The organism is Salmonella sp. NW645, from assembly GCF_051703725.1.
GTDB classification, from domain to species: Bacteria; Pseudomonadota; Gammaproteobacteria; order Enterobacterales; family Enterobacteriaceae; genus Salmonella; species Salmonella enterica.
The window spans coordinates 115343-214659 of sequence record NZ_JAMMKR010000008.1; the positions used below are offsets into that span (position 1 = coordinate 115343).

The window sequence follows — 99317 nt, forward strand, 5'->3', positions numbered from 1 at the left end:
TCTTCACCGGTATCGTATTTACCTGCCGTACCACCCTCTTTATCTTTCCACAACAGAACTTTATAAGTTGTGTTGGTTTTGAGCGGAGTAGAGGTACCCAGCAGGTTGGTGGTTGAGCCAGACTCGTAGATAACCACATGGACGTTTTCATCCACCACCGGACCTTCCGGAATATCGTCACCATCCGCACCACCGCCCGCATCGGTCGACAGGTCTTTCAACAGCAGTTCAGTTGCCACGGCAGGATCACCGGTGGTGGTGGTTGGCGTGATTTTGATACCGATATAGTGGTCGGCGTCACCCGCCTGAATTTCATAGGTATCGCTACCTTTGGTGCCAATCTCTTCGGGATTGCTACCATTCTGGTCGCTGTATCTCATCCACTGCACCGTCAGTTTCGTGGCGGCGTTGTCGGTATCCAGGTCACCTTCCTTATCGCCAATCGCCCAGTTCACCGTGACCTTATCGCCAACGTGGAACTGCTTATCGCCTTCGGTCACAACGGTACGATCGCCGCGATCGATAGTTACCGTTACGTGATCTTTGTCGGTATCCGCGGTTTTATCCGCCGCACGGGTAATCCACGGCACCGTACCCTGAATGGTGCCCGTCTGTTCAGAGACAATCTGCCACTGTCCCGATTTCAGATTACCGTTTGCCGCCACCGCTGGCGCGGCGCAATACCCGGCAACTACTAATGCTAAAGCGACCTTCGTCAGCCGCCGTTTTACTGTTGCTTGCATTCAGACTCTCCTTTTTCTCAAAATTCAGCGGCTGGCTGGTCAGCCACAACGCTGACGCTATTTCTGGCTATACGTAACGCGTATGCCGTAACCCTGAACGCCATCTTCCTCATTGGCGGCAAACTTCTGCGCCGCCTCTTTATTGGTTACTGGCAGGACAAGATCTTCATTCATGGTGTTGGCCAGCGCGCCGGTATGTCCGTTTGTACTCTGCCCGGTAAACTCCCACTGGTAGTCGTACAGCGCCATCTCTTCTTCCGTGAGCTGCTCGGACATCTGAAAAACATTGTCTTTATTCTTGTCGCGCCACAGCAGGAAACGGTAGGTATTATTGACCGTAGGGTGCTTATCTTCTTTGCCGATAAGGTTGACAGGGTTGGCGGCTTTGACCTGATAAATCACCGCATTCAGCGCGCTCAGGTTGTCGCCGATAAAAGTGACATCAACGTAGTTACTGTCGCCATAGGCGTCTGCTTTCGCCTTCCAGCGGAAAGTGCCCGGCAGGGTGCTGGAAAGCGTCACCGTCCCCGCTTCTTTGTCACGGCTGGCAATAAACACGCAGGGGGTTTCCGTAGTGCAGGGCGTCTGGGCCAGGGTGACTTTTTTATCATTGCTGTCGTACAACACGGGCGTCATGGCATCGTCCACCAGTTCGTTACCATTGCGATCCGTGGCGTCGCCAAAGGAATCGGTGATCAGGAGATCCATCACCACGCCGTCTTCGCCATCGGCCAGCGCGCTGGCTTCATGGCTATGATCGCTGCGATCGGTATCGGCAATGTTGTCGACGATCAGCTCAATTTTGCGATCCTGCTGGACAGTGATTTCCACCACGCCGGAGTTCTGCTTATTGCCCTTTTCGTCTTCCAGCGTCATGCGTACTTTCCAGGTGTTCAACGCGGTGCGCTGCTCTTCGGTATCGGCGTTAACCCAGGCAGGAAGCACCAGATTCCAGCGGTTGTTGTTACCTTCGGTTAACGCATCCGCTTTCACCACCGGCATCACCAGCGTACGGGCGGCGTTGTTTTTCGCCTGCCAGGAAGCAGAAATAATTTTGTAATGGTGGTTAATCAGCGCGTTGACAGTCCATTTGCATTTTTCCAGACCCACCGCGGCCTCAGGCGTATCTTCAATCACGCATTCCGGGTGTTCGTTGGTGGCGTCGGCCTTCAGCCACAACGTAACGTCCAGCGGATCTTTCTCGCGATATTCGAGAACGATGAAATTGTTACGATCGACAAAATCGGTGCGGCTGCCCATTAAGGAGTGCTGAATTTTAACGTTTTCCGGATCGAGCTGCGCCGCCAGCGGCGTGCCTATCTGGTAGTTCACGGTCGCGTTAACGCTAAAATCGTTACTATCGCCAGTACCGGCTTTGTAATCCGTACCAACCGTGACCAGCGGTACCGGCGTGTAATTTAGTCCGACGGTAACGGCATGAGGATCTTTTTGCAGGTTATCGGTGCCAAACAGCGCCACTTCATCGCCGTAGTACTGTTCATAAACTAATTTAGCGCCAAGCTGCGGATAAAACGGCAGCCAGCTTTCCATGCGGATATCCCAGCCGCGCGCGGGTCGTTCTTCATAAAAGTCGAAATCTTTGGAATCTTTCCAGTCAGAAAGAGGATGGTAATAGTTGCCGGAGAATTTCAGGTAATCCGTCCAGGCTTCGGTTCCCAAACCTAATCGACGGTGACCGCGCGTAAAATCGTAGTCATAGAATGCGTTGCCGCCAAGCAGCCAGTTGCCGACGTTCTGGCGCACGCCAAGCCCAACGTTACCAATGGTGCGGTCTTCCTTACGCTGAGCCGAAATCTGGCTAAAGAAAAGCGTGCTCTGGTTATCATACCAGGGAATAAAATAATCCAGCGAACTGCCGTCCAGATCGCCGCCTTCGCCAATAGATAAACTGGTGCGCACTTTACCATAAGGCGAAAGCATACCTTCGAGATAGGATTGCGCAGAAGACGTGACTTGCCCTTGAATATAACCGCGCGCCTGGGATTCCAGCGCTTCCGGAGTGAGATTATCAAAGCCCTGGGTGGCGGAATTAATAAAGTAGTTAGCGCCCTGTTCTTTAAAGGTCTTTCCTTTATTTTCCTGTTCTTCTTTTTTCGCGGATTCGCTGGCTAAATCAGGCAGGGAGGAGTGGCTTTCATCATTTGCAGATACAGAGTTATCTGCGCCGGAAACCGCAACTGATACTCCAGACACTAATAGCAAAACCAGAATGCGAATCCTTCGCACCATATGATATCCCTGTCGTTAAATAAACACGCCGCTATGAAAAGATATTATATGGATGATTCAGATGGAATCATAACTAACAGACCTAAATATATTCCTAAAAAGAAAAGTTTAATATGAAACAGATTTATAATATTGATATAATAAATAAAAAAGAAAGCTATTATTTATTTCTAATATTAATTTTCGGAAATAATATTCCCTATAAATAGTTGAATAAATAAAAAGAATAAAATAGCTACCGGGCAGGATACGATGCTGATATTACGGGAGTATCGAATAACGCTTTTGTCCTTAGCCGGATAAGACGTCGGCGCCTCTGCTCTGCGGCGCAACGTCGACAGCGATTTTATTGATCGGAAATGACGAAGTTAACCCGTTTTTTTGAAATTAAACCATGACCGTTCTGGCAAAAATAGTCCACTGCGCCGCAGGCTTTCAAAACCTGTAATGGCTGGCGGCAGTCAGGACAAATTGCCTGTAACGAGAAATCATTAGCGCATGTCTCGCAATGCGCTGTATCGCCATTGCGCTCCAGCGCGTGATGGCAAACGGGGCAGGTTATTTCCATAACATTCTCCTCAGGCGCGTGACTCACTTTTACTTGAAAGGCCTGATAGCGCAGCGCTTGTCAGGCCTGGAATATTACTGAAAAAGCATTACTTGCTTTTCTTGATATGTTTCATCAGACGCTTACGTTTGCGCATTTGCGTTGGCGTCAGTGTGTTACGCTTGTTCGCATACGGGTTCTCCCCTTCTTTAAACTGAATGCGAATCGGCGTCCCCATCACTTCCAACGACTTGCGGAAGTAGTTCATCAGATAGCGCTTATAGGAGTCTGGCAGATCTTTTACCTGGTTGCCGTGAATAACCACAATCGGCGGGTTATAGCCGCCAGCGTGGGCATATTTCAGTTTCACACGGCGACCGCGCACCAGCGGCGGCTGATGATCTTCAACCGCCATCGTCATGATACGGGTCAGCATCGCAGTGCTCACCCGGCGAGTGGAACTGTCGTAAGCCTCGCGTACGGACTCAAACAGGTTGCCGACGCCGCTGCCGTGTAGCGCAGAGATAAAATGAACACGGGCAAAATCAATAAAGCCCAGACGGAAATCCAGCGTCTCTTTCACCTGCTCTTTGACTTCCTGGCTCAGGCCATCCCATTTGTTGACTACGATAACGAGTGAGCGCCCACTATTGAGGATAAAGCCCAGCAGAGACAAATCCTGGTCGGAGATCCCCTCGCGCGCATCGATAACCAATAGTACGACGTTAGCGTCTTCAATCGCCTGCAACGTTTTAATCACCGAGAACTTTTCTACCGCATCGGTGATTTTTCCGCGCTTACGCACCCCCGCCGTGTCAATCAGCACATATTCCCGTTCGTCGCGTTCCATCGGGATATAAATGCTGTCGCGAGTGGTGCCCGGCATGTCGTATACCACCACGCGCTCTTCGCCGAGAATACGGTTAGTGAGTGTGGACTTACCTACGTTCGGGCGACCAACAATCGCCAGCTTTATCGGCAGGCTTTGCGGGTCAAAATCATCTTCCGGCGCTTCTTCGCCATTTTGTTCCGCCTCGAACTGCGCCCAGTATTCCGCGTCTTCATCCACCTCTTCCTGCGGCGCGACATCATCCATCCACGGCAGAAGCACATGTTCCAGCAGGCTCAATACGCCGCGACCATGTGAGGCGGCGATAGGGTAAATTTCGCCTAACCCCAGCGAGTAAAAATCGACAACCGCCTGATCGGGATCGAGACCATCCGTTTTATTCGCCACCAGGAAGGTCGGTTTTTCACGGGAACGCAGATGTTTGGCAATCGCTTCATCCGCCGGCATCAGGCCAGCGCGCGCATCTACCATGAATAACACCACATCCGCTTCTTCAATCGCCAGCAGCGACTGTTCCGCCATCCGCGTTTCGACGCCATCTTCGGTGCCGTCAATACCGCCGGTGTCGATACAGATAAACTCGCGGCCTTCAACCTCCGCACGACCGTACTTACGGTCACGAGTCAGACCCGGGAAATCCGCAACCAGCGCATCTCGGGTGCGGGTCAGACGGTTAAATAGCGTGGATTTTCCGACGTTAGGGCGCCCGACAAGCGCGACCACAGGTACCATGTTTAAAGCCTCATTAAAAAAATCATCAGACAACGCGCGCATTTTGCGCCATTGTTAAAAACAGGAAAACGGCCCCTACACCAGGAGCCGTTTTTTAAAACGCACAACCGTGACGATTAACGCGTAATCGCGTAGACCGTACCGTCTTTGGCCTGGATGAGCAGTTTACCATCCGCCACCGTCGGTTCGGTCAGAAAACCGGAACTGTCTACTTTTTGTTGGGCCACAAAACGCCCGTCATCAACATCAATCCAGTGCAGATAACCTTCGCTATCGCCGACGACTAAATCACCATTATACAGTACCGGGGAGGTCAGCAAACGGTGCAGCAGATCGCTTTGCGTCCACAGCGTTACGCCGCCGTCAGTGGTCAGCGCCAGCACGCGATCGTTCTGATCGACCAGGTAGATACGGTCGCCGTCGACGATAAAGTCATTGACCGAACCCAGCTCGCGTTTCCACATAATCTGACCACTGCGCAGATCCAGCGCCGTTAAGTTACCATTATACGCCAACGCGTAAACGACGCCGTTTACCACAACCGGCGTGGTATCAACGTCGCTCAGACGGTCAATTTCCGTTGGGCCAGTGGCCTGGGAGATACGCTGTTGCCAAATCATCTGCCCTTGTTGCATCAACACGGCGCTGACGCGGCCATTATCACCACCAACGATAGCCGCGCCGAACGCGGTTGCCGGCGCAGATTCGCCGCGCAGCGACAGCGAAGGCATATCCAGGTTCACCGTCCATTTAATGGCGCCATCCGCCTGATTTAGCGCCTGCAACTGACCGTTGCTGGTATGGATAAGGACGATTCCATCACTGACAACCGGGCGAGACAACGCTTCTCCTGCGACCTTCGTCTGCCATGCTGTGGTACCGTCGCTGGTATTCAGCGCATAAACCTCGGCCTTTTCACTGCCGATATAGACGTGACCGCCCGCGACCGTGACGCCGCCGGACAACAGCGCGGACGAACGAGAGAACCAGCCGTCTTTCTCGCCCAGATTCACAGACCAGATCTCTTTGCCATCATCCGCATTGAGCGCTTTTACCACGCCCGCGCGATCGGCTGCATAGACCACGTTATCTGCCATTACCGGATGAAGGTTAGAATAAAATTCGCCAATTCCGTTACCGACAGAGGTACTCCAGACAGTGGTCGGGGTAAACTGGTTTTCAACTTGCGGTAATGGAGACATCTTGACGACATCTTCTTCGCCGCTAAACAGTGAACAGCCGCTGAGCAGGGTAACGGAAAGCAACCCTGGCAGAAGTAATTTACGCAATTGCATCGGGTCCCTCTCAGATGGACAAATTATTGATTTTCATCTGCATCATTTCGCTCAACGCCGGAGAAGCATCGCTATTGACGCCAGCTTCCCATGCGCTGCGCGCGCCTTTTTTATCACCCTTACTCAGCAACGCTTCGCCGCGCAAATCCGCGACAATGGCCGTCCATCCTTCGCCTTTAACGGCATCCAGAGTTTTCAGCGCGGCGTCAGCTTGTTTAAGCTGTAACTGAACGCGAGCGAGACGCAGATTAATCACCGCTTTGAGATTTTCATCGCTGGTGGCCGCCAACCCCTGCTGCAACTGGGCTTCGGCTTTTTTAAGTTCATTCTTATCCACAAACTGCTGCGCCAGTTCCATAGACGCCAGCGCACCATAGGTATTTTTATTCTCAGCCGCGAATTTTTCAGCGGCCGGAATGCTATCCGGCTTATCGGCGCTTACCGCCGTCACCGCATTTTGATACGCCAGAGAAGCAGCACGCGCGGACTCCGTCTGATGGCTGCTCCAGTAACGCCAGCCAACCAGCGCGCCAACCCCTAAAATCACTCCGACAGCCAGCGCTTTGCCGTTTTCGGCAAAGAAGCGTTTAATCGCATCCACCTGGTCGTGTTCGTTCTCGTAAATTTCCACGCTGTCCTTCTCCTTAGCCCAATAAAGTGCGCAAATGCGCGGCGACGCTGTCCTGCGCCACTGCCGTTTGCTCACCGGAGCGCAAATCCTTCACTACAACAGTCCCATCGGCGACTTCAGATTCGCCAAGAACCAGTGCAATACGGGCGCCCCACTTATCGGCGCGGGCAAACTGTTTCTTAAAGTTGCCGCCGCCGTGGTTTGTCATTAGCTTCACGCCTGGCATTTCATCGCGCAGCCGCTCCGCCAGCGTCATTGCCGCAGACTGCGTTTGTGCGCCGGCAGCTACCAGGTATATATCGACAACAGGAGAGGCAATAAATTCCGGATTAACTGCCTGAACTAACAAAACAAGTCGTTCCAGGCCCATCGCAAAGCCCACTGCCGGGGTAGCGCGACCGCCCAGTTGTTCCACCAGACCGTCATAACGACCACCCGCACAGACGGTGCCTTGTGACCCCAGACTGTTTGTTACCCATTCAAATACGGTGCGGTTGTAGTAATCCAGACCGCGTACCAGACGCTGGTTGACGGTGTAGGCAATCCCCGCCGCGTCCAGCAATTTACACAGGCCGGCAAAGTGCTCGCGTGAATCGTCATCGAGATAGTCGCCGAGAGCGGGCGCGTCGTTGAGCAGCGCCTGCACGTCCGGATTTTTTGAATCCAGCACGCGCAGCGGATTGGTATACATACGGCGTTTGCAGTCTTCGTCCAGCGTCTCTTGATGCTGTTCGAGGAACGCGACCAGCGCATCGCGATAGTTCGCACGCGCCTCTAATGAACCAATAGAGTTCAGCTCCAGGCTAACGTGGTCAGCGATGCCCAGCGCGCGCCACCAGCGTGCGGTCAGCATAATCAGCTCCGCGTCAATATCCGGGCCTTGTAAGCCGAAGACTTCGGCGCCTAGCTGATGGAACTGACGGTAGCGGCCTTTTTGCGGACGCTCATGACGGAACATCGGACCGATATACCACAAACGCTGTTCCTGATTGTACAGGAGACCATGTTCGATGCCGGCGCGTACACAGCCCGCCGTACCTTCAGGGCGCAATGTCAGGCTATCGCCGTTGCGATCCTCAAAGGTGTACATCTCTTTTTCAACTACGTCAGTAACTTCACCGATCGCACGTTTGAATAACGGGGTCTGCTCTACAATCGGCAAGCGGATTTCACTGTAACCGTAGCTGCCGAGCACGTTTTTGAGTGTGCCTTCAATGCGCTGCCAGATGGCGGTTTCGCCAGGCAGATAATCGTTCATGCCGCGAATGGCTTGAATGTTTTTTGCCACGTTTATTCTCTTTCTGAATATAAAAATGAACCCTCAGCGCTTCCCCGAACGAACCGGGAGCCATGCGGGTTCAATCATACACGGGAAGCGCGCCGCTTCCCATCACGTTCTTATTTTTCAACCTGCAGCACGTCAATCCGACGCGCTTCATCAAGTTGACTTGCTTTCGCGCGAATACGGGATTCAAGCTGCGCGATCATATCGTCGTTATCGAGTCTGTCCTTACGCACGCCGTCTTCATACAGGCCGCTTTTCTTATTGCCGCCCGTCACGCCCAGCGTCGATACCAGCGCTTCGCCCGGCCCGTTCACTACGCAACCGATGATCGAGACGTCCATCGGGGTGATGATATCTTCCAGACGCTGCTCCAGCGCGTTCACCGTGCCGATAACGTCGAACTCCTGGCGAGAACAGGTCGGGCAGGCGATGAAATTGATGCCGCGCGCGCGAATGCGCAGCGACTTCAAAATATCGAAACCGACTTTGATCTCTTCCACCGGGTCGGCCGCCAACGATACGCGCAGCGTGTCGCCGATGCCTTCCGATAACAGCAGACCTAAACCGATCGCCGACTTGACTGCCCCGCTACGCGCGCCGCCCGCTTCGGTGATCCCCAGATGCAGCGGCTGATCGATCTGCTTGGCTAACAAACGATAAGACTCAACGGCAAGGAATACATCGGACGCTTTTACGCTCACTTTGAACTGATCAAAGTTGAGACGATCGAGATGATCGACATGGCGCATGGCTGATTCCAGCAGCGCCTGCGGCGTCGGCTCACCGTATTTTTCCTGCAGATCTTTTTCCAGCGATCCGGCATTTACGCCGATACGAATAGGGATGTTTTTGTCGCGCGCGCAGTCCACCACCATGCGAATGCGTTCTTCGTTACCGATATTGCCGGGGTTGATACGCAAGCAGTCAACGCCGTATTCCGCTACTTTCAGCGCAATGCGGTAGTCGAAGTGAATATCGGCAACCAGCGGGACGTTAACCTGCTGTTTGATAAGCTTGAACGCTTCGGCGGCGTCCATGGTCGGTACAGAAACACGAACAATATCTGCGCCAACGCGTTCCAGCGCTTTGATCTGATTAACCGTCGCTTCCACGTCAGTGGTACGCGTGTTAGTCATCGACTGGACGGTGATGGGGGCGCCATCGCCAATCGGCACATTCCCAACGTAAATACGTGTCGATTTTCTACGTTGAATCGGAGCCTGGTTATGCATGAAAAATCTCCCGCGTTACCCGTCTGTTACTGCGCCGGTGTCGGTTCGGCATTAAGGGTCAGACGCGCAACCTGATTAGTTCTGATAAAGCGGCTCAGATCGACAGGTTTTCCTTGATACTGGATCTGCACCGCGGCCGGTGCGCCAATTTTAAGTTTATAAGGCGCCTGACCTGTTAGGTTTAAATTACCATCTTTACGCTGCATACCGCTAAACAGCTTCTTACCCGTGGCGTCAGTGACTTCGAGCCAGCAGTCAGCGGTAAAATTCATCACCAGCGCGTTCGGATCGGCAGCAGGCGCCGCTACGCCAGCCTGACTGGTCGGCAGCGCGGACGGCGTTTCCGTTGCCGCTGGCGCGGCAGATGTCGCAGCCGTATCGACATTCGCCTGCGAAGGCGCGACTACCGTATTTTGCGTTGCCGTTGCCGCTGGCGTTTGCGTCGCCGCTGTCGAATCAACCGGCGTCGCAGGAGCCGGAGCCGTTTGCGCTGGCGTCGTATCCTGGCTTGTCGCGTCACGGGTGTCCAGCGGTACATTTTGGCCGCTGTCTTTATCTGCGTTCAGTTCAGCCGTGCTTTGATCGGCCATTGTCGTGATCTCTTCCTGCTGCGCCTTATGGTTCTGCCACCACCAGGCGCCGGTCAGCCCTACGACCACAAACAGTACCAGCCAGGTAAAAGACATTAACCAGCCGTCGCGTTTTTTGCGACGCTTTCCTAATGAGAAACTCTGCATCGGAGCGACTTTGGCGGCGCGCAGCGGGGCCTGTTTTTCCAGCCCCGGCAGCAGTTCCTCTTCTGGAACATGCACCAGACGCGCATATGAGCGGATATATCCGCGCAGGAAGGTTGAAGCAAGATCGGACGGCGCCTTATCTTCTTCAATATCGCGTACCGTAGAAACCTTCAGGCAAAGTCGCTCAGCGACAGCCTGCTGGCTGAGTCCGAGTTGTTCACGGGCATTGCGCAGACGAACGCCGGTGGTTTGTGCTTCATTTTGGTCGTGCGTGGCTTCAGTATTCATTCGCTACAGCTACAGGTACGTGTAAATTAGGATTCAGGCGCCGACGAGCCGTAATGCCCGCCCACACCGCGAAACATCAGGTTAGTTAACCTTAGTCAGACAGTATAAGCCTGTCAGGCCGCAGATGACAAAACCGCGTAAGACACAAGGCTAAACTCTTGTTGCACCGTTACATACTGCCTTAAAGTCGACAAAAACGCACCGTTATTATTGACCAGACAAGTACAACGCCAGACATTATTCAACTGACATTGCGCCACGGTATAATGAATGCACCGTGGCGCAACTGCTATCAAATAGCCTTGATGTCAATCACCTCTCCCTGCATACGCTTACGCAGGGTACGTTTAGTACGGTCAATCACATCGCCTGCCAACTGTCCGCATGCCGCATCAATGTCATCGCCACGCGTCTTGCGTACGATGGTCGTGAAACCATAACTCATCAAAACTTTAGAAAAGCGATCGATACGGCTGTTAGAGCTGCGGCCATACGGCGCGCCAGGGAACGGGTTCCACGGAATCAGATTAATCTTACAAGGCGTCTCTTTTAGTAGCTCCGCCAGTTGATGCGCGTGTTCAGTGCCGTCGTTGACGTGGTCAAGCATCACGTATTCAATCGTCACGCGCCCCTGATTGGCGTTGGATTTCTCCAGATAGCGGCGAACCGCACCCAGGAACGTTTCGATATTGTATTTTTTGTTGATCGGGACGATTTCGTCGCGAATAGTGTCATTCGGCGCATGTAAGGAGATAGCCAGCGCGACATCTATCATATCGCCCAGCTTATCCAGCGCAGGCACCACGCCGGACGTTGAGAGCGTGACACGACGTTTGGACAGGCCGAAACCAAAGTCATCAAGCATAATTTCCATCGCCGGTACGACATTGGTCAGGTTAAGCAATGGCTCGCCCATCCCCATCATGACCACGTTGGTGATCGGACGCTGGCCGGTGACTTTGGCCGCGCCGACGATTTTCGCCGCACGCCAGACCTGACCGATAATTTCCGATACGCGCAGGTTGCGGTTAAAGCCCTGCTGCGCAGTTGAACAAAACTTGCACTCCAGCGCGCACCCTACCTGTGAAGAGACACACAGCGTAGCGCGGTCGTCCTCCGGGATGTAGACCGTTTCAACGCGCTGATCGCCGACAGCAATCGCCCACTTGATGGTGCCGTCTGAGGAACGCTGCTCTTCAACGACCTCCGGCGCGCGGATTTCCGCGACCTCTTTTAATTTGCCGCGCAACACTTTGTTGATGTCGGTCATCTCATCAAAATTATCGCAGCAATAGTGATACATCCATTTCATCACCTGATCGGCGCGGAAAGGCTTTTCACCTAAGTTTTTAAAAAACTCGCGCATCTGCTGACGGTTGAGATCCAGCAGGTTGATTTTTGTTTCGTTGTTAGGAACTACCGGGGTACTGCTTTCAGGTGTGACAATTTGTTCAGACATATGCTATTCCGGCCTCGTTATTACACGTTATGGCCCCTGGAGGGTTGAAAAAAGAAACGCCCCGGTAAGCTTACTGCTCGTCCGGGGGCGCTGCATTGTACAAATTCTGGCGTAAGGATGCCACGTCTGTACGCGGCATTAGCAAAAATAATATTTGAACCGATAATTTATCGCCAACGCATTTACAGCGTGAAAGACGAAGGAGATTAACGGGTGCGCGGGCACACTTCGCCTTCACCGAAGAAAAAGGCGATTTCGCGCTGCGCGGATTCCAGCGAATCCGAACCATGGGTGCCGTTTTCAGTTAAGCTATCAGCGTAGTCGGCGCGCAGCGTACCCGCCAACGCGTTCGCCGGATTGGTGGCGCCAAGCAGATCGCGGTGACGCTGTACCGCATTTTCACTTTCCAGCACGGATACCACGATAGGGCCAGAGGTCATGAACTCCACCAGACCGTCAAAGAACGGCTTGCCGTCGTGCTCAGCATAGAAGCCGCGCGCCTGCTCAACGGTCAGGTGCAGCATTTTAGTGCCAACAATTTTGAACCCTGCAGCTTCAAAGCGCGCAAAGATGCTGCCAATAACGTTTTTTGCCACCGCGTTGGGTTTAATGATGGAAAAAGTCCGTTCAATAGCCATGTTTACCTCTGAAATATGTTCTGTTGTTATGTCAGGCGCGGATTATAAAGAGCATCCCATCAATTGCCTATGGATGCAGGTAACATTTTTTTAAAATAAAATGAGCATTAGCAACAAAAGTTAAAGGCGCACAGCAAACTCATGGGACTGACACAGCACGCAGTGCGTGTGTTCAGGTGTGAGAGCATGGAAAGTACGTTTGCAGCTTTCGCAGGTGAGCGTATACGCCGCACTATGCCGCGTTGAGGCGGGTTCCACGTCAAACCGCAGCCACAGCGCCTGATGCGGACATACCGCCGCACAGCCGCCGCATCCCGTACAACGCGCCGCCGCTATCGTCAGGGTATTGTCGTCAAACTGGATAACGTTTTCCGGGCAGCTTCGCCAGCAGGCGCCGCACATCCTGCACTCTTGCGGACTGATTTCGGGTACGCATTCGCTGAACGCGGAAAACGCCTGTCTGAGACGCCGTTTCCCCGGCTCGACGGCGCACGGGGTAATGGCGTCGCGCGGGACATGAAACAGAGTGCGCCGCGAGGCGTTAATCTCCGCGCCGACAACGTGTTTGAAAGACCAGCCCGGCTCGCCATAGCGGCGCAGCGCTAAATTTAGCCCCGCCAGCGCCATCAGCCACTGCGCCGATCGCTCCACCGCAATATCAATAAAGCGAATACCGTACTGGCTGTGCCAGAGAAGCAGTTCATCGACCGTTGGTGCCTGTAGCGAAAACGGCCCCACCAACGTATCCCCCTGCACAAAGCGTTTAACCGGTTTGATACCGGTAATGGCGTCAACAGGACAGACAAACAGACAGTCGCCACAGGCTATGCAGCGCGTCGTATCTATGCTGACCTGCCCCTGCGCCAGCGAAAACGCCTGCGCCGGACAAACATCGGCGCAAGCGCGGCAGGAAGAAAAACGAAAGCGACGACGGACGCAGGCCTGCGTCACGTCTACCACCGGATCGATCGTCAGGTTAACCATCAGCCAATACTAAAGAAGACGTAGCGCAGCATAATCTCGCCGATAAGCAGCAATACGCTGCCCGCCACCAGCGTCCCTCTGGCGTTTCGCAGACCGCCTGCGGCAAAGCAGAGCATTCCCGCCGCTGAGACACACCAGCCGAGAAGATAGACGTCACGCAACTGCGCCAGCGCCTGTAGCGGATGATGCGGGAAAGTGACGACCGTCGTATCCACCGCATTAATATCCGCCAGCCATAGCGGCTGCATGATCAGGCGAATCAGCACCATCAGTGCGACCACCACCACAGCGCAGCGCATTGCGGTGCCAGCGTTGCGCAGATAAGCCAGCGCAATGACTACCGAGCCGATAATGCCTGACGTGCCAAAGAACAGCGCCAGCGTGTTGCTATGCTGCCAGGTCGCCACCGAGGCATGGATATAAACCTGCGCCATGCAGAATACATCCACCAGCCCGAACGCTGCCGCCAGCGCCAGCAGCGGCTGCCAGCCTGGCTTTCGGAAAAACAGCAGCACAACCCCCAGTCCCAGCGCCGCCAGATAAAGGCTGGCAAAGACGATTTCGCGACTCAGCCACGAACTGGCGACATGACGTAACGCATTTAGCGCATTCAGGGGATAGCCCATGTGCAGCGCTGAAGCAAGCAGCCCCACGCAGGCCAGCACAAACGCCCCCGCCATCGCGGGAAGCGCGACGCGTGCAGGCACGCGTCCCTCTACGGCGTACTGGCGGCCCAACGCCAGCCACAGAGTCACCCCCACAGACCCTTGCAAACAGAGCGTAAAAATCAGCAGCGGTAACTCATGCATGGCGTTTACCCTCTTTTTCTGCGCCCTGATGCGCTTTTACAACCAGATTAGGCTTGGTTATGGATGAATCTGGCAGCCCGTTAACGTCGCATACGCTACCGTACTTCGCGCGCAGTTCATCAATCGGGCCAAACTTGATGGCCTCCAGCGGACAGGTCGCGACACAGACGGGCGGTTCACCTTTCGCCTGTAAATCAACGCACATGTCGCACTTGGACATTTGGCCGGTCTGCTCGTTAAGCTGCGGCGCGCCGTAAGGGCAGGACCAGGCGCAGTAGCCACAGCCGACGCATTTGTCGGTATCAACGCGCACGATGCCGTCGCCAGGGCGTTTATGCATAGCGGTAGTCGGGCAATTTTTGGTGCAGACAGGGTCCGCACAGTGGTTGCAGGAAATGGAAAGCGTATAAGCAAATACGTTATTGCTGACCCCGCCCTGCCCGGTCGGGATGAAACTTCCGCCCTTGACTTCATAGACGCGGCGGAAACGACGGCCTACTTCCAGATTGTTTTTGTCTTTGCAGGCCACCTGGCAGGCTTTACAACCGGAGCAGCGTGAGGAGTCGATAAAAAATCCCAGTTGTTTATCGCTCACCGGCGGGTAATGTGTAAACTGACTCATGCTTTAGCCACCTCCACCAGCATGGTTTGATGTGAATTTCCCTTCGCCAGTGCGGTAATACGGGCCGAGCTGAGGACGTTCGCACAGCCGCCTTTATCAATACCGTTCTCATCCGGCTGCCACCAGGCGCCAGCCTGCATTGCGACAACGCCGGGAATAATGCGCGGCGTCACTTCCGCCGGGATTTCGCAAATCCCGCGTGAGTTATGAATGCGCACCATGTCGCCATGCGTAATGCCGCGCTTTTGCGCATCCTGCGGGTTGATCCACAATGTCTGCTGCTGCACTTCAATCAGCCACGGATTAGCGTATTGCGTTGAGTTGGCGCGGTTTTTTCCTTTCCACGTAATTAACTGAAGCGGAAAATCTTTCGCCAGCGCATCCTCCGGGCCTTCATGCGCGGGAACGTAGTGCGATAACGCCGGGATTTCCGGATGCTGCATGTCGTACAGGCGCTTCGAGAAGAGCTCTATTTTCCCTGACGGCGTCGGGAACGGATGATTGTCCGGATCGCGAATATTGTCTTCAAAGGCGACAAATGGCGCGCTTTTGAACAGATGCTGACGGGTCTTTTGCAGCGTGGCGAAATCCGGCAGATTTTCGTCCGGCATCGCCAGGCGCGTCTGTTCCCAGATGTGTTCAATCCACGCTTTCTCATCGCGCCCCTGGCTAAATTCATTCTCAATGCCTAATTTCGCCGCCACCTCACGTAGCCAGTCGTAGTCGGAGCGCCGCTCAAATTCAGGCTCGATCAGCTTTTCAGAGAGTATCAGGTAGCTTGCCGTGCCCCAGGTTTCACCGATGTTCCAGCGTTCCATAAAGCTGGTTTCCGGCAGCAGTAGATCAGCGTATTTCGCGCTCGGCGTCATAAACAGATCGCTGGCGACAATAAACTGGATCTTTGATTCATCCTCCAGTACGCGTACCGCCTGGTGCAGATCGGGGTTCTGATTCGCCAGATAGTTCCCGGCCAGCGAGAACAGAATACGGATGTTACTGTCCAGCTTATCGGCATCTTTCAGCCCCATATCCGGCGTCACTTTGCTGGCGTCGTCTGCGGCCTGTACCCAGTTCATCACCGAAATTTTGGCTTTTACCGGGTTATCCGGCATCTCCGGACCCGCGGCAAATTTACGGTTAGCGCAGCCGCCGTAACCCGCAGCCCAACCGCCTTTGATGCCGACATTACCGGTAATGGTCGCCAGTAGGGTCGAGCCGCGCGCGGTGCGCTCGCCGCAGTTGTGGCGCTGTGGTCCCCACCCCTGAATCAACGCGGCGGGTTTGGTATTCGCGTAATCACGCGCTAACTGGCGAATGGTTTGCGCCGGCACATGGGTGATCTTTTCCGCCCACTCGGGGGACTTAACGACACCGTCTTTGGCGCCGGTCAGATACGCCACCAGCGATTCGTTAGCCGGTACGCCTTCCGGCATTGAGTCTTCGTCAAAACCGATAGCGTAGCGCGCAATAAATGCACGATCGTGCAGATTCTCGCTGATGATGACGTACATCATCGCGTCCATCAGCGCATTGTCGGTGGTGGGCAGTAGCGGGATCCACTGATCCGCCAGCGACGAAACGGTGTCGGAATAGCGCGGATCGACCACGATAAACCGCGTACCGTTCTGCTTCATCTTCTGCAAGAAATAGTTGGTATGACCAAAAATGGTCTCCGTCGGGTTATGGCCCCACAGAATCACCAGTTTGGTCTCCAAAAGCGTATCCAGCGAACTGCCGCTGGCGGCAATGCCGTAAGTATAAGGCGTCGCGGCCGCCGTGTTGCCCATACTCACAGAATGGTAGCTTTCGAGATAGCCGCCGGTCAGATTCAGCAGGCGACGCGCCATTTTATCGCCAGAAAAGGTGCCGCCGGAAACGGCGGTGCCAACATGAACATAGCGCGAAGCCGGGCCATATTTTTCAGTAATCGATTTTAAATTATCGGCGATTAAGGTTGTCGCTTCATCCCAGGAAATTCGCTCGAATTTTCCTTCACCGCGTTTTCCTACGCGCTTCATGGGATATTTAAGTCTGTCAGGATGATAAACAAATTTACGGTATGCGCGTCCACGAACACAGGCACGCATCACCGGCATTTGCGCATCCAGCGCATTATCCGGTCGCGTTGAAATTCGCGTCACGATACCTTCACTGACATGCGCCCGAATATCGCATTTGCCCCCGCAGTCAAAAGTGCTGCATGTCTGGACGACTTTTTCCGCAGGCCTGTTTTCAGTTGCCGTCACAGCGCGCGCCTGAGCGGTAGCTGGCGAGGAGACAAACGGTAACGCAATAAGCGCGGAGCTGGCCTGGATAAAATGGCGACGAGAAATAGCGGGCTGTTCGCCATTTCCCTGGCTTTTTATATTTTTCATGATCCGACTCGTCAAATAAAAACCCATTCTCACGTTTTTAAGTGTTAGATCTCTTGATATTTATCAAGCTCCCTCATTAAGGGTAATTCCGGAAAATTAATAATTCTCATTAACTTTAAATTAAATGAAATTCATAATTTATTCTGAAGAGTTGTTAACGTATTAATTCAAAATTAACCGCTGCAACCTGACCGGACTCATCCATTACGACAAGTTGATAACGTCCAGCGATATTGAGTAATAAAGAAAGACGATTATTTTCGCCATTAACAGGCTCGCCATTTAAAAACCACCAGCGACGCCCTTTACCGCCGGTAGTCGAGACGGGCAGCGTGACGTTTTCCTGGCCTGGCAATTGCCTGATCACCGCGCCATCCCTCACTCCTGACAGCATTAACGGCGCGGCATCATTGCCCTGCAGCGGCGGACAGTGGTCGGACGCCGCTGGCAAGCGGGCGCTACGTCTTTCCGCAGGCGGCAGCCACGGCTCCAGCGGCCGCGGCCAGACGATAAACGTATGCGCACGCGCCTGCGGACAGTCGGCAGCGACACGCCGCCCCGTATCATCCAGCCAGACCGGGAAACGAATACCGTTGATGTCTTCCTGCTCAGGTAACAGCAGCGTGGGCGGCTGGCTATCATCGAGCAGCCATGTCGCCAGTCGGCGGCGACAGTTGCTGTCTCCGGCAGGCAGAGTCTGTCCGCCCGGCCAGCAAATGACGCCGCGGTTTACCGTCTGCGGACGCGGATCTTCCGGCAGGCGTCCCGTATGCGCCAGTAACAGATTATTGACCTGGTTAAGCAATGGCACCGCGCTGGCAAAACCAAATTGCCCCACCACAGGCGTGCCGTCGGGCCTGCCTGTCCAGATACCGATGATATAGCGCGCGTTAACGCCAATAGCCCACGCATCGCGATAGCCGTAGCTGGTGCCGGTTTTCCACGCCAACGGCACAATGCGTGGCAGCGCGTTATCCGGCAAGGGTTGCGCTTCATCCGCCATAATCCGTCGAATGATCCACGCCGTTCCCGGCGACATTAATGGTCTTTCCGACAGCGGATCGTCCGGCTGTAACCGTAGTTTCGCCGCTTTCCCATGACGAGCGAACGCGCTGTATGCCGCCGCCATCTCGTCAAGCCGCGCGCCCGCGCCGCCCAGAATCAGCGAAAGATTGGGCGCCGCGCCAGCAGGCAAATATAGCGGCAGGCCGACGTTACGCAGTTTTGCCGCAAATCGTTTCGGCCCATAGGCTTCAAGCACCTGAACGGCAGGCAGATTCAGCGAGCGTACCAGCGCGTCGCTCATGCTGACCGGGCCGTGAAATCCGCTGTCGAAGTTTCCCGGGCGGTAATCTCCGGTGCGGCGCGGAACGTCCTGTAATAATGATGCGGGATGGATCAAGCCGTTATCCAGCGCCAGACCGTACACAAAGGGTTTGAGTACCGATCCCGGCGATCGGATCGCCGTTACCATGTCGACATGACCAAAACGGCTGTCGTCATTAAAGTCTACCGATCCTACCCAGCCGCGCACGCTCATATCGGTATGATCGACGACGATCATCGCCAACGAACTGCGTGCAGGCAACCGCCCTTTCCATGCCCGCGCCAGATCTTCCAGTTGCCGCTGCAACCCGGCGTCCAGCGTGGTCACAATTTTGTCGTTCTGGCTTTTACTCAACATCATTCGGGCAAAAAGCGGCGCCAGTTGCGGCATTTGACGCGGCGCCAGCCAGACCGGCTCTTCACGCGACTCGCGTACCGTTTCGGCAGGCCAGACGCCCTGCGCCGCCATCCGATCCAGCACTTTATTTCGTGCCGCTTCGGCTCTCGCAGGCCAGCGGTCGGGGCGTAACCGGCTCGGCGCCTGCGGCAATACGGCCAGCAGCGCCGCGTCAGCGTAACTCAGGCGCGCGGGCGGCTTGCCGAAGTAGGCCCAGCTTGCAGCGCCAATACCCTGTAGCGTGCCGCCGAACGGCGCGCGGTTCAGGTACAGCGTCAGGATATCGCGCTTGGACAAATGCCATTCAAGCTGGAGGGCGCGCCAAAGCTGGCGGATTTTACCGCCGAACGTGCGCGAATGCGGGTCCAGCAGTCTCGCCACCTGCATAGTCAGCGTGCTGCCGCCGGAAATAACGCGCCCGGCGGTAAGATCCTGCCACGCCGCGCGCGCGACGGAGAAAGGGTTAACGCCAGGGTGCCGCCAGAACCAGCGATCTTCGTAATTGATTAAGGCCTCCAGGTAACGGGGAGAGACCTCTTCAATCGTCACCGGATAACGCCAGATCCCCCCGGCGTCGGCAAAGCGCCACAGCGGCGTACCGTCATGGGCTACCACGACCCGCGCAGGATGGACCTCATTGAGCGGCAGCGGCCAGAGTTTATCCGCCGCCCATAACGCCAGGAAAATAAAAAGCGGCGCGCCCGCCAGCCACAGCCAGCGGCCACGTTTACCACGCCAACCGTTCATTTAAGGCGTCACAATCAGCAGCCCCTCGCTCGCGCCGGTTGCCCGCCACTGAGGCACGTACATCGATTCCACCTGCGGTTGCGCAAGCTGGTACGTCCCCGGCGTTACCGCGCGCGCCAGGTAGACCAGCGTCACGGGCTGGCCCTCATTGACAACGACGGCAGCCACAAACCGATCGTCGCGGAATTCCATATACTGAATATCCGCCTGCTGCATCTGATTAAGCAAATTTTGCACTTCGCTACCGCTCTCCGGCAGGCTGGCACTGCTGTCAGCCAGATTCTGGTTTTCCAGCTCCAGTCCGGCCGGGAGCAGGTCCACCACCAGCGCATCCGGCACATTGCGATCGGCCACTACCGTTAACCAGACCAGCACCAGTTCGCCGCTACGCAACGAGGACAGCGATTTGCGCTGACCATCGGTCCCCAGTATTTGTCGTTCAATCTGCAAAACGTTGCTGGCAGGCTCAGGCGCAGATGAGGGATAGCCGCTGCTATCCAGACGCAACCATAGCGGCTGGCTACCGGTGTTCGTCACCTCAAGGGCGGCCAGCTGGTCAGCATCCAGATTACGGGTCAGCGCCTTGTCGCCCGACAGCGGCTGCGCCTCTAACGAGGTCTGCGCCTGCCAGGCGCCCGCGCTGGCCTGTCGCGAATGCGCGGCGAGGAACAAGGCATTGTTCTCCTGGGTAGAGAGCCAGCGCTGACCGAAGGCCTGCTCAGAAAGCGAGCTTAATAGCGCGTTTTGCGCGTCCGGTCTGAGGTTGTTCTCTTCCAGTAACGACAACATCAGAGCGTTATCGCGCAGAGAACTGCCGTAATCCGCTATCCATTGCCGTTCGTCCTGACGCGGCGTATTCAGCGCCAGCGTAATGGCCTCTTCGCCGCGTCTGGCATCACCCATCGTTTTTAACGCGATGCCCAATTGCATCAGCGGCAGTCCTGAAGCCGCCTGACTACGGCGCTCCCAGATTTCGCGCAGCGCGCCGAGCGGCGCTTTCTGCTGACGCGCCAGTACCAGCGCGGCGTAAGCCTGAGCGGCAAAAGTACTGGCCTGAGTATTATCGCTATAACGAATCAGCATCGTGCCGGGATCCTGCAGATAGCGCAGCAGTCGCTCATTGCCCCGGTTAATGGCCTCCGGCGGGACGCTATATCCCTGCTCGCCCGCGCGAATGAGGAAATCCATCGCGTAGGCCGTTAGCCAGGGCTCTTCCGCCCCATTTTCATCCCATAGCGCAAAACCGCCATTATCACGCTGCATCTGTAGTATCCGGGAGATGCCGATATCCACCGCGGCGCGCCGTTTTTCATCACTATCGCCGGTAATACCGAGCGTCTGCAATTGAGCGGCATTGGTGTACAGCGCCGGGAATAACCCGCTGGCGGTTTGTTCCAGGCACCCGTACGGATATGCTTTCAGCTCGCGAATGTAGCGCGCCAGATTGAGCGGCGGTTTTCCGCTTAACAGCAGTTGTCCCTGCAACGTGGCTGGCGAGACGTTTGCCAGATGCTGCTCTGGTACATGCCAGCTCTCTCCCGGCGCCAGCGCAATGCCACTATTTACCGTTTGGGCAGGCCAGGCCGGACGCACGCCGATTTGCCACTGCTTATGCTGCGCGCCGAGGGTTTCTCCCGGCAGATTCAGACCGCTAATGGTCGCCTGGATTTCGCCTTCGCCCAAACCTTCCAGCGCGCGTACCGGAACGAATAAGGTGGTGCGCACGCCCGGCGCCAGGTTGACCGGTTGCGGCTGCTGGCTAAGCAGTTCCAGTAACCCACTGGCGGCGAGCGCAATATTCAGCGTCTGCGGGCGGTCGGTCAGATTGGTGACGTCCAGCACCAGTCGCGAAACATCCCCTCCCGCCAGAAAACGCGGCATATTCAGCTCGGCAATCACTGGCGCGGCGACAACAACTTTGCTTTCGCCGCGACCAAAATCGTCCGCTGTCCATGCCTGCGCCATAACCCGCAGTTCGCCGTTAAAGTCGCCAATCGGCAGCGTTACGACCCCTTCGCCCTGCTCATTGAGCGTGATCGGCTGCGCCTGCTGCGCGATGATATTGACATGGTTTACCGGCGGTTTTCCGCCGCGCTTAAGGTCGTCGCCATCGCCGCCAAAACGCAACGCCGCCAGCCGCCCCTGCCCTTCAATGACCTGGCCGTAAATATCGTAGATATCCGCACCGTAGCGTTTTTGACCGAAGAACGCCTGCCACGGGTCCGGCGTCGCGTAATCGGTGATATTCAATACGCCGCTATCGACCGCGGAGACCAGCACGTTGATCTGTTTTGGCATTTCGCCGTGTTTAACGCTGGCTTTCACCCTGACGGTGAGCGGCTGATTCGGGCGCATTTTAGCCGGGCTTTCGAGCGCCAGATCGAGGCGGCGGTTTTCATCCCCCAGCGGTAGGTGTAGTAACCCTACGGCGCGTTTTGGCGTCGCGGAACGAGATTTATCGCCGGGACGCACCACCAGCGTACTGAGATAGAGATCGTGGCGATTCCAGGTTTTATCCACCGGAATCGTGAGCTCCAGACCTTGTGCCGGCACATCGATCGCCTGCCACCACAGCGGACCGTCACTGGACTCCACCATGGCATAACCTTTACCGGCGACCGGCGCGGCGATATGCAATTTCATGGTGTCGCCTGGACGATAATTCGCTTTATCCAGTTTGAGGGTGACGCGATCCGGACGCGCCGCGCCGCTACCGTCGCTGTTATCCTGCCAGCTATAGCCGGCCCAGAAACGAACGCTGCTGACCGTCTCATTCGGCGCTTTGACCTCCAGACGGTACGCGCCCCATTCCACCGGGAAGCTGACTTTTCCGGTTTCATCCGCGTTCAGATCCAGCGTCTGCTCGCCCTCTACCAGATCTTTTTGATCAAACTGCGACTGCCAGCCTTCGCTTTCCGACCAGTTCCAGTAATAGTCGCGACGCTCGCGGATGAGCCGCACCTGTAAACCAGACACCGCTTTTTTCTCGCCCTGCGCGTTGGCGTAAACAATATCGAATGCGGCGTTGCTGTCTTCGTCGACAATCGGTTGATTAACGGTGGTATCCGTACGGTAGTCGTATACCGCTTTGGCGGCGAACTGTGGACGAATTCCCGGTAACGTATCGGCAGGCCAAATCGCCTGCTCTACGCGACGAGTGACCGGACGACCGCCAGACTCCAGCAGGCTGGCCTGTAGAATTACCTGCAGCGGCGAATGCGCTTCTTGCCACTGGCTGGCAGCACTCACTTCACCACGTCCGCCTTTATCCAACGTCAGTTGAACTTCGTCCAGGCTGCGCGAAAGATTCTCTTCAGCAATATTGCCGAACTGGAAGCCAGGCAACGCCGCGACAGCGTCGCGCAGCGGACGCAGGAAAAGTTGCCCTTGCAGGGTATTGCCGTTAGCAGGCGCGCCATACAAGTAATAGCCGACAACGGAGAATTTCACCTCATCCGCAGGCGCCAGCGGTGTTTTTTGCGCCGTCAGGTTGAGCGCCATCCGCTCCGGCATAAAGTCTTCCACGTGGAAATCCCAACTCCGTAGCAAATTATCACCGGTGTTGGCGCGGACATGCCACAAGCCGGTCGGCGCGTTGATATCCAGCGGATAATTCAAACGGTATAGCCCGTTTTCCGGCTGGCTGACGACGGTACGCATCACCTGTCCGTCTGGTTTTACCACTTCCAGCTTAACGGGTTGATCGGGCAGCGTTTTACCGTCGCTATCGCGCAGTAATCCGTTGAGGATAACCGTTTCGCCCGGTCGGTAGAGATCGCGCGGGCCGAACATAAAGAACTGCTTGCTGTAGCCGGGCGCGCCAGCGACATTAAATTCCGACAGATCCAGAGCCGGAAGCGTGAGATCGAGCAGCGTGGTCTGCTCCTCTTTACGCGCCAGTAATAGCGCCGCCGCTTTATCAGCTTCCAGTTGCACATGTCCCTGCGCGTCGCTCGTCGACTGCGCCAGCGTCTGCCCTTTATCATTCAGAAGAACGATCTCAATTCCCGACTGCGCCGCGCCGTTTTCCAGGCTTTGCGTAAAGATATCCAGCCGATTATGGTAACGGTGCGCGGACACGCCGATATCGCTAAGGGTAAACAACGTAGCGGCATTACTATAGTTGTAGTGTCCAGCCTGATTCATTACCGCCACATATACGCCCGCCTGTTGCAGCGGCTTAATATCGCTTAATGGCAGCTGCAGTTTCTCACGCGTATTGCGCGCCGGATTAAGATCAAAACGACCGGTATAAACCAAATCCGCCATTTTCAGCAGATTGTCGGACTCCCAGTTAGAGAGAGAACTACGGTACTCCCACTGGCTGACAAATGACGCCAGCGATCCGGGCTTAACGCGGAAAAAGTTCACATCAACGTGGTTGACGTTAAGCGCCATGACCGGCAGTCCTTCCGCGATTTTCCCCGGTAGCAGCGATCCCCGGCTGGCAAAGCCGACGCTGGGCTGGACATCACGCGTGGTAATCGTTTTTTCATAAGACTTGCCGAAGGTGGCGTTATTCAGCGCCTTAACGGCGGGATCAACCGTGACCACCAGCACGCGCTCAGGTTCCAGATGACGTAACCTTAGCTCTTTTAAATTTGGCGCCAGCTCCCATGCGCCGTCAACGCTGCCGCTTTTCTTATCAACCACGTGAACCACACGGGAGAAATCCTGTTCAGGATCTAAAGGAATTGAAAACGTCAGCACCAGCGTCGCCGCGCCGTCAAGCTGCGCTTCGGAGGCGTCTAATAGCGTGAGCGCTTTGCCCTGGCTTTGCTGCGCCAGCTTTTGTAGCTGTGCCGGGTCTTGCGCGGGCGAGGGCTGCGCTACGGCTGGCGCTTCGCTTTTAGTCGTCGGGGCGGTTTTATCGTTGTTATCGCATCCCGCCAGCGCCAGCATGATCATGCAGGCCACCACGCGTAAATGTTTCATCTTTCATCCCTGGCCTTAACGGCCTGTCAGCAACGGTTGATGAGATATTATGCGCGAGAAATTTTATTGTGTAAGTCCGTATTATTGTGATGATGCGAAAATTTTACGCAGAAATGTGGTTTCGCCAGCCAAAACAGCCTCTTCTACTTGTCCCTTTTCGGGAAACGTCCGACAATTTGTCCATAATCAGGTAACAATGGAGATGCCCATGACCACCGCCTTTTTTGTCGCCGCCGACTGGCTTGCCGAACATATTGATGATCCGGAAATACAGATTCTTGACGCCCGTATGGCGCCGCCAGGACAGGAACATCGTGATATGGCGGGCGAATATCGCGCCGGACATATTCCCGGCGCGCTGTTTTTTGATATTGAAGCGCTTTCCGATCGCGCATCGCCGCTGCCGCATATGATGCCGCGCCCGGAAGCGTTTGCGGTGGCCATGCGTGAACTGGGTGTTCGCCAGGATAAACACCTGGTCATATACGATGAAGGCAATCTGTTCTCCGCTCCGCGGGCATGGTGGATGCTACGCACGTTCGGTGCCGAGAAAGTGTCCATTCTGGCGGGCGGACTGGCGGGCTGGCAGCGTGACGAATGGCTATTGCGCGAAGGCGAAGAAGCGCATGAAGGAGGCGAGTTTGAGGCGAAATTCGCGCCGCAAGCCGTGGTGCGTCTCACCGACGTATTGCTGGCAAGCCATGAAAAAACCGCGCAAATCGTTGACGCGCGTCCGGCGGCGCGTTTTAACGCTCAGGCTGATGAACCGCGTCCGGGACTGAGGCGCGGACACATTCCTGGCGCGCTAAATGTCCCGTGGACGGAACTGGTGTATGAGGGCGAATTAAAGACCACTGACGAACTGAATGAGGTTTTTTTCAGCCACGGCGTGAGTTTCGACAGACCGATTATCGCCAGTTGCGGCTCCGGCGTAACGGCCGCGGTCGTGGTGCTGGCGCTCGCCACGCTGGATGTGCCTGACGTCACGCTTTACGACGGCGCGTGGAGCGAATGGGGCGCGCGTACCGATTTACCGGTTGAACCCACTTAATATCTGCCATGCTGGATGGCGCTCACGCTTATCCGGCCTACCGTTCAGGCTGATGTAAAACGAATCTACATAAATTCTGTTTAAGCAGGCCACAAAAAAACCGCTCAATTGAGCGGTTTTTTTGTGCTGGTCCGGTTCGCGGCCTTTCCAGCAGGCTTTGTTGCCATAGCAACGCAGGCACACCGTAGGGGATTAATACTCCCTTTTAAGGGAGCAAATGTCAATATAATTTACCGGGAAACTATTCAACATTTGAGGTATTATCTTTCCCGGCCCTTTCCGCCGTCTCGCAAACGGGCGCTGGCTTCAGGAGAGGATAACCCATGGCCGTAAGCGCAGGCACACCGTAGTGCCTGCTATCACGGCATTATCGCCAGCGGTACTGCCGTGATGCGGTCTTCGCAAGGACCGCAACATGAAGGTACGATGCTTTTGTGTCGTGCTTCTTGTTTCTGGCACGTTGTGTCTTCACGCAGACAGAAGCTACCCAGGTAATTCTGTTCCCGTAACGCTCAACGTCCAGAGCAGGTAAGCCAGGAGGCCGCCCTGTTGGGCGGCTTTCTTTTCTTCAGATGATGCGATTCTGTTTAAAATCGCGCAGGAACCCGCCCCAGCGGCGCTCGTAGAACGGTGCGATATGCTCGGTGATAAAGTGGCTGATACCCTGCTCGCCCTTCCTCACCTGACAAATATCGATCGGTTCGTCACCCGGTAACGTGTCGGTCGCCACATTGCCCGCTGCGTGAATGATCTCTTCAATATCGCCGTCAGCCTCAATGCCAATCAGCAGATTAGGTTGGGCGTCCGCATGTTCTTTAATCGCGCAGAGAAATGCGCGTTTCACCGGTTTGATGGTTTTAAACAGCGTAGTGAGGGAATCAATCATCTGCGACGGCGGCTCGGCCACTTCGGATAAAATAAGCGACTCGCCGCCTTCCAGCACTTCCTGCGTACTTAACGGACTGCCTTCCTCAGCGAGAAGCAGGCTGATTTCACGCGGCATAAACTCTTTGCCGGTCGGCAATTTAGCGTTGAGGAATAACGTTTCGCCAAGCGTCATTTCAAACAGCGTGCGCGCCGGCATCACCACAAATGCCTGTTCGTCTTCCACGGCCTGCTGCAGCGCCTCCAGAGAAGTAAAGAAGGGAATGACGGTCGTGCCGTCTTCTTTTTCCCAGTGCTGCAAATCCAGAGCGCTGTCTTCCACAATCGCCTCGCCTTCGGCAGCGCTGCCCGGCACCCAGACGGTGGACTCCAGTAAGGTACGGAAAAATGCCGGACGATGCGCGGGCTCAGTCGCCGCTTTCTCCAGCAAGATTTCTAATTCATTTTTAGTTTCGGACATAGGAATCACAAATTATGTATATGGGTTGTAGGCCTGATAAGACGCACGGCGTCGCCATCAGGCAAAATGCCGGGTGGCGCTTCGCTTACCCGGCCTACAAAAACACCGTTCAGGCGGTCAGCAAATTCGCGATGGTGCGCACACCCAGACCGGTTGCCCCGGCAGCCCACTGCTCAACCGGCGCTTTGCGATAAGTGGCGGAACAGTCAATGTGCAGCCAGCCTTCGCGGTAATTTTCAACAAAGTGCGACAGAAAACCCGCGGCGGTGCTTGCCCCAGCGGGATACGCCGCGCTGCCGGTGTTGTTCAGTTCCGCAAAGTTAGACGGCAGTTGGTTACGGTGGAACTCTGCCAGCGGCAGACGCCAGAACGGTTCATTCTCTTGCGCCGCGCTGGTCAGCAAGCGCCCCGCCAGCGTATCGTCAAAACTGAATAGCGCATGGTAGTCGTTACCCAGCGCCGTTTTCGCCGCGCCGGTTAACGTCGCCATATCAATGATTAGCTGCGGGTGTTGTGCGCTGGCGTCAATCAGGCCATCCGCCAGCACCAGTCGCCCTTCCGCATCGGTATTCATGACTTCGACATTCTTACCATTACGGTAGCGAATAATGTCGCCCAGTTTAAACGCATTGCCGCTGATCAGATTATCGGCGCAGCACAGGAACAGTTTTACGCGTTTATTCAGCCCACGGGTAATGGCGAACGCCAGCGCGCCTGTTACTGTCGCCGCGCCGCCCATATCGGATTTCATTGAGTCCATAAAAGCGCTTTGTTTGATACTGTAGCCGCCGGAGTCAAAGGTAATACCTTTACCGACCAGGCAGGCATAAACCGGCGCATCTTTGTCTCCCGTCGGGTTGTAATCCAACGCCAGCAGCACCGGCGGACGCTCAGAACCACGGCCTACGGTATGCAACCCCATATAGTTCTGCTCGCGCAGATCTTCGCCTTTGGTGATACGGTAAGTGACGCTATCGCACGCGACGCTACACAGCAGATCCACCGAGCGCTGCGCCAGTTGCCCCGGCCCAAGCTCTTCCGCCGGAGCATTAATGGTGTCGCGCACCCAGTCAATAATAGTCAGGCGGTTATCCAGCTCCTGACGTTGGGCATCGTCTAAATCCGGCCACATTACGGTACGGACGCCTTTTGGTCCTTTGTAACCCGCCCAGAATGCCCAACAACGCTCGGTATCCCATCCTTCGCCTGTCAGCGCGACCTGTTTTATTCCCAGGCCGTCGATTTTACGCGCCGCACGCTGGATCAACCCCAGATCGTCTTTACCGTTAAGATGCAAGGTAATACCGTCGTTATTAATACTGTAAGTGGCTTTATCGCCCCAGCGCGCATCGGCAGGCTGCGTGGAAAGCGTAATTTTCATGGCTTCTGTCATTGTTATTTTCCTTATTAGCAAACGGGCCGCCGTAGGGCAGCCCGTTATTTGACTTACTCTGCTTCATCCAACCAGACTAGCAGAATCGCCTCCAGAATTTTTTCATTGGATGCGTTAGGGTCGTCGTCAAAATCGTCCAGTTCGCAGATCCACTGATGCAGATCGGTGAAACGAACGGTTTTAGGATCGACATCAGGATATGCGTCGTATAACGCTTCGCCGATCTCGCGGCTATCGGTCCACTTGAGTCCCATACTACCCTCTGTTAATGCTCACGCGCATGGTTGATTGTGTAACGTGGAATTTCGATAACCAGATCGTCGTCGGTAACGCGGGCCTGGCAGCTCAGTCGACTTTCCGGCTCCAGCCCCCACGCTTTATCCAGCATATCGTCTTCTTCTTCCGAACTTTCCGGCAAGGAGTCGAAGCCTTCACGTACAATACAGTGACAGGTGGTGCAGGCGCACGATTTCTCACAGGCGTGTTCAATCTCGATGCCGTTGCGCAGCGCAACGTCAAGAATGGTTTCACCGGTCTCAGCTTCCAGAACTGCGCCATCCGGACAAAGATCCTGATGAGGCAGAATAACAATCTTCGGCATGTTAAACCTCGTCTACGGAATGGCCTTTCAACGCGCGACGAACCGACTGGTCCATGCGGCGAGCAGCAAATTCCTGGGTTTGTTTATCTACGTTTTTAATGGCTTGTTCTATGGCGTCAACATCATCGCCTTGTGCGACCGCGCTTAAATGTGCGGCGGCATCATCAATGCATTGACGTTCTGCGGCGCTTAACAGCGCGGCGTCGGCAGTTAGCGCGCCGGTCAAACTTTCCAGCACGCGCGCGGCTTCGACTTTTTGCTCCGCCAGCATACGCGCTTTCACGTCCTGCTCGGCAAAACTCATGGAATCCTTGATCATCGAGGCGATTTCGCTATCGGTCAGGCCATAGGAAGGTTTGACCTGAATGGAGGCCTCGACGCCGGTGGATTTTTCCATTGCGGTGACGCTCAACAGGCCATCGGCGTCTACCTGGAAGGTCACGCGAATATGCGCCCCGCCCGCCGGCAACGGCGGAATCCCGCGCAGCGCAAAACGCGCCAGCGAGCGGCAGTCCTGCACCAGTTCGCGTTCGCCCTGCATCACATGGATAGACATCGCGGTCTGACCGTCTTTGAAGGTGGTGAAATCCTGCGCGCGCGCCACCGGGATAGTGGTGTTGCGCGGAATGACTTTTTCCACCAGGCCGCCCATCGTTTCCAGCCCAAGAGAGAGTGGAATCACGTCCAACAGCAGCATTTCGCTGTCCGGCTTGTTGCCGACCAGAATATCGGCCTGAATCGCTGCGCCGATAGCGACCACTTTATCCGGGTCGATAGCGGTTAACGGCGTGCGGCCAAAAAATTCGCCTACTCGCTCACGCACCAGCGGTACACGGGTCGAACCACCAACCATGACCACTTCCAGAACGTCCTGGGGATCAACGCCGGCATCTTTCAATGCGCGACGGCAGGCCAATAGCGTGCGCTTAACCAGCGCGGAAATGAGATCGTTAAACTGCTCGCGAGTGATTTCCCCCTGCCAGCCCGCAACGTTAACGCGAACGGTATCGGCATCGCTTAAGGCGATTTTCGCCGCAATCGCGGCATCCAGCAGTTCGCGCTGAACGCGATTGTCGCTACGATCGGCAATTCCCGCCTGCTCACGAATATAGTCCGCCAGCAGATGGTCAAAGTCGTCGCCGCCGAGCGCAGAATCACCGCCCGTCGCCAGCACTTCAAACACCCCGCGGCTCAGGCGTAAAATAGAGATATCGAAGGTACCGCCGCCGAGATCGTAAACAGCAATAACGCCTTCTTTGCCTGAGTCCAGACCGTAGGCAATCGCCGCCGCCGTCGGTTCGTTGAGCAGGCGCAACACATGCAGGCCTGCCAGCCGCGCGGCGTCTTTCGTTCCCTGACGTTGGGCATCATCGAAATAGGCGGGAACGGTAATCACCACACCATCCAGCTCGCCGGAGAGCGATTCGCTAGCCCGCGCGGCCAGCGCTTTGAGAATATCAGCCGATACGCGTACCGGATTGAGCAATCCAGCCGCCGTGTCAATCATCGGCAGCCCATTAACGCTTGCCTTAAACCGGTAAGGCAGATGCGGATAGCGCGCCTGGATATCCGCCAGCGAGCGTCCCATCATGCGTTTCACAGAGCTGATAGTGTTGGCCGTATCCTGCGCGGCATTGTCACGCGCAGCGTAACCGACCGTATGGCCCTGCTGCTGATAGTGAACCACTGAAGGCAACAGGTGGCGCCCTTCGTGGTCAGGCAGAGTTTCCGCCTGGCCGCTGCGAACCGTCGCAACCAGAGAGTTGGTAGTGCCTAAGTCGATACCCGCCGCCAGACGACGCTGATGCGGCGCGGCGCTCAGACCAGGCTCACTAATTTGTAATAAGGCCATGTTAGATTCCAGTTAAAAATCGAGCAGCTTTTCTTCGAGTTGTTCTGCGCTGCTTCGCAGTTTATCGAGAAACCGCAGTTTGCGCACCGTATCCGCCGCCGCGTCCCACGCGGCGTTGTCCAACTGTTCCACCATTTGCTGAAGACGAGCATCAAACATCTTTTGTACGCGTTTGATGAAGCTTTCCAGCCGCACGTCGTCTTTTGATTGTTCGATATCGTCCAGCTCTTCGCGAAGCGTGAGTTGTTCCATCAGAAACGCGGTGTCGCGTACCGTATGCTGCTCGCTGGCCAGATCGAACCCGTGTAAGGAAAGCAGATACTCCGCGCGCGTCAAAGGGTGACGCAGCGTTTGCCAGGCCTGGTTGATCGTGGCGGATTGCTGGACGGCGGCAAGCTGCTGCGCCTGAGTGCCGTTGGCAAATTTGTCAGGGTGATACTGGCGTTGCAGATCCTGAAAACGAAGGCTCAGCGCCTGGGTGTCAATCTGATAACGGGCTGGTAAGCCAAAGAGGGTGAAGTAATCCATAACATTCTCAGGGATAGCCTGTCAGAACAAACCCCACACGCAGGCGACCACGGTGGGGTTATACCTTCTTACTTCGCGCCGCAGATGCGTTGTCTGCGCGGGTTCCCCCAGACACTGACTCAAATAAGCGCCTGGGGATTCACTCGCTTGCCGCTTTTCTGCAGCACGAATGCTCGGTATAACAGCGGAACACGGTTACACGTGGAAGCTTTCGCCGCAACCACACTCATCTTTCACATTCGGGTTGGAGAATTTAAACCCTTCGTTCAGACCTTCTTTTACGAAGTCCAGCTGTGTACCGTCCAGAAATTGCAGGCTCTTGCCGTCAACCACTACCTTAACGCCTTTGTCTTCAAACACGGTGTCTTCCGCCGTTGGCTCGTCAACAAATTCCAGTACATAAGCCATACCTGAGCAGCCGGAGGTTCTCACGCCCAGACGCAGACCAAACCCTTTACCACGGTTGGCCAGGAAGGTATTAACTCGCGCTGCTGCACTGTCGCTAAGTGTAATCGACATAACAAAACCTCAATGTTAACGTTCTATTTTATTTCGCTTCGCGTTTGCTTTTGTAATCCGCAATAGCGGCTTTAATCGCGTCTTCCGCCAGAATAGAGCAGTGAATTTTCACCGGCGGCAGTTCCAGTTCGTCTGCAATGTCGGTGTTTTTAATCGCCTGCGCTTCGTCCAGGGATTTCCCTTTCACCCACTCCGTTACCAGAGAACTGGAGGCGATAGCGGAACCGCAGCCATAAGTCTTGAAGCGCGCGTCTTCAATGATACCTTCATCGTTAACTTTAATCTGCAACTTCATGACGTCGCCGCAGGCCGGCGCGCCAACCATGCCGCTTCCCACGTTATCGTCGTTGTTGTCAAACGACCCTACGTTACGCGGGTTCTCATAGTGATCGATTACTTTTTCGCTGTAAGCCATTATAAATTCTCCTGATTCCGATACCGATTAATGATGTGCCCATTCGATGCTGTTCAGATCCACACCCTGCTTGTACATTTCCCACAGTGGAGAAAGGTCACGCAGGCGGCCAATGGATTTACGAACCAGATCAATGGTGTAGTCGATCTCTTCTTCAGTGGTAAAACGACCTAAAGAGAAACGGATAGAGCTATGCGCCAGCTCGTCATTCATGCCCAACGCGCGCAGCACGTAGGACGGTTCCAGACTGGCGGATGTACAGGCGGAACCGGAAGAGACCGCCAGGTCTTTCAGCGCCATGATCAGCGACTCGCCTTCAACGTAGTTAAAGCTCACGTTGAGAATGTTTGGCGCGCCCTGCTCAAGGTCGCCGTTCAGGTAAACTTCTTCAATATCTTTGATGCCGTTCCACAGACGGTTACGCAGACCACGCAGACGGGCCATTTCGGTCTCCATCTCTTCTTTCGCGATACGGTAAGCTTCGCCCATGCCGACGATCTGGTGAACAGGCAGCGTACCAGAGCGCATACCGCGTTCGTGCCCGCCGCCATGCATCTGCGCTTCAATGCGAATACGCGGCTTACGACGCACATACAGCGCGCCAATGCCTTTCGGACCATAAATTTTATGACCGGAGAAGGACATCAGATCCACTTTCAGTTGGCTCAGGTCGATAGGCAGTTTGCCCACGCTCTGGGTGGCGTCAACGTGGTAGATGATACCGCGCGCGCGGCACATTTCGCCGATGGTCGCGATATCCTGCACCACGCCGATTTCGTTGTTCACGTGCATGATGGAAACCAGAACGGTGTCGTCACGCATCGCTGCTTCGAGCTCGTTGAGATCGATGATGCCGTTGCGCTGCGGCGCCAGGTAGGTCACTTCAAACCCTTCGCGCTCAAGCTGACGGCAGGTGTCCAGCACCGCTTTGTGCTCGGTCTTGCTGGTGATGATGTGCTTGCCTTTTTTCTGATAAAAGTTGGCAGCGCCTTTAATCGCCAGGTTATCGGACTCCGTCGCCCCTGAGGTAAAGACGATTTCACGCGGGTCGGCGCCGACCAGTTCAGCAATCTGGTTACGGGCGATATCTACCGCCTCTTCAGCCTGCCAGCCAAAACGGTGTGAACGAGACGCCGGGTTCCCAAAGGTTCCGTCCAGGGTCAGAAACTGCATCATTTTCTCGGCAACACGCGGGTCCACCGGCGTGGTTGCGGAGTAGTCGAGATAAATCGGTAATTTCATTGCTCTTAAACTCCGTACATCACTCAATGCAAGGAATCAGGCAACCGGCTGGATGTACGACCGTGTTGACGGGACGTCCGCGTCCCGGCCTGATTCTGAATTCTTTTTTACGCTTCATCCTTCAGACGACCGCGGCATTCACCGCATGAGGCCGCCAGAAGAGATGGCGTAATATTTTAATTAAGCGCGTAATTTAACGTCGATAGCGTCCTGCGCACGACCGCTGGCGCGCGGCGCGTCATGCGTGTGCTGGCGACCAGACACATCCAGAACTTCCTGGTTATTCACCAGCTCGCCTAAAGTAATATTGTTGAGAAAACCGGTCAGGCGATCGCTTAAATCACGCCACAGCGCATGGGTCAGGCATTTATCGCCGCCCTGGCAGCCGCCTTTGCCCTGGCAACGGGTCGCGTCAACGGATTCATCAACCGCGCTGATCACTTCGCCGACCGCGATACTGCCAGCATCTTTACCCAGCAGATAGCCGCCGCCTGGCCCGCGTACGCTGGAAACCAGACCGTTTTTACGTAAACGGGAAAATAGCTGTTCCAGATAAGAAAGGGAAATCCCCTGACGTTCAGAAATATCAGCCAACGGTACCGGGCCCGCTTCGGAGTTGAGCGCAACGTCTAACATTGCGGTCACGGCATAACGCCCTTTAGATGTCAGTCTCATGTCTTACTTAACCTCAAACTCGCCCCTGCCCGGGGTTTTTTATTGTAAAATGGGGGTATTGCATAGCAGGGACAAGTCTGACATTCCCGAGTAATTTGGTCAACTATTTACTTGAGTAAATTAGTCAGGTATTTAGCGTTCCGTGCGGTATTGACGCGGTTACTTGCCTTTATTCTGCTGCTCAATAGACGCCAGAATCCCACGCAGAATATTCAACTCCTGGCTTTCCGGGCGGGCGCGGGTAAACAGACGGCGCAATTTATTCATCACCTGCCCCGGATGGTTTTCGCGAATAAAGCCAGTGGAGAGCAACGTCTGCTCCAGATGGCCGTAGAAACGTTCAAGATCGTCCACCAGCGGATACGGCGTCTCTTCATAATCTGCCGCGTCGCCGTTTTCCTGCGTCGCCAGCCAGGCCATACGGACTTCATATGCGATGACCTGTACCGCCATCGCCAGATTCAACGAGCTGTACTCCGGGTTAGCGGCAATCGCGACGTGATAATGGCATTTTTGCAACTCATCGTTAGTCAGCCCGACACGCTCACGACCAAAAACCAGCGCAACCGGCGTATTTGCCGCTTCCGCCACGCTTTTTAAGCCGCACTCGCGCGGATCAAGCATCGGCCACGGCAGAGTGCGGGAACGGGCGCTGGTGCCGACCACCAGGCTACAGCCAGCTAACGCTTCATCCAGCGTATCGACGATCTGCGCATTACCGATCACATCGCTGGCGCCTGCCGCCAGGGCGATGGCCTGGGAGTCCGGTTTCACCAGCGGGTTTACCAGCCACAGGTTAGTTAAGCCCATGGTTTTCATAGCGCGAGCCACAGAGCCCATATTGCCGGTGTGGGAGGTTTCCACCAGCACAATTCGAATGTTTTGCAGCATTGTCTTTCTTCAGCTAAAGATTATTCTGACATCTTACCATAAAACCAAGACAGATTCCGATCTCGCTGCTATACTCTGCGCCGTTTTCCCGTTCTTTAACATCCAGTGAGAGAGACCGATGCATCCGATGCTGACCATCGCCGTGCGCGCAGCGCGCAAGGCGGGTAATGTAATTGCCAAAAACTATGAAACTCCGGACGCTGTAGAAGCGAGCCAAAAAGGCAGTAACGATTTTGTGACCAATGTGGATAAGGCCGCTGAAGCGGTAATTATCGACACCATTCGCAAATCTTACCCGCAACACACTATTATCACCGAAGAAAGCGGTGAGCACGTTGGCACAGATCAGGATGTTCAATGGGTTATCGATCCGCTGGATGGCACCACCAACTTCATCAAACGTCTGCCACACTTCTCTGTTTCCATTGCTGTACGCATTAAAGGCCGTACTGAAGTGGCTGTCGTTTACGATCCGATGCGTAACGAACTGTTCACCGCCACCCGCGGTCAGGGCGCGCAACTGAACGGCTACCGTCTGCGCGGCAGTACCGCTCGCGATCTGGACGGCACTATCCTCGCTACCGGCTTCCCGTTCAAAGCCAAACAATACGCGACCACCTACATTAATATTATCGGCAAGCTGTTCACCGAATGTGCCGATTTCCGCCGCACCGGTTCCGCCGCGCTGGATCTGGCCTATGTGGCTGCAGGTCGTGTCGATGGTTTCTTTGAAATTGGCCTTCGTCCGTGGGATTTCGCTGCGGGCGAACTGCTGGTTCGTGAAGCGGGCGGTATCGTCAGCGATTTCACCGGCGGTCATAACTACATGATGACCGGTAATATCGTGGCGGGGAATCCGCGCGTCGTTAAAGCCATGCTGGCGAATATGCGCGACGAACTGAGCGATGCGCTGAAGCGCTAAGTCTCTTCGGCGGATGGGGCCACTCATCCGCCGTGCCTTTTCAGGCGTTTTTCCTAAACACAGCCTCATCGCTTTACTTGCCTGCATGTTTTTGTACGATCGCTCCCTGCTCCGCTATTGGCATAAAGCGGCAAGGAAGCGAACATGACCCTTCAACATACCCGACGCATCGTCAAATCCCTTTTTATTCTGTTTATCATTGTGGTCTGTATTTACCTGCTACCCCGCGTAGCGATCAATGCCTTTTATTACCCGGACAATAAAGTCTATGGGCCAACCCCTGCCGAAGCTGAATCCATTACCTTTACCGCCAAAGATGGCACGCATCTGCACGGCTGGTTTATTCCCACTGCTTTCGGCAGGCCGGAAAACGCCGTCGCGACGGTGATTCATGTCCATGGCAACGCCGGAAATATGTCGGCGCACTGGCCGTTAGTCAGTTGGCTGCCAGAACGCAACGTAAACCTGTTTATGTTTGATTACCGTGGTTTTGGCGAATCTGAGGGTACCCCATCACAAGAGGGGCTACTGGACGATACGAAAAGCGCGATAGATTATGTGCGGCATCGCGACGACATTAACCCCGAGCGCCTGGTACTGCTGGGGCAGAGCCTGGGCGGCAATAATGTACTGGCCGCCGTAGGACACTGTGTAGGCTGCGCTAATATGCGCTACGCCGACCAGGCGGGCATACGTGCAATTATCCTCGACTCAACGTTTTTATCCTATTCCTCCATCGCCAACCAGATGATCCCGGGCAGTGGCTATTTGCTTGATGACCGCTATAGCGCGGATCGCAATATCGCCAGCGTCAGCCCCATTCCGGTATTGATTCTTCATGGCACGGCAGACCATGTTATTCCCTGGCAGGACAGTGAGAAATTGTATGCCCTCGCCCAAGAGCCCAAACAAAAAATCTTCATTCCTGGCGGCGATCACATTGATGCTTTTTCCGGGCGTTATGAAAACCTTTACCGCGATGCAATGATTAATTTTATTCAGACCGCGCTATCCGCTAAATAGCGCGACGCTGTATATATGCATATTTTATGATTAAGAATATATTTATTATACCGATAGTAAAAACCATTTTTTCCCGTTAGCGAAGGCGGTGGATTAGCGCTAGCGTAACAGTAATATTCAACTGATTTTTATAACAATTTATTTTCATTTGTTTTTCCTGAATATTACTGTGGAGTATATGATGGCTATCAAAATTACGCCTGACGAGTTTAGTCTGCTTATCCAGCGATTAAACAAAAAATGGCGCGTGTTTGCCCCGTCCGCAGAGTTTCGCGGCGGACGTTTTTCCGACACTGACAACATTATTTATCAACGAATTAGCGGCTGGCGCGATCTCATCTGGCACGAGAAATCGCACATGTCGCCGAATACCATTATCGCCCCTATCACCGAAACGCTCTTTTATTTCGATAAAGACACCATTCAAATTGCCGAGACAGACACCTCCCCGATAATCGTCTTTGCCCGCGCCTGCGACATTAACGCCATGTCGCGGCTGGATTATATGTATTTATCAAATGGGAATAATTCCGATTACAGTTATCAACTGCTACGGGAGCATATTCGTTTCGTCCTTATTGAGTGTGAAGAAAGCTTCGAAAATTGTTTCTGCGTCTCAATGGGTACTAATAAAACTGACTGTTATAGCGCCGCTATGCGTTTTAGCGATGAAGGCGCGCTTGTCAGCATCCGCGATCCCTTTATCGAGGCGGCGATACAAGGGCTGGGGCAGGAGGCTGACTATACCCCCTCTTTCGTCAGCGAAAACCGGGAAACCGTCGTCACGCCGGACAGCGTTTGCCGCGATCCGCAAAAAATTCGCGACATTCTCACCCGCCATCCGCTATGGGACGCCTACGACAGCCGCTGCATCAGTTGTGGCCGCTGCACTACCGGGTGCCCAACCTGTACCTGCTATAGCGTCTTTGACGTCGCCTATGATGAAAATCCGCAGCGCGGCGAACGCCGCCGCCAGTGGGCAAGCTGCATGGTGCCGGGCTTTAGCGACATGGCCGGCGGTCATGGTTTTCGCGAAAACCCCGGCGAGCGTCTGCGCTACCGCGCCCTGCATAAGGTCAATGACTACAAAGCGCGCAACGGCATTGAACATATGTGCGTCGGCTGCGGCCGCTGCGACGATCGCTGCCCGCAATGCATCAAATTTTCTTTGATTATCAATAAAATGACCGCTGCCGTTCGGCAGGCGCTGGCAGAGGAGGCATAACGCATGTCACATTGTTCCTGTCATGATAAACCGCAGCACAGTTTGCTGCCTGCGGCGTACCGCATCCTCAGTATTACTCGCCACACGCCGCTGGAGTGGAATTTCCGCGTGGCCGTCGATTTTCCCGCGCACTGGGGGCAATTTGTTGAGGTGTCGCTGCCGCGCGTCGGCGAAGCGCCCATCTCCGTTTCCGACTATGGCGACGGCTGGATAGATCTGCTGATTCGTAATGTCGGAAAAGTGACCAGCGCCCTCTTTACGCTGAAAGAAGGCGACAACGTGTGGCTACGCGGCTGCTATGGCAATGGCTATCCGGTCGATACGCTGCGCCATAAACCCTTACTGGTTGTCGCAGGCGGCACGGGCGTCGCGCCGGTGAAAGGCTTAATGCGCTATTTCGTTGAGAATCCCCAGGAAATTGGTCAACTGGATATGATTCTCGGCTATAAAAATCGCGATTGCGTGCTGTACAAAGAAGAAATGGCGACGTGGCGCGGCAAACATAATCTGGTGCTCACGCTGGATGAAGGCGAGGCTGATGACCGTTACCAGATTGGTCGGGTGACCGATCGGCTTGCCGACATGACGCTTAGCGATATCGACACCATGCAGGCCATCGTCGTTGGGCCGCCAATAATGATTACCTTTACCGTAAAAATGCTGCTGCAAAAAGGGCTCAAGCCGGAGCAAATTTGGGTGGACTACGAACGCCGGATGGCCTGCTCCGTCGGGAAGTGCGGCCACTGCCGTATGGGCGAAGTGTATGTCTGCACCGACGGCCCGATATTTAACTACGCCGTCGCGCAACGTTTTGCCGATTAAGGAGAACATCATGAGCATTGATATTGATATCATTAAAGCCCGTGCGAAAAACGAATATCGCCTGTCAAAAGTGCGCGGCGAAGCCATGATCAGCGTCCGCATTCCCGGCGGTATTTTGCCCGCGCATTTGCTAACGGTGGCGCGTGACATCGCCGAAACCTGGGGCAACGGACAAATTCACCTCACTACCCGCCAGAAGCTGGCGATGCCGGGTATCCGTTACGAAGATATCGACAACGTGAACGCTGCGCTGGAGCCGTTTCTTCGCGAGATTGAAATAGAACTGTGCGACGTCCAGGTTGAGGATACCAAAGCGGGCTACCTCGCTATTGGCGGGCGAAATATTGTCGCCTGTCAGGGGAACCGCATTTGCCAGAAAGCCAACACTGACACGACCGGTCTGTCCCGTCGTCTTGAAAAACTGGTCTATCCCAGCCCTTATCATCTCAAAACGGTCATCGTCGGCTGCCCGAATGATTGCGCGAAGGCGTCAATGGCCGATCTGGGAATTATTGGCGTGGCGAAAATGCGCTTCACTGCCGATCGCTGTATCGGTTGCGGCGCCTGCGTGAAGGCCTGTAGTCACCACGCGGTAGGCTGCCTGGCGCTGAAGAACGGCAAAGCGGTCAAAGAAGAGTCCGCCTGTATCGGCTGCGGCGAGTGCGTGCTGGCCTGTCCGACGCTGGCCTGGCAACGTAAGCCGGATCAGCTCTGGCAAGTCCGTCTGGGCGGACGCACCAGTAAAAAGACGCCGCGCGTCGGCAAGCTCTTCCTCAACTGGGTGACTGAAGATGTGATAAAGCAGGTGATCGTTAACCTGTATGAATTTGAAAAAGAGATGCTCGGCGGAAAACCGATCTATCTACATATGGGCCATCTGATCGACAAAGGCGGCTACCTGCGTTTTAAAGAACGGGTACTGCGCGGCGTTCAGCTCAATCCGGAAGCGATGGTCGCCGAACGCATTTACTGGGCCGAAGACGAATCCGTCGCGCGGATGCATCTCAAACCCGCCGGGCACTAATCAACCACGCCATGGCCGCAGCCCGCCCACAGGCTGCGGCACGCTAAACCACATGACCAGCGCCGCGACAAGCAGTATCACCCCTCCGGCCAGCGCCAGCGTTGACCAGCCTACCTGCCGCCATAACGCCGGCGCTTTGTTTCCACTGAGTTTCACCGCCAGAGCACGAAAAGTGTGTACCAGCAGCGCCAGCGAGGTAATAGTTAGCGAGGTTCCCGCCGCCATCGCCAGTACCGACGCCATTCCCCAGCTAAAAACGCCAATCACTTTACTGAATAACAGCACCATTATCGCGCCGGAACAGGGCCGCATCCCCATAGACAGTACGATCATGAGTCGCGCGCGCCAGTCATCGCCGCTATGCAATTGTTCCTGCGTCGGTAAATGCTGATGTCCGCAGCCGCATTTTTCATGGTGAACATGGCGCGGCGTAAAAGCGATAAAGACAGGTTTACGTAGCAGCGCGCGTAACCTTTTTATGGCCCGCCAGCACAGCAAGATGCCCAGGCCGCCAACTAACGCATAGCTCCCCTTTTCCAGCCAGAAGCCGCTCAGATGGAGCTGTCTGGCCGGAAGTTGCAATACGGTCAGCACGCCCACCACCAACCCGATAGCCACGAGCCCCTGTAATAACGCGGCGGCGAGGGTTAACACGATACTTGATTTCAGCTTCGAAGGATGCGTCGCCAGCCATGTCGAGATCACCACTTTGCCGTGTCCCGGCCCCAGCGCATGAAGCACGCCATACATAAAACTCAGCAGAAGCAACGATCCGCCCGCTCGTTCAGGATGCGTCGCCACCGCGTTAAGCAGCGCGCTCAACTGCTGATTCACGTCCCGCTGCCAAAGAGCGCTTTTCAACATCACCTGCGGCCAGGCCTGCCATATCCACAGACCGCCAACCAGCATTAGCAGCAGGAATAACGCCAATGGCCACAGCGAGAGCCAGCGCCGCCCCGGAGTGCGTTGAGAAAAAATTACTGACATTGCAAGGTCACCGTTTGGGCAAACTGTTTACCTAAATCCATATCCTCCGGCGGCGCGTCCTCTTTATCCAGCGACTGGGCGAAACGTAGTGTCTCTTCGCCGGGCGCAGGAGTATAAACCTGAATCCGACACTTTTCGCGCAGCGGTTCCGGCATCGTGATATCGCTGTCCTGGTCATAATGCATATCGACATAATAAGAGGGATCAAACGTTGAAAAGGTATAAGTCTGTCCGCTTAACGGCTGCGGTTCAGCCAGCGGTAGCGTAAAGGTCAATACCGCCTGATGCGCGTCACGCGTCATACCGTATTCTGTCGGCCTGTTTTTAAACTTCACTTTCGCGCCATTGCGCCACACTTCTGTAAAGTAGTGCTGCCCAAGTACGTTAGCCATCACTTCCGCCGCCAACTTTTTCCATATTTCTGACCCCGGTGCCGCGTTTCCGGCGTCATACAGCAGATCTGCGGACGTCAGCGCGTCCATTGTCCAGCGCATTTTTAACGCCACAAATTGCTCATTTTCACTGACCACCTGCGTTTGCAGACGGATGAAGCTGTGCGGATGCGCCGCCGCCACGAAAGATAAAACGGCAAGAAATAGTGTTAAGGCGCTGCGTTTCACTGGCTTCATCTGTTCCTCGCGATAAAAATTCTGTGACGTTCCTCAGCATTCCTGGCCTAAAAGCACGCTTATCACATTTTTCACGCGCAAACTTTAGCTATCCTTACCAGACAAACTAACGGGAGACCTGACAGATGATGCCGACAATTGCCCCACCATCTGTACTTTCCGCTCCCCAGCGCCGCTGTCAGGTATTGCTGACGCTTTTCCAGCCGGAGACAATTGCCACGGTGGAAATCTTCAGCGCGCTTAATGGCGTTGATGATGATACTGCCCGTGAGGATATCACTGAGACAAGCCTGGAGATCCAGCGCTATCATCGCCTTGCCATCACAACATGCCAGAACGGTTGCTATCGGATCGAAGGTACAGCACTCGATCAGCGCCTTTGCCTTTTACACTGGCTCAGGCGTGGCCTGCGTTTATGCCCGACCTTCGTCACGCAACAGTTTACCCCGGCCTTAAAAAACGCGCTAAAGCAGCGCGGTATCGCGCGTCCGCTGTATGACGATATTAATCTGCACGCGCTCATCAATCTGTGCGCCCGCCGGTTGCAAAAACCATTTGAACATCGCGACGTACAGTTCCTGCGTCTCTTTTTACAGTATTGTCTGCTACAACACCATGCCGGCATCACCCCGGAATTCAACCCTGTGCAGCAGATTTGGGCGCAGTCGTGCGCGGAATATCCACTCGCCCAGGAAATTGGTCGTCACTGGCAGCGCCACGTGATGCAGGCCGCACCGCTCAATGAAGCGCTGTTTATGGCGTTACTGTTTTCAATGATTCGCCTCCCCGACCCGATTCGCGACACGCATCAACGGGCGAAGCAACTGCGACTGGAGGTGGCGCGGCTGGTGCTGCGCTTTCGAGAAAAAGGGAACGTACGCTTCAGCGACGAACAAGGGCTTAACGATCAGCTGTATGTCCATCTCGCCCAGGCGCTGAACCGAAGTTTATTCACGATTGGCATCGATAATACGCTTCCGGAAGAGTTCAACCGTCTTTATCCGCGTCTGGTTCGCACCACACGTGAGGCGCTAGCCGGATTTGAAGCCGAATATGGTGTCCACTTTTCCGAGGAAGAGACGGGGCTGGTGGCAGTGATTTTCGGCGCCTGGCTGATGCAGGATAACGATTTGCATGAGAGACAGATCGTATTGTTAGCGGATAAAAATGATGCGCTGGAGACGCATATTGAGCAGCAACTGCGTGAACTGACCCTGTTGCCGCTGAATATCAGACGGATATCGCTCCAGGCGTTTCAAAAAGAGGGATGCCCGCGCGGCGTAGCGCTGATTGTTACCCCTTACGCCACGCCGCTACCGCTCTTCTCACCGCCGTTAATTCATGCGGATCGCGCCCTCACAGAGCACCAACAGCAGCAGATCCGCAAGATCCTGGAATCATGACGCGGCAACCACTTTGGGCCGAAGAAAGATAGCGGGCAATGCCACCAGCGCCATAATCCAGAATACGCCGCCGCCCAGATGTTGATACAGAAAACCGGCAAATACTGTCATAATCGCGATGCTGCCGCCCATCGCCACAGCGGAATAGACGGCCTGCAAACGAATCACCTCGCTTCCCTGACGCGCAGCGATATAACGCATGGCGGCCAGATGGCAAACGGTAAACGTGCCACAGTGCAGGATTTGTATCACAATCAGCCACGGCAGCGCCGTACTCCAGCCCATCAGCCCCCAGCGTACCACCCCGCACACAGCAGAAAGCAATAGCAAGTCGCGGGCGCTAAACCGGCGGAATAGCTTTTTACTCAGGGCGAAAATGATCACTTCCGCCACCACGCCCAACGACCATAAATAGCCGACCGCCGATGCTGAATAGCCAGCCCCCTGCCAGTAGATGGCGCTAAAACCATAGTAGGCGGCGTGCGCCCCTTGCAGCAAACAGACGCAGGCGAGAAAACGCCAACTTTGTGCCACCAGCGTACGCCAGGCGGGCCAGCCTGCGCTCTCCTGCTGACGGCTTTCCCCTTGCGGCGGCACGCTGGGACGTAACAACATACCCAGCAACATCGAGGCGACGCCGAGCGTCAGTAGCGCCAGAATCGCCTGGTAATCGTATAAACTCACCAGCTTACCGGTCAGCGCCGACCCTATCACGAAGGCGATGGACCCCCACAGCCGCACCCGACCATAGTCCAGGGTAATTTGCTTTTGCCAGGTATTGGCCAGCGCATCGGTCAGCGGCACCAGTGGTGAAAAGAAGAGGTTAAACCCAACCATCACCACCATTAGCCACGCGACATGCGTTCCTGCCCAAAATGCCAGCGCAAATACCAGCGTCAGCAATGCCAGTACGCGCAGCGCGGAGATCAACCGCGAAGGATCGCTTACGCGAGGCGCAATGAGCAGACTACCGAGAAAACGCGCGACCAGACCCACGCCCAGCAGAAGACCGATGGTTTCCGGCGTTAGCCCAAGACCTTTGAGCCAGACGCTCCAGAAGGGCAGAAAAATACCGTAACTAAAGAAGTAGGTGAAATAACTGAGCGCCAGCCAGCGCGTGGAATGCAATGCCATGATTCCCTCCCGTTTGGAGGCGATAGTCTGGCGGTAAACGGTTGCGCTGGCAAGGGTAACATAAGATTAACAAGCGGAGGGAGAAGTTCAAACGGCAACGCCGCCGGATAATGACTTCCGGCGGCGTCACGTTATGGCGCATAAGTAATGCCCGACAGACGCAGCGCCATCGGGCCATTTTCACAACATAAGCGCTTACGCGTAAACCGGGAAGCGGGCGCAGATATCCAGTACTTTCGCTTTCACGCGTTCAATGGTGGCTTCATCATTGATGTTGTCCAGCACGTCGCACATCCAGCCAGCCAGCTCTTTCACTTCCGCTTCTTTGAAGCCGCGACGAGTAACCGCCGGGGAACCGATACGGATACCGGAGGTCACGAACGGGCTCTTCGGATCGTTCGGCACGCTGTTTTTGTTCACGGTGATGTTAGCACGGCCCAGCGCGGCGTCAGCTTCTTTACCGGTCAGGTTTTTATCCACCAGGTCCAGCAGGAACAGGTGGTTCTCAGTGCCGCCAGACACCACTTTGTAGCCGCGGTTCAGGAACACTTCCACCATCGCTTTGGCGTTTTTCGCCACCTGCTGCTGGTAGACTTTGAACTCCGGCTCCATCGCTTCTTTCAGCGCTACCGCTTTACCGGCGATCACGTGCATCAGCGGGCCGCCCTGCGCGCTTGGGAAGACGGCAGAGTTCAGTTTTTTGTACAGCTCTTCGTCGCCGCCCTTCGCCAGGATCAGGCCGCCGCGCGGACCCGCCAGGGTTTTGTGGGTGGTGGTGGTGACCACATGCGCATGGGGAACCGGGTTCGGGTAAACGCCTGCGGCAATCAGGCCCGCCACGTGCGCCATGTCGACAAACAGGTATGCGCCGATGCTGTCAGCGATTTCACGCATTTTTGCCCAGTCAACCACGCCAGAGTAGGCAGAGAAGCCACCGATAATCATCTTCGGCTTGTGCTCTTTGGCCAGCTTCGCCATCTCGTCATAGTCAATTTTACCGGACTCATCGATACCGTAAGGTACGATGTTGTACAGTTTACCGGAGAAGTTAACCGGGGAGCCGTGAGTCAGGTGGCCGCCCTGCGCCAGGTTCATACCCAGAACGGTATCGCCCGGCTGCAGCAGCGCGGTGTAAACAGCGAAGTTAGCCTGAGAACCGGAGTGCGGCTGCACGTTAGCGTAGTCGGCGCCGAACAGTTCTTTCGCGCGGTCGATAGCCAGTTGCTCTACAATATCAACGTATTCGCAACCGCCGTAGTAGCGCTTGCCCGGATAACCTTCAGCGTATTTGTTGGTCAGCTGAGACCCCTGCGCCTGCATCACGCGCGGGCTGGTGTAGTTTTCGGAGGCGATCAGTTCGATGTGCTCTTCCTGACGTACTTTTTCCTGCTCCATAGCCTGCCACAATTCGGCATCATAATCGGCAATGTTCATTTCACGCTTTAACATCCGCATCTCCTGACTCAGCTAACAATAAAATTTGTGCCTGAAAAGGCAGTCCGTGGGACTTCGGCCAACAGTATAACCGAATCATTCTTCGATAACAGGTCTTGACAAAGGTTTTTACGCAAACGATTACCTATGCGTCAGATAAGGGTTTCCTGAACGAGAGCCTGACGAATTTCAACGGATTTCTTTTCAGCTTTGTGATGCAGATTTTTCACGTTGTTACCTCCATAACGTAAAGCAGAGAAGAACCATTTACAATGCAAGGGTATTTTTATAAGATGCATTTGATATACATCATTAGATTTTCACATAAAGGAAGCACGTATGCTTGACGCACAAACCATCGCTACAGTAAAGGCCACCATTCCCCTGCTGGTTGAAACAGGACCGAAACTGACCGCCCACTTCTACGACCGTATGTTTACGCATAATCCGGAGCTCAAAGAAATCTTCAATATGAGCAACCAGCGTAACGGCGATCAGCGCGAAGCCCTGTTTAATGCTATCGCGGCCTACGCCAGCAATATCGAAAATTTACCGGCGTTGCTGCCGGCGGTAGAAAAAATCGCGCAGAAGCACACCAGCTTCCAGATTAAGCCGGAGCAGTACAACATCGTCGGGACGCATCTGCTGGCGACGCTGGACGAAATGTTCAACCCGGGCCAGGAAGTGCTGGACGCGTGGGGCAAAGCCTATGGCGTACTGGCTAACGTCTTTATTCATCGGGAAGCCGAGATTTATCACGAGAACGCCAGCAAAGACGGCGGCTGGGAAGGCACGCGCCCCTTCCGCATCGTTGCGAAAACCCCGCGTAGCGCACTGATCACCAGCTTTGAGTTTGAACCGGTCGACGGCGGTACGGTGGCGGAATACCGTCCCGGGCAGTATCTGGGGGTCTGGCTGAAGCCGGAAGGTTTTGCGCATCAGGAGATCCGCCAATATTCACTGACCCGTAAACCCGATGGCAAAGGGTACCGTATTGCCGTGAAGCGTGAAGACGGCGGCCAGGTATCAAACTGGTTACACCACCACGCCAGCGTGGGCGATGTGGTACATCTGGCTGCGCCGGCAGGTGACTTCTTTATGAATGTCGCCGCTGATACCCCCGTTTCGCTGATTTCCGCTGGCGTCGGCCAGACGCCGATGTTGGCGATGCTCGATACGCTGGCGAAAGAACAGCATACCGCGCAGGTGAACTGGTTCCATGCGGCGGAGAACGGCGACGTTCATGCGTTTGCCGACGAAGTAAGCGAGCTGGGCCGTACACTGCCGCGTTTCACTGCCCATACCTGGTACCGCGAACCGACCGAGGCCGATCGCGCCCAACGCGTCTTTGACAGCGAAGGGCTGATGGATTTAAGCAAACTGGAAGCCGCAATCAGCGATCCGGCAATGCAGTTCTATCTTTGCGGCCCGGTAGGCTTTATGCAGTTTGCCGCAAAACAACTGGTTTCCCTTGGCGTGAATAACGAAAACATTCATTACGAATGCTTCGGCCCGCATAAAGTGCTGTAATTGCAAGAAATCCGCTGAAAAAACGGGCGTTATCGTTAAGGCGAACGCCCGTTTCCCTCCCCGTTCTCCTGCTTATTGCGCTGCTTTTTATGCCTTTCTTTTACAAAAAAGGGGAATAAAAAAAGTCTGTGCAAATCGTGTTATTATTAACGTTTGACTTAGCTCGTTAGGGCATCTTTTTATGCAGCAACCTGTTGTACGCATTGGAGAGTGGCTGGTTACACCTTCTGTTAATCAGATCAGTCGTCAGGGACGCCAGATTACTCTTGAACCACGGCTGATCGATCTTCTGATGTATTTTGCGCATCATCCGGATGAAGTGTTAAGCCGGGATAACATTATTGATCATGTCTGGATGCGCACCATCGTGACCAACCATGTTGTCACCCAAAGCATTTCTGAACTACGCAAATCATTAAGAGATGGCGGAGACAGCAATGCTGAATACATCGTTACCGTACCTAAACGCGGCTATAAGCTGACGGCGCCGGTTATCTGGTGCGAAGAAAATAGCGATGAGATCGATAATTCATCAACGTCGCCGCCGCCGCCGCCGATCGCAGCAACGAATGCAGAACCGGCAGAGGGGGCTACTGCCGCTACGCCTGTGCCGCCCGCCTCTTTGCAAACGCCGACTAAAAAGGCGAAAAAGCCGCGTATCGCCGCTTTCTGGACGTGGGTAATGTTCCTACTCTCGCTGGCGACGCTGGTGGTGTTTATCGTGATGTCGGTGGTAGATCATAATGCCGCGGTAACAAAAACGCGGTTATTACTTAACCCACGAGATATAGATGTTCGTTTTGAAGGCGGCAATTCCTGTAATAACTGGGTCTCGCAGGAGTCCTACGCCATCGGTCTGGGCGGCTTAATCACCGACTTGCTGAACACCTACTCGACCTTTATGGTGCACGATAAAACCAATTACCGGGTCAATGAGCCAAGCAGCTCCGGTAAGACGTTAACCATTCAGTTTGTCAATCAGCGCCACTATCGGGCGCAGCAGTGCTTTATGTCTGTGGTGCTCATTGATAACGCCGATGGTTCAACCATGCTGGATAAGCGTTATTTCGTCACCAATACTAACCAGTTGTCCATCCAGGATGATCTGTTTAATAGCCTGTCTTTCGTTTTAACACAGCCCTGGCCTAATCGTATGCGAGAACAACTGGCCCTGTTCAGAACGCCGCAAAATACCGCGCTGATGCGTTTTTATGAGGCGCGCCAGCTTATTCTGAGCGGCGATGCGCAGGCGCTAGGTAAAGCCAGCGATATTCTGAATGGCATTATTAAGGAAACGCCTGATTTCAACTATGCCTATGAATATAAAGTGCTGGTAGATGTATTACGGCAATCACAACAGCCGTTTGATAAAGAACAAGTGGCCGCACTGAACGAAGAGTTTAAAAAAATAGATCAAATTCCGGGCGTTGAGAAAACGTCTGTTTATTATAAAATCAAGACCGTCGATCTGTTAGGCAAAGGTGATATCGATGCAGCGTATGAGGAAATCAATAAAAGCATCGAGCTTGAAATGTCGTGGTTTAACTATGTCCTGTTGGGGAAAGTTTACGAAATGAAAGGTGAGAATCGTCTGGCCGCTGATGCCTATCTGACCGCCTTTAATTTACGTCCAGGTGAAAACACTCTGTACTGGATCGAGAACGGCGTATTTCAGACATCCGTTCAGAAAATTGTCCCTTATCTGAATAGTTTTCTGGCAGAAGATTAAATTTAACGCTGAACCATGACAAATAAAAGCGAAAAGATATTAAATTTTTCGCTTTTATTTTGTGAAAAACATGTTGCCAAAAATAGCTTATGTTAATTTTGGCAACATATTCATCGCAAAGATATGTAAATATAACTCTTTGTAATTAAACGATGTTTATCCTTTCATGATATTTTTCATGATATTTATATGTTAATTCAAAAAAATCAATCTATCAGTTTTTTCATGTTTGTGTTTATTTCACTTTTTCTTTAGGACTTATCTCAACCCATTCGTTAATCTTGTCGACAGTTGAACGGGCACGCAGCATATATGAAGCATAAGCCCGGTTCTTAAAAATACAGCTCAGGAGAAATGAACATGAGTTCTGTCAAAAAGATCGGGCTATTTGCCTGTACTGGCGTCGTTGCCGGTAATATGATGGGGAGCGGGATTGCATTATTACCCGCCAACCTTGCCAGTATTGGTGGCATTGCCATCTGGGGCTGGGTAATTTCTATTATTGGGGCAATGTCGCTGGCTTATGTTTATGCGAGGCTGGCAACCAAAAACCCTCAACAGGGTGGCCCTATCGCTTATGCTGGGGAAATATCTCCGGCGTTTGGTTTCCAGACCGGCGTTCTTTATTATCACGCAAACTGGATTGGTAACTTAGCCATCGGTATTACCGCTGTTTCTTATCTTTCTACATTCTTCCCGGCATTAAATAATCCAATACCGGCAGGTATTGCCTGTATTGCTATCGTCTGGCTGTTCACCTTTATTAATATGCTGGGCGGGGCCTGGGTCAGCCGCTTAACAACGATTGGCCTATTCCTGGTGCTGATCCCGGTAGTCTTGACCGCAGTCGCCGGCTGGCATTGGTTCGATATCGCGACCTATCACGCGAACTGGAACACGTCTACGACGACCGACTCTCACGCCATTGTTAAAAGTATTCTGCTCTGCCTGTGGGCGTTCGTTGGCGTTGAGTCTGCCGCCGTCAGCACCGGCATGGTGAAAAACCCGAAACGCACCGTACCTCTGGCAACCATGCTGGGTACCGCGCTGGCAGGCATCATCTATATCGCTGCGACTCAGGTTATCGCCGGGATGTTCCCAGCTTCCGTTATGGCCTCTTCCGGCGCGCCGTTCGCTATCAGTACCTCCACGATTCTGGGTGGCTGGGCTGCGCCGCTGGTTTCCGCCTTTACCGCTTTCGCCTGCCTGACGTCTCTGGGCTCCTGGATGATGCTGGTCGGCCAGGCTGGGGTTCGCGCCGCCAACGACGGCAACTTCCCGAAAATTTACGGTGAAATGGATAAAAACGGTATTCCGAAAAAAGGTCTGCTGTTGGCTGCGGTGAAAATGACGGCGCTGATGATTCTGATCACCATCATGAACTCCAGCGGCGGTAAAGCGTCCGACCTGTTCGGCGAACTGACCGGGATTGCCGTACTGCTTACCATGCTGCCGTACTTCTACTCCTGTGTTGACCTGATTCGCTTCGAAGGATTCAACATCCGTAACTCGGTAAGCCTGATTTGTTCTGTACTGGGCTGCGCATTTTGCTTCATCGCACTGATGGGCGCCAGCTCCTTCGAACTCTCCGGCACCTTTATCGTCAGTCTGATCATCCTGATGTTCTACGGTCGCAAAATGCACCAGCGCCAGAACAACGACAGCGACAACAATACGGCTGAAGCGCTTTAACCGCTAACTCCTTTTTCTCAAAGCCCCTTTCGTCACCTGCTATAGCGTAGCGGGAGGGGCCCACTTTACCAGGAACAAGACTATGAACGTTATTGCTATCATGAACCACATGGGCGTCTACTTTAAAGAAGAGCCTATTCGTGAACTGCATCGTGCACTGGAAGGTTTAAATTTCCGTATCGTCTATCCAAACGACCGAGAAGACCTGCTGAAGCTGATTGAAAATAACTCCCGCCTTTGCGGCGTCATTTTCGACTGGGATAAATATAACCTTGAGCTTTGCGAAGAGATTAGCAAGCTGAACGAGTATATGCCGCTGTACGCCTTCGCCAACAGCTACTCTACGCTGGACGTCAGCCTCAACGATCTGAGAATGCAGGTTCGCTTCTTTGAATATGCTTTAGGCGCCGCAGCCGATATCGCGGCGAAAATTCGCCAGAATACCGATGAATACATCGACAATATTCTGCCGCCGCTGACAAAAGCACTGTTCAAATATGTGCGCGAAGGGAAATATACTTTCTGTACGCCAGGCCACATGGGCGGGACCGCTTTCCAGAAAAGCCCCGTCGGCAGCATCTTTTATGATTTCTTCGGCCCGAACACGATGAAATCCGATATTTCGATTTCCGTTTCTGAACTGGGTTCGCTGCTGGACCACTCCGGCCCGCATAAAGAAGCGGAAGAGTATATCGCCCGCGTCTTTAACGCCGAACGTAGCTACATGGTGACGAACGGCACCTCTACGGCGAACAAAATCGTCGGTATGTACTCCGCGCCGGCAGGCAGCACGGTACTGATTGACCGTAACTGCCATAAATCGCTGACCCATCTGATGATGATGAGCGACATTACGCCGATTTATTTCCGCCCAACCCGTAACGCCTACGGTATTCTTGGCGGTATCCCGCAAAGCGAGTTCCAGCACGCCACTATCGCTAAACGGGTAAAAGAGACGCCTAACGCAACCTGGCCGGTCCATGCTGTTATTACTAACTCAACCTATGACGGTCTGTTGTATAACACTGACTACATCAAGAAAACTCTGGACGTGAAGTCCATTCATTTTGACTCCGCCTGGGTGCCTTATACCAATTTCTCCCCTATTTATCAGGGTAAATGCGGTATGAGCGGCGACCGTGTAGAAGGCAAAATCATTTATGAAACCCAGTCCACGCATAAACTGCTGGCGGCGTTTTCACAGGCATCCATGATTCATGTTAAAGGCGACATTAACGAAGAAACCTTTAACGAAGCCTACATGATGCATACCACCACTTCTCCGCACTACGGTATCGTAGCGTCTACTGAAACCGCAGCGGCGATGATGAAAGGTAATGCGGGTAAACGCCTGATTAACGGCTCTATTGAACGTGCGATTAAATTCCGTAAAGAAATTAAACGCCTGAAAAGCGAATCTGACGGCTGGTTCTTTGACGTATGGCAGCCGGAACATATCGATGGAGCTGAGTGCTGGCCGCTGCGTTCAGATAGCGCATGGCATGGCTTCAAAAATATCGATAACGAACACATGTACCTCGACCCGATCAAAGTCACTATCCTGACGCCGGGGATGAAGAAAGACGGTACGATGGATGAGTTCGGTATTCCGGCAAGTCTGGTCGCCAAATATCTCGATGAACGCGGCATCATCGTAGAAAAAACCGGTCCATACAACCTGCTGTTCCTGTTCAGCATTGGTATCGACAAAACCAAAGCTCTGAGCCTGCTGCGCGCGCTCACTGAATTTAAACGCGCCTTTGACCTGAACCTGCGCGTCAAAAACATTCTGCCGGCACTGTACCGCGAAGCGCCTGAGTTTTATGAAAATATGCGCATCCAGGAACTGGCGCAGAATATTCATAAACTGGTCGAACATCATAATCTGCCGGACTTAATGTACCGTGCGTTTGAAGTGCTGCCGAAAATGGTGATGACGCCGTATACTGCGTTCCAGAAAGAGCTGCATGGCGAAACGGAAGAGGTGTATCTTGAAGAGATGGTTGGACGCGTCAACGCCAACATGATCCTTCCTTACCCTCCGGGAGTGCCGCTGGTGATGCCTGGTGAAATGATCACCGAGGAAAGCCGTCCGGTACTGGAATTCCTGCAAATGCTGTGCGAAATCGGCGCTCACTATCCGGGCTTCGAAACCGATATCCACGGCGCCTATCGTCAGGCAGACGGACGTTACACCGTTAAGGTGCTGAAAGAAAATACGAAATAAGTACCAAAGGGAAGTGGCTTGCCACTTCCCTTTTTTCACGCAGCAAGGAGACTTTATGAAAACACCCTCACAACCGCGCGCGATTTTTTACATCGTGGCGATTCAAATTTGGGAATACTTCAGCTTTTACGGCATGCGTGCCTTACTCATCCTTTATCTTACCCACCAGCTTGGTTTTAATGACAGCCACGCGATCAACCTCTTCAGCGCCTACGCCTCTTTAGTTTACGTTACCCCTATTCTTGGCGGCTGGCTTGCCGACCGCCTGCTTGGCAACCGCGTGGCGGTTATCACCGGCGCCTTATTGATGACGCTGGGTCATGTGGTATTGGGCTTAGAATCTGATTCAACGCTGAGTTTATATGCGGCGCTGGCCATTATTATCTGCGGCTACGGCTTGTTTAAATCCAATATTAGCTGTCTGCTGGGAGAACTTTACGCCCCTGATGACAACCGCCGCGACGGGGGCTTCTCGCTGCTCTACGCCGCCGGGAATATTGGATCGATAGCCGCGCCGATCGCCTGTGGTCTGGCGGCGCAGTGGTATGGCTGGCATGTCGGCTTTGCGCTGGCGGGCGTGGGAATGTTCATCGGCCTGCTCATCTTTTTAAGCGGTCATCGCCACTTTCAGCAGACGCGTGGTGTTAATCGCCCCGCGCTGCGGGCGGTTAAATTCGCCCTTCCAACCTGGGGTTGGCTGGTATTAATGCTGTGTATCGCGCCGGTATTCTTCACCCTCCTGCTGGAAAATAACTGGTCTGGCTATGTGCTGGCCATTGTCTGCGTCTTCGCGGCGCAACTTATCGCCCGTATTATGGTTAAATTTCCCGAACACCGTCGCGCCTTGTGGCAAATCGTTCTGTTAATGATCACCGGCACTCTCTTTTGGGTTCTGGCGCAGCAGGGCGGAAGTTCGATCAGTTTATTCATCGACCGTTTTGTCAACCGCCACTGGCTGCACATGACCGTCCCCACCGCATTGTTCCAGTCGGTCAATGCGATTGCGGTGATGGCGGCGGGCGTGGTGCTGGCGTGGCTGAGCAGCCCGAAAGAGAGCGCCCGCTCGGTGCTGCGCGTCTGGCTTAAATTTGCCGTGGGGCTGGTATTAATGGGCGGCGGTTTTATGCTGCTGGCGCTAAACGCGCATCAGGCCCGGTTAGATGGGCAGGCATCAATGGGAATGATGATCGCAGGGCTGGCGCTGATGGGCTTTGCGGAGCTGTTTATTGATCCGGTCGCGATGGCGCAAATTACCCGCCTCAACCTGCCTGGCGTCACGGGCGTACTGACCGGTATTTATATGCTGGCGACCGGCGCGGTCGCTAACTGGCTGGCTGGCGTCGTCGCGCAACAAACCACGGAATCGCAAATTAGTGATACGGCGGTAGCCGCCTACGGACACTTTTTCTCGCAAATGGGCGAGTGGACGCTAAGTTGCGTGGCGCTGATCGTCGCCATTGTCGGCCTGAGATGGGTTTGCACTCGGACTACATCGGCGCTACCGCAGGGCGATTAAACGGTGGTTCGCTGCCCACAAGGAGGAGACGGGCAGCGAATCGGCACATCAGATAGCCGCGTCGTCTTCTTCGCCAGTACGGATACGAATAACGCGGGCGACATCAAAGACAAAGATCTTACCGTCGCCGATTTTCCCCGTCTGCGCGGTACGAATGATGGTGTCAACACAGGTATCCACGATGTCGTCAGGCACAACGATTTCAATTTTTACCTTCGGCAGAAAATCCACCATATATTCCGCGCCGCGATACAGCTCGGTGTGGCCTTTTTGACGGCCAAAGCCTTTGACTTCAGTGACCGTCATGCCGGTAATACCTACCTCGGCCAGCGCTTCACGGACATCGTCCAGCTTGAAGGGTTTAATAATCGCATCAATCTTTTTCATGCTATTCCTTGAAAAGGTCGCCTGTGTTTTGATCGGTTAAACGTAACATATTTCGCGCTACTTTACGGCATGAAAACTACTCTTTGAAATCATTCGCATCCAGTTCGTGACGGGAGAGTAGCTTATAGAATTCCGTGCGGTTGCGCCCCGCCATCCTTGCAGCGTGCGTCACGTTACCTTTGGTAATTTGCAGTAACTTGCGCAGATAGTTCAGTTCAAATTGGTTTCGCGCTTCGGCAAAAGTTGGCAGCGCGGTGTTTTCGCCTTCCAGCGCCTGTTCGACCAACGCATCGCTGATCACCGGCGAAGAGGTTAACGCCACGCATTGTTCAATGACGTTGACCAGTTGGCGCACGTTGCCCGGCCAGCTTGCCGTCATCAGCCGTTTCATTGCATCAGTAGAAAAGGCGCGAACAAACGGTTTATGCCGCTGTGCCGACTGTCTGAGCAGATGATTAGCCAGCAGCGGAATATCTTCGGTACGCTCCGCCAGCGCCGGAATTTTCAGACTCACGACATTCAGCCGGTAGTACAAATCTTCACGAAATTCGCCCCGCGCCATCGCCTTCGGCAGATCGCGGTGCGTCGCGGAAATAATTCGCACGTCTATATCAATATCGCGATTGCTGCCCAGCGGCCTGACTTTGCGCTCCTGTAACACCCGCAGCAGCTTCACCTGTAACGGCGCGGGCATATCGCCAATTTCATCCAGAAACAGCGTGCCGCCTTCCGCCGCCTGGAACAACCCTTCACGATTGCTCACTGCGCCGGTAAAGGCGCCGCGCGCATGGCCGAATAATTCGGACTCCAGCAACTGTTCCGGCAACGCGCCGCAGTTGATGGCGACAAACGGCTTGTTATTGCGCGGGCTGGCATTATGAATCGCCTGTGCGAAAATCTCTTTTCCGGTACCGCTTTGTCCGTTAATCAATACGCTGACATCCGACTGCGCGACCATGCGCGCCTGTTCAAGCAGTCGCAGCATCAGCGGGCTACGGGTAACGATAGCGTTGCGCCAGCTATCGTCCGTCGCGGGAGCGGACTGCTCCAGCGCTTCATCTATCGCTTTATATAACGCGTCTCTGTCGATCGGCTTTGTCAAAAAGCTGAATACGCCCTTCTGGGTAGCGGCCACCGCATCCGGAATGGAACCATGCGCCGTCAGAATGATAACCGGCATTCCCGGCTGTACTTTCTGAATTTCTGTGAACAGTTGCATACCATCCATTTCATCCATGCGCAGGTCGCTTATTACCAGATCCACTTTTTCCCGATGCAGTACCCGCAGTCCTTCCTGACCGCTCTCTGCGGTCACGACACTGTATCCTTCACTGGTCAGGCGCATACCGAGCAATTTCAGTAATCCGGGATCGTCATCGACCAGCAACAGGTGCGCCGGTTTACGGCTTATCATGGCGTTACCTCATCTTGTGACGGCGACGGCGCCGCGCCATCTTCAGACGTCGCGGGTTTGTCATTGGTATGCGGCGTATCGGCGTTGTAATTACCTGCCGGTTTTCGTGTCGAAAGCTGGCGCTCAATATCGGTTAAACTCTCCAGCTTACGGGTGGTAAGATCGAGCTGCGTTTGCAAGGCCTGTTGCTGCTGGCGCAGCGCATCCAGCTCACTATCTGACGTTTGCTGGAGTTTGCTATAACGCTGACGTTCGGCAGAAAGCGCTAATTGCAGCGCCTGACCGTCATGCCAGATTTGGTAGACGGGCCGTACCTGAGCCGGTATTTGCGCGCTTAACGCCTCCAGACGGGTCACTATGGCGCGCCGCTCCGGCGGCGTAATTTTTGCATCCGCCAGTAAGATCCCGCGCCTGAAGGCATTCTGCCAGTTATCATCCGTCAACGCGCGCGCCTCTGCGCGCGACTGAACCGGCATCAGACGATCGGCGCAGTCAATCGTGCGTAGCCAGTACAGCGGATTCGTCTCTACCGCCTGCCCGCGTAGCGACCAGATATCCGCGCACGCCGTCGGGAGATAATCCGCCAGTTGATAATGGGGGAGCGTGTCCTGCGCTGCGCTATCGGGCAGTTGCTGTGAAGCATGGGGAACACATGCGGTCAGCGCCAGACACGATATGCCCACCGGTATTCCCCACCGCAAAAGGCATCGTTTAATAGTTTGGACTAAAACGTGTGACATACGCACCAGGCTTAAATTCATATTAGTGTTTGTCAGATGCAGGCAGCGGCAGCGAGATGCGAAAACAAACTTCCTGCGCTTTGTCATCCACCAGTTGGATCTCTCCCTGCATTCGACGAATACAATCTCTGGCGATACTCAGCCCTAACCCACTGCCTTTTACCGCCCCTTTTCGCTGGTGACTTCCCTGGAAAAAAGGCTCAAAAATCATTTCTCTTTCGGTTTGCGGAATCGGCTCGCCGCTATTAACCACATCGATATAAACCGTGGAGCCCTGAGAACGACTACGGATGCAAATGTTACCGGATTCAGCGCCATAGTGCACCGCGTTGGAATAGAGATTATCCAGCACGCTCATCAGCAACATGGGCTCTGCTATGCAGCGTTCGGCCTCCAGGTCGACATCGGTATGCATCATTTTAGCGCGGGCAGGCAAACTGTGGGCGGAAACCACCATATCCACAAGCGGCGCGATATCGACCGCTTCCAGCTCTGTGGCACTGTCTACCAGTTTCCGGTTGTAATCAAGCAATTGCTCAATCAATTTTTGTAAATTACGACTACTGTCATCCAGAATATCGACCACCTCTTTTTGCTCCGGCGTCAGCGGCCCAACCACCTGATCGGCCAGCAGCTCTGTCCCCTCGCGCATACTGGCCAGCGGAGTTTTCAGCTCATGGGACAAGTGACGTAGAAACTGATGGCGCTGGGATTCCAGCCACGCCAGACGCTCACTCAGCCAGATAATGCGCTGCCCCACCGATCGTAATTCACGCGGACCGGTAAAGGTGACGGTATTCCCCAAAGAACGGCCTTCGCCCAGGCGATTAATCATCCGTTCAATTCCTTTCACCGGCCCGATAATCATGCGGGTAAAAAGTAGCACCATCGCCAGGCTCACCAGAAATAGCACCAGCGCCTGCCAGCCGAAAAATTGTCCGCGCTCGGCGATTTCTTGTTGTAACTGCTGCCCGCGCGAGTAAACCACAGTACGCGTCGCCTGCACCATTTCCGTATTAGCGTTGGCAAAGGCCTCCAGACGCGCGGCCGCTGCCGCTTCCGGGCCGCTATCTTTACACTGCAATTGCGCCAGCGCGTTTAAATCCTGGCGTAACGCCTGATACAACTTATCATCCGGCAAGACGCCGGCATGGGCGTCCAGCATATCGCTATAGCGCTTACGCTGGCTTTGATACACTTTTGCCAGCGTCGGATCGTCAAGCACGCAATACTGTCGGTAGCTTCGCTCCATCTCCAGCGCGACGTTGGTCATCGCCTCGCTGCGTCGGGCGTCAATAAGCGTGCTGCGGTTAGTCACCGCAGCCTGATCGCTTAACGCGTTAAGGCTTTGCCACGCCTGCCAGGCCAGAACCAGCAACGGCAGCAGGATCAGCAAAAAGGCCAGCATGACCAATTGTCGTAAAGAACGGGGGAAAACAGACCAGCGCTTCAACGTGTCGCTCACATAAAAGAAGAATAAAAAAGATGCTAACCGAGGGAAGCGCCAGATACAACAAAGCCGGGCTAAACCCGGCTTTGTTATGGAATAAGGCGGTGCCTAACTCGACGTTTCGCCCGGAGGTTGATAAAGCTACGCTATTATCAGAAGTTGGACGGCAGGCACCTTGTTGTGCGTCATTCGAAGTTTATGTAGCGCGTCCCTAAGGGGCTGACATAAGAAGGTGAATGAGCCACTGGTTATCATTATGCAGTAATTGTGCCAACATTCAAAATACTTTGTTAACACAATGATAGATATGAAAAATATCGTTATTCATGCTAAAAATGGCTCTGTCTGTTTTTTGCCCTTTCTGTCGCCAATCAGCAACACCTGCAACACCTAAAAATAAAACAATTTAAAATCAAATAGTTAAATGTCTCTTTTTGGCGACAATCTATCCCCCACTCATGTCGGGATTTCCCGACACTTTAATCTTGCGGCATAAGCACTAGTTTATTGCCGGATGGCGGCGTAAACGCCTTATCCGGCCTACCGCTTGACGTTCAAGACGGTAGCTTCAACCGCGCTTCCCCGTGGGCCTGTAAACGCCGTCTACAAAAAAGCCCCTCGTGAAGAGGGGCTTAATGGCTATCGGGCTAATTAACCAAGCTGCTTACGCGCATTACGGAAGATACGCATCCACGGGCTATCCTCGCCCCAGTTTTCCGGGTGCCAGGAGTTGGCGACGGTGCGGAATACGCGTTCCGGATGCGGCATCATAATCGTCACCCGACCGTTTTCGGTCGTCACCGCCGTGATGCCGTTCGGCGAACCGTTCGGGTTAGCCGGATAGGTTTCGGTCACCTTACCAAAGTTATCAACGTAGCGCAGGGCGACCAGGCCTTTGCTCTCAAGCGCGGCAAGATGCGCATCGTCCCGCACCTCAACGCGCCCTTCCCCATGGGAAACCGCAATCGGCATCTGTGAGCCTACCATTCCTTGCAGCAGCAGCGATGGGCTTTGCGTCACTTCCACCAGGCTGAAGCGGGCTTCGAAGCGGTCAGAATGGTTACGTACAAAACGCGGCCACAGTTCGCTGCCCGGGATCAGCTCGCGCAGATTCGACATCATCTGGCAACCGTTGCACACGCCCAGCGCCAGCGTCTGCGGACGATGGAAGAAGGTTTCGAATTCGTCGCGCACCCGATGGTTAAACAGAATGGATTTCGCCCAGCCTTCGCCCGCCCCCAGCACGTCGCCGTAGGAAAAGCCGCCGCAAGCCACCAGCGCATGGAAGTTGCCCAGACCGATACGACCGCCCAGCAGGTCGCTCATATGGACGTCAATCGCGTCAAAGCCCGCACGATGGAACGCCGCAGCCATCTCCACGTGAGAGTTCACCCCCTGCTCGCGCAGTACAGCGACTTTCGGTCGTGCGCCTGTCGCAATGTACGGCGCGGCGATATCTTCATTAATATCAAACGACAGCTTCACGTTGAGGCCCGGATCGGCATCATTCGCTTTCGCCTCGTGTTCCTGGTCGGCACATTGCGGATTGTCGCGCAGACGCTGCATCTGCCAGGTGGTTTCCGCCCACCAGACACGCAGCGTAGTGCGGCTTTCGCTGAATACCGTCTGGTCATTAGCGGTAATCACAAAGCGATCGCCAGCCAGGGCCTGACCAAGGTAGTGGACGCAGTCAGCAAGGCCGTACTGCGCCAACAGCGCTTCGACCGCGTCTCTGTCTTCAGCGCGTACCTGAATCACGCCGCCCAGCTCCTCGTTGAACAGCGCGGCCAGGTGGTCATCGCCCAGCGCAGCGATATCGACCTGCACGCCGCAGTGGCCGGCAAAGGCCATCTCGGCCAGCGTCACCAGCAGACCGCCGTCGGAACGGTCGTGCCAGGCCAGTAATTTACGCGCAGCGACCAGCGCCTGCATGGCGTCATAGAAGCCTTTCAGTTGCGCGACGTCACGCACGTCCGCGGGTTTGTCGCCAAGCTGACGATAGACCTGCGCCAGCGCCGTTGCGCCCAGCGCGTTGTGGCCCTTGCCAAGATCGATCAGCAACAAGGCGTTATCTTCCGTTGACAGCTGCGGCGTAAGGGTGTGACGCACGTCCTCCACGCGGGCAAACGCGGAAATCACCAGCGACAGCGGCGAGGTCATTTCGCGCTGTTCGTTACCTTCCTGCCAGCGGGTTTTCATCGACATCGAATCTTTGCCCACCGGAATCGTCAGGCCAAGCTGCGGACAGAGTTCCTCTCCCACCGCTTTAACCGCGTCATACAAACCGGCATCTTCGCCAGGATGACCGGCTGCCGCCATCCAGTTAGCGGAAAGCTTAATGCGCTTGATATCGCCAATCTGCGTCGCGGCAATGTTAGTCAACGCTTCACCGACGGCCAGACGGGCGGAAGCGGCAAAGTCCAGCAGCGCCACCGGCGCGCGCTCGCCAATCGACATCGCTTCGCCGTAGTAGCTGTCGAGGCTGGCGGTAGTGACCGCGCAGTCAGCCACCGGAACCTGCCACGGGCCAACCATCTGGTCACGCGCCACCATACCGGTGACGGTACGGTCGCCAATAGTGACAAGGAAGGTTTTTTCCGCCACGGTCGGCAGATGCAGAACACGATTTACCGCGTCGGCAATCGTGATATCCGCGCGGTTCAGCGCATCGCCTTTCGCCTTCAATGTTTGCACATCGCGGGTCATTTTCGGCGTTTTGCCCAGCAGGACATCCAGCGGCAGGTCGATCGGCTGATTGTCGAAATGGTTATCATGCAACGAGAGATGCTGTTCTTCGGTAGCGTCGCCAATGACCGCATACGGCGCACGTTCGCGCTTACACAGTTCATCGAACAGCGGCAACTGGTCAGCCGCGACCGCCAGCACATAGCGCTCCTGGGATTCGTTACACCAGATTTCCAGCGGGCTCATGCCCGGCTCGTCGCTAAGAATGTCGCGCAGTTCGAACTTCCCGCCGCGCCCGCCGTCGCTCACCAGCTCCGGCATCGCATTGGAGAGACCGCCCGCGCCCACATCATGGATAAACAGGATTGGGTTGGCATCACCCAACTGCCAGCAGCGGTCGATCACTTCCTGGCAGCGGCGTTCCATTTCCGGGTTGTCGCGCTGTACGGAAGCAAAGTCGAGGTCAGCGTCAGATTGGCCGGAAGCCATTGACGATGCCGCGCCGCCGCCGAGGCCGATATTCATCGCCGGGCCGCCAAGGACGATCAGCTTCGCGCCGACGACGATCTCGCCTTTCTGCACGTGATCGGCGCGAATGTTACCGATCCCGCCCGCCAGCATGATCGGCTTATGGTAGCCGCGCAGCTCTTCACCGTTATGGCTGTTCACTTTCTCTTCATAAGTACGGAAGTAACCGGTCAGCGCCGGGCGACCAAATTCGTTGTTAAACGCCGCGCCGCCCAGCGGACCTTCGGTCATGATATCCAGCGCGGTGACAATACGTTCCGGCTTGCCAAAATCCTCTTCCCACGGCTGTTCAAAGCCCGGAATACGCAGGTTGGAAACGGAGAAGCCCACCAGCCCGGCTTTTGGTTTCGCGCCACGCCCGGTGGCACCTTCATCACGAATTTCGCCGCCGGAACCGGTCGCCGCCCCCGGCCACGGAGAGATGGCGGTTGGGTGGTTATGCGTTTCGACCTTCATCAGAATGTGCGCGGGCTCCTGATGAAAATCGTAACGGCCGGTATGGTGGTCGGCGAAGTAGCGCCCCACCGCAGATCCTTCCATCACCGCGGCATTGTCTTTATAGGCAGAGAGCACATAGTCCGGCGTGGTTTCGAAGGTGTTTTTAATCATTTTAAACAGCGACTTCGGCTGCGGTTTACCGTCGATAATCCAGTCGGCGTTAAAAATCTTGTGGCGGCAGTGCTCGGAGTTCGCCTGGGCGAACATGTACAATTCGATATCGTTCGGGTTGCGCCCCAGTTTGGTAAACGCCTCCTGCAAATAGTCGATTTCATCTTCCGCCAGCGCCAGACCGAGACGCAGGTTGGCGTCAATTAACGCCTGACGGCCTTCTCCCAGCAGATCGACACTGGAAACCGGCGCAGGCTGATGGTGGATAAACAATTTTTCCGCATCGGTTAAAGAAGAGAACACCGTCTCCATCATACGGTCGTGCAGCTCTGCGGCCACTTGTCGCCACTGTTCCGCCGTCAACGTCGAAGCCTCGATATAGTACGCTACGCCACGCTCCAGACGATCAACCTGTTGCAGGCCGCAGTTGTGGGCGATATCCGTTGCTTTTGAAGACCAGGGGGAGATGGTACCAGGACGCGGTGTGACCAACAGGAGTTTACCCGCCGGCGTATGGCTGCTAAGCGCCGGGCCGTATTGCAGCAGACGGGTAAGCTGCGCCTGCTCGCTATCATTTAACGGGGCGTTCAGGTCAGCAAAATGGACATACTCAGCGTATATATTGTGGACCTGGAGGTTGGCAGCCTGAAAGCGCGCCAGCAGTTTATTGATACGGAATGCAGACAGTGCAGGCGAACCACGCAGAATTTCCATCATAAGTCTCTCGTCTTCTAAGCTTCGGTGTGCGCAAGGGGGGAAACGGCCGTCATTATAAAGAATCTGACGCGCCGACGAAACCGTTTGCGTAGAAATAAAATCACCGCTTTTTCTTGTCATACGGTGCGGCTATCGTTGCGAATAAGTTGCCAACTGGCGCATTGTTACGCAAAATGCCGCTCATTAATGACTTATCTATTGCAGCAAAACATCTTTTTCAGCCCGAGGCAACGCACGATCCAGAGAATTAACTAATTGAAAAAATTAAAGATTAATTATCTGTTCATCGGCATATTGACGCTGCTGCTGGCAGCAGCCCTTTGGCCCTCAATCCCCTGGTTCGGTAAAACCGAAAACCATATCGCCGCGATTCAAGCCCGGGGGGTACTGCGCGTCAGTACGATCGACTCGCCATTAACCTATTCCGTTATCAACGGTAAAAAATATGGTCTGGACTATGAACTGGCGCAGCAGTTCGCCAACTATCTCGGCGTGAAGCTGAAAGTGACGGTGCGCCAGAATATCAGCCAGTTGTTTGACGATCTGGATAACGACAATGCCGACCTGCTCGCGGCTGGGCTGGTCTACGACAGCACGCGCGTTAAAAACTATCAGCCCGGCCCCATGTATTACTCGGTTTCGCAACAGCTCGTCTACCGGGTCGGACAATATCGCCCACGCTCGCTGGCGACCGTTAACGAGAATCAGCTTACCATTGCGCCAGGGCACGTCGTGGTCAATGATTTACAGCGTTTAAAAGAGACAAAGTTTCCCGACCTGAGCTGGAAGGTGGATGATAAAAAAGGCTCGACGACGCTGCTGGAAGAGGTCATCAGCGGCAAACTGGATTACACCATTGCCGATTCAGTGGCGATCAGTCTGTTTCAGCGCGTTCATCCCGAACTGGCCGTGGCGCTGGATGTCACGGATGAACAGCCCGTGACCTGGTTTAGCCGACTGGACGACGATAATACGCTCTCCGCCGCGCTGCTCGATTTTTTCAATTCGATCAATGAAGACGGTTCTCTGGCGCGGATCGAAGAGAAATATCTGGGGCATGGCGATGATTTCGACTACGTTGATACCCGCTCTTTCCTGCGAGCGGTGGATAACGTCCTGCCGGAGCTGGAACCGTTATTTAAAAAATATGCCAAACAGATAGACTGGCGCCTGCTGGCGGCGATTTCTTATCAGGAATCGCACTGGGATCCGCTGGCGACCTCGCCAACCGGCGTGCGCGGCCTGATGATGCTGACTAAAAATACCGCCCAAAGTCTGGGGCTGACCGACCGTACCGATGCGGAGCAAAGCATCAGCGGCGGCGCTCGCTATCTTGAAGATATGATGGCTAAAGTTCCCGAAACCGTTCCGGAAGACGAGCGTATCTGGTTTGCCTTAGCCGCCTACAATATGGGTTATGCGCACATGCTCGATGCCAGATCGCTGACGGTAAAAACCAAAGGCAATCCGGATAGCTGGACCGATGTGAAGCAGCGTTTGCCGCTGTTAAGCCAAAAACCGTATTACAGTAAGCTAACCTACGGTTACGCGCGTGGACATGAGGCTTATGCTTATGTGGAAAATATCCGTAAATACCAGATAAGTTTAGTGGGGTATTTGCAGGAAAAAGAAAAGCAGGAAGCGGAAGCCATGAAACTGGCGCAGGATTACCCGGCGGTGTCGCCGGAGGAGCTGAATAAAGCGCCCTTCCCCCTCCTGTCGTTTTTATCGCAGTCATCAGGCTACCTGACGCATTCGCCGTCTTTACTGTTTACGCCGCAGAAGAAAGAAGAAAAATAGTGCGATGGTCTTATCGGATGGCGACGCGCAACGTCTTATCCGGCATTGCGCTATAGTGCCGGCCCCGCGCCTTCCGCACGGTCGGCTTTCTTCAGGGCTTTAATTTCCTGACGACGCATACGGAAAAAATCACTGAGCAGCGTCGCACATTCATCGCGCAGCACCCCTTCAATAATGTCGACCCGGTGATTCATTCCCGGATGGTGCAGCACATCAATTAGCGATCCGGCCGCGCCGGTTTTTGCATCGCGCGCGCCAAAGACAACGCGTCCAATGCGGCTATGCACCATAGCGCCTGCGCACATCACACAGGGTTCCAGTGTGACATACAGCGTGGTATCCAGTAACCGATAATTCTGCAATACCAGACCTCCCTGACGCAGCGCCATTATTTCAGCATGCGCAGTAGGATCGTGGCGGCCAATGGGTCGGTTCCAGCCTTCGCCAATGACACGATGGTTATGCACCAATACCGCGCCAACCGGAACCTCGCGTTCGTCCCAGGCGCGTTTCGCCAGCGTCAGCGCGTGGCGCATCCAGTATTCGTGATCTAATTCGACATCAGACAAAGAGATAACTCCGGTAATGAAAGCGGGCGGCATTATACACAGACGCTATGCGTTTCACTATTCGAGCTGCTGCAGCTCGCCGTGCGGCGTCACCCGCCAGCGATGCTGGCAAAAATAAAGCAGCGGGTTATCCTGTTTGCTGTCGCTGTAGCCGCTATAAAGACGCAGCGGCGTACCGATTTTACGTTCCAGTTGCGCGACTTTTTCATGGCCCAGACAGCGCACGGTTAATACCCAGCCGCCATACCGTCGCGCCATCTGGCTGGCGATGAGGTTAACGCGCGGCAACCACGGCGTATCAAAATAGACTTGCTCTACCAATGATTGCGGAGAACCGGTAATAAGCCAGATATCCGCGTCAGAGCTCAATAGATAGGTGGTCAGACGCTCCTGTACAACCGGAAACGCCGTGACGTTAGCGCGAAACCAACGGACAAAATCCGCCTGATGCGCCTGCAAACGCGTTTCGCTATGGCCAAAAGTACAGCCCCACAATAACAGACTCATCGGCCAGCGGGCCGCACGCCCTTTTACCAGTAAACCGATACCGATAATGGGCAACAGCGGCAGTACGAGCAGCGCATTTAGCGGCTGACGGCACAGCAAATAACGCAGAAAACTGCCGAACATATCCTGTTGATGTAACGTTCCATCCAAATCAAAAAAGACGACACGACGCTCGTGGCTGACCAAATCTTACTCCTCTGGATCATTGAACCCCAGCAGCCAGGTAAAAATAAACCCGGCAATTACCGCTATTAAATAGCCTAACAGATAGAACAGGACTTTTCCGGCAACAATTGTTAATGCCAGCGGCAAACCGGAAATACCAAAGGTAATTACCGTCGCCACTTTCCAGTAGCTGATCAACGCCCCGCCTACCGCGCCGCCAAGGCAAGCGCCAATAAATGGCTTACCCAATGGCAGCGTGACGCCAAAAATCAGCGGCTCGCCAATTCCCAGCAGTCCGACCGGAAGCGCGCCTTTAATCACCTTTTTGAGTCGCGCATTGCGGGTTTTCATCAGTACGGCAATGGCCGCGCCTATCTGACCAACGCCCGCCATCGCCAGGATGGGAAACAACGCGTTATAGCCGTGTGCTTGCACCAGCTCCACATGAATAGGCACCAGCCCCTGATGTAGCCCGGTCAGTACCAACGGCAGGAAGGTTCCGGCTAACACCGCGCCCACCAGAAAACCGCCGCGATCGATAGCCCAGGACGCGCCGTGAGCGATAGCGTCTGAAATCCAGCCGCCAAGCGGTTGCAGAGCGACAATCGCTACCGCGCCGGTGATAACAGTCGTCAATAAAGGGTTAAGAATTAACTCCAGCGACCCCGGCAGCAGCTTACGGAACTGGCGCTCAATCCAGCACATTAACGCCACCACCAGCAGGACGGCGATGACGCCGCCCCGTCCCGGCTGAAGCGCCTCGCCAAAGAGCGTAATCTGCGCCAGTTGCGGGCTGGAAAGGATCCCCGCCATCACGCCGCCTAACGCCTGCGATCCGCCAAAGACTTTCGCGGTATTGACGCCAACCAGAATGTTCATGATAGCGAATACCGCGCTGCCAAATATCCCCATCAGGCCCAGCAGGTTAGGATAGTGGACGGCAACGTCGCCGACGATATCCGGACGTTTAAGAATGTTGATAATGCCGGTAATCAAGCCGGATGCGATAAAGGCGGGGATAAGCGGAATAAAAACATTCGCCAGCTTACGCAACGCATCGCTCATCGGCGCTTTATACTTCGCTTTCGCCTCGGATTTGGTACGCGCCATAGCGTCATCCGGCTTTACACCACCTGCGGCAATCTGCACGCGCATCGCATCAACCACCTGTGCAGCCTTCCCCGGCCCAACGATCAGCTGATGTTGCTCCCCTTGCTTTACGTATCCACTGACGCCAGGCAACGCTTTTAAGCGCGGAATATCCAGTTGGCTGTCGTCCTGTACCTCCACCCTGACTCGCGTCATACAGTTTTCCAGGCGCAGAATATTTTGCTCTCCGCCGATACCACGTAAAATGTCGCTGGCGAGCGCTGCCGTCTTATCCATACACACCTCTTTAGTGTTCTAACGCCGCCCTTAAAAAGCCCTGATGAGCAGCGAGTTTTTCCCTGGCGGCTGCAGCATCCAGCCCCGTAAGCGCCATCAAAATGGCGGGCTTAACCTCAAAATCGGTCTGTTTCAGCAACGTTTCCGCCTCTTCACGACCTATCCCGGTCGCTTCAACGACCATCCGACACGCGCGATCGACTAGTTTGACGTTGGTGGCTTTCATATCCACCATCAGGTTTTGATAGACCTTGCCGAACTTCACCATCGCGCCGGTAGAAATCATATTGAGCACCATTTTCTGCGCGGTGCCGGATTTCAGCCGCGTGGAGCCGGTAAGCGCTTCCGGCCCGACAACGGGCGAAATAGCGATATTAGCCTCCCGCGCAATAGGCGAATCTGGATTACAGGAGACGGCAACAGTGGTACAACCGGACTGTCGCGCATAGCGCAGGCCGCCAATCACATAGGGTGTACGACCCGACGCCGCGAGCCCCACGACCAGATCCTGTTCTTGCAGATTTAGCGCGACAAGATCGTCTTCGCCTGCCTGTTGGCTGTCTTCCGCGCCTTCGACCGCTTTCAACAACGCGCCCGGCCCGCCGGCAATCAGTCCGACGACCAGACCGTGCGGAACGCCAAACGTCGGGGGGCATTCTGAGGCATCCAGTACGCCAAGCCGACCACTGGTGCCCGCGCCCATATAGATGATACGTCCGCCAGCCTTCAGCGCCGCCGCTGCGGCATCCACCGCACGCGCGACGTCAGGCAGAGTGGCTTTTACTGCTTCCGCTACCAGCGTATCCTGTTCATTAAAACGCTTAACTAATTCAGGAGTAGGCAACGCATCCAGATCCATCGTTTGCGGGTTACGGGTTTCAGACACTAAGGTACCAAGATTCATTTTTGTCCCTCTGGAATTTTTAATTCATAATAAGCGTCCATGATGGAATAGAATATTCCCCCAGGCGAGTGAAATTTCGTTTTGTCGTCGCCATCACGTTTCGCAGGAGCTGCCCATGAACTGTTTGATTCGTATTCGCCAGCGTTATCCGGATCTCGCGCAAAGCGACAGGAAACTGGCGGATTATCTGCTCGCGCAACCGGATACGGCGCGGCATCTGAGCTCGCAGCAACTGGCGGCCGAAGCGGGCGTCAGCCAATCCAGCGTAGTCAAGTTCGCGCAAAAACTGGGGTTTAAAGGGTTTCCTGCATTGAAACTGGCTATCAGCGAAGCGTTGGCCAGCAATCCTAATCCGCATTCCGTTCCCGTTCATAACCATATTCGCGGCGACGATCCGATGCGCCTGGTCGGGGAAAAATTAATTAAAGAGAATGTGGCGGCGATGCACGCCACGCTGGACGTTAACAGTGAAGAAAAGCTGTTAGAAAGCGTCACGATGCTGCGCCACGCCCGCCGTATTGTGACCACCGGGATTGGCGCCTCTGGGCTGGTGGCGCAAAATTTTGCCTGGAAGCTACTGAAGATTGGCATTAACGCGGTGGTTGAGCGCGATATGCACGCCCTGCTGGCGACGGTGCAGGCGCTGGCGCCGGAGGATCTGCTGCTGGCGATCTCTTATTCCGGGGAACGGCGCGAGCTGAACCTGGCGGCGGACGAAACATTACGCGCAGGCGCGAAGATCCTGGCCATTACCGGTTTTTCTCCCAACGCCTTGCAGCAGCGCGCCACCCGCTGTCTGTATACGATTGCTGAAGAGCAGGCGACGCGCAGCGCCGCTATCTCCTCGACACATGCGCAAATGATGTTGACCGACTTACTGTTTATGGCGCTGGTACAACAGGATTTAGAGCGGGCGCCGGAGCGTATTCGCCATAGCGAGGCGCTGGTAAAAAAACTGGTTTGAAAATGGCTCTTCCGCCTCATGCAGAAGAGCCATCAAGTTTATTGCGCTTCTTTAGCGTGAATCAATTGCGTCAGGAGTTTGTTAACCGGTACGGCAATATTGTTCTGAGCGCCGATTCGCGCAATCGCACCATTTAAATAGTCGATTTCGGTCAGTCGGCCTTTATGTAAATCCTGATGCATAGAAGGATAGTGGTGGCCGCTCTCACGCGGATCGAACACTTTCTTCACCGTATTCATCACCATTTGCTCAGTCAACGGAATATTCTGGCTGGCAGCAACTAACACAAACTCATCAACTACCGCTTGCGCTAAATCTAAAGCACCAGGCCGCTGACCAAATCCGCCGACATTACAATCCAGTAGCGCGCAATAGGTGTTCATTACGCTATTAAAGGCTGCTTTCTTCCAGATCGATAATAATACGTCAGGGCTTATTTCAGCATTCAATCCAGCGCTATTAAGGGTGGCAATGACCTTAGCCTCTTGAGCCGAATCATGGCTGGCAATCGGCTGCAGTTCAATCGTTCCGGTACCGGTGGCCATAATATGCCCAGCCCCCTCCAGTTCGCTGGACCATAACGTCACACCCGCATAGATTTTCTGCCGATCGACATATTTCTCCAGCGTTTCGATATTTCCCAGGCCGTTAGATAAAATCATCACTACTTTCGCGGCTGGCAGTAATGGCTTAATACGCTGTAACATGCTATCCAGCTGCATGGCTTTGGTAAACAGAATAACCAGCTCAAACTCCCCCTGGGATTCATCAGCCAACATAGCAGGGATGGGGTAATACTTCTGAGTCGTTTCCGTTTCGACAAACAACCCCTTGCTACGAATAGCGTCAACATGCTCCTGCCAGCTATCGATAAGCGTCACGTCGTGCCCGGCCTCCAGCAGCATATAGCCAAAACGACATCCCATAGCGCCTGCACCTGCGATTGCAATTTTCATTTTTATTTCCTTATTATCTGATTAATGAATTTTGGCTAAAACCGTTGCGACATATTTCTTCGTTATCAGGGTCAACACGACTCCAATAAGCAATAGCACCGTTGTCAAAATAAATACCGTATTGTAGCTTCCGGTATATTTTGCAATAGCGGACGTGACGTAAGGAGCAATAACCGCACCGACGGCAAAACCAAAATACATAAAGCCGTAGTTTAGTCCCTGGTTACGCATACCAAAATTCTGGCTGGTCAAGCCAGGGAAGATAACTAATATACCGGCATAAGCAAAGCCCACGCCCAAAGCGCTGAAATAGAATACCGAAGTATTACCGTTGAAGAACAACAGCAGCAGCATACAGACGCAGGTAAAAAGATAAACGATAACCAGAGTATTGTAGCCGCCTAATTTATCGGTTAACCCTCCCCAGAACAGGCGACCAATTGAGTTAAATATCGATACCAGGCTAACGACTAATGCACCGGACAGTAAACCGTACTGCGTCATACCAATTTGCGCAGAGCTTGAGCTAATTACCATCCCAGAGAACACGCCCAGCGCCAGAATCATAAACAGCAGCCAGAAGCGCAGATCTTTCAGCATGTGCCGATAGTCTTTATCCAGTGGCGACGCTTTAATTCCTCCGCTATCTTTTGCTGGCGCGCTACGAATAAAGAACTGGACGATAAAAATAACCACCAGATAAACAATGCCCAGATATAACAACGCCCGACTAACATCGTGAGTTTGCGCCATAAAATATTCGGCCAGGCGGGTGCAAAGTAGCGTCCCGACGCCAACACCCGCCAGTACGATACCGCTGGCCAGACCGCGACGGTCAGGGAAAAATTTCAGAATATTATTAAGATTACCCGTAAAAGCCAGGCCCGATCCCAACCCGGCAATGACGCCGTAGGTTAAAAATAGCATGGGCAAATTATCCACAAACCCGGACAAGATAAAACCTAAAGAAAACAGGATACCGCCGATAACTATCGCCTGCTTTCCTTTACCGTTGTCGATCATTCTCCCGCCCCAAATCATCGGTAAAGGAATGATCCCCATATTGATAGAGAATGCTAACGCCAGCGTAGCCGGATCCCAGTGATATTGCGCCATGAGTGGTGTTTTGAAATAGCTAAATGCGTAGACGCCCCCGAGCACAAAATTGATGCACACGTGAGCGGCAAGCATTCCCCAGCGGTTGATTGATGCCGACATAATTTTCCCTTTTTAAAATGCACTGATCACAGTTTAAAAAAAGCAAAATAGGCAAACAATTTGGTATTTTTTATAATCGTTATAACAAAACCCAATCGATTGGCATTAAATTTTAATGAATATCAAACAACTACATTCCTTCCTGATATTGTGTGATGAATTACATTATAGTCGGGCAGCCAGTCGCCTGTTTATCACTCAGCCATCATTAAGTCAGCAAATCAAACAACTTGAGTCATCACTTAAAACAATATTATTTAAGCGAAAAGGTAGAGGAATTAAATTAACAAAAGCAGGCATTATTTTGCAACGACATGCTAACAAAATAATGCTGGATTTAAAAAATGCCGAAAATGAACTTCTTCCCTACCAGGATCAACAGCGCGATACTATTTCAATCGGGGTGTCAGGCAGCTACCTGGTCCTGCCCGCTTTTCGCAACTTTATGGCACACCATCCGGAAATATCTTTAAATGTTAAAGAGTTCTCAACTGAGCAAACCATTAAAAAGCTGACGGATAGCGCCGTTGATATTGGCATTGTTTATCGAACAGCGCTCCCTGCCCAGCTAAGCTCGACCATGCTGTTTGAAGATGAAATTATCGCTGCAATCCCACTTTCTCATCCTCTGGCGACACGCGAACGTCTGCAGCTAAAAGATTTAAACGACCAGCCCATTATCGTGCTTAATGACTCTCTGCTATTAAGAGGGATCATCACCACTGAATTTAATAACCGCAAAGTCGTTCCTAACGTCATCTGCGAACTGGATAACCACTACTCATGCCTTGAGTATGCCGAAGCGCAGATTGGCATCGCATTTATTACCCGCTCGCTAACCCATTTATCGACACCCAAAAATGTTCGCCTGGTTTCACTGGGCATCCCCGCATTCTTTATTCCTGTCATGCTGGTGCACAGTAATGACCTTTCACTGGATAACGCAACCATCTGCCTGCTCAAGCAGATCAAAAATTTTTACACTGTAGATAACAAATCAGCGCCAGAAAAGAGCTGGCCCGAGCAGAAAATAGGCGTATAATGCCCGCCCGATTTGTGTTGTTTCTGAGAATTTCCTGATGGCGCTGTTAATCACCAAAAAATGTATCAACTGCGATATGTGCGAGCCGGAGTGCCCGAATGAGGCGATTTCAATGGGCGACAGCATTTATGAGATTAACAGCGACAAATGCACCGAGTGTGTAGGCCATTACGAAACGCCGACCTGTCAGAAAGTCTGCCCAATCCCCAATACGATTTTGCAGGATCCCGCCCATGTCGAAACCGAAGAACAGTTGTGGGATAAGTTTGTTCTGATGCATCACGCAGATAAACTGTAAGCGGGTTAACGCACTTCCAACGCAACAATGCCTGATGGCGCTATGCTTATCAGGCCGACAACATGTCGGCCTGTAGGTCAGATAACGTGTTTACACCGTCATCCGGCAAATCTAACTTTCCAGAATGACCGTAGCGCAGGCGTAATGGCGCTCATCGGCCAACGTGACATGCATGTGCGCCACACCGAGTTTTTCCGCCAGCGTTAACGCCTCGCCCCACAGCCGCAAACGTGGTTTTCCCAGCTCATCGTTAAACACTTCGAACTGATTAAACGCCAGACCGTTGCGGATGCCGGTGCCAAAAGCTTTCGCTGCCGCCTCTTTGACCGCAAAACGCTTGGCGAGAAAACGCACCGGCTGCTGATGCGTCTCCCAGATAGCCCACTCGTTGTCACTGAGCACACGCCTTGCCAGACGTTCGCCGGAACGGGAGATCACTGCCTCAATGCGGGCAATCTCTACAATATCCGTTCCCAGGCCGAGAATCGCCATTAGCCGCGCGCTTCCAGCATCAAACGTTTCATTTCAGCCACCGCCTCTTTCAGGCCCGTCATCACCGCCCGACCAATAATGGCATGACCGATATTAAGTTCGTGCATTTCCGGCAGCGCGGCAATAGCTTTGACGTTATGGTAGGTCAGGCCATGACCCGCATTTACTTTTAGCCCCAGGCGAGCCGCCAGGGTCGCGGCGCTGGCAATACGCGCCAGCTCTTTTGCCTGTTCCGCATCGGTTTCTGCGTTGGCGTAGCAGCCGGTATGGATTTCGATAAACGGCGCGCCGACTTCCGCCGCCGCGTTGATTTGCGTTTCATCGGCATCGATAAAGAGCGAAACCTGGATGCCAGCCGCCGCCAGGCGCGCACAGGCATCACGCATTTTATCGCGCTGTCCGGCCACATCCAGACCGCCTTCGGTGGTGACTTCCTGGCGTTTTTCCGGCACCAGACAACAGAAATGCGGCCTGGTTTCTACGGCGATCGCCAGCATCTCTTCGGTCACCGCCATCTCCAGATTCATACGCGTATGCAGCGTCTGACGCAAAATGCGCACATCGCGATCGGTAATGTGGCGACGATCTTCGCGCAGGTGTACGGTAATGCCGTCCGCGCCTGCCTGTTCAGCAATAAACGCCGCCTGTACCGGATCCGGATAGTCGGTGCCGCGCGCATTACGTAACGTGGCAATGTGGTCAATATTGACGCCTAACAGTAATTCAGCCATGACAATCCTCGTTAATCTTTCTTCGTTTTTACTGTGCGTTTGGGCATAAATTGCCGGAACAGCTCCCGGCTTTTTAACGGTTTTCCCCCAAGATACGGCTTTAATGCCATACGGGTAAAGCGTTTAGCGGCACGCAAGGTATCTACATCCGGAAATTCCCGCGCCTCCAGCGCTTTCAGGTGCCGTCCGGTAAAGGTGTTGTTATCAATGACGACGCTGGCGAAAAAGCCTTTTTCTTCGCGGTAACGGTAGGTCATGGTGTCATCCACCCGTTCGCCGCTGCCTGCACAGTGGGTGAAATTGACGCCATACCCCAGATGTCCCAGCAACGCCAGTTCGAAACGTCGCAACGCCGGTTCAGGCGAGCCGGTGGTTCCCGCCAGCGCCTGAATACAGTTCAGATAATCAAAAAAGAGTTCGGAGAAGCGCGTTTCATATTCCAGTACGCGAGAGAGGAGTTCGTTGATATACAGGCCGCTATAGAGCGTAATACCGCTTAACGGCAGCGCCAGAGAAACTGCCTCGGCGCTGCGCAGGGTTTTCACCTCGCCGCGTCCGCTGTAGCGTAGCAATAACGGCGTAAAAGGCTGCAACGCGCCTTTCAGATTGGAACGTTTAGATCGCGCGCCTTTGGCGACAAGGCGCACGCGCCCCGATTCTTCCGTGAAGACGTCCAGCATCAGGCTGGTTTCGCTCCAGGGGCGACTGTGCAGGACAAATGCGCGCTGCCACCCTTCCACGCTGTGTTAACTCACAGATCGTCTACGTAACCGAGACTGCGCAGAGCGCGTTCGTCATCGGCCCAGCCGGATTTCACTTTCACCCACAATTCCAGGTGTACCGGCGCTTCGAACATCTCCTGCATGTCTTTACGCGCTTCAATACCAATGGTTTTGATCTTGGCGCCTTTGTTGCCAATCACCATCTTCTTCTGCCCTTCGCGCTCGACGAGGATCAGCCCGTTGATATCATAGCCGCCGCGTTCGTTGGTAACAAAACGTTCAATCTCAACGGTAACGGAATACGGCAGCTCGGCGCCGAGAAAACGCATCAGCTTTTCACGGATGATTTCAGACGCCATAAAGCGCTGAGAGCGATCGGTGATGTAATCTTCCGGGAAGTGATGAATAGCTTCCGGTAAATGTTTACGCACGATACCGGCAATGGTATCGACGTTCATACCCGTTTCAGCAGAGATCGGTACGATATCAAGAAAGTTCATCTGGCTTGCCAGGAACTGGAGGTGCGGCAGCAAATCGGCTTTTTCCTGCACGTTATCCACCTTGTTAACGGCGAGAATAACCGGCGCTTTGCCATCGCGCAGTTTGTTCAGGACCATTTCGTCGTCCGGCGTCCAACGGGTGCCCTCCACAACGAAAATCACCAGCTCAACGTCGCCAATCGAACTGCTCGCTGCCTTATTCATCAAACGGTTAATGGCGCGCTTTTCTTCCATATGCAGACCCGGGGTATCGACATAGATTGCCTGATACGGGCCTTCGGTATGAATACCGACAATGCGGTGGCGCGTGGTCTGCGCTTTACGGGAAGTGATCGAAATCTTCTGCCCGAGCAGTTTGTTCAGCAAGGTGGATTTGCCAACGTTCGGACGTCCGACGATGGCAATAAATCCGCAGTAAGTTTTGTCGGTGCTCATTCCAACTCCAGTTTTTTCAGCGCCTGTTCGGCGGCAGCCTGCTCCGCCTTACGACGGCTGGAACCCGTGCCAACCACCGGTTCGCTCAGGCCGCTGACCTGGCAGTGGATAGTAAATTCCTGATCGTGCGCCTCGCCGCGTACCTGCACAACCAGGTAAGATGGCAGCGGCAGATGGCGACCCTGCAAATACTCCTGCAAGCGCGTTTTAGGATCTTTTTGTTTATCGCCCGGACTTATCTCATCCAGACGGGTTTTATACCAGTTAAGGATTAACTGCTCGACGGTCTGGATATTGCTATCGAGAAATACTCCGCCGATTAACGCTTCAACGGTGTCCGCCAGAATGGACTCTCGACGGAATCCGCCGCTTTTTAATTCGCCCGGCCCTAAACGCAGGCACTCGCCTAAATCAAATTCACGGGCTAATTCCGCCAGCGTATTACCACGTACCAACGTGGCGCGCATACGGCTCATATCTCCCTCATCCACCCGTGGGAAACGATGATAAAGCGCGTTAGCGATAACGAAGCTCAGGATTGAATCGCCTAAAAACTCCAGGCGTTCGTTATGTTTACTGCTGGCGCTGCGGTGAGTTAATGCCTGCTGCAACAGCTCCTGATGATTAAAAGTGTAGCCCAGCTTCCGTTGAAGCCGATTAATTACGATGGGGTTCATGCGATACCAATAAATGAATGCGTCAACAATCCAGCACACGAAACAGACCTGATACACGTCATCTGTCCTGCCGCATCGCTGCAGCGGAAAGAAGGTTGTCTATAACCAACGCTGTTTCGTGTGCCGTGGCGACCAGACGGCGCCAACCTAAAACTTCGGGGGAATATTCTATACACAACGACAGGGGATGTCGTTAGTCTGAGGGAATTTATCCAGGAAATAATTCACGCTGCCGCTAAAAAGACGGCAGCGTGAACGATCATTTCGTCACAGTTAGTAAATACCGCCGATACGACTCAGGCGTACGCCTGTCGGCCACTCCCCTTCCTGCTTGTCAAAGCTCATCCAGATAGCGACCGCTTTACCGACCAGATTCGCTTCCGGAACAAATCCCCAGTAACGGCTATCCGCACTGTTATCGCGGTTGTCGCCCATCATGAAATATTGTCCCGGTGGTACAACCCAGGTCGCCAGCGGTTGTCCTGGCTGTTGGTAATACATGCCCAACTGATCCTGGGCTATCGGCACCATCAGGATGCGATGAGTTACATCGCCTAACGTCTCTTTACGTTCGGTCAGGCGAATGCCGTTTTCTTTTGTCTCGTTTAGCGGAACCTCAAAGAAACCGCTGGTCGCTTCTCCACCGTTACGGCGGGCAAAGGTCTGTACAAAATCGCTCGGCTCAACGTTAGAGTAGGTAACCGGCAGCGCATTTTCGCACGCCTGACCGGAGCTACAGCCAGGCTGAATCGTCACCTCTTTTGCAACCGGATCATAAGTGATTTTATCGCCCGGCAAACCGACGGCGCGTTTGATGTAATCTAACTTAGGATCTTCCGGATATTTAAATACCACAATATCCCCGCGCTTTGGATGACCGGTTTCAATCAGGGTTTTCTGGTAGATCGGATCTTTAATGCCGTAGGCAAATTTTTCCACCAGAATAAAATCGCCGATAAGCAGTGTCGGCATCATTGAGCCTGACGGGATCTGAAAGGGTTCATAAAGAAATGAACGAACGATCAGAACGATCGCCAGAACCGGGAAAACCGACGCCCCGGTCTCTAGCCAGCCCGGCTTAGGCGCCACTTTATTGAGCGTAGCGTTATCCAGCGCATCTCCCGACGCCGTTTGCGCGGCAGCCTGGCGCGCCCGACGTTTTGGCGCGAAAACAAACTTATCAACGCACCATAAAATGCCCGTCACCAGTGTGGCTATCACCAGAATCAGGGCAAACATGTTCGCCATGCCAACTCCTTAGGGATTATTTATTGTCTTTACCGACATGCAGAATGGCGAGGAACGCCTCCTGAGGCAGCTCGACGTTACCGATCTGCTTCATGCGTTTCTTACCTTCTTTCTGTTTCTGCAGCAGTTTTTTCTTACGACTGATATCACCGCCGTAGCACTTCGCCAGCACGTTTTTACGTAACTGTTTTACCGTCGAACGGGCAATAATATGCGTACCAATCGCCGCCTGAATCGCGATATCAAACTGCTGGCGTGGGATCAAATCTTTCATCTTCTCCACCAGCTCGCGACCACGGCTTTGCGAGTTATCACGGTGCGTGATCAGCGCCAGCGCATCGACACGTTCGTTGTTGATTAACACATCAACACGCACCATGTCGGAAGCCTGGAAGCGCTTGAAGTTATAATCCAGAGACGCATAGCCGCGCGACGTCGATTTCAGACGGTCAAAGAAGTCGAGCACCACTTCCGCCATCGGGATTTCATAGGTCAACGCGACCTGGTTACCGTGATACACCATGTTAGTTTGTACGCCGCGTTTCTCAATACACAGCGTAATAACGTTACCTAAATAGGCTTGTGGTAACAGCATATGACATTCGGCGATAGGCTCGCGCAGTTCATAAATGTTATTCAACGGCGGCAGCTTGGAGGGGCTATCAACATAGATAGTCTCTTTCGCCGTTGTTTCTACTTCATAAACCACGGTCGGCGCAGTGGTGATCAGATCCAGATCGTATTCGCGTTCCAGACGCTCCTGAATGATCTCCATGTGCAACAGGCCGAGGAAGCCGCAGCGGAAACCAAAGCCCAGCGCCGAGGAGCTTTCCGGTTCATAAAACAGTGAGGCGTCGTTCAGGCTTAGCTTGCCGAGCGCGTCGCGGAAACTTTCATAATCGTCGGAGCTGACCGGGAACAGACCTGCATAGACCTGCGGTTTCACCTTCTTAAAGCCCGGCAACGCTTTTTCCGCTGGGTTACGCGCTGAGGTTAAGGTATCGCCAACCGGCGCGCCGAGGATATCTTTAATGGCGCAGACCAGCCAGCCTACTTCGCCGCACTTCAGCTCGGTACGATCAACCTGTTTCGGCGTGAAGATCCCCAGGCGGTCAGCGTTGTAGGTCTGCCCGGTGCTCATCACTTTAATTTTGTCGCCTTTACGCATGGTGCCGTTTTTAATACGCACCAGCGATACCACGCCCAGGTAGTTATCGAACCAGGAGTCAATAATCAGCGCCTGCAGCGGGCCGTCCGGATCGCCTTGCGGCGGCGGGATATCGCGCACCAGGCGTTCCAGAACATCCGTCACGCCGACACCCGTTTTGGCGGAGCAGCGTACCGCGTCCGTCGCATCGATACCGACAATGTCTTCGATTTCTTCCGCCACACGCTCCGGATCGGCGGCCGGCAGGTCAATCTTGTTAAGCACCGGCACCACTTCAAGATCCATTTCCATCGCGGTGTAGCAGTTCGCCAACGTTTGCGCTTCTACGCCCTGGCCGGCATCCACCACCAGCAGCGCGCCCTCGCAGGCGGCTAACGAACGGGAAACTTCATAGGAAAAGTCAACGTGTCCCGGCGTGTCGATAAAGTTCAGTTGATAAGTTTCACCATCAGACGCTTTAAAATCCAGCGTCACACTCTGGGCTTTAATAGTAATACCGCGCTCACGCTCAAGATCCATCGAATCAAGTACCTGAGCTTCCATTTCACGGTCAGACAGGCCACCGCAGATTTGGATAATACGGTCAGACAGCGTCGATTTACCGTGGTCAATGTGAGCAATGATCGAAAAGTTACGTATGTTCTTCATAGAGATAAATTATTATGCCTTACGCCTGGTTGACCAGACTTTAGAGGTCGCTGTTCTGAGCTTAACGTCTGTTTTAACTGAAACGCCGCATTCTACACTACAACGCTAAGGCGAGGAAATGTTCATAGTGTAAGGAGAACGGGAACTGGAAAACGCCTCGCTTTTTTCCTGTAAAACACCGCAACGCAGGAAAAGCGCATGCTTATCGGGACAACAACCCAACGCGGCAGGTGTACCGTTGGGCAAAACGTTTACTGGCGCGTTTCGATTGAGGTAGTTTCGACGCGAACAAGGTCCGGCGGGAGGGCAACGTTTAAAATCACCGGCTGCCAGGCGTCGCGCTCCGCCAGTTTTCGGGAATAGCCGCGGGCAACCAGAAAACCGCCCACGCCGCCCAACACGGCCCCGCTTAATGCGGCAAGGTCAGATCCAAACAGCATCTGAAAAAGCGCCGCACAAAGAAATAGCCCCGCTAAAGGCGACATATAGACCAGCAACGCCGAACCTAAAAGGCTTTTTTCGGCGATGCCCAACTCGACTTTCTGCCCCGGCGCCAGCGGCTCCGCGCTTGGCACAACAATGGTATGCGTGGTTTGCGGCCCTAATTTATTCAGCACGCGACTGCCGCATCCCGCACGGGAGGCGCAGCTGCTGCATGACGCTTTAACGTCGCAGCTCACCACCGCCTGACCATTCTGCCAGGAGACAACGGTTGCCCACTCTTTAATCATTGTACTGCCCTGAATTTGATACTGTCGGCAATGCGCTTCGCCGTTTGCGGCGGAAGCTCGCCGACAATGGTGATTTCCGCGTTGTCGCGAACGCTGCTATAAACCGTTCGGCGCCCGGTACGCAGCATCTGATCGCTGCTGTTTTGCGTCGCCCGGTTCACATTGACGGAAAAGCTAAACAGACCGTCAGAATAAAGCCGCGATTCGATAGGCAGGTTATCCATCGTCGGCAACGGACGACGGCTGCTGGAAACTTCGCTAAAGCCTTGCGGTACCCAGGATGGACTCCAGTTAAATTTCGTTTTTTCGCCACCGGGAACAGAAAGCAGCGGCGGCAGATTCGCCTTCGCCAGCGCCTGCATGTTGCTGCCGATATCCTGACTCACCGTGAACGCAATAACGCGGAACTGCTCCAGCGTCTCGCCATCGCGATCCAGCAGATCAACGCGCATCGGCAGTTTGGTGTCCATGTCCATCCAGACGATATAGCTGTAACGCGTACCATCGCGCGCCACAACGCGGATAACTTCGCACAATCTGTCTGCGATACGGGTGCGTCCGACAGAAATAAAGTCGTAGTAAGGCGCCAGGCGCTTGAAGTCGGTGTAAATCAGGGAAGGCAGAGAATCGACAATATAATCACCGTTCAGGGTGAACGGCTCAAGGCCCGGTTCAAAATAACTGATTTCATTACCACGCTGTACGACCTCCCGGCGGGGACCGTCCAACTGTAGCAATTGCGCAAGCGGGCGACTATCCAGGCGTGCGTGTCGATAACGTAGAGATTCAACGCCTTGTTTCGTGATGCTGACGAATGACAGCTCGTAATTCAGTGACTGACTGGCGATGTTCATCTGCTGCAATAACGCCCCGGACGCAGGGTCGGCCGAGGCGTTTACTGAGAAGAACAGGCTAGCCGCCACAAGGGACATGGCAAACCAAAGTTGCTTCATTACTGCGATTGCGTTCCTAAAGTTTGGATTCCTGGCACCTGTACCGCGGCTTGCTGGGTTTGCGCCTGCTCAAACTGAAGCTGTTCGGAGTGCAGTCGGCGCTGCAGTTCATAGTCCTGCAACATGGCATTAATGCGACGACGCTGCTCCTGTACCTGCTGTTGCTGACTGCCGACAGGCGCTGCTTCAGAAGGCACTCCCAGACTTACCGGGCTGGCTTTCCCCATCATAGGCAGGGTATTGAAAACCGGCGTTTCAGGTTGTTGGGATGTTTCAGATTGCCCATTATAGTGCTGGACACCGACGATAACTGCAAGTGAAACGCACGCCGCCACGCCCATTTGGGTAAGCTGCGCCGCCCACGGACGCACTTTTTTCCAGAACGGCATTTTCTGCCATTGCTGCGGAGCGGGTTGGGCCTCAGGGATTAATGGCGACACCTGACGTACTGGCTCGTTTTCAATAGCGGCCATCACGCGAGCGGATATATCGAAATGGAGAACGTCAGGCGTATCCCCCCGCATTGAATCGCGGATCAGGTGATAACTCTCCCAGGTTTTCTGCATTTCCGGGTCGTGCGTAAGCGCTTTGAGCAGCTCACTATCCAACGTTTCGCCATCCATCAAAGCGGAAAGTTTTTCTTTCTGCATGCCTAATACCTTTTCCAGTATCCCGCTATCGTCAACGCCTGATAAGCGGTTGAACTTTATTATCAATAGCTTCCCGCGCCCGGAAGATACGTGAACGCACCGTCCCCACCGGACAATCCATGATAGCCGCTATCTCTTCATAGCTCAGGCCATCCAGCTCCCGTAAGGTGATTGCCATACGTAAATCTTCCGGGAGGGACTCAATAGTTCGGAAAACTATCTGTCTCAGTTCTTCTGACAACATTAAGTTCTCAGGGTTCGAAATTTCTTTCAGCGCGCCGCCGCTTTCAAAGTTTTCTGCTTCAATCGCGTCTACATCACTGGAAGGCGGACGACGCCCCTGCGCAACCAGGTAGTTCTTCGCGGTATTGACCGCAATGCGATACAACCAGGTATAAAAAGCGCTATCCCCCCGGAAAGAATCCAGCGCGCGATAGGCCTTAATAAATGATTCCTGTACGACATCGGGAACGTCGCCCGATGGCACATAGCGGGAAACCAGACTCGCCACTTTATGCTGGTAGCGCACTACCAGTAAGTTAAAGGCTTTCTGATCTCCCTTCTGGACCCGTTCAACCAGGACCTGGTCCGTTAACTGCTCGCTCATCCGAGGTAATGTCTCCCCAAACCAAATTTCCACGCGCTTTCGAAACGCCACTCCATAAGCCGCACTATGAGCAAGCAACAGGTTAGAGTGTCTATGTTTCGTAAAGTTCCGTTACGCATTTGTTTTTGTTTGTCATGTTGTAGACAGGTCTTATCTTCCATTATAAGTCTACAGATGCTGAACAACGCACTATCTGTACAGAAATGCCCATTTCGTCGTTTGCAGAGTAACCTAACAGCATCTTTATTTCACTACAAAATCCGACGCTAACACCCTGCCCTATAAAATATTTTTTGCCGTTTATCTCTCGCCGTATTTTTATTTTATGTTTAATAAGCACAACACCAGCGAAATCATCACGTGCTTTTTAGCGCCATATAGTGCTAATCTGCCGCAACCGTGTTTAGTAAATTAAACAAAAACCATGATGACAACTCCTGAACTGTCCTGTGATGTGTTAATTATCGGCAGCGGCGCGGCCGGACTCTCGCTGGCGCTGCGTCTGGCTGAAAAACATAAGGTTATCGTCCTGAGTAAAGGGCCGGTGAGCGAGGGCTCCACGTTTTATGCGCAGGGCGGTATTGCCGCCGTGTTTGATGAAACCGACAGTATTGCGTCGCATGTCGAAGATACGCTGATTGCCGGCGCCGGAATTTGCGATCGCCACGCGGTGGAGTTTGTCGCCAGCAACGCTCGTACCTGCGTGCAGTGGCTTATCGATCAGGGCGTGCTGTTTGATACGCATGTCCAGCCAAACGGCAAGGAGAGCTATCATCTCACGCGTGAAGGCGGCCATAGCCATCGCCGTATCCTTCATGCCGCTGACGCTACCGGAAAGGAAGTCGAAACCACGTTGGTCAGTCGGGCGCAAAATCATCCTAATATTCAGGTGCTGGAACGCAGCAACGCCGTTGATTTAATTATCTCCGATAAAATGGGTCTGCCAGGGCCTCGCCGGGTCGTCGGCGCCTGGATCTGGAATCGCAATAAAGAGTGGGTTGAAACCTGTCATGCGAAGTCGGTGGTGCTGGCGACCGGCGGCGCCTCAAAGGTTTATCAATACACCACTAACCCGGATATTTCCTCCGGCGACGGTATCGCGATGGCCTGGCGCGCAGGCTGTCGGGTCGCTAATCTGGAATTTAACCAGTTTCATCCCACCGCCCTTTATCACCCGCAGGCGCGTAATTTTCTCCTTACCGAAGCGCTGCGCGGCGAAGGCGCATACCTTAAACGTCCGGACGGTTCACGGTTTATGCCGGACGTTGACGAACGCGGCGAACTGGCGCCGCGCGATATTGTCGCCCGCGCTATTGACCATGAGATGAAACGACTCGGCGCAGACTGTATGTTTCTCGATATCAGCCACAAGCCTGACGATTTTGTCCGCCAGCACTTCCCGATGATCTATGCGAAACTGCTCGATTTGGGGATGGATTTAACCAAAGAACCGATTCCCGTTGTTCCTGCCGCGCACTATACCTGCGGCGGCGTGGTTGTCGATGATTATGGTCGTACCGATGTAGACGGCTTATATGCCATTGGCGAAGTCAGTTACACCGGCCTGCACGGCGCTAACCGTATGGCGTCCAACTCGTTGCTGGAATGCTTAGTGTACGGCTGGTCTGCGGCAATGGATATCGACAGGCGAATGCCTTCTGTCCACAGCGTTGACGTCCTTCCCGCCTGGGATGAAAGCCGCGTGGAGAACGCCGATGAGCGGGTGGTGATTCAGCATAACTGGCATGAACTGCGTCTGCTGATGTGGGACTATGTGGGTATTGTGCGCACGACGAAACGGCTGGAGCGCGCCCTACGGCGTATTACTATGTTGCAACAAGAGATTGACGAGTATTACGCCAACTTTCGCGTCTCGAATAATTTACTGGAGCTGCGCAATCTGGTGCAAGTGGCCGAACTGATTGTGCGTTGCGCGATGATGCGTAAAGAGAGCCGGGGGCTGCACTTTACGCTGGATTATCCGCAACAACTGGCTGAATCAGGCCCATCGATCCTTTCGCCGTTAACGTCTCACATAAACAGATAAAATGCCTGGGTCAGCGCCGTATAACTTTCAGAATAATGCTGGTCTGACCCGCGAATTACTAATCTGTCGCTAAAGCACTCTCCGGCTTGCGGGGAGAATGCGAGCAAAACCCGGTGCGGCAAGCGCGCTTCGTTTTCCGCAACGTCAGTACGTAATCGCAAATGCCATCCCATGTTGAGCGCTTGCTGCGTAAAAGCGTTACCTATTTGTTCCGGCAAGACTACGCAAAAAAAGCCGTCTTCGGTAATACAATCCGCCGCAATAGCCAATAACGTCTGGTGATCCAGCGTAGCGGTGTAACGCGCCTGCTCCCGCTGCGGCGTGGCGCATTCCACACCGGGTTCGTAATAAGGCGGGTTGCTGATAATAAGATCAAAGCGTACCGTCTGGCGAGGCGCCCAACGCTGAATATCGTCAGTATGCACCGTTATTCGATGCGGCCAGGGAGAGTGAGCCACGTTTTCCTGCGCTTGCATGGCAGCCCCGGCATCCAGTTCCACGGCGTCAATAGGCACATTGTCATCCGTCCGCTGCGCCAACATTAACGCCAGCAGACCGCTTCCAGTACCGATATCCAGAATTCGCTTTACATCCGCGACCGGCGCCCACGCCCCGAGTAAAATACCGTCAGTTCCCACTTTCATCGCACACCGATCGTGTGCGACAAAAAACTGTTTAAACGTAAATCCGTTACGACGAAGAACGGAGCCAGACTGAGACATGTAAAAACAACCTTGCAAAAAACGGCGACAGCGCCGGGTGAAAACAATACCTGAGAAGGGATATCCATACAAACAGATGAAGATTGTGGCCGTAACGTCTATAATCAGCGCCCCACACAGAGGTAGAACATGACTGTAACGACTTTTTCCGAACTTGAACTCGACGAAAGCCTGCTGGATGCCCTCCAGGATAAAGGTTTCACTCGCCCGACCGCCATTCAGGCTGCCGCCATTCCGCCTGCGCTCGATGGCCGTGATGTACTCGGTTCTGCGCCGACAGGCACCGGTAAAACGGCGGCATATCTGCTGCCGGCGTTGCAGCACCTGCTCGACTTTCCGCGTAAAAAATCGGGGCCGCCGCGTATTCTGATCCTGACGCCAACCCGCGAACTGGCAATGCAGGTTGCCGATCACGCTCGTGAACTGGCTAAGCATACTCATCTGGATATCGCCACGATTACCGGCGGCGTGGCCTATATGAACCATGCTGAAGTGTTTAGCGAAAACCAGGATATCGTGGTCGCCACAACGGGCCGTCTGCTGCAATATATAAAAGAAGAGAACTTTGACTGCCGGGCGGTTGAAACACTGATCCTTGACGAAGCTGACCGGATGCTCGACATGGGCTTCGCTCAGGACATTGAACATATCGCTGGTGAGACCCGCTGGCGTAAACAGACGATGCTGTTCTCCGCCACGCTGGAAGGCGATGCGATTAAAGATTTTGCCGAGCGTCTGCTGGAAGACCCGGTTGAGGTTTCCGCCAATCCGTCAACCCGCGAGCGTAAGAAAATTCACCAGTGGTACTACCGTGCCGACAATTTCGAACATAAAGTTGCGCTGTTGAAGCACCTGCTAAAACAAGACGATGCAACCCGTTCTATCGTGTTTGTACGTAAACGTGAACGCGTCCATGAACTGGCTGAAACGCTGCGTCTGGCCGGGATCAACAATTGCTATCTTGAAGGCGAGATGGCGCAGATCAAACGTAACGAAGGTATTAAGCGTCTCACCGACGGTCGCGTTAACGTGCTGGTCGCGACCGACGTCGCGGCACGCGGGATTGATATTCCTGACGTTAGCCACGTCATTAACTTCGACATGCCGCGCAGTGGCGATACCTATCTGCATCGCATTGGTCGTACAGGCCGTGCGGGTCGCAAAGGCACTGCAATCTCGCTGGTAGAAGCCCACGACCATCTGTTGCTGCTGAAAATCGGTCGCTACATCGAAGAGCCGCTAAAAGCGCGCGTCATTGATGAGCTTCGCCCGACCACGCGTGCGCCCAGCGAAAAGCTGACCGGCAAACCGTCGAAAAAAGTGCTGGCGAAACGCGCCGAGAAGAAAAAAGAGAAAGAAAAAGAGAAGCCGCGTGTGAAGAAACGTCACCGCGATACAAAAAATATCGGTAAGCGCCGCAAGCCAAGCGGTACGAAAATGCAGGAGCAATCCAGCGAAGAGTGATGATACTGCCGGGTTCGTTAACCCGGCATTTTTTTATCTTCCACGGTAAAACACGCCTCCATACACTGCATAAATATCTGCATTGCCGGGCTGACCGCTTTCCCGGCATGATGGGCGCACAGCGCCATGATCGATAGCGACGGCGCGCCAAACGGCAGCTCTTTCAACTGACCGGTACTAAGTTCTCGTTCAACGGTAAAACGTGGTAAAAAGCTGATGCCCAGGTTAGCAGCCACACACTGTTTAATGCTTTCAATACTCCACAGTTCAATGGTGTTTTCCAGCGTAATCCGCCTCTGCCGTAGCGTACTTTCAAACAGCTGGCGGAAGACACATTGCGGTTCATTGATGATGAAGCTACAGGGAATATGCTGATCTGGCTGCGTAAAATCAGCATCCTGTAGCAGTGGAGAGGCCACCAGCGCCAGCGACTGCTCCCCCAGTTGCTGCATCGTGAGCGCATCATCATTACCTACGCGATAAAAAACGCCCAGATCGACCTCGTCATTCAGCAACGCATCACGTATTACATAGCAATTCAGCGACTGTAGCGACAATCTGACATTCGGCGCTCGCAGCTTAAAACGTTGTAAAACCTGCGGCATTTTGTACGCCAGTAAGGTTTCACCTGTCGCCACGCGCAGCTCTCCGCCGGGTTCCGCATCCTGTCTTGCGGCTTCACGAATCGACTCCATCACACGCGTCAGTTCATGGATATGCGGCATCAGCTTTTTCCCCTCATTGGTCAGGCACATTCGGCGCCCTATTTTCTCGAACAGTTGCAGGGAAAACTCACGTTCAAGCTGTTGAATATGAAAAGTTACCGTCGACTGAGTACAGCACAGCTTTTGCGAAGCCCGCAGAAACGAGCCCTCTTCCACTACCGTTTTCAGCGTAATAAACCGACGCAGATCCATAACCACCAACCTATCGAAAATATCGAATTCAGAATTAAAAAACATTCATTTTTTTAAATATTTCATATCGGGTACTGTCTGCTAAAACAGAGGAGATGACAAGTGACACCGATGCTTTTAAGCGCTTTCTGGACTTATACATTAATCACCGCCCTTACCCCCGGCCCTAACAATATTCTCGCGCTTAGCGCAGCAACTGCACATGGTTTTCGGCAGAGTATTCGTGTACTGGCAGGTATGAGTCTGGGATTTTTGGTCGTTATGCTGCTGTGCGCCGGGATCGCGTTTTCCCTTGCGGTTATCGATCCGGCAATCATTCATTTACTCAGTTGGGTGGGGGCTGCGTATATCCTGTGGCTGGCGTGGAAAATTGCCACCAGTCCAGCGGCGGATGAGAACGCCAGACCAAAACCGGTTGGCTTTTGGGTAAGCTTTGGCCTGCAGTTTGTGAACATCAAAATTATTCTGTACGGCATTACCGCTCTGTCTACATTTGTTTTACCGCAAACGCAGGCGCTGAACTGGGTCATCGGCGTCAGTATATTGCTGGCATTGATCGGCACGTTCGGTAATGTGTGTTGGGCGCTGGCGGGACATCTGTTTCAGCGGGCGTTTCGCCATTATGGTCGCCAGTTAAATATCATTCTGGCGTTACTGCTGGTGTACTGCGCGGTGCGGATTTTTTACTGACCTAAATAAAACAAAAGCGGAAAAGGCCCGGCCTCTTCCGCTTGTTATTACCGGATAAGCCTTACAGGCTTTCGGTAAAGGTACGAGCGATAACGTCGCGCTGCTGTTCCGGCGTCAGGGAGTTAAAACGCACCGCATAACCAGAAACACGAATAGTCAGCTGCGGGTATTTTTCCGGATGCTTAACCGCGTCTTCCAGAGTTTCACGACGCAGAACGTTAACGTTCAGATGCTGACCGCCTTCAACGCGTACTTCCGGTTTAACTTCCATCGGAATTTCACGGTATTCAATCTCGCCCAGTTTGCTGACAGCCACAACTTCATCTTCAGCAAAGCCGGATTTTGCAACGATGCAGCGCGCTTCGCCTTTTTCGCTGTCCAGCAGCCAGAAGGAATTCAGCAGGTCGTCGTTAGCGGCTTTAGTAATCTGGATACCTGTAATCATGTGATGCCTCCCCAGGCAAAATTATTTGATTTCGGTCGGCCTAATCCCGGCCAATTGGTAAAACCATTGTTGCTTGAGTGTATATATACCCTTCGATCACCCTTCATTCTTTGATTTAAATCAATAAAAACCACACCATAAAAAGGGTGATGAAGGGAATTTATTGTTTTACATCAACTTACACCATTCAGACCTATAAACTTTTTACATAAATTTTCAACTATCTTTTGTAGGTAACCGTTTTTGTAGCACGCAGGATTTTGCACTGCAGAAAGAAGCAGTTAAGCTAAGGGAACTGGAAATTCGCAGGAGAGCGAGATGGCGACTGAGTTAACCTGGCACGATGTGCTGGCTGATGAGAAACAGCAACCTTACTTTATCAATACGCTTCACACTGTTGCTGGCGAGCGTCAGTCGGGTATCACGGTCTACCCGCCGCAAAAAGATGTGTTTAACGCCTTTCGCTTCACGGAACTGGGCGACGTTAAGGTGGTGATCCTGGGACAAGATCCTTACCACGGCCCCGGCCAGGCACATGGTCTGGCGTTTTCCGTGCGTCCTGGGATCGCTCCCCCGCCGTCATTAGTGAATATGTACAAAGAGCTGGAAGCCTCCATTCCCGGCTTTGTTCGCCCCGCGCACGGTTATCTGGAAAGCTGGGCACGCCAGGGCGTACTGTTACTGAATACGGTGCTCACGGTACGGGCAGGCCAGGCGCACTCTCATGCCAGCCTGGGGTGGGAAACCTTTACGGATAAAGTGATAAGCCTGATTAACCAACACCGCGAAGGGGTTGTCTTCCTGCTGTGGGGCTCGCACGCCCAGAAGAAAGGCGCGATTATTGATCCACAGCGCCACCATATTCTGAAAGCCCCGCATCCCTCGCCACTCTCTGCGCACCGTGGATTTTTTGGCTGTAACCATTTTGCGCTAACGAACCAATGGCTGGAACAACACGGCGAGAAAACTATCGACTGGACGCCAGTATTACCGGCTGAGAGTGAATAACGTTGGCGGCTCGCCGTTTTATCGCCCGGATAACGGCGCGAAAGCGCCTTGTCTGACCGGGCGGTAGGAAGTACATCATTGGCCCGGCGCACGTTGCGTCACCGGGCTGCAGCTCTTACGCTTTATTCTGTCGCCACCACTCGGCGAGCAGCACGCCTGTCGCAACCGACACATTCAGGCTTTCCACGTTCCCGGTGCCGTTAATTTTCACGCACAGATCGCCGGGTTCGCGCGCCGCTTCCGGCAGGAAGTCATATTCACGGCCTAAGACCAGCACCATCTTTTCCGGCAGGGTCGTACTAAAGAGCGCCTGACCGCGATCGCTGGACGTCGTCACCACGGTGTACCCCGCCTGACGAAAATCATCCAGTACGTCAACAATGCTTTCACCAGTGATCGGCTGGACATGCTCCGCCCCGCCTTCCGCAGTACGAATCGCCGCGCCGGACTCCAGCAACGCCGCATCCTGTACCACCACGCCCTTCACGCCGAAGTGCGCGCAGCTACGCATCATGCCGCCCAGATTATGCGGGTTAGCGACATCTTCCAACGCCAGCACGCAGTCTTGATCCGCCGCCTGCTTTACCCATTGCTTAACGGTCGTACCGTTACGCTTTTTAATCAGGAAACACACGCCGCCGTGGTGCTCAGTCCCGGAAGCTTTTGCCAGTTCGGCTTCATCCACCACATGGTAGGCTTTACGATTCGCCGCCATCCAGCGCAGCGCCTCTTTAAAACGCGGGGTCACGCTTTGGATAAACCATGCGCGCACGATGGCGTCAGGACGGCTCTGGAATAGCGCCTGGCAGGCATTTTCGCCGTAGACGCGCGTCTCTTCCGCACGCTGGCGACGCAAAACTTCAGGGTCGATAAAACTTTTACCGCTAATACCACCATGATCGACTTTCTCAAGCGTTTCATCGCCTGGCGCACGGGACACGGTGCGCCACGGCGAAGTTTCATGTTTACGGTCACGGCTCTGATTATTTCGCTCATCACGGGCGGGGCGACGTCCACCGTCAGTGCGAGACTTTGCTGGGCGGCCTCCCCCTTTCCCGGTACGCGGGTTATGGGTGCGTTTATCAGAGTCATCATCACTACGGACATACATCACTTTGACTTTGCCGCTTTTGTTTTTTAATTCATCGTTCATGCTTTTCTCCACCAGCGCTGCGCGAAGCGCGAAGATTACCCGATGTGCATCCGGTTAGCCATGATTTCGTTTAAAAGCTTGCGACTATTGTACTCATTGAATAAAACACATTGTTGTTTAGCACAGACTCCTCGATAATATGTAACATTATAGAAACATCCCGCGCGTAGCGGGACGTCTTCCGACGTATTCAGAGGTTAGCTATGAACACCGTTTGTACCCATTGTCAGGCCATTAACCGCATCCCCGACGATCGGCTTCAGGACGCGGCAAAATGTGGACGCTGCGGTCATGAGTTGTTTGACGGAGAAGTCATTAATGCGACCGGCGAAACGCTGGACAAACTGTTGAAGGACGATCTTCCAGTGGTGATCGACTTTTGGGCACCCTGGTGCGGCCCTTGCCGTAACTTTGCGCCAATCTTCGAGGATGTCGCAGAAGAGCGCAGCGGTAAAGTCCGTTTCGTCAAAGTAAATACCGAGGCGGAACGGGAACTCAGCGCCCGTTTCGGTATTCGCAGCATCCCGACGATTATGATTTTTAAACATGGACAGGTGGTCGATATGCTTAATGGCGCAGTGCCTAAAGCGCCTTTCGACAGCTGGCTGAACGAAGCGCTGTAAACGCCACGGGGCGCATCTTGTGCCCCGTTTTCACCTCTGCCACAATAGCGTTTTTCTCCGCAAACGCTTTCTATGACCAATAACGCTGTCCTTCAGTTACGCGCCGAACGGCTTGCGCGCGCTACACGCCCTTTTCTTGCCAGAGGCAATCGGGTTCGCCGCTGTCAACGCTGCCTGCTGCCGCTAAAATCTTGCCTGTGTGATACGTTAACGCCTTCTCAGGCGAAAAGCCGTTTTTGTCTGGTCATGTTTGACACTGAACCGATGAAACCCAGCAATACCGGCCGGCTGATAGCCGATATTTTGCCGGATACCGCGGCGTTTCAGTGGTCGCGTACCGAGCCGCCACAGGCGTTGCTGGAGTTGGTACAGCATCCGGATTATCAACCGATAGTGGTCTTTCCTGCGTCCTACGCCGGCGAAGCGCGCGAGGTCATTTCCACCCCGCCCGCCGGGAAACCGCCGCTGTTTATTATGCTGGACGGCACCTGGCCCGAAGCACGTAAAATGTTTCGTAAAAGCCCTTATCTGGATCATCTGCCAGTCATTTCCGTCGATTTATCGCGTCTTTCAGCTTATCGTCTGCGTGAAATCCATGCCGAAGGGCAATATTGTACCGCCGAAGTCGCGATAGCGTTGTTAGATCTGGCGGGAGATACCGAGGCGGCAACCAGTTTAGGTGAACATTTCACCCGTTTCAAAACGCGCTATCTGGCAGGAAAAACGCAACATCCGGGAAACGTCACAGCATAAAATAGCGAAAGCGTTTAAAATTATCCGGTCACTTCTGTGTAAGGGAAACCGGTATGAGCCAGCAAGGACTGGAAGCGCTACTGCGACCAAAATCGATCGCGGTGATTGGCGCATCAATGAAGCCCCACCGCGCGGGTTACCTGATGATGCGTAACTTGTTGGCGGGCGGATTCAATGGCCCCGTCCTTCCCGTGACGCCCGCCTGGAAAGCCGTTTTAGGCGTCATGGCCTGGCCGGATATCGCCAGTCTTCCTTTCACCCCCGATCTGGCTATTTTATGCACTAACGCCAGCCGTAACCTGGCGTTACTGGACGCGCTTGGCGCGAAAGGTTGTAAAACGTGCATTATCCTTTCTGCTCCCACGTCGCAACATGAAGAACTTCTTGCCTGTGCCCGGCATTATAAAATGCGTCTGCTGGGTCCAAACAGTCTTGGGCTCCTCGCGCCGTGGCAAGGGCTGAATGCCAGCTTTTCTCCCGTCCCGATTAAACAGGGCAAGCTCGCTTTTATTTCCCAGTCTGCCGCAGTTTCCAATACTATTCTTGACTGGGCGCAACAGCGTGAAATGGGCTTTTCCTACTTTATCGCGCTGGGCGATAGCCTGGATATTGATGTCGATGAACTACTGGACTATCTGGCGCGCGATAGCAAGACCAGCGCAATTTTGCTCTATCTGGAACAGTTAAGCGACGCCCGCCGTTTTGTTTCCGCCGCCCGTAGCGCTTCACGTAACAAACCGATTCTGGTGATTAAAAGCGGCCGAAGCCCGGCAGCCCAGCGTTTACTTAATACCAGCGCGGGAATGGACCCTGCGTGGGATGCGGCCATCCAGCGCGCAGGCCTGCTGCGAGTCCAGGATACGCACGAGCTTTTTTCCGCCGTCGAAACACTGAGCCATATGCGTCCGCTACGCGGCGACAGACTGATGATCATCAGCAATGGCGCCGCGCCTGCCGCGCTGGCGTTAGATGAGTTGTGGTCGCGTAACGGCAAGCTGGCGACGTTGAGCGAAGAGACCTGCCTGCAACTACGGCAGGCGCTTCCCGCGCACATTGATATTGCCAATCCGCTGGATCTGTGTGATGACGCCAGCAGCGAACATTACGTCAAAACGCTGGATATCCTGCTCGCCAGTCAGGATTTTGACGCGCTTATGGTTATCCACTCTCCCAGCGCTGCCGCGCCGGGTACGGAAAGCGCCCATGCTCTGATCGAGACGATTAAGCGCCACCCCAGAGGCAAGTTTGTTACGTTGCTGACAAACTGGTGCGGCGAGTTCTCGTCTCAGGAGGCAAGACGGCTATTCAGCGAAGCCGGGTTACCAACCTACCGCACGCCGGAAGGCACGATTACCGCGTTTATGCATATGGTGGAATACCGGCGTAACCAGAAGCAACTGCGAGAAACGCCAGCGTTGCCGAGTAACCTGACGTCCAATACCGCTGAGGCGCATAATCTGTTACAGCGGGCGATTGCGGAAGGCGCCACCTCACTAGACACCCATGAAGTACAGCCGATTTTACACGCCTATGGGCTGCATACGCTCCCAACCTGGATTGCCAGCGACAGCGCTGAAGCGGTGCATATCGCCGAACAGATAGGCTATCCGGTAGCTCTCAAGCTGCGCTCGCCTGACATTCCGCATAAATCTGAAGTTCAGGGGGTCATGCTTTACCTGCGGACCGCAAGCGAGGTACAACAGGCCGCAAACGCCATTTTCGATCGTGTAAAGATGGCCTGGCCGCAGGCGCGGATTCACGGTTTGCTGGTACAAAGTATGGCTAACCGCGCCGGCGCGCAGGAGCTGCGTGTGGTGGTCGAGCACGATCCGGTGTTTGGTCCTTTGATTATGTTGGGTGAAGGCGGTGTAGAGTGGCGTCCGGAAGAGCAGGCGGTCGTCGCGCTGCCGCCGCTCAACATGAATCTGGCGCGCTATCTGGTGATTCAGGGCATTAAACAGCGGAAAATTCGCGCCCGTAGCGCGCTGCGTCCGCTGGATATTGTCGGTTTAAGCCAGCTGCTGGTCCAGGTTTCAAACCTGATTGTCGACTGCCCGGAAATTCAGCGTCTGGATATCCATCCGCTGCTGGCTTCCGCCAGTGAGTTTACCGCGCTGGATGTGACGCTGGATATTGCCCCGTTTGATGGCGATAACGAAAGTCGACTTGCGGTACGCCCCTATCCCCACCAGCTCGAAGAGTGGGTGGAGATGAAAAACGGCGATCGCTGCCTGTTCCGTCCGATCCTGCCGGAAGATGAGCCCCAACTGCGACAATTCATCGCCCAGGTCACCAAAGAGGATCTTTACTACCGTTATTTCAGCGAGATCAACGAATTCACCCATGAAGATTTAGCCAACATGACGCAGATCGACTACGATCGAGAAATGGCCTTTGTGGCCGTGAGGCGGATGGACAACGCTGAAGAGATCCTCGGCGTAACGCGCGCGATCTCCGATCCTGACAACGTAGATGCCGAATTTGCCGTATTGGTGCGTTCAGATCTCAAAGGGTTGGGTTTAGGACGCCGTTTAATGGAGAAATTGATTGCCTATACTCGCGATCACGGATTGAAGCGGCTGAACGGTATTACGATGCCGAACAATCGCGGCATGGTCGCGTTGGCCAGAAAACTGGGATTTCAGGTCGATATCCAGCTCGAAGAGGGCATCGTGGGATTGACGCTGAATCTGGCCAAATGTGATGAATCGTGAGTAATGTACTGGAAATGTTGACCACTTTAACGGGTACTGATGTTATTATTGCTCGCTTATGTCGTCTGCATAGCACAGAGGACCCTTCAATGAACAGAGAAGAAATGCACTGTGATGTTGTCAAAATTTAAGCGTAATAAACATCAACAACACCTTGCCCAACTCCCTAAGATTTCTCAGTCAGTTGATGATGTAGATTTCTTTTATACTCCTGCTACTTTTCGGGAGACACTGCTGGAGAAAATCGCCAGCGCGACGCAGCGTATTTGTATCGTTGCCCTGTATCTGGAACAGGACGATGGGGGTAAAGGTATACTCGACGCGCTCTATGCGGCTAAACGGCAGCGTCCTGAACTGGACGTGAGGGTGCTGGTCGACTGGCATCGCGCGCAACGCGGGCGCATTGGCGCAGCAGCCTCGAATACCAATGCAGACTGGTATTGCCGACTGGCGCAGGAAAACCCCGGCATTGATGTCCCGGTTTACGGCGTACCGATTAATACGCGAGAAGCGCTTGGCGTACTGCATTTTAAAGGCTTTATCATTGATGATAGCGTCCTGTACAGCGGCGCCAGCCTGAACGATGTCTATCTCCATCAGCATGACAAATATCGCTACGATCGCTACCAGCTGATTCGCAATCGGCAAATGGCAGACATCATGTTTGACTGGGTGACGCAAAATCTGATGAATGGCCGTGGTGTGAATCGTCTGGATAATACCCAGCGTCCGAAAAGCCCGGAGATTAAAAACGATATCCGCTTATACCGTCAGGAGCTGCGTGATGCGTCATATCATTTTCAGGGTGACGCTAATGACGAGCAACTCTCCGTTACGCCGCTGGTCGGGCTTGGCAAATCCAGTCTGCTGAACAAAACCATTTTCCATCTCATGCCCTGTGCGGAGCATAAGCTCACCATTTGTACCCCTTACTTCAATCTACCAGCGGTACTGGTGCGGAATATTATTCAGCTACTGCGCGACGGAAAGAAAGTCGAAATCATTGTTGGCGATAAAACCGCGAATGATTTTTACATTCCGGAAGATGAACCGTTCAAGATCATTGGCGCGTTACCCTATCTCTATGAGATTAACCTGCGCCGCTTCCTGAGCCGTTTACAGTATTACGTCAATACCGATCAGCTTGTGGTGCGTCTGTGGAAAGATGACGACAATACCTATCATTTGAAAGGGATGTGGGTAGATGATAAATGGATGCTACTCACCGGCAACAATCTGAATCCTCGCGCCTGGCGTCTGGATCTGGAAAACGCCATTCTGATCCACGATCCTAAGCAAGAGCTTGCCCCTCAGCGGGAAAAAGAGCTGGAACTTATCCGAACGCACACAACCATCGTAAAACATTATCGTGACCTGCAGAGCATTGCCGACTATCCGATAAAAGTGCGTAAATTGATTCGCCGTCTGCGCCGGATCCGCATCGACAGATTAATTAGCCGTATCCTGTAATCGAAGCCCCGTCCTGTACGGGGTTTTCTCTTAGGAGTGAACTGGTGCGCGTGTTGATTCCTTTTACGGTGTTGTTTCTCTCCGGGTGCAGCCATCTGGCTAACGACCGCTGGAGCGGTCAGGATAAAGCCCAGCATTTTATGGCATCAGCGATGCTATCGGCAGCCGGTAATGAGTATGCGCGTCGCCAGGGAGTAAGCCCTGACCGCAGCGCAGCGATAGGGCTGATGTTTTCTTTGAGTCTCGGAGCCTCAAAAGAACTCTGGGACAGCCGCCCGGAAGGCAGCGGCTGGAGCTGGAAAGATTTTGTCTGGGATGTCGCTGGCGCGACAACCGGTTACGCTATCTGGCAAATGGCGCAATACTAAAGGCGCAAGCCCTTTCCTTTACGGTGCAACATCAGCGAAACCAGGAAAGCCAGAACGGCCATCGCGGTAACATACCAGAAGAATGAACTCTCCATACCGACAGATTTTAGCGACAGCGCGACATATTCCGCAGAGCCGCCAAATAACGCGTTTGCTACCGCGTAAGATAAACCGACGCCCAGGGCGCGAACCTGCGCCGGAAACATCTCCGCTTTCAGGATCCCGCTAATCGAGGTATAGAAACTCACAATCAATAGCGCGCACATCACTAAAGCAAATGCGGCATAAGGCGACGTCACATTCTGCAACGCGGAGAGAATTGGAACGGTGAAAAGCGTCGCGAGCGCGCCAAAACATAGCATAGAAGTGCGCCTGCCAATCTTATCGGATAACGCGCCGAATAACGGCTGCACCAACATGAAAACACACAGCGCGACCGTCATAATGCCGCTGGCGACATTGGCATGCATACCTGCTGTATTTACCAGATATTTCTGCATATAGGTGGTGAAAGTATAAAAGCACAGCGAGCCTGCCGCGGTGAAACCAAGCACCATCAAAAAGGCTTTGCGATTACGCCACAAACCTTTCAACGAACCGGCTTCTTTTAACGCGCGAGTCTCATGCTTCGAGGTTTCATCCAGCTGGCGACGTAGCCATAATGCCACAACCGCCAGCACGGCGCCCAACGCAAAGGGAATACGCCATCCCCAGGCACGAAGCTCAGCATCCTCCAGAACCTGCTGCAAAATCACAACGACCAGCAATGCCAGTAGTTGGCCACCGATAAGCGTAACGTACTGAAACGAGGCGAAAAATCCCTTACGACCTTCAAGCGCAACTTCACTCATATATGTCGCGCTGGTCCCATACTCTCCCCCTACCGAGAGCCCCTGAAATAACCTTGCAATAAGTAGCAGCGCCGGTGCCCAGGTGCCGATGGTATCGTAACCAGGTAAGCAGGCAATCACCAGCGACCCCATGCACATCATGCACACCGAAATCAACATTGAGGCTTTGCGCCCGCGTCGATCGGCAATGCGTCCAAACAGCCAACCACCGATAGGTCGCATTAAAAAACCGGCGGCAAAGACGCCTGCCGTTTGCAAAAGCTGAGTGGTGGTATTACCAGAAGGAAAGAAGATATGTGCAAAATAGAGCGAGCAGAAAGAGTAGACGTAGAAATCAAACCATTCCACTAAGTTTCCGGAAGATGCCCCCACGATAGCCCATATGCGTCGCCGCATCTCCGGAGCCTCAGCGTTGTTTTTATCTATACGCTGAATAATTTCTGCCATACTGTTCTCCTTGTTGCCAGGCTTAATCGGCCTTTTATTTTGGAGATTCAGATTACGCGAGACCAAAAAGTAAATAAAGTGTTAATTATTTGTTTGCTAATTTTTATCCCCACCGTGCCTGATGCTGGCGTTTCCGTTTCAGATAGTCTTCGTCCTGACGAATTTTATCCCACCAACCTTTGAAAACCGTTGCCGCCGCGGCCTTAATAGGATCATTACCCCGTGTATTCAGGCTGCCGTCTTCTGCATACTTTTTACCGCCTTTATAGTTAGCGTATCGCCTGGCGCGGGTGTATCCCATCTGAATAAATTTACGCGCCATGTCCATACCAACGAAATCATCCTGCTGCCGGTAAGCTTCGAACAACTGGTAGATCTGCTCTGCGGATTTCATCGCCGATGCTTCATCTTTATAGCGCCAGAAAGGAAGAATTTCGCTTTTGTAGGGTTCAACCAGTAGCACCCCCTGCTCGCCTCGTCCAACCTGATACAATTCAGGCTGCTGGCGGAAGTCGATGCTGGAAAAGTCTTGCTGGTAGTTAAAAGGTTTGATAGCCAATGAAAATCCTCACTGCTTATATAAGCACGTGTAAAGGATAGTTCATCGTTAACGATTGGGTGGGTTGTGCTCTTATCGGTTCTACAAGAACACCAGCTTCGTAGGCGGGATAATTCCTGTAGGCCGGATAAGGCGAAGCTGCCATCCGGCGGTGCCGGTTGCCTGATGGCGCTGCGCTTATCAGGCCTACATTTTTACAGTTACCACACACGCAAAAAAGCCCATCCGTCAGGATGGGCTTCTTCACTTGTCTGATGCCTGGCAGTTTATGGCGGGCGTCCTGCCCGCCCCCCTCCGGGCCGTTGCTGCGCAACGTTCAAATCCGCTCCCGGCGGATTTGTCCTCCTCAGGAGAGTGCTCACCGACAGACTACAGATAAAACAAAAGGCCCTGTCTTCCGACAGGGCCCTTCGTTTTATTTGATGCCTGGCAGTTCCCTACTCTCGCATGGGGAGACCCCACACTACCATCGGCGCTACGGCGTTTCACTTCTG

88 protein-coding genes (1 of these 88 cut by a window edge) are annotated in these 99317 nt (G+C 53.9%); 27 read left to right on the forward strand and 61 right to left on the reverse strand.

Annotated features, from left to right (window positions below):
• The 17 genes from NA389_RS17515 to NA389_RS17595 form a co-directional block, all read right to left on the reverse strand.
• Positions 1-743, reverse strand: partial view of a SinI family autotransporter-associated protein gene (locus NA389_RS17515; RefSeq protein ID WP_001149079.1) — the 5' portion only. The gene continues 226 nt to the left of window position 1, outside the view; the window shows 743 of its 969 coding nt (coding positions 1-743); it begins with the start codon at positions 741-743; its stop codon lies off the left edge, out of view.
• Between the two features lie 57 nt (positions 744-800).
• Complete coding sequence (gene sinH / locus NA389_RS17520) at positions 801-2993, reverse strand: intimin-like inverse autotransporter SinH (RefSeq protein WP_000252242.1); 2193 nt, start codon at positions 2991-2993, stop codon at positions 801-803.
• Positions 2994-3339: 346 nt separating this feature from the next.
• Positions 3340-3561: a zinc ribbon domain-containing protein gene (locus tag NA389_RS17525; protein WP_000406472.1), complete on the reverse strand. Its 222-nt coding sequence runs from the start codon at positions 3559-3561 to the stop codon at positions 3340-3342.
• Between the two features lie 88 nt (positions 3562-3649).
• On the reverse strand, positions 3650-5122 hold the full coding sequence (der, locus tag NA389_RS17530; protein ID WP_000249411.1) for a ribosome biogenesis GTPase Der: 1473 nt from the start codon (positions 5120-5122) through the stop codon (positions 3650-3652).
• A gap of 116 nt (positions 5123-5238) precedes the next feature.
• Positions 5239-6417 carry an outer membrane protein assembly factor BamB gene (gene bamB / locus NA389_RS17535; protein WP_001177071.1) on the reverse strand — a complete coding sequence of 393 codons (1179 nt, stop codon included), beginning with the start codon at positions 6415-6417 and terminating at the stop codon, positions 5239-5241.
• Between the two features lie 10 nt (positions 6418-6427).
• Positions 6428-7048, reverse strand: a complete 621-nt coding sequence (locus NA389_RS17540; RefSeq protein WP_000409190.1) for a YfgM family protein — start codon at positions 7046-7048, stop codon at positions 6428-6430.
• Positions 7049-7061: 13 nt separating this feature from the next.
• On the reverse strand, positions 7062-8336 hold the full coding sequence (gene hisS / locus NA389_RS17545) for a histidine--tRNA ligase (RefSeq protein WP_001107139.1): 1275 nt from the start codon (positions 8334-8336) through the stop codon (positions 7062-7064).
• A gap of 110 nt (positions 8337-8446) precedes the next feature.
• Positions 8447-9565 carry a flavodoxin-dependent (E)-4-hydroxy-3-methylbut-2-enyl-diphosphate synthase gene (gene ispG, locus NA389_RS17550; protein WP_000551832.1) on the reverse strand — a complete coding sequence of 373 codons (1119 nt, stop codon included), beginning with the start codon at positions 9563-9565 and terminating at the stop codon, positions 8447-8449.
• A gap of 26 nt (positions 9566-9591) precedes the next feature.
• On the reverse strand, positions 9592-10590 hold the full coding sequence (gene rodZ / locus NA389_RS17555; protein ID WP_001090884.1) for a cytoskeleton protein RodZ: 999 nt from the start codon (positions 10588-10590) through the stop codon (positions 9592-9594).
• Positions 10591-10882: 292 nt separating this feature from the next.
• A complete protein-coding gene (locus tag NA389_RS17560; RefSeq protein ID WP_000003213.1) occupies positions 10883-12049 on the reverse strand; it encodes a bifunctional tRNA (adenosine(37)-C2)-methyltransferase TrmG/ribosomal RNA large subunit methyltransferase RlmN in 1167 nt (388 codons plus the stop codon).
• A gap of 206 nt (positions 12050-12255) precedes the next feature.
• A complete protein-coding gene (gene ndk, locus NA389_RS17565) occupies positions 12256-12687 on the reverse strand; it encodes a nucleoside-diphosphate kinase (RefSeq protein WP_000963846.1) in 432 nt (143 codons plus the stop codon).
• Positions 12688-12807: 120 nt separating this feature from the next.
• Positions 12808-13671, reverse strand: coding sequence for a 4Fe-4S dicluster domain-containing protein (locus NA389_RS17570; protein ID WP_000247797.1), 864 nt, complete (start codon positions 13669-13671; stop codon positions 12808-12810).
• Complete coding sequence (locus NA389_RS17575; protein WP_000544888.1) at positions 13671-14480, reverse strand: dimethyl sulfoxide reductase anchor subunit family protein; 810 nt, start codon at positions 14478-14480, stop codon at positions 13671-13673. The genes NA389_RS17570 and NA389_RS17575 overlap by 1 nt, the downstream gene beginning before the upstream one ends.
• Positions 14473-15102 (reverse strand): DMSO/selenate family reductase complex B subunit, encoded by a 630-nt coding sequence (locus NA389_RS17580; protein WP_000077441.1) that lies wholly within the window; start codon positions 15100-15102, stop codon positions 14473-14475. The genes NA389_RS17575 and NA389_RS17580 overlap by 8 nt, the downstream gene beginning before the upstream one ends.
• The gene (locus tag NA389_RS17585) at positions 15099-17477 is read right to left on the reverse strand and encodes a DMSO/selenate family reductase complex A subunit (protein ID WP_001667078.1); all 2379 of its coding nucleotides are present in this window, start codon (positions 17475-17477) and stop codon (positions 15099-15101) included. The genes NA389_RS17580 and NA389_RS17585 overlap by 4 nt, the downstream gene beginning before the upstream one ends.
• Before the next feature lie 154 nt (positions 17478-17631).
• Complete coding sequence (pbpC, locus tag NA389_RS17590; protein ID WP_001014754.1) at positions 17632-19947, reverse strand: peptidoglycan glycosyltransferase PbpC; 2316 nt, start codon at positions 19945-19947, stop codon at positions 17632-17634.
• Positions 19948-24882, reverse strand: coding sequence for an alpha-2-macroglobulin family protein (locus NA389_RS17595; protein WP_000681874.1), 4935 nt, complete (start codon positions 24880-24882; stop codon positions 19948-19950).
• A 208-nt stretch (positions 24883-25090) separates the two neighbouring features.
• On the opposite strand from NA389_RS17595, the gene sseA reads away from it, so the two are divergent.
• Together sseA and timP are read left to right on the forward strand one after the other, a co-directional pair.
• Positions 25091-25933: a 3-mercaptopyruvate sulfurtransferase gene (sseA, locus tag NA389_RS17600; RefSeq protein ID WP_000205242.1), complete on the forward strand. Its 843-nt coding sequence runs from the start codon at positions 25091-25093 to the stop codon at positions 25931-25933.
• A gap of 415 nt (positions 25934-26348) precedes the next feature.
• Positions 26349-26465: a small toxic inner membrane protein TimP gene (gene timP / locus NA389_RS17605; protein WP_242617172.1), complete on the forward strand. Its 117-nt coding sequence runs from the start codon at positions 26349-26351 to the stop codon at positions 26463-26465.
• Positions 26466-26501: 36 nt separating this feature from the next.
• Here timP and sseB read toward each other — a convergent pair whose 3' ends face one another.
• The 11 genes from sseB to trmJ all read right to left on the reverse strand — a co-directional run bounded on the left by sseB (position 26502) and on the right by trmJ (position 35394).
• The gene (gene sseB, locus NA389_RS17610; protein ID WP_001522413.1) at positions 26502-27278 is read right to left on the reverse strand and encodes an enhanced serine sensitivity protein SseB; all 777 of its coding nucleotides are present in this window, start codon (positions 27276-27278) and stop codon (positions 26502-26504) included.
• Between the two features lie 109 nt (positions 27279-27387).
• Positions 27388-28671, reverse strand: a complete 1284-nt coding sequence (pepB, locus tag NA389_RS17615; protein WP_000133547.1) for an aminopeptidase PepB — start codon at positions 28669-28671, stop codon at positions 27388-27390.
• A gap of 53 nt (positions 28672-28724) precedes the next feature.
• Positions 28725-28925, reverse strand: coding sequence for a Fe-S cluster assembly protein IscX (gene iscX, locus NA389_RS17620; RefSeq protein WP_000523621.1), 201 nt, complete (start codon positions 28923-28925; stop codon positions 28725-28727).
• An 11-nt stretch (positions 28926-28936) separates the two neighbouring features.
• Positions 28937-29272 (reverse strand): ISC system 2Fe-2S type ferredoxin, encoded by a 336-nt coding sequence (gene fdx / locus NA389_RS17625; protein WP_001124466.1) that lies wholly within the window; start codon positions 29270-29272, stop codon positions 28937-28939.
• 1 nt (position 29273) lies between these two features.
• Entirely contained in the window at positions 29274-31124 is a 1851-nt protein-coding gene (gene hscA / locus NA389_RS17630) for a Fe-S protein assembly chaperone HscA (protein WP_001196652.1), read from the reverse strand.
• A gap of 12 nt (positions 31125-31136) precedes the next feature.
• Positions 31137-31652, reverse strand: a complete 516-nt coding sequence (gene hscB / locus NA389_RS17635) for a co-chaperone HscB (protein WP_000384398.1) — start codon at positions 31650-31652, stop codon at positions 31137-31139.
• A 195-nt stretch (positions 31653-31847) separates the two neighbouring features.
• Complete coding sequence (iscA, locus tag NA389_RS17640) at positions 31848-32171, reverse strand: iron-sulfur cluster assembly protein IscA (protein ID WP_000028952.1); 324 nt, start codon at positions 32169-32171, stop codon at positions 31848-31850.
• A 28-nt stretch (positions 32172-32199) separates the two neighbouring features.
• The gene (iscU, locus tag NA389_RS17645; protein ID WP_000331704.1) at positions 32200-32586 is read right to left on the reverse strand and encodes a Fe-S cluster assembly scaffold IscU; all 387 of its coding nucleotides are present in this window, start codon (positions 32584-32586) and stop codon (positions 32200-32202) included.
• A 27-nt stretch (positions 32587-32613) separates the two neighbouring features.
• Entirely contained in the window at positions 32614-33828 is a 1215-nt protein-coding gene (gene iscS, locus NA389_RS17650; protein WP_000775268.1) for a cysteine desulfurase, read from the reverse strand.
• Between the two features lie 180 nt (positions 33829-34008).
• The gene (gene iscR, locus NA389_RS17655) at positions 34009-34503 is read right to left on the reverse strand and encodes a Fe-S cluster assembly transcriptional regulator IscR (protein ID WP_001241346.1); all 495 of its coding nucleotides are present in this window, start codon (positions 34501-34503) and stop codon (positions 34009-34011) included.
• 159 nt (positions 34504-34662) lie between these two features.
• On the reverse strand, positions 34663-35394 hold the full coding sequence (gene trmJ / locus NA389_RS17660; RefSeq protein ID WP_000940034.1) for a tRNA (cytosine(32)/uridine(32)-2'-O)-methyltransferase TrmJ: 732 nt from the start codon (positions 35392-35394) through the stop codon (positions 34663-34665).
• Positions 35395-35512: 118 nt separating this feature from the next.
• Here trmJ and suhB point away from each other — a divergent pair, with 118 nt between their 5' ends.
• The 5 genes from suhB (at position 35513) to asrC (ending at position 40410) form a co-directional block, all read left to right on the forward strand.
• A complete protein-coding gene (gene suhB / locus NA389_RS17665) occupies positions 35513-36316 on the forward strand; it encodes an inositol-1-monophosphatase (protein ID WP_000553473.1) in 804 nt (267 codons plus the stop codon).
• A 144-nt stretch (positions 36317-36460) separates the two neighbouring features.
• The gene (locus tag NA389_RS17670; RefSeq protein WP_000174947.1) at positions 36461-37339 is read left to right on the forward strand and encodes an alpha/beta hydrolase; all 879 of its coding nucleotides are present in this window, start codon (positions 36461-36463) and stop codon (positions 37337-37339) included.
• A 181-nt stretch (positions 37340-37520) separates the two neighbouring features.
• Positions 37521-38564: an anaerobic sulfite reductase subunit AsrA gene (gene asrA, locus NA389_RS17675; RefSeq protein ID WP_000985215.1), complete on the forward strand. Its 1044-nt coding sequence runs from the start codon at positions 37521-37523 to the stop codon at positions 38562-38564.
• Between the two features lie 3 nt (positions 38565-38567).
• Entirely contained in the window at positions 38568-39386 is an 819-nt protein-coding gene (asrB, locus tag NA389_RS17680; protein WP_000017587.1) for an anaerobic sulfite reductase subunit AsrB, read from the forward strand.
• Positions 39387-39396: 10 nt separating this feature from the next.
• A complete protein-coding gene (gene asrC, locus NA389_RS17685; protein ID WP_000020685.1) occupies positions 39397-40410 on the forward strand; it encodes a sulfite reductase subunit C in 1014 nt (337 codons plus the stop codon).
• Here the strand turns inward: asrC and NA389_RS17690 are convergent, their stop codons facing one another.
• Both NA389_RS17690 and NA389_RS17695 read right to left on the reverse strand, forming a co-directional pair.
• Positions 40411-41397, reverse strand: coding sequence for a nickel/cobalt transporter (locus NA389_RS17690; protein ID WP_000111024.1), 987 nt, complete (start codon positions 41395-41397; stop codon positions 40411-40413). It abuts the gene before it with no gap.
• Positions 41388-42026: a DUF1007 family protein gene (locus NA389_RS17695; RefSeq protein ID WP_000805728.1), complete on the reverse strand. Its 639-nt coding sequence runs from the start codon at positions 42024-42026 to the stop codon at positions 41388-41390. The genes NA389_RS17690 and NA389_RS17695 overlap by 10 nt, the downstream gene beginning before the upstream one ends.
• A gap of 125 nt (positions 42027-42151) precedes the next feature.
• Between NA389_RS17695 and csiE the strand changes: the two genes are divergently transcribed.
• Positions 42152-43429, forward strand: a complete 1278-nt coding sequence (gene csiE, locus NA389_RS17700) for a stationary phase inducible protein CsiE (RefSeq protein WP_000982971.1) — start codon at positions 42152-42154, stop codon at positions 43427-43429.
• Here csiE and NA389_RS17705 read toward each other — a convergent pair.
• Entirely contained in the window at positions 43424-44563 is a 1140-nt protein-coding gene (locus NA389_RS17705; protein ID WP_001173729.1) for a 3-phenylpropionate MFS transporter, read from the reverse strand. The genes csiE and NA389_RS17705 overlap by 6 nt on opposite strands.
• Positions 44564-44758: 195 nt before the next feature.
• Positions 44759-46012 (reverse strand): serine hydroxymethyltransferase, encoded by a 1254-nt coding sequence (gene glyA, locus NA389_RS17710; protein WP_000919173.1) that lies wholly within the window; start codon positions 46010-46012, stop codon positions 44759-44761.
• 324 nt (positions 46013-46336) lie between these two features.
• Here glyA and hmpA point away from each other — a divergent pair, with 324 nt between their 5' ends.
• From hmpA to dtpD, 5 genes are all read left to right on the forward strand, one after another.
• Complete coding sequence (gene hmpA, locus NA389_RS17715) at positions 46337-47527, forward strand: NO-inducible flavohemoprotein (protein WP_000883147.1); 1191 nt, start codon at positions 46337-46339, stop codon at positions 47525-47527.
• Between the two features lie 181 nt (positions 47528-47708).
• The gene (gene cadC, locus NA389_RS17720; RefSeq protein WP_001187155.1) at positions 47709-49256 is read left to right on the forward strand and encodes a lysine decarboxylation/transport transcriptional activator CadC; all 1548 of its coding nucleotides are present in this window, start codon (positions 47709-47711) and stop codon (positions 49254-49256) included.
• 360 nt (positions 49257-49616) lie between these two features.
• Positions 49617-50948, forward strand: a complete 1332-nt coding sequence (gene cadB / locus NA389_RS17725) for a cadaverine/lysine antiporter (RefSeq protein ID WP_000100008.1) — start codon at positions 49617-49619, stop codon at positions 50946-50948.
• Between the two features lie 82 nt (positions 50949-51030).
• Positions 51031-53175, forward strand: a complete 2145-nt coding sequence (cadA, locus tag NA389_RS17730) for a lysine decarboxylase CadA (RefSeq protein WP_001100652.1) — start codon at positions 51031-51033, stop codon at positions 53173-53175.
• Positions 53176-53230: 55 nt separating this feature from the next.
• Positions 53231-54691 (forward strand): dipeptide permease DtpD, encoded by a 1461-nt coding sequence (dtpD, locus tag NA389_RS17735; RefSeq protein ID WP_000856788.1) that lies wholly within the window; start codon positions 53231-53233, stop codon positions 54689-54691.
• 48 nt (positions 54692-54739) lie between these two features.
• On the opposite strand, the gene glnB is transcribed toward dtpD, so the two are convergent.
• From glnB to purL, 5 genes are all read right to left on the reverse strand, one after another.
• Complete coding sequence (glnB, locus tag NA389_RS17740) at positions 54740-55078, reverse strand: nitrogen regulatory protein P-II (protein ID WP_000717694.1); 339 nt, start codon at positions 55076-55078, stop codon at positions 54740-54742.
• Between the two features lie 76 nt (positions 55079-55154).
• The gene (gene glrR / locus NA389_RS17745) at positions 55155-56489 is read right to left on the reverse strand and encodes a two-component system response regulator GlrR (RefSeq protein ID WP_024131152.1); all 1335 of its coding nucleotides are present in this window, start codon (positions 56487-56489) and stop codon (positions 55155-55157) included.
• Complete coding sequence (gene qseG, locus NA389_RS17750; protein ID WP_001054246.1) at positions 56489-57253, reverse strand: two-component system QseEF-associated lipoprotein QseG; 765 nt, start codon at positions 57251-57253, stop codon at positions 56489-56491. The genes glrR and qseG overlap by 1 nt, the downstream gene beginning before the upstream one ends.
• Position 57254: 1 nt before the next feature.
• Entirely contained in the window at positions 57255-58685 is a 1431-nt protein-coding gene (gene qseE / locus NA389_RS17755; RefSeq protein WP_001676035.1) for a two component system sensor histidine kinase QseE/GlrK, read from the reverse strand.
• A 648-nt stretch (positions 58686-59333) separates the two neighbouring features.
• On the reverse strand, positions 59334-63221 hold the full coding sequence (gene purL / locus NA389_RS17760; protein ID WP_000970039.1) for a phosphoribosylformylglycinamidine synthase: 3888 nt from the start codon (positions 63219-63221) through the stop codon (positions 59334-59336).
• Positions 63222-63245: 24 nt separating this feature from the next.
• Here purL and NA389_RS17765 point away from each other — a divergent pair, with 24 nt between their 5' ends.
• Positions 63246-63476 (forward strand): hypothetical protein, encoded by a 231-nt coding sequence (locus NA389_RS17765; RefSeq protein ID WP_001667158.1) that lies wholly within the window; start codon positions 63246-63248, stop codon positions 63474-63476.
• Complete coding sequence (gene mltF, locus NA389_RS17770) at positions 63477-65021, forward strand: membrane-bound lytic murein transglycosylase MltF (protein ID WP_000734244.1); 1545 nt, start codon at positions 63477-63479, stop codon at positions 65019-65021.
• 50 nt (positions 65022-65071) lie between these two features.
• Here mltF and tadA read toward each other — a convergent pair whose 3' ends face one another.
• The 4 genes from tadA to murQ are packed head-to-tail and all read right to left on the reverse strand — an operon-like array spanning position 65072 to position 68552.
• Entirely contained in the window at positions 65072-65623 is a 552-nt protein-coding gene (gene tadA / locus NA389_RS17775) for a tRNA adenosine(34) deaminase TadA (protein ID WP_001134558.1), read from the reverse strand.
• A 24-nt stretch (positions 65624-65647) separates the two neighbouring features.
• Positions 65648-66283 (reverse strand): phosphatidylglycerophosphatase C, encoded by a 636-nt coding sequence (yfhb, locus tag NA389_RS17780; protein ID WP_000253554.1) that lies wholly within the window; start codon positions 66281-66283, stop codon positions 65648-65650.
• Between the two features lie 3 nt (positions 66284-66286).
• Complete coding sequence (locus NA389_RS17785) at positions 66287-67648, reverse strand: PTS transporter subunit EIIC (protein ID WP_000361660.1); 1362 nt, start codon at positions 67646-67648, stop codon at positions 66287-66289.
• Positions 67649-67658: 10 nt separating this feature from the next.
• On the reverse strand, positions 67659-68552 hold the full coding sequence (murQ, locus tag NA389_RS17790) for an N-acetylmuramic acid 6-phosphate etherase (protein WP_001048527.1): 894 nt from the start codon (positions 68550-68552) through the stop codon (positions 67659-67661).
• A 115-nt stretch (positions 68553-68667) separates the two neighbouring features.
• Here murQ and NA389_RS17795 point away from each other — a divergent pair, with 115 nt between their 5' ends.
• Entirely contained in the window at positions 68668-69516 is an 849-nt protein-coding gene (locus NA389_RS17795; RefSeq protein ID WP_000995688.1) for a MurR/RpiR family transcriptional regulator, read from the forward strand.
• A 38-nt stretch (positions 69517-69554) separates the two neighbouring features.
• Here NA389_RS17795 and NA389_RS17800 read toward each other — a convergent pair whose 3' ends face one another.
• Both NA389_RS17800 and NA389_RS17805 read right to left on the reverse strand, forming a co-directional pair.
• Entirely contained in the window at positions 69555-70472 is a 918-nt protein-coding gene (locus NA389_RS17800) for an oxidoreductase (protein ID WP_000684032.1), read from the reverse strand.
• 21 nt (positions 70473-70493) lie between these two features.
• Positions 70494-71690, reverse strand: a complete 1197-nt coding sequence (locus NA389_RS17805; RefSeq protein ID WP_001276365.1) for an L-lactate MFS transporter — start codon at positions 71688-71690, stop codon at positions 70494-70496.
• Between the two features lie 115 nt (positions 71691-71805).
• Between NA389_RS17805 and NA389_RS17810 the strand changes: the two genes are divergently transcribed.
• Together NA389_RS17810 and NA389_RS17815 are read left to right on the forward strand one after the other, a co-directional pair.
• Positions 71806-72732, forward strand: a complete 927-nt coding sequence (locus tag NA389_RS17810; RefSeq protein ID WP_001022476.1) for a LysR family transcriptional regulator — start codon at positions 71806-71808, stop codon at positions 72730-72732.
• 37 nt (positions 72733-72769) lie between these two features.
• On the forward strand, positions 72770-73030 hold the full coding sequence (locus tag NA389_RS17815; protein ID WP_001196291.1) for a YfhL family 4Fe-4S dicluster ferredoxin: 261 nt from the start codon (positions 72770-72772) through the stop codon (positions 73028-73030).
• A gap of 111 nt (positions 73031-73141) precedes the next feature.
• On the opposite strand, the gene acpS is transcribed toward NA389_RS17815, so the two are convergent.
• The 12 genes from acpS to rseD form a co-directional block, all read right to left on the reverse strand.
• Positions 73142-73522: a holo-ACP synthase gene (gene acpS / locus NA389_RS17820; protein WP_000986043.1), complete on the reverse strand. Its 381-nt coding sequence runs from the start codon at positions 73520-73522 to the stop codon at positions 73142-73144.
• Complete coding sequence (gene pdxJ / locus NA389_RS17825) at positions 73522-74253, reverse strand: pyridoxine 5'-phosphate synthase (protein WP_000818972.1); 732 nt, start codon at positions 74251-74253, stop codon at positions 73522-73524. The genes acpS and pdxJ overlap by 1 nt, the downstream gene beginning before the upstream one ends.
• A gap of 11 nt (positions 74254-74264) precedes the next feature.
• Positions 74265-74993 carry a DNA repair protein RecO gene (gene recO, locus NA389_RS17830; protein WP_000399380.1) on the reverse strand — a complete coding sequence of 243 codons (729 nt, stop codon included), beginning with the start codon at positions 74991-74993 and terminating at the stop codon, positions 74265-74267.
• Positions 74994-75004: 11 nt separating this feature from the next.
• Complete coding sequence (era, locus tag NA389_RS17835) at positions 75005-75910, reverse strand: GTPase Era (protein ID WP_000102230.1); 906 nt, start codon at positions 75908-75910, stop codon at positions 75005-75007.
• On the reverse strand, positions 75907-76587 hold the full coding sequence (rnc, locus tag NA389_RS17840) for a ribonuclease III (RefSeq protein WP_001068341.1): 681 nt from the start codon (positions 76585-76587) through the stop codon (positions 75907-75909). The genes era and rnc overlap by 4 nt, the downstream gene beginning before the upstream one ends.
• A 273-nt stretch (positions 76588-76860) precedes the next feature.
• The gene (gene lepB / locus NA389_RS17845) at positions 76861-77835 is read right to left on the reverse strand and encodes a signal peptidase I (protein WP_000002560.1); all 975 of its coding nucleotides are present in this window, start codon (positions 77833-77835) and stop codon (positions 76861-76863) included.
• A 16-nt stretch (positions 77836-77851) separates the two neighbouring features.
• Complete coding sequence (gene lepA / locus NA389_RS17850) at positions 77852-79651, reverse strand: translation elongation factor 4 (protein WP_000790154.1); 1800 nt, start codon at positions 79649-79651, stop codon at positions 77852-77854.
• Positions 79652-79902: 251 nt separating this feature from the next.
• A complete protein-coding gene (rseC, locus tag NA389_RS17855; protein WP_000589087.1) occupies positions 79903-80382 on the reverse strand; it encodes a SoxR-reducing system protein RseC in 480 nt (159 codons plus the stop codon).
• Positions 80379-81335 carry a sigma-E factor regulatory protein RseB gene (gene rseB, locus NA389_RS17860; RefSeq protein ID WP_000812021.1) on the reverse strand — a complete coding sequence of 319 codons (957 nt, stop codon included), beginning with the start codon at positions 81333-81335 and terminating at the stop codon, positions 80379-80381. The genes rseC and rseB overlap by 4 nt, the downstream gene beginning before the upstream one ends.
• Positions 81335-81985 carry an anti-sigma-E factor RseA gene (gene rseA / locus NA389_RS17865; protein ID WP_001168374.1) on the reverse strand — a complete coding sequence of 217 codons (651 nt, stop codon included), beginning with the start codon at positions 81983-81985 and terminating at the stop codon, positions 81335-81337. Before rseA ends, rseB begins: the two co-directional genes overlap by 1 nt.
• Positions 81986-82016: 31 nt before the next feature.
• On the reverse strand, positions 82017-82592 hold the full coding sequence (gene rpoE / locus NA389_RS17870) for an RNA polymerase sigma factor RpoE (protein ID WP_000003307.1): 576 nt from the start codon (positions 82590-82592) through the stop codon (positions 82017-82019).
• Positions 82589-82753 carry a rpoE leader peptide RseD gene (rseD, locus tag NA389_RS17875; RefSeq protein ID WP_014344135.1) on the reverse strand — a complete coding sequence of 55 codons (165 nt, stop codon included), beginning with the start codon at positions 82751-82753 and terminating at the stop codon, positions 82589-82591. Before rseD ends, rpoE begins: the two co-directional genes overlap by 4 nt.
• A gap of 263 nt (positions 82754-83016) precedes the next feature.
• Here rseD and nadB point away from each other — a divergent pair, with 263 nt between their 5' ends.
• A complete protein-coding gene (gene nadB / locus NA389_RS17880; RefSeq protein WP_000989188.1) occupies positions 83017-84639 on the forward strand; it encodes an L-aspartate oxidase in 1623 nt (540 codons plus the stop codon).
• On the opposite strand, the gene trmN is transcribed toward nadB, so the two are convergent.
• On the reverse strand, positions 84624-85361 hold the full coding sequence (gene trmN / locus NA389_RS17885) for a tRNA(1)(Val) (adenine(37)-N(6))-methyltransferase TrmN (protein ID WP_000083343.1): 738 nt from the start codon (positions 85359-85361) through the stop codon (positions 84624-84626). The two genes, nadB and trmN, sit on opposite strands and share 16 nt — an antisense overlap.
• A gap of 129 nt (positions 85362-85490) precedes the next feature.
• Between trmN and srmB the strand changes: the two genes are divergently transcribed.
• Positions 85491-86825, forward strand: a complete 1335-nt coding sequence (gene srmB / locus NA389_RS17890) for an ATP-dependent RNA helicase SrmB (RefSeq protein ID WP_000219174.1) — start codon at positions 85491-85493, stop codon at positions 86823-86825.
• A gap of 17 nt (positions 86826-86842) precedes the next feature.
• Here srmB and NA389_RS17895 read toward each other — a convergent pair whose 3' ends face one another.
• The gene (locus tag NA389_RS17895) at positions 86843-87742 is read right to left on the reverse strand and encodes a LysR family transcriptional regulator (RefSeq protein WP_000365861.1); all 900 of its coding nucleotides are present in this window, start codon (positions 87740-87742) and stop codon (positions 86843-86845) included.
• Positions 87743-87844: 102 nt separating this feature from the next.
• Between NA389_RS17895 and eamB the strand changes: the two genes are divergently transcribed.
• The gene (gene eamB / locus NA389_RS17900; RefSeq protein ID WP_000188413.1) at positions 87845-88432 is read left to right on the forward strand and encodes a cysteine/O-acetylserine transporter; all 588 of its coding nucleotides are present in this window, start codon (positions 87845-87847) and stop codon (positions 88430-88432) included.
• A gap of 61 nt (positions 88433-88493) precedes the next feature.
• Here eamB and grcA read toward each other — a convergent pair whose 3' ends face one another.
• Positions 88494-88877 (reverse strand): autonomous glycyl radical cofactor GrcA, encoded by a 384-nt coding sequence (gene grcA, locus NA389_RS17905; protein ID WP_000627811.1) that lies wholly within the window; start codon positions 88875-88877, stop codon positions 88494-88496.
• Between the two features lie 318 nt (positions 88878-89195).
• On the opposite strand from grcA, the gene ung reads away from it, so the two are divergent.
• On the forward strand, positions 89196-89885 hold the full coding sequence (gene ung / locus NA389_RS17910; RefSeq protein WP_000179978.1) for a uracil-DNA glycosylase: 690 nt from the start codon (positions 89196-89198) through the stop codon (positions 89883-89885).
• Positions 89886-90000: 115 nt separating this feature from the next.
• On the opposite strand, the gene NA389_RS17915 is transcribed toward ung, so the two are convergent.
• Positions 90001-91038, reverse strand: a complete 1038-nt coding sequence (locus NA389_RS17915; protein ID WP_000997359.1) for a tRNA/rRNA methyltransferase — start codon at positions 91036-91038, stop codon at positions 90001-90003.
• A gap of 203 nt (positions 91039-91241) precedes the next feature.
• Between NA389_RS17915 and trxC the strand changes: the two genes are divergently transcribed.
• The 5 genes from trxC (at position 91242) to NA389_RS17940 (ending at position 96966) form a co-directional block, all read left to right on the forward strand.
• On the forward strand, positions 91242-91661 hold the full coding sequence (trxC, locus tag NA389_RS17920; protein ID WP_001098732.1) for a thioredoxin TrxC: 420 nt from the start codon (positions 91242-91244) through the stop codon (positions 91659-91661).
• A 72-nt stretch (positions 91662-91733) separates the two neighbouring features.
• A complete protein-coding gene (gene tapT / locus NA389_RS17925; protein WP_000183642.1) occupies positions 91734-92414 on the forward strand; it encodes a tRNA-uridine aminocarboxypropyltransferase in 681 nt (226 codons plus the stop codon).
• A gap of 53 nt (positions 92415-92467) precedes the next feature.
• Positions 92468-95128, forward strand: coding sequence for a protein lysine acetyltransferase (pat, locus tag NA389_RS17930; protein WP_000082643.1), 2661 nt, complete (start codon positions 92468-92470; stop codon positions 95126-95128).
• Positions 95129-95242: 114 nt separating this feature from the next.
• Positions 95243-96598: a CDP-diacylglycerol--serine O-phosphatidyltransferase gene (gene pssA / locus NA389_RS17935; RefSeq protein WP_000949286.1), complete on the forward strand. Its 1356-nt coding sequence runs from the start codon at positions 95243-95245 to the stop codon at positions 96596-96598.
• A gap of 44 nt (positions 96599-96642) precedes the next feature.
• Positions 96643-96966 (forward strand): YfiM family lipoprotein, encoded by a 324-nt coding sequence (locus tag NA389_RS17940; protein ID WP_001264480.1) that lies wholly within the window; start codon positions 96643-96645, stop codon positions 96964-96966.
• Here NA389_RS17940 and NA389_RS17945 read toward each other — a convergent pair.
• Complete coding sequence (locus NA389_RS17945; RefSeq protein ID WP_000807818.1) at positions 96963-98264, reverse strand: MFS transporter; 1302 nt, start codon at positions 98262-98264, stop codon at positions 96963-96965. The genes NA389_RS17940 and NA389_RS17945 overlap by 4 nt on opposite strands.
• 103 nt (positions 98265-98367) lie before the next feature.
• Positions 98368-98823 (reverse strand): DUF4385 domain-containing protein, encoded by a 456-nt coding sequence (locus NA389_RS17950; protein ID WP_000985653.1) that lies wholly within the window; start codon positions 98821-98823, stop codon positions 98368-98370.
• Positions 98824-99317 lie beyond the last annotated feature (494 nt).

Excerpts from the sequence above, each read along its gene's own strand:
- NA389_RS17575 (WP_000544888.1), bottom strand. The coding sequence starts at position 14,480 with ATGCATGAGTTACCGCTGCTGATTTTTACGCTCTGTTTGCAAGGGTCT.
- asrC (WP_000020685.1), top strand. The coding sequence starts at position 39,397 with ATGAGCATTGATATTGATATCATTAAAGCCCGTGCGAAAAACGAATAT.
- cadA (WP_001100652.1), top strand. The coding sequence starts at position 51,031 with ATGAACGTTATTGCTATCATGAACCACATGGGCGTCTACTTTAAAGAA.
- tapT (WP_000183642.1), top strand. The coding sequence starts at position 91,734 with ATGACCAATAACGCTGTCCTTCAGTTACGCGCCGAACGGCTTGCGCGC.
- trmJ (WP_000940034.1), bottom strand. The coding sequence starts at position 35,394 with ATGCTGCAAAACATTCGAATTGTGCTGGTGGAAACCTCCCACACCGGC.
- NA389_RS17815 (WP_001196291.1), top strand. The coding sequence starts at position 72,770 with ATGGCGCTGTTAATCACCAAAAAATGTATCAACTGCGATATGTGCGAG.
- pbpC (WP_001014754.1), bottom strand. The coding sequence starts at position 19,947 with ATGAACGGTTGGCGTGGTAAACGTGGCCGCTGGCTGTGGCTGGCGGGC.
- NA389_RS17805 (WP_001276365.1), bottom strand. The coding sequence starts at position 71,690 with ATGTCGGCATCAATCAACCGCTGGGGAATGCTTGCCGCTCACGTGTGC.
- NA389_RS17570 (WP_000247797.1), bottom strand. The coding sequence starts at position 13,671 with ATGGTTAACCTGACGATCGATCCGGTGGTAGACGTGACGCAGGCCTGC.
- glnB (WP_000717694.1), bottom strand. The coding sequence starts at position 55,078 with ATGAAAAAGATTGATGCGATTATTAAACCCTTCAAGCTGGACGATGTC.
- bamB (WP_001177071.1), bottom strand. The coding sequence starts at position 6,417 with ATGCAATTGCGTAAATTACTTCTGCCAGGGTTGCTTTCCGTTACCCTG.
- glyA (WP_000919173.1), bottom strand. The coding sequence starts at position 46,012 with ATGTTAAAGCGTGAAATGAACATTGCCGATTATGATGCCGAATTGTGG.
- srmB (WP_000219174.1), top strand. The coding sequence starts at position 85,491 with ATGACTGTAACGACTTTTTCCGAACTTGAACTCGACGAAAGCCTGCTG.
- rpoE (WP_000003307.1), bottom strand. The coding sequence starts at position 82,592 with ATGAGCGAGCAGTTAACGGACCAGGTCCTGGTTGAACGGGTCCAGAAG.
- lepB (WP_000002560.1), bottom strand. The coding sequence starts at position 77,835 with ATGGCGAACATGTTTGCCCTGATTCTGGTGATAGCCACACTGGTGACG.
- purL (WP_000970039.1), bottom strand. The coding sequence starts at position 63,221 with ATGATGGAAATTCTGCGTGGTTCGCCTGCACTGTCTGCATTCCGTATC.
- pdxJ (WP_000818972.1), bottom strand. The coding sequence starts at position 74,253 with ATGGCTGAATTACTGTTAGGCGTCAATATTGACCACATTGCCACGTTA.
- acpS (WP_000986043.1), bottom strand. The coding sequence starts at position 73,522 with ATGGCGATTCTCGGCCTGGGAACGGATATTGTAGAGATTGCCCGCATT.
- ndk (WP_000963846.1), bottom strand. The coding sequence starts at position 12,687 with ATGGCTATTGAACGGACTTTTTCCATCATTAAACCCAACGCGGTGGCA.
- cadB (WP_000100008.1), top strand. The coding sequence starts at position 49,617 with ATGAGTTCTGTCAAAAAGATCGGGCTATTTGCCTGTACTGGCGTCGTT.
- rodZ (WP_001090884.1), bottom strand. The coding sequence starts at position 10,590 with ATGAATACTGAAGCCACGCACGACCAAAATGAAGCACAAACCACCGGC.
- timP (WP_242617172.1), top strand. The coding sequence starts at position 26,349 with ATGAAGGTACGATGCTTTTGTGTCGTGCTTCTTGTTTCTGGCACGTTG.
- NA389_RS17695 (WP_000805728.1), bottom strand. The coding sequence starts at position 42,026 with ATGAAGCCAGTGAAACGCAGCGCCTTAACACTATTTCTTGCCGTTTTA.
- tadA (WP_001134558.1), bottom strand. The coding sequence starts at position 65,623 with ATGCCGCCCGCTTTCATTACCGGAGTTATCTCTTTGTCTGATGTCGAA.
- NA389_RS17800 (WP_000684032.1), bottom strand. The coding sequence starts at position 70,472 with ATGAAAATTGCAATCGCAGGTGCAGGCGCTATGGGATGTCGTTTTGGC.
- iscA (WP_000028952.1), bottom strand. The coding sequence starts at position 32,171 with ATGTCGATTACACTTAGCGACAGTGCAGCAGCGCGAGTTAATACCTTC.
- NA389_RS17560 (WP_000003213.1), bottom strand. The coding sequence starts at position 12,049 with ATGTCTGAACAAATTGTCACACCTGAAAGCAGTACCCCGGTAGTTCCT.
- cadC (WP_001187155.1), top strand. The coding sequence starts at position 47,709 with ATGCAGCAACCTGTTGTACGCATTGGAGAGTGGCTGGTTACACCTTCT.
- pssA (WP_000949286.1), top strand. The coding sequence starts at position 95,243 with ATGTTGTCAAAATTTAAGCGTAATAAACATCAACAACACCTTGCCCAA.
- iscU (WP_000331704.1), bottom strand. The coding sequence starts at position 32,586 with ATGGCTTACAGCGAAAAAGTAATCGATCACTATGAGAACCCGCGTAAC.
- sinH (WP_000252242.1), bottom strand. The coding sequence starts at position 2,993 with ATGGTGCGAAGGATTCGCATTCTGGTTTTGCTATTAGTGTCTGGAGTA.
- NA389_RS17585 (WP_001667078.1), bottom strand. The coding sequence starts at position 17,477 with ATGAAAAATATAAAAAGCCAGGGAAATGGCGAACAGCCCGCTATTTCT.
- csiE (WP_000982971.1), top strand. The coding sequence starts at position 42,152 with ATGATGCCGACAATTGCCCCACCATCTGTACTTTCCGCTCCCCAGCGC.
- trmN (WP_000083343.1), bottom strand. The coding sequence starts at position 85,361 with ATGTCTCAGTCTGGCTCCGTTCTTCGTCGTAACGGATTTACGTTTAAA.
- NA389_RS17705 (WP_001173729.1), bottom strand. The coding sequence starts at position 44,563 with ATGGCATTGCATTCCACGCGCTGGCTGGCGCTCAGTTATTTCACCTAC.
- NA389_RS17690 (WP_000111024.1), bottom strand. The coding sequence starts at position 41,397 with ATGTCAGTAATTTTTTCTCAACGCACTCCGGGGCGGCGCTGGCTCTCG.
- nadB (WP_000989188.1), top strand. The coding sequence starts at position 83,017 with ATGATGACAACTCCTGAACTGTCCTGTGATGTGTTAATTATCGGCAGC.
- pat (WP_000082643.1), top strand. The coding sequence starts at position 92,468 with ATGAGCCAGCAAGGACTGGAAGCGCTACTGCGACCAAAATCGATCGCG.
- fdx (WP_001124466.1), bottom strand. The coding sequence starts at position 29,272 with ATGCCGAAGATTGTTATTCTGCCTCATCAGGATCTTTGTCCGGATGGC.
- der (WP_000249411.1), bottom strand. The coding sequence starts at position 5,122 with ATGGTACCTGTGGTCGCGCTTGTCGGGCGCCCTAACGTCGGAAAATCC.
- NA389_RS17595 (WP_000681874.1), bottom strand. The coding sequence starts at position 24,882 with ATGAAACATTTACGCGTGGTGGCCTGCATGATCATGCTGGCGCTGGCG.
- rnc (WP_001068341.1), bottom strand. The coding sequence starts at position 76,587 with ATGAACCCCATCGTAATTAATCGGCTTCAACGGAAGCTGGGCTACACT.
- rseD (WP_014344135.1), bottom strand. The coding sequence starts at position 82,753 with ATGGAAGATAAGACCTGTCTACAACATGACAAACAAAAACAAATGCGT.
- NA389_RS17785 (WP_000361660.1), bottom strand. The coding sequence starts at position 67,648 with ATGGATAAGACGGCAGCGCTCGCCAGCGACATTTTACGTGGTATCGGC.
- NA389_RS17525 (WP_000406472.1), bottom strand. The coding sequence starts at position 3,561 with ATGGAAATAACCTGCCCCGTTTGCCATCACGCGCTGGAGCGCAATGGC.
- hscA (WP_001196652.1), bottom strand. The coding sequence starts at position 31,124 with ATGGCCTTATTACAAATTAGTGAGCCTGGTCTGAGCGCCGCGCCGCAT.
- NA389_RS17895 (WP_000365861.1), bottom strand. The coding sequence starts at position 87,742 with ATGGATCTGCGTCGGTTTATTACGCTGAAAACGGTAGTGGAAGAGGGC.
- sseA (WP_000205242.1), top strand. The coding sequence starts at position 25,091 with ATGACCACCGCCTTTTTTGTCGCCGCCGACTGGCTTGCCGAACATATT.
- qseG (WP_001054246.1), bottom strand. The coding sequence starts at position 57,253 with ATGAATTTAAGCCTGGTGCGTATGTCACACGTTTTAGTCCAAACTATT.
- NA389_RS17945 (WP_000807818.1), bottom strand. The coding sequence starts at position 98,264 with ATGGCAGAAATTATTCAGCGTATAGATAAAAACAACGCTGAGGCTCCG.
- sseB (WP_001522413.1), bottom strand. The coding sequence starts at position 27,278 with ATGTCCGAAACTAAAAATGAATTAGAAATCTTGCTGGAGAAAGCGGCG.
- iscS (WP_000775268.1), bottom strand. The coding sequence starts at position 33,828 with ATGAAATTACCGATTTATCTCGACTACTCCGCAACCACGCCGGTGGAC.
- era (WP_000102230.1), bottom strand. The coding sequence starts at position 75,910 with ATGAGCACCGACAAAACTTACTGCGGATTTATTGCCATCGTCGGACGT.
- ispG (WP_000551832.1), bottom strand. The coding sequence starts at position 9,565 with ATGCATAACCAGGCTCCGATTCAACGTAGAAAATCGACACGTATTTAC.
- ung (WP_000179978.1), top strand. The coding sequence starts at position 89,196 with ATGGCGACTGAGTTAACCTGGCACGATGTGCTGGCTGATGAGAAACAG.
- iscR (WP_001241346.1), bottom strand. The coding sequence starts at position 34,503 with ATGAGACTGACATCTAAAGGGCGTTATGCCGTGACCGCAATGTTAGAC.
- iscX (WP_000523621.1), bottom strand. The coding sequence starts at position 28,925 with ATGGGACTCAAGTGGACCGATAGCCGCGAGATCGGCGAAGCGTTATAC.
- rseB (WP_000812021.1), bottom strand. The coding sequence starts at position 81,335 with ATGAAGCAACTTTGGTTTGCCATGTCCCTTGTGGCGGCTAGCCTGTTC.
- suhB (WP_000553473.1), top strand. The coding sequence starts at position 35,513 with ATGCATCCGATGCTGACCATCGCCGTGCGCGCAGCGCGCAAGGCGGGT.
- murQ (WP_001048527.1), bottom strand. The coding sequence starts at position 68,552 with ATGAATCTTGGTACCTTAGTGTCTGAAACCCGTAACCCGCAAACGATG.
- grcA (WP_000627811.1), bottom strand. The coding sequence starts at position 88,877 with ATGATTACAGGTATCCAGATTACTAAAGCCGCTAACGACGACCTGCTG.
- NA389_RS17810 (WP_001022476.1), top strand. The coding sequence starts at position 71,806 with ATGAATATCAAACAACTACATTCCTTCCTGATATTGTGTGATGAATTA.
- NA389_RS17580 (WP_000077441.1), bottom strand. The coding sequence starts at position 15,102 with ATGAGTCAGTTTACACATTACCCGCCGGTGAGCGATAAACAACTGGGA.
- pepB (WP_000133547.1), bottom strand. The coding sequence starts at position 28,671 with ATGACAGAAGCCATGAAAATTACGCTTTCCACGCAGCCTGCCGATGCG.
- rseC (WP_000589087.1), bottom strand. The coding sequence starts at position 80,382 with ATGATTAAAGAGTGGGCAACCGTTGTCTCCTGGCAGAATGGTCAGGCG.
- asrB (WP_000017587.1), top strand. The coding sequence starts at position 38,568 with ATGTCACATTGTTCCTGTCATGATAAACCGCAGCACAGTTTGCTGCCT.
- trxC (WP_001098732.1), top strand. The coding sequence starts at position 91,242 with ATGAACACCGTTTGTACCCATTGTCAGGCCATTAACCGCATCCCCGAC.
- NA389_RS17915 (WP_000997359.1), bottom strand. The coding sequence starts at position 91,038 with ATGAACGATGAATTAAAAAACAAAAGCGGCAAAGTCAAAGTGATGTAT.
- lepA (WP_000790154.1), bottom strand. The coding sequence starts at position 79,651 with ATGAAGAACATACGTAACTTTTCGATCATTGCTCACATTGACCACGGT.
- hmpA (WP_000883147.1), top strand. The coding sequence starts at position 46,337 with ATGCTTGACGCACAAACCATCGCTACAGTAAAGGCCACCATTCCCCTG.
- NA389_RS17670 (WP_000174947.1), top strand. The coding sequence starts at position 36,461 with ATGACCCTTCAACATACCCGACGCATCGTCAAATCCCTTTTTATTCTG.
- NA389_RS17795 (WP_000995688.1), top strand. The coding sequence starts at position 68,668 with ATGAACTGTTTGATTCGTATTCGCCAGCGTTATCCGGATCTCGCGCAA.
- hscB (WP_000384398.1), bottom strand. The coding sequence starts at position 31,652 with ATGGATTACTTCACCCTCTTTGGCTTACCAGCCCGTTATCAGATTGAC.
- asrA (WP_000985215.1), top strand. The coding sequence starts at position 37,521 with ATGGCTATCAAAATTACGCCTGACGAGTTTAGTCTGCTTATCCAGCGA.
- rseA (WP_001168374.1), bottom strand. The coding sequence starts at position 81,985 with ATGCAGAAAGAAAAACTTTCCGCTTTGATGGATGGCGAAACGTTGGAT.
- dtpD (WP_000856788.1), top strand. The coding sequence starts at position 53,231 with ATGAAAACACCCTCACAACCGCGCGCGATTTTTTACATCGTGGCGATT.